Here is a 115,343-nt window from a genome sequence, read left to right as displayed (position 1 = left end):
TAATCATAGATGAAGCACATCGTTCTGTCTATCAAAAATACGGTGCTATATTCGATTATTTTGATGCTATTTTAATCGGATTAACCGCAACACCTAAAAATGATATTGATCACAATACCTATAGCTTATTTGGAATTGAAGATGAAGATCCAACATTTGCCTATGAATTAACACAAGCGGTAGATGATGAATATTTGAATCCGCCAAAAGCGATAAAAGTACCTGTCAAGTTTGTCCGAGAAGGAGTCAAATACAAAGAACTATCAGAAGAAGACAAACGAAAATTTGAAGAGAAATTTGGAAACTATGAAGGAAATCCAGATAACGAAGAAGCAGATATTTCTAAAAGTGATATCAATAAATTTCTATTCAATGAAAAAACGGTAGACATTGTCTTAGATTTTTTAATGACCAATGGAATTAAAGTAGATAGCGGAGACAAACTAGGAAAAACCATCATATTTGCTAAAAATCATAATCATGCCATTTTTATAGAAAAAAGATTCAATAAAAACTATCCGCAATATGGCGGTCATTTTCTAAGGGTAATTGACAACTATGAAAGCAAGGCACAAGATTTATTAGAAAAATTTTGTGATGACAAAGAAGAATTATTGCCACAAATAGCCGTTTCTGTAGACATGATGGATACTGGTGTAGATGCGCCAAGAGTTGTAAACTTGGTTTTCTTCAAAGAAGTACGATCGTATGCAAAATATTGGCAAATGATAGGTAGAGGAACTCGGTTGCGCCCAGATTTATTTGGAATTGGAAAGGACAAAGAACACTTCTTACTATTTGATTTCTGTGGAAATTTTGAATTCTTTGATGAATTTCCAGATGGATTAAAAACAACAATTTCAAAATCGTTATCACAAAATGTTTTTGAAACGAAATTAAATATTATTACTGCGATAAGAGACAATGTTAATGCTTCTGCTGAAGAAGATACTATTGCGAAAAACTATACAAGTCAATTGTATGAAGCTATCAATGAATTAGATGAAACTCGATTTGAAGTTCGAAAAGTATTGCGTTTTGTAAAACAATATAAAGTTAAAACCCGATGGGACAATTTAACTGTTGGAGATGTAGCTGATATATGTACAAATTTATCAAATTTACCTGTATATAAAGATGGCGATTCGGAATCGGCAAAACGTTTTGATTTGTTGGTATTGCGTTTACAATTGGCATTAGTAACAACCGCTAAATCGCCTCAAAACTATATTCAACAGATATATGATATTGGAATTACGTTATATAAAAAGCGAAACATTCCAATGGTAGCTAGCAAACTTGAAATCATACAACAAATTATAGACCAAGATTTTTGGAAAGCAATAGATGTTACACAAATAGAACATATTAGAATAGAATTACGAGAACTGATTTTTTTAATAAAAAAAGAAGGCGTTTTACCAGTGTATACAAATATGGAAGATATTCTTTTAGAAGATGGCGTAGAAGAAGTTGATATTTTGCCAACATATACCAAACTTCAAAGTTATAAAGACAGAGTAGAATCTTTTATACGAAAAAATAAATCGCACTTAGTTATTGATAAATTACACAAAAACATACCAATTACAGATCGAGAATTAGCACTTTTAGAAAGTTTACTCTTTGAAGATGAAATAGGTTCAAAAGAGCAATACAAAAGAGAGTATGGTGAAGTGTCGTTAGGGAATTTTATACGATCAATTGTTGGTTTGGATATAGGAGTTGTGAATACCTTATTTAGCGAATATATTCAAAACGAAAACCTACAGCCAAATCAAATTACGTTCATTCAAACATTGATAAATTACTTAAATGTAAATGGAACCTTAGATAAATCATTATTGGTAAAACCACCTTTCAACGAAACACATGATGATGGTATTATTGGAATTTTTGATGATGAAAAAGACATACGAAGTATTATTTCTATCATAGATACGATTAATAGAAATGCAAACTAATTTCATAAAGTTTTATGGGGACTATGGAGAAACCAAAAATTAAATCGTTGGAAGAAATACTTTTTATAAATGAGTTAACTATTCCCAAATACCAACGACCTTACAAATGGAGTGCAAAAAACGTAAATCAATTACTAAATGACATCTTACTACACAGTGATAAAATTGCGTATCGTTTAGGAACTTTGGTAGTACATCATGATTTGAAAGGAAATGAACTCAATGTAGTAGATGGTCAGCAACGTCTACTAACTTTATCTTTAATAGCGTATGAATTATTGCAAACTGAAATTGCACCAAAACTTAAGCGATTTACAGTTGAAAACTTAAGTATCTCAAATGTAAAGATTGATAATGAAGTTTCTATAAACAACCTCAAAAGAAATCAAGCAATTATAAAATCTCGTATTAAAGAATTCACAAGAGATACGATATTATTTTTCTTTGAAAAATGTGAATTTGTGTACATCAAACTGACGGATATTTCAGAAGCATTTCAATTTTTTGACTCGCAAAATACAAGAGGAAAAGACTTAGAGCCACACGATTTATTAAAAGCCTATCACTTACGGAAAATGGTTGGTAATACTGAAGAGGAAAAAATACAATGCGTGACCAAATGGGAAGAAGTTTCAGACGAATTACATACTGTTTTTGATCACTATTTATACAAAGTACGTCAATGGTGCAAAGGACGATCAGGTTTACATTTTAACAAAAATAAAATAGGAGTTTTTAAAGGAATTTCTGTTGAAGATACCAATAACTATAATTTTGTACAGCCATACAGAATTAGTCATTACTTCACAGAAAAGTACAACAATGACATATATAGAAAAATTGATCTTTCGCAACGTGATTATCCGTTTCAAATAGATATGGTTATGTTAGATGGGAAACGATTTTTTGAGTACGTACATTACTATGCCAATCTTATCCATAAAATTCAGAATATATATAACGAAAAAAGATTCAATGCATCCATTCTAAAAAACGTACCAGATAAAGAACATGTAGCACATAAAATTTTAGAGCTCTTACGAACCTATCATGGTAGAAACAGAACAGGTGATTTGTATGTGAAAAATATCTTTGATTGCTGTATATTATACTATTTAGATAAATTTGGAACTCATAAATTAGAGGAAGCCATTGTGAAATTTTTTCATTGGTCTTTTGCGCCAAGATTAGAAAAACGAGCTGTTAAAGAAGTGACAGCAGACAATCATGGAAAAGCATACAATGGATACTTTAGAACTATTCGCGAAGCAGTACACACAAATGACATAATACACAAGTCATTAGATTTAGTAAATTATGTAGGAAAGGATAAAGCAGTTAAAAATTTAGAAAGCATAGTAGGTATGTTTATCGAACTTAATGCGATACGAACAAATGGATAGAGAACCTACAGCATTTAATTTAAGGAGAATTTTTGATGAAAACTACATCATTCCACTGTATCAAAGAAACTATGCTTGGCAAGAGCGAGAAGTAGCACAATTAATACAAGATATATGGGATTCGGGAATATCTGACAAATCTAAAAACTACTACATCGGAACCTTGGTAGTACATAAACGTAAGGTTCATGGAAAACCTACATACGAAGTAATTGATGGACAACAACGATTAACTACTTTAAATATTTTATTAAGCGTATTAAAAAATGAATTTAAGGAAAGTATTACTACTAGATACGAATCAAAATTAAAGTTTGACAGCAGAGCTATTTCTTCCAATACTCTAAAAATCTTAGCTGATAATCATGAAAAACCTTCTGAAAAAGAAAATTCAAAAATGCGTCAGGCGTATTTAGACATGTCAAAGAAAATTGCTGAACTTCATGCAGGAAAAAAAATAGCACTACAAAATTTCAAAGAATATTTATTTGATAAAGTACAATTGCTACGCGTAGAAGTACCAGAAGATACAGATTTGAATCACTATTTTGAAATCATGAATAATCGCGGCGAACAGTTAGAAAAACATGAAATCTTAAAAGCAGAATTACTAGAACCTTTACAAAACGATGTAGATGCTACCAATGCTTTCGCTATGATTTGGGATGCTTGCGCCAACATGGAACGTTATGTGCAATATGGTTTTGAAAGTGACATAAGAAAACATGTATTTGGAAAATCATGGAATAAGTTACCAAGTAGTTTTGAGTGCGTCATTGAAGCTGTAAAAAAAGAACAAAAAGATAAAGAGAATACAAAAAATGAAAACGAATCCTTTTCGTTTTTAGAATTAGCTCAAAAGGATGAGATAGCGTATAAGAATGAAACTTCCAAGGGAGAAAAAGAAATACGTTTCAACGCTGTGGTAACGTTTCCCAATTTCTTGTTGCACGTACTTCGTGTTTATGTAAACTATCACATAGATGAAAATGATATTCCATTAGATGACAAACGATTACTAATTACTTTTAAGGAAGTTATAGATAAAGAAAAGGATAAGCAACAATTTGTCAAAGACTTTTCCTTGTGTTTGTTACAGTGTAAATTTTTATTTGATAAATATGTGCTAAAAAGAGAATTTAAAGACAACCAAGAACATTGGAGCTTACAAAGAATCGAATTAGATTCTCAAAAGAAACCCTATTATAAAAAGACGTTTGACTCAGATCAACTAATCATGTTATTGTCCATGTTTCATGTGTCATTTCCTCAAATGATATACAAACATTGGTTGAATGGCGCATTAAATTATTTATACACAAGTTATGATGACGACATAAATGAAAATGAATATATTGAGTTTTTAGAAGTAATGAGTGATGCTTTTTACTTTGATCGATTTGGTGAAAACGAGTTGTCTTACTTCGATATTATTTACAAGAATTCATGTAAACCAATCCATAGAGCAATCAATGAAGAACATTTACATATAGGAACAAAAGTTCAGAACTTTATATTTAATAGGTTGGATTATTTATTATGGAAATCACAAGTAATAAAAAAAGAAAACAAGTATCTTATTGATAATATCAATTCGTTTAGTTTTTCATTTAGAAGTTCTGTAGAACATTTTTATCCTCAAAACCCCAAACCTGGAGCAGATCTAAAAATATTCCCTAAAGACTATTTAGATAGATTTGGAAATTTATGTTTGATTAGTAGAAGTAAAAATTCAGCGCTCAGTAATTATTCTCCAATTGCTAAAGCAGAACATTACAATAATTCATCAATCATTGAAAGTTTAAAACAGCGTTTAATGATGAATGATAGTAAAAACTGGGATGAAACAGCTTTTACTGAGCATGAAAATAAAATGATAAACTTACTGAACAGAAATACATTACATCATAATTCTTGAATTTGACTAATTAGTCTCAATCGGATACTTTTTAAAGTATGCAGTTACCGCAAATGATAATTTTTCTTCAAGTGTATATGATCTAAATTTTTGCATAGATTTTTTATGTCTGCGAATATCATAATGTTTCGAATTATCTTTAGAAATGTATTCAAATGCTAAAAAAGAGATACTACGTTCGTATGCTTTCATGCGTGAATCATCAAGATCATAAAACAGATAGCCATTCATTTTTTTATTAAAATAAGTAGCAAATTCTAAAAAAGGTAGTTTGTAAGGTTTGTTTTTATGTTCAACCATAACACCTTTTCTCAAATTACGTGTTTCCATGAGTTTATAATCAACTGATTTTTGTCGTTTTTCATCGATAGAATCAATTGTGATTTTATCGTCAAAAAATGTTTCTAATAAATCATTGTATAAAAAAGAAAACGGAACTACTTCTAATTGTTTTATAGTATATTTTTTCTTTAAAAAGAGATGACCTTCTGGTGTGATTTCGTAAATTAAACCTGTATCATTATACTGCTCTTTCAATAAACTATTTTTTACTAAATAATGAAACTGTACGGTTACAAAGGCATCTTCTGCAATTCCTAAAAAAGCACAGATTTCTGTATGAGTATTGATTCCAGTAATTATAGTTTCTAAAATGACTTTACTAAATCGATCAATAGCAACGCTCTTTTCAGCAACAACTTTCTGTACACATTTCCAAAAAGGAATATGAATTTCAAAAATATTTACAAGTTCAAAATCTTCATGATGATCTTTAAACAGATCGTATTGTTTTTCATATGTAATTAGAAAATCTGTTTTCATTGTAAGATATTTTTAAAATTGGAGACAATTACACCTTGTTCTTCAAGTTGTTGTACAATTTCTTTTAGCTTAAAATCTTTAAATTCACTTTTTTCATGTAAATGCGCTCTTTTTAAAATGTATTCATGATCTCCTACAATGATTAATAATTTTTTAGCTCTTGAAAAAGCCACATTAATTCTCCTATAATCATCTAAAAAACCAATGTTAGAAGCACTCTTACTACTTTTTACGATATCATAAATAATAATATCTCGTTCTGCTCCTTGAAATTTGTCAACGGTATTGATATCGATTAATGAAATGTCTTTTTCATTCGTGTTTTGTTTTTTGAAATTTTTATACTGAAGTGTATCTATAGTATTTTTGAGTAATTCTACCTGACCTCTATAACCTGCTATAATTCCAATAGTGAAAGGATGTTCTTTTTCAGTATTTCCTTGATATTGTTGGTCTAACTCACTTAAAATTTCAAGAATAGTATCTTTATTACATTCATTAGATCTTTTAATACTATCATTATTGTCGTGACGATTATCTATACTTGAAGTACTTACCATTACAACAGATGTTGGAACTTCAATGATTTCATTAGAGACAACATCTTTAATCTTTGTATATGGTTTCTTCAATGATAATCCGTGAAATTTTTGTTGATCATAATTTAGGATTACTTCTTCAAGAGGGTTTTTTAGTGGATTTTCTTTGTAAAAGTGAGTTGAAATTAAGTTACCCAATTGCCTTGGCATTCGATACTGAGTCGCTAACATTTTATAATATTGAGATAGACTATTGTTTTCAAAAGCAAGAAATAATTTTTCAAATAAGCTCTCTCCAAATTCTTTCTGAATATCCAAGCCATTATCATCAAGTTCATCTCGAATCTTTTCTTTTATCGCTTTCTCTCTCGTAACTATGGGCGGTAATTGTTTATGATCTCCAATCATGATGACATTTTTAGCCATGTTGATCGGAACTAAACTTTCTGCTGGAGTTGCTTTGCTGCCTTCATCCATAATGACATAATCAAACTTAAAATCTATATTTTGATATTGTCCACTAGCAATGTGAATACAAGTAGCTCCAATGACATTTGTAGATTGAAGCAAAGCGGTTTTTAAATCTATTTCAGTAGTTCCAGTATGTAACATGGAAACTTTTTGCTTTCCTTTGTCTGTGTCTGCATTACTCAAAAAGCTAAACCAATCTCGTTGAATAGCTCTCAATTTTGAAGCTTTTGGATCAAGATGCTTATCAAAAACCTGATTGACTTCTTGTAGATTTTTTACTTTTTCAAATTTTCTTTTGATATAATTATTTTGAAAACGAAGATAATTTTGAAAGTCAGTGAAGTTTTTGTTATTTCCACTATTTGAAATTGCTGTTTTAAATTTTAGAATTTCTGTGTCTATCTTAATATTTTTCAGTTTTATATCTAGATAGTCCTTAGAAGTATTCTTTGTTTTTTCTACCCAATCTGAAAGCTTATTTGTAAGAGAATGCATTTTAATAGATTCTGTAATTCTATCTTCATCGGAAGCCAATCGCATAAACAAAATAGAATCAGGTAAACGCTCCAAAACATTATCTACTGCTAAATTTGACTGAGACGTAATTAAAATTTTCACATTGCTGTTTTCTTGAACCAATTGTTGCACTAATTCGACAATAACGGTTGTTTTTCCTGTTCCTGGCGGTCCTTGAATTAAGTATAGAGGCTTTGTATGTAAAGCTTCTAAAACTGCTTCAAATTGTGAGTCATCGGTTTTTAAATATTCATTTATCAATTTATTTTCAAAAGCTATATAATCTAAATTAGACGAGATAGTAGGAATCATGTTCTCAGGTGTAGTTAATATAGCACATAATTCAGGGTTAACTACAGCTCTCTTTGCAAAATTTTGACAGGCATGTATTTGCTTTTTAAATTGACTTGTTTCTATCCGTACATCTTCAATTAACTTACCTGATTTGGGAATTTCATTAATAGTAGTTTCAGCATCTTTTATAGTCAATTGACAACTCTTTTGATTATAATAATTAATGATTCCTATTATGTTATCATCAATAACAAGCTTTACTTCATTTTTTTTAAGCTCTCGAAGCGAATACCAATCTCGATAGCTTTTAGAGAGTTGAAAAATAATATTATTAGGGTTCTTTTTATCTATTTTGCAACTTGTATATGTAGCTTTAAATGCTCTTTCTTCAATAAACTCTCGTTCTTTTTCAGGAAGCGTTTTCCATTTGGTAATAAAATCAGTTTCCTTTTTATATAATGTCCGAAATTCATTAGTCTCATTCCACAGATCTTCAAAATATTCAAATGTATCAAAACGATCTAGTGGTTCATAACTAAACTTATATTCACATAAAAAACCATTATCAATCACATAATCTTTTTTATGACTTTTGATTTTATCAGCCAGAATAAAGATTGAATTGTCTGAATTCACAAAGAAATTTCCACTATGGTTTTCAGTGGAAAATTGTCCCTTAACATTATTTTCTTTTTCTGATTTTTGATCGTCTAAAAATAGAAAGCATCGTTCATTCATCTCCTGCATAACAGATTCAAAATGCTCTCGATACTCTTGTTTAACAATGATTTTAATCGTTTGTGAATTGTAAATATTTTGATAGACTCTATTTTGACATTTTTTTAATTTTTCTATTGCATCTTTATAACTACTAAATCGCTCAATTTTAGTTGGGGATAAAGCTTTATCAAAAATAGAATGAAGATTGCTGTCATCACTCACTTCCAATATGCTTTTAAAACGAACGAAAATGGCATACATGTCTGATTGAAAAGAAGGTGTTTTTGTTTTCTTAAATTCTGGGGCAAAATAGTTTGAGTCTGTTGCTCTAAAGAGAATAAAGATTTTTAATAGACCTAAAAACTTTATCTCTGGTTGATCATCATATAGAGGAATAGTTAATGGAGAGATATAAAAGCCATATTTATTTTGATTTTTCAGATGCTTTAATGTTTCGAGTACTTTTATTAGATCATCTAATGCTGGTTCATTAATTAGCTCAGTATTCTTGTGTTCATAAACAATAAAGTGTGCGCTATTTTTTTCATCATAACCATATTGAATTATTCTTTGGACTAACGGTATTGTTTCATTACAAGTCGGTTCTATTTCATATTTTAATATGCGATCAACAAAGTTTTTATGATTTAGAGGTGTTTTTATGAGGAGTACTTCAACTTGATTTCCATTATTGTCTTCGGCTAGATACAGTTGAATAATATTATTGAACTTATCTAATACTTGAGTAATTTCAAACTTATTTATGTAATTCACAGTTTAATATGTATGAGCAGATAATTAGATAGTAATGAATTTAAATACTTTGACAAAAAGTAGACAAAGTTAGTTTGTTTAGGCTACATCTACTTACGGTTTCCCGTATCGAATATGATTATTATAAAATAAGAGTTACAATCATTTTAAAGTTTTATTAATAGAAAATTTTAGGGAGGTTTCTTGATATATACATATATTGAAAGAGTCAATTAATGACTAATTTGAATAGAAAAAAGTTATAATAAGTTCGGTGAAAATTTCATATTAATTATAAGTAACAAGAGTATTTTGTTCATTTTAAGTAAATAGTGGGGTAAATTGTTTTTTCTAAAATATAAAATCTGTAAAATATTTCTGTAAAATGTTATATTTGTATAATTCAAAACTCATACTAATGCAAGACAATATAGATTCAATTATACGTGCAATAAAAATCATTAAAAAGGAAACTCCAAACAGTGAAGCAATTCCTCTACTTGAAGATGCGTTAAAACAATCTATGAAATTTTATGTATTAAATATGGCTTCCATGAGTTCTGTAGTAGATATGGAAGAAATAAAAGAAAATTTCAAAAATGGCTTAGATTTGTTAGAAATATTTAATAAGAAATAGTTTATTTTTCTTGTTACTTGGCTTTTTTATTTTCTCATTTCCTTAATGATTCTTCAAATCGTTTTGTGAAAACTTATATTGATTTGTATAGGTTTTTTTAGATTTTTAACTCATTTTCGATACTTTTTCATTTTTACAAATAAAATTTAGACTGTTTAAAATAGTTTATAGTTGGTTTTGTATAAACAATGACTATAGAAATTCTCTTTTCTATCGCTGCGTATTGTTTTTATTTAAAATAAACAGAGTAATTCCCTAAAAGTCCTAAATTATCGTAAAACTAGAATTATCTGTATTCTGAAAGCTTCAACAGTTATTGCTGGAGCTTTTTAATTAAAAAACAATCAATATTCTGAAAATAGGTCATCTAAAACGAAAACGCTTTACTTTAAGGTAACTTTTAAGTCATTCTTTGATAAAATATTGGTCACTTTTGAATCATTTTTAGGTAACTCATAGGTGAAATTTAAACCACTTTTTAGTCATTAATTAGGCACTTCTAGATCATTTTTAGATAACTTACGAGTAACTTTTTGGTCAATTCGAAGGCATTTTTAAATCACTTATAGGTAGCTGTCTAATACTAAAATTACTTTACAGGTTAATTTTAAATCATTAAAAACCTTAAAGTGATACTTTAAGTGAGTCTATGTTCATGAAGTTTCTTTCTTTAGATTTCTTAATAAAACAAAGACAATTAGTTCTTGAATGATGTAAATAATTTTAAAATTATTTTTTTACTAATTACTAAGCAAATGAAATGATCAATTTTCTTGTGTTTTTCATTTATTACTAAATAATATTTTTTCAAAAAAAATCTAATTAATCAACATCTTTCACACACCTACAAGCATATTTATATTCTGCTGTATTTAAATTATAACTTCCAATTTTAATAGAGCCAGGATGTTTACTATCTAAATTAATAACTTTCTTATTTCCGTTTGGATTACTATCACTTAACCAATATGAGCTAATATTTGAAGGTAAAGATTCTCTACCATCTACCTTTCCAATTATGAAAGGTAAATGAATTCCAAGTATACCATTTGTCAAATTATAGAATCCTTGCTCACCATTAAAATGATTAATTAAATCTTCAGCATCTTTAGTCATAGGTAGCCTCCATTTATCACCACCTTCTAAACTTTTGCAAATGGAATCAGCTTCTTTATAAGTAACAACCAGTTCATCTAAATTTATTGTTAAGTTCTTTTTATACCATATTACATTATTTATCTTATGATTATTAGGAATCTTAATAAAATCACATAGTACTAATACAATAAATACAAGAATTACGGACACTACTATTTTACTAAGTAAAGTTTTAAACTTTGATGGTGTAATAAGGAAATTATACACTAAAAATATTATTAATATTAAAGCAATTATTAAAATAAGTTTAACTAATATTTCATCATCAGTAGAAATACCTAAGTTACTAATAATTATTACCCATACTCCAGATATTGTTGTCAATACAGACGCTGCTATACTCCAAAATTTTTCAAAAGAAATATTATCTTCATTTTTCTCCATAGTAGTAATTATTTTATAAGAGGATACTACTAAAGTAAGAAATACTTTATGTTTTGTAAGAATTATTGATGGAAATTTTCGATCATGACATAATTAAATTATGATAAAACCATAAATTCTTAATTCAATTTTCGATCCAATTTTTTGTTAAGATTTTTATTAAAAATTCATAAATATTTTAGGTGCTATATTCATTTGACTTGGATAAGATATTAGTGTTTGATTCAGACAGGATCATTTTTTTATTAATTAAATACCATAACTAAGCTTTACGGATTTTTCAAATTAAACTTCATTAACTAATGGTTACTATTCTACTCTTTATTTCACTCATCACTAAGCGGTAATTTTCTTTTAAAAATATAATCAGCTTAAAAACAATTAGTTAAAAATTAATGTTAGATTGAATTTTTTGAAAAATTTGACAAAAGTTCACATAATATTTGATAAATATTAGATAAACTGTTATCAAAATTTCGTTGAGTATTTTGTAAATATTAATTTATTTTTTGACAAGCTTCCATTGAATATTTAATAAATGTTATGCGAATATTCGGTGAAATTTTATTAATTATTCGGCAAAGTTTTGAGTAATGTTTGATGAATGTTCGACGAAGTTTCATCAAATATTTTTCTAAGTTTTGGTAAATCATCATCAAATACTTCACAATTATTTAAAACTTATTTGATTATATATTGATATAAGCTTCTTAAAATCATATGAAAACTTTTAGGTTCAAGTTACAAAACCGAACAAATGATTCTTCAATTATCTTTTAAATCTTTGTTTTCAAATAAGCTATTAGCAAGTTTGAATTTATATAAATCATAATACAATTGTCGCGCGCGACAAAAGTGTGCAAATGATAATCCAGTTTTACAATTAATCTTTGTAGCAACTAACAGACATAAGTCTTTTAAAACACTGTACATGAGATCGTCATTCGTAACTCAAGTCTTCAAATCTCATGGAGGTAAATTTTGAAAAGATTTAAAGAGAAAAGCAGTAGTAACAGTTAAAAAGTAAAATCAAGTTTAATCTAAAAATCAAAGAACCCAACAGAAATTAAAAAAAGTAGTAATCACATTAAAACTCAAAAGCATCAAGAAATAATTAAGTAAAACATAATAACATTCCTTAAAATGAAATTGTAAGATTTTAACTATTAATTTACGGTAGAAGCCTTTGAATTGGTTTCTAATATTTGTAACATTGAAACATGATTTCTAATTACAGATACAATTAGCTTAAAGGAAGATTATTAAAAGAATAAGAGTGCAAGACTCTTCTAATAGTACTATTCTATAGTCATCTTGTTGTGGCACGAAAAAAGAGCAAGGACACTAAAAATGAAGTCTTTGTATTGTATCATCTACGTGATAACTTCCAATAAGTAATCACAGCATCGTATCAATATGTCAAAAATTAAAGGAAGTACTTTAAAAAAAGTACTTGATAGAAATCAAAAAATGACTGCTGAACGTTTACGGAAATTCAAAGGTTTTGAAAAGTTCAGCAATCAAGAAGCAAAAGAAGTAATAAAAAAATTAGAACACCTTGCAAAAATAGTTTGTAAGCATGTTCAAAATTCTAAATAGTATGAATGATTTGTCCATTTTCAAGAGTTTTCAAAAAGTAAAAAATAAAAATCTTCTACGACTGGATGGAAAAGCAGTTATTTATACTAGAGTTTCATCAAAAGAGCAAGCTGAGAATAATGCAAGTTTAGAAACACAACTAAAATATTGTAAACAATTAGCCGAAAAGAAAGGAGTTGAAGTATTGGAATGTTTCGGAGGAACTTATGAATCTGCTAAAAGTGATGAGCGTAAGGAATTCAAAAAAATGTTAAGCTACGTTAATCGTAGAAAAGATGTTGGTTATATTATCGTATACTCTTATGATCGATTTTCTCGTACCGGAGCTAACGGAGCATATATCAGCGATCAACTTAAAAAGCAGGGAATTGTAACAATTTCAGCCACGCAAGAAGTTGATACGACAACAAGTGCAGGATCGTTTCAGCAGAATTTATATTATATGTTTTCTCAGTTTGATAATGAATTGAGACGAGATAAATGTGTATCTGGAATGCGAGAGAAAATTAGAAAGGGATATTACATCGGACCGCTACCATTTGGTTATACAAATCTAAATCCAGGAAATGGGAAAACTCCAGAGTATGTTATAAATGAACAAGGAAAATTGTTGCGCAAAGCTTTTCTATTAAAAGCCGAAACAAATATGGCTAATGTTGAAATAATAGCTAAACTTGGCAAAAAAGGTCTAAAAATAAATGAAAAGTATTTGAGTAAATATCTTCGTAATCCTTTTTATTGTGGAATTATTGTAAGTCCATTACTTCCTGATGAAATTATAGAAGGAAAACAAGAACCGCTTGTTTCAAGAGAAGTATTCTTGAAAATCAATAACCTTTTACAATCAAGAAAAGATATAAGAAAATACAATTCTGAGGATGAAAACTTACCTTTGAAAACGTTTGTTCGCTCTTTAGAGTGTGATACTCCATATACAGGATACATTGTAAGATCAAAAGGTTTATATTATTACAAGAATAGAAGAAAAGGGAGCAAGGAAAATAGAAGTGCTAAAAAGATGCACCAAACATTTTTAGAGTTTTTAAGGAACTTTCAGTTGTCAGATAGTAAATATATTGAGCCACTAAAAGAAATTATAGAAGAGAAGTTTATAGAACTCAATTCTGAAAAAATAGAAGCTACTAAAAATGCAAAAAATCAATTAAATGCTTTGGAACGAAAAATAGATCGTATAGAAGAACGTTTTGTATTCGAAGAAATAACCAAGACTCAATATGATAAGTTTAATGAAAAGCTATTAGTAGAAAAAAGAGCACTAGAGAAGCTTTCTTTAAAAAGTAAATTTAATAGTTCGAACCTTAAAAAAGCAATTGAAAAGGCATTAGAATTTGCACTCAATCTACCGTCATTATGGGCTTCGGGTACTATTGAAGTAAAAAGAGCAATTCAATATATGTTATTTCCAGAAGGAATTAGGTATGACTTCAAAAATCATCGATTTCGAACTTTTCGAATCAATTCAATTTTCTCTGCAATCGTAAGTATATCAGGTGATTTGAGTGGAAATAAAAAAGAGAATTACCATAATTTATATGATAATTCTCTTAAAGTGGAAGTAGTAGGATTCGAACCTACATGCTTTAAAAGACCTGATTTACAGTCAGGCGAGCCACCAATTGCTCAATACTTCCAAGTAAATTATATACTGTTCAAACAAGTTTGATATTATATAATTCTAGAGACAAGGATGAGATTGCTTTGCGTTCTCATCTAGTCACGATGTAAATTATATAGTGTTAAAATGAATTTTATCCTATATGATTCTAGAGACAAGGATGAGATTCGAACTCATAAAAAACAGTTTTGCAGACTGTTGCTTTCACCATTCAGCCACCTTGTCTTTGCGATACTGGAAGGATTCGAACCTTCAACCTCAGACTTAACAGGTCTTCGCTCTACCGTTGAGCTACAATATCATTTTGTGGAGATACGGAGACTTGCACTCCGTGCTGCGAGATGCAAACCCACTGTTTTCGCCTGGTAAACTATATCCCCAATATGTTGCGGAGCGCAAAGGAATTGAACCTTCACCACTGTTAGGTGGACTTGATTAGCAGTCAAGCGTAACGAACCAATATTTACCTACACTCCATTTTTGTTGACACAGTGAGATTCGAACTCACGACCTTGACGTTAAAAGCGCCCTGCTCTACCAACTAAGCTATACATCAATTTTGTCTGCGGAAGAAGTGGGAGTCGAACCCACACGAGTCATTAACTCCGAACGGTTTTCAAGACCGTGGCCACCGCCAATTGGCTTGCTCTTCCAAAATATAAACCATAAAAAAAGCATCTCTTTTTTGGGAGATGCTTTTATAAAGTTTATATATAGTTACTGTCATTGTAACATATCTTTATAATACTCCCGTTTTTTTGTATACATAATATCTTCCTTCTGTTCTGATAAAAACAGTCTGCAACTTTCCGGCGATCGGAGATTACTTGCTATGGCAGATATGTGATGTATATTAAATTTCATGATGTTAGTTATTATGTCTTTTTGTTTTTGACGTTGCAAATATGAAAACGTTTTTTTGATTACACAAATATTTTTTGAAATTATTTAACTGATAATCAGTTAGTTGTGTCTATTTTTGGACATAGGAATTCCTGTCCGTATGATAACGGATATTGAACTTTTTACCAACTGTCTGTCCCTCAATTGCCTTTTGTTTCAACCTTTTATTTTTCTATTTGATTATGCTCTAAACATTTTTTAAATTTTTTTCATAAAAAAAGCGCCTAATTTCTTAGACGCTTACTGTTTGTATAATTTTTTGTGTTATTTCATATTAAATTTCACTCATAAAAATGTACATAAAGCGTCTTATTTCGCAAAAATGGTTCAACCATTCCGCGATTTCTGTCCTGACTTTTCAGGCAAATAGAGGCTATATGTAAATAATATCTTGTCATTAGTGTGGCAAATATGTGATTTTTATAGGGTTTCTTCCAAATTTTATAGTTTATTTATATTGAATCTAATTGATTTTGAGCTCTCTAATCAAAGTCTTCCTTTTTAATCTCAGAAAAAACGCTTTTAAATGAATAATCTTTTATAAGGTCATCAATTACATTTTTGATAGTTTCTGTACGTAAATCATTGATTAATATCATATCTGATGCCCAAAAATATTTACCAGATAATTCTTCTCCCGTTTTTTGATTTTTTTGTCTTAAAGATTCAATGTTTTTGTAAGTAAAGAAAGTAGCAACATATCTATCTCCGTTAGTAAAATTTACAAAAATATCTTCATTTCCATCAAAAACGTCTTCGCTAAAAGTGTTTCGTTCTATTGAATATGTAATTTCTAAGCTCATAATGATTCTTTAATTTAAAAAAATAAACAACAGTAGGCGAGAATCGAACCCGCACTTCCTGCTTGACAGGCAGGCACTCTTCCAATTGAGCTACTACTGTTGCCGTTTTTTTTACAAAGACTGAGCGAGATTTGAACTCGCACTTCTAGATATGAGCCAAGTGTTCTTCCAATTAAACTATCAATCTTTGCGTATCAAAATTTCGTATTATTGGTATTTTACCAATCTACAATACCGTAGTTTTTTAATAACTTACCAGTAAAGATAGTATTGTTTTTTTCATTTTCATAGATAGGATGAACGATTCTCGATGCGCCATCTACTGGATCGAGTGGAGGAATGTACCCTTTCTCAAATTGTTGTTTGCGTAAGGTTTCAAGTGCGCCTGTAGATATCCAACCAACATCTACTGCATTCATATAAATATGATTTTTTTCAAAAGTCATCGCTGAAGTTCGCGTCATCATATTCAATGCTGCTTTGGTCATATTTGTATGCGGATGGAACATGGTTTTATTGTTGTAACTAAATTGTCCTTCGGAAGAAGTCACGTTGATAATGTGTTTTCTTTCAGATGTTGAGTTTTTCAATAATGGTAATAATTCTTTAATTAGAAAATATGGAGAAATTTGATTAATTAAGTTTACTTCGATCAATTCTTGCATAGAGATTTCTTCTAGAGTTGCATTCCAGCTATTTTTTGATCGATTGTCAATAGGTTGTCCAAAACGATTCAATTCTAAATAACTTTTCTCAACATGATTTTCTAAGAGCTTTACATTTGCTACAGGTGTTTTATTTGCAATTAAATTCTGATGACCAGAAAATTCTAATGTCAATTGTTGCTCTTTTGCAATTAATGGCGTGTAATATTGATCGGTATATTTTATGGTTTGCGCTGCGTTGTTGATCAAAATATCAAGCGTTTCATGTCTATTTTTGTAGTAATTAATAAAGTTTTCAACCGATTTTAAATTTCGTAAATCCAATCCATACACAACTAAGTTGTCTTTCCAAGTTGTATAATCTTTTTCTTGACGAAATTGATCTAATGCAATTGCTGGAAAACGTGTTGTAATTGTCAGATGCGCTTTAGATCGTAACATTTTAAGTGCTGTGGCATAGCCAATTTTTACGCGTCCACCAGTTAAGATAATATTGCGCCCTGATAAATCGATACTTTTGAAACGATTTGCATAATTGAGTTCAGCGCATGTTGGACATAGTCTATTGTAGAATGAATGTGCAAATGAAAAGGAAGTATTGCAGCAATAACAATTTTTAGGAACATTTAGTTTTGTATATGATTGCGGATTTTGTTTTTCATCATTATATACTGTTTTGTTTTGTAAAGCGTTTTTAGAGATTTGACTATTCAAAATCGTTTCTAAATCTTCTTGTTTTTTAGAGGAAAATGCGTCTTTTCGATTTGCCTTTTTCGCTTTTTTAGAAATCTTCGTAATCAGTGTCCCAAATTGTTTATTGTCAGGGTTTTCTAATGGATTTTCTTTCAACTCATGCAAAACCTTTAGGCAAGTTTCCCATTCTTGTTGCGAAAAATTATATAGTTGATCATTTTCTGTCATAATCGTAATTTTCAAAAGGTTCTAAAAATCCAATGAGTTCATTTGTGTCTTTTTTCCAACGAATTCCATGACCACTTGGAATTCGGGCTTCATATACTAATTCATGCTTGTAATGTGTAAATACATTCCACCAACTTTTATGTTTTAGAATGTATTTTATGAGTTTTTGTACATTTTCTTCTTTTTCTTGATTGCTTCCTTTGATGGTTCCCCAAAAATTGTCTGAAGAACGTTGCGCATGTTTTTCCCAAGCACGAACTGCTTTTGAAATTTGATCATTATATGCTTCAAAACTATGTTTAATCAATTCTTGACGAAGTGAAGGTATTGCAGATTCATCTTGGACACTTGCTGAGGTTAATCGTTGCCCAGACAAAATTAGTACATGTGCAAAAGGCGTTTGCTCCAATGCAGTAGCAAACGCCTTTCGCGTGATAACATTCCATTCAAAATTATATTTTTTAATGGTATGGAATTGTGTTTTAAAGGTGGAAAATGCTTCTTGAATATTAGGAATGATTTCTTCTTCAAAATTAGGTTTTCCATGAATTTTGGTAAAATCATTTTGATACAACGCATAAGTATTTCGCGAAAGCAACGATAAATGTTCATTCAGTAAAAACGAACCATATTGTTCTTTCCATTCATTGGAAATAAAGCTTTTGCAGGAATATGCTATGTCTAGTAAAGCGTTCATGATTGTTGTTTGTGAAAATCAGTTCTAATGTTAATGTAGTGATTTTATATTTTTTCGTTGCTCTGTATTTTTGAGTTTTGAAGTTTATATGTTAATCATTCATTCTTCAAGACTTTTTAGGTCTTTTTCTAGTAAAGAATATATAAGTTTTGATAGAGCTTTAGAAATTTCCAAAATTAGAGTAGTTAATTCTAACCAGCTTCCTGTTTTTACATGAGGATCATTTTTAGACATGTAGTAGAATGTTCTTATTTCATTTCCTGTTTCTTCTTGTTTGACTATCATATTATTATGATGTTGAAAACTGAAGTGCACATATCCAGAAGTTTTATCATAAACGTTTGTTATCCATGAATAATCTTTAGATAATGAATTAACTAGATAATGATCTGTCATCTTTTTATTATTTCGACCTTTTAAGTTTCGTATTTTTTTTCCAGAAAGAACCTCAAGAGCGATTTCATTTGGGTTATCATAAAGTTTAAAAGCGTGAAGTCTTATTAAACTATCAAGATATATTCTGGCTAATGGGGCTGCACTTGTGAAATTCTTTATTTTAATCAGTGCTTTAATTCCTTCTATTGTGGAAATTGTTCTTTTCAAAACTGTCATAACACACAATTTTAAATCTTGATTCTCCTTAGTTTTTAATAAATTGAGGACAACCTCAGAGATTTGTAAAAACCTTTCTTGTCTCTCATTTATACTTTTCAAATGTAATTCTAGTTGATTTTCTGCAAATTCCATAATTTCTATTTCTGAGTTCAAAGATGAATCATGATTGCGCAATATTTTTGCGTAGTTAGTTTTAAGGTTTTACTCTTGTTGATTTTTTAAACACCAATCTAAAATTTTGCCAATGTTTTTTGCATCATCAATTCCTCTGTGATGTGTTCCTTCTAATGGAATATTCAATATTTGTAGCGCTCCATTCATGCCTACTTTTTTACGCAGTCCTTTTACTTCTGTAAAAGTTGTTTTTACATTGATATGATTTGCGCCCATAGGATATTCCATATTTCTTAATTTACATTGACGCTTTAACATGTTGAGATCGTATTGACCGTAACTAGCCCATGTATATTGTTTTGGATCGTATTCTACTCGAAGCTTGGTGAGCGCTTCTGCAAATGAAATTCCTTCCGTATCTAATAGTTCTTGGGTAATTGTCGTCAGTTCTGTGCAAAACTCACTGACTTCCGAACGTTCAGGTTTGATAAGAATTCCTTCATTTTGTGTAATGTTACCAGTTTCTGTATTTAAAACACAGATTCCTATTTCTATGATTTCATTGACTTGTCCATCAGGAATTTTACCATTCCAGCAAGTTGCTTCTAAGTCAACGATGATTATATTTTTTGTATGATTCATTTTATTTTTTCGTCATCCTGAACTTGATTCAGGATCTCATTTTTTTATTCAGATTCTACCACATTTTTTTGTGGAATATATTTATCTACAATATGTCGTACCATATTGCACCAAGATGTTGCATTGTCTAAAATCCATGCATCAGAACTGATAGCAATGTTTCCACTTTCAGCAATTAACTTATCAGGATTGTTATCTAAAATGATTTCCCAATTGAGTTGGTTTTCATCTGCAAACTCTCGTAAAATTGTTTTTAAACGGCCACTATTGGAAACTGGTTTGTCAAAGATCCACGTTGCTTTTTTAACCTTGTTTTCTTGTAAAAAATCAGCAATGAGCTGAATCGCTTTTTCTGTTTGCTTTACTTTTTTATACGTTCCGTGTACGCTTGATAAATCGCGATAACAACCATCTAACCCTTTGAATAGAAAAGCTCCTGATAGAGCACTTTCTAACATGATCAATACATTAAAACCATCTAGCATTACTTCCTGATCTGTTAGTTGATTTGGTTGTAAACACTTCAATTCACGTTTAATCAGTTTATCAGAAGCTTCACTCATCCCTTGTATAGCACGTTGTTGACGATTGTTGAGTTTGTAACGATTTCCAACTAATTGCAATGATGATTTTTCAGAGAATCCTCTACTTAATAAATACGATTGATCTTTGATAGCTTCTTGCATTTTTGATTGCATTTTTTCATCGCCAAACAGTCGATCATCACTTCCTTCTTTTCCTCTGCTTCTTGTCGTCATTATAATTTAGTTTTCTTTTTGATCTTCCAATACGCCATACCAGTTGAAACTAAAAGTCCAACTCCTACAAAAAACGTATACAATCCGTAGTTGCCTGTGTTATTTTTATTTGTGAGTAATATAATGCTCGTTACTGTAAATATTGTGCCTAGTGCTAGCATAGGAAAGAGTCTTTCTTTCATAACTTTTTTTGAGGCGTATTCAGAAGTTTTCATCACTTCTTTAATTTCAGCTTTACTAAATCCTTTTTTTGCTAATAATCGCCTTAATTTTGGTTTTGACTCAAAATTTGAAAGCTCTTTAATTACATGTGAAATAACTTGTTGTTTCTGTATGTCTTTGATTGATTCTTTGTGTTTGATAATGGTTAAGGAGATTTGTAAAAACGTACTCCATTTTTGATTTTTTTTATAAAAATCATATTTTTCAACAACAGCTCTTGCACATTTTTTACTATTAAAATAGACTTCTTCTTTTTTCGTATTAACTAAATTCTTTTTTATGTCAGCTAACTCTTCATTTAGTCGATAAAAATCATATATAATATGATATTTTGATTCACTATCAATATATGTTTTCCTAAATTATCCATATGATTGAAGGCAACTTTTTGATCAGTTGTTTCAATAATATTCATACAGTTTTGATAAATTGTAAGACTGATTAATTCTTCTTCAGCTGTATATTTTGATATAACTTTAATTAATCGTTGTTTATAATCTTGCGTATTATAGTTTACATGTATTAAGTCATGCAACAATGAATCTGAATCAGGTTTGTATACATCGTTTAGTACCTGAATATCTTTTTTAAAATTTACTTTAGAAACTTTATCAAATAATAATTGATATACTTTATTCTTTAGATCTTTTTGATTCATTGTTGTATGATTTTGTTTTTAAACAGTATCAATTAAAATATATAAGCTTTCTAAATGTAAAACCTCTTTATCAGTAAACTCATGATTTTCTTCCCAAAAAATACGCTCTAAACTTCGTTTCACATTGTCTTTTAAGGTGTCATTTTTTAACCAAGATATTAATTCAGTGCTGTTATCATCATTAAAGAAGGCATTCATTTTAAATTTATAACCGCCATTGTTTAATATGTATATTAAATGAGATAAGTTTTTAGGAGAAAAATTATCTTCCCATTTTTGTAGTAAGCTATTTTTATCTATTGGGAAATTATACAGACATAAATATATTCCTCCAATATCTTCATTAAAAGGTAGCTCTTTATTTGTTAGACAATACATCCAATAGTTAGTTGCAAATCTTTCAAAGAAATCAATTTCTACTTCATTCCAACTTCCTTCTGGAACCATTTTTACACGTTGAAAAAATAGTTCAGTTGAATGATGAATTTCTTCTTCGTGTAGAAATAATGAAATCATTACAGGTAAAAAATGTTTTAACTCATGAAGTGTTTCTATAGTGTATCCACTTTTGGCTGTACTGTTATATTCATAAATATCTTTAAAGGTTAAGTTTTCTCTTGTTTCTGTCATTAATCGAATGCTTTGTATCTCAGTCATGCAACATGCTAGACAAGCATCAAGAGTTGATAAAGGATTTTGAGCAGGGAAAATAGAATATGCTTCGTTTATTAAATCTTGAAAAATAGAATTCATAATTTTGTATTTTATGACGTCATTTTTTCACAACTTTTCACAATTGTATCGATTACTTTTTTGGGATTACAAGCATACACACCTGAACTCCAAACAGGATTTGCTTCAATCAATGCCCAACCTTTATCTGGAATATAACCGACATCAATGACGACAGCTTTTGGTAAATCGATAGTTTTGTCGGTTAGAAACTCATTGAGAAAGATTAGCATTTGAGTTTCTTCATTTTGTAACATGGAATCTTTCAGCTGAATTTCTTTATTGTAGATATATGTTGACCATGTTTGTATGTTTCTATCAATAACAAAACAACGAACTTCAATCGACCAATTCACGACATCGGAAACGAAGACTTCAATGTTATTATCTATCGTTTCAAATCCCTGAATTTTATCTACGGAAGTGTATACACCAGCAGGGAAAAACTTGAAATCAACAGGTTTGATAAATTTATTTTTCACATCGTATATGTTCCCAAATCGATCATAGATTATGTTTCGCAGCGTATATTTTAGAGGAATACTTGCAAGCCAATCGTCTGCAGGTTTTAGGAGTTTTAAGTTGCATTGCTCAGCCACAATTGTCGTGAACAAATCTTCTCCATAAACTGCTACAACATCATTTTGATATTCCAAAGGAACATTCCAACTTCCAAATCGCATAGCTGTGAATTCACTATTAATCGTTGCTTGGCTGATAATCATAGAATCTTCAGAGAAATTTGGAGATATAACGATAATTTTTTGTGTATTCATAATTTCGATTTTATACTTGTTGGTATATTTCTTTTTTTAACTTTCGAATTGACGACCTTATTTGCTTATAAAAACTATATGGATTGTTATTCCTTTTTACTAATTGTTTGAAAGCTTTGTTAAGGTCTTTATGGATTAAGTTTTTGCCGTCAACTTTCACTAAAGTAGGAAATGATGTGGATATACAATCTTTACTTAAATAATCACCAAAGGCATTTTTGGACTTACCATCAGTTATTTTAATGCATGAAATGGGTTTATCATGCTTTTTAAAATAATTGTCAAAGTCAAATTTATTATGATCTGTATAGAGTAAAAATATGTTACCATCATTGATTTTTATTTCTTCGTTTAATGTGAGTTCTTTAAACATGTCTTTATATAACGATATAATTATATAAAATGGACCTACAATTACACAAATTAATATGCCTAGTGGCACTATAAATATAGTAAAGCCAATGATGCTACATATTTTCTTTATTAATTTCATTTTTTGTTCTTTTTTCTACGTTTCCATGGCGCGTTTTTTCCAACATCACCAGCCATAATACAACCATATGGCATCACTTCATCAATGACTTCACCTAAACCAAATTGTTCCATCTGGTTTCTAACTGTTTCGGCATTTTTGTAAGCAGAAGGCAATTCGGTAATATCAATTTCATTTGAAAAGAAACGTGCGTCAATTCCTTTTGTTTCTTCATTAAAAATATCCTGAATTGTTCCGTTTTTACTTTTTCTATGCTGCGTTCTACTAACATTTCTTCCAGCTCCATGTGGCGCAAAACCTAAGTTAGTTTCTGTTGTTTTTCCTTCAACAATTAATACAGGTTCAGACATGTTTAACGGAATTAATCTTGGTCCTGTGATATCTGGCATAAACTTTTTATCCAATGGCGTTGCACCTTTTGCATGGTAGAATAAATCTCCATCTTTGAATACAAAGTTATGTTCGTTCCAGTATCTGTTTTCTTTTTCAATTCCTAATTTTTCTAAGGTTGCATCATGAATACATTCGTGGTTTTTCTTTGTCCACTTTCGTACAATTTGCAGTGCTTCCCAATAGTTTTGTCCTTCTTCAGTGTTAAAAGGAATCCAAGCGTTTTGTTTCATTGTTTGTGGCGATAATTCTCTTCTGAATTGTTCGGCAACCTTCATTCCTTTTTTATACAAGTTAGCACCAAAACCTCTACTTCCGTGATGTGTAACCATCATGGTATTTCCAGTTTTTTTAGAAGTTCCAACAAAAAGGAAATGATTTCCATCACCTTGTGTTCCTAAGTGAGAACGTGCTGCTGAAATACATCTTTGATCGTTTAAGAATTTATTTGCTTCAATTTCTGCTAATAAATCCATTGGAAATCTAAACTGAGAATTACGATCTCTTCCTCCTGGACCAAAATGTGTAATGCTATGTGCAGCATCTAATACATCCTGTGGGTTGGCATTTCCAAAGTCAGTCAACATTACGGAACAACAAATATCGGCACTATGCATTCCTGGATGAATAGCGTTTTTTGCTACTGCAACTCCGCCAACAGGAATAACGCCATTTGTACCCGTTGGACAGGCATCTGGCATGATTGCACCGTTGACTAAAGTTGGAGTTTTCATTAATGTATTCATGGTGTTGATTACATCATTTACATTTTTTTCTTCTACTGCATTTTCTGCTTCTATATTGATAGCAAACGCAATTGGGTTTTCATGTAGTTCTATTTCAGGATCAGATTTGAACTGTTCTAAATACGCAAGCATTTCGTCATTTGACAATTGATTATCATTGATATATGCAATTGCTTCTTTAAACCATTTTTTAGGTTTGAAACCTAAATGGATTAATGTGTTTCCGTTGATTTGAATTTGTTCCTTCATGATTTCTTTTTTTATAAACTCCGCTGACTTCACTATTCAGCGGAGCATTTTCACTGTGTCATGTATTATGACGTATTTATGATTCCGATACAAATATGTAATGATACTACGCAATAATTTTGCGTAGTAAAAATATGTTTTTTAATCAATCAATCATTGGTTTAAATTTCTTATAAATAAAGCCACATAATTTTCCTAAGATTTTTTTAAAGGCTTCAAAATTTTTCAACGAGTAACGATTACTATATTATGGAAAAGATAAAAAGCATTATTATCTTTTACAATGAATCAATGCTATTCACTAACTCATATGGTCAGTTTACTCATTATAAGTTACATAATGTATTTTGAATATGTAGATTAGATAAAATTTAGAAATTATGAGAGCTAAAATTTTTATTTTTATTGCAATGGTCTTCATTTGTAATATGATAGCACAAGAATCTGATACATCAAAAGATGAAAAGGAACGAATAGAGAATTTCACAATAGTGTTTAATAATTCTTCTGAGAGCAAGCCTTTGGTTAGCTTTGATGATTATAAAGGATTAGTTGCCAAAGTTGAAAAACATAGAGAAGAACGCATGGTTGATTTAGCAACTTTTGTGAAAATGAGTCAAGAAGAAGATGTGATTATTCTTGATGCAAGAGCTGAAGATCTGTATAAAAAAAGTCACATAAAAGGAGCTGTTAATTTACCTTTTACAAAATTTACACAGCAAAATTTAATGCGTTTAATTCCGGATCCTGAGACTAAAATTTTGATTTACTGCAATAATAATATTCAAAATGATCCGATTCATTTTGCATCAAAAATTGCTTTACCAATAAATAATCAACCTTTGATGTTGGCATTGAATATACCGACTTATATAAATTTATATGGTTATGGGTACAAAAATGTATATGAATTGAATGCTGTAATTGATGTATTAAAGTCAAGAACGGATAATTCGTATGTTCAGTTTGAAGGAACTAGTTTTTCTAGAAAGTAGTTGTTACTCCGCGTAAGCGGGTGAGTGGTATGTTTGAGCTCCTTTCAAAAAAGTTGAAAGAGCGAGTAACGAAGACGCGACCACGCTTTTTCGCGTGGTTACGCCCAAGTGATAATTGGTATTATGTTGATTGTTTGAAAGGTTTTAAGAAACTATCTTTTTCTAAGTTTTCCAAAGAAAAATCAAAGTCAGCTTGTTCCTTTACTGTTACAATTTCTGCACCTAAAATCTTTACGATTTTATTGAACGACAATGGTTTGTTCCATTGTTGGTATAATGCTTTTGTAGCCAAGTCGGAGATTTCCGAATTACCACAAATTCGCGCATGACCAGCACCAAAGTTTAGTAATACAAAGCATTGTTTATCTTTTTTTGGAATCATGATACCCAAAATGGTTTGCCATTGTACCGAAGTACATTTTATCTCGGCAAACAACTTGTTTGGATTCATCATATAATCGTAATTAATATCATCACCTTTACCAATAATGATTTTGTATTCGCAGGTTGCACTACCAGAATATACATTGTTGTTTACCAATGTCGGCATGTTTAAACCTTTATTAGCGTACAAATATTCTGCTGCACCATTAGGCGCTGAGGTAATATCTCCCGAATACATCAAGTTACCATTTTGTTGGTTGTAGGTTGCATTCCAACCAATTTTACCACCAATATTTAAACCAGATAAATCCAAATCATTTGCACCCCAAGCATTTTTCCAGTATATACCAACGGCCATTTTTTTACCGTAAAAGCGTGTACCAGTTGGAATGTTGCCCACATACATTTTTTCGGAAGTAGGCAATGCATATTTTATATCTTCTGGCAAGAATATTTTTTTATCAGATAAATCAAATCGAGTTTTGATATAGTTGAGAATGAACTTGTAATTTTGCTCATTTACATCAGTTACTGTATTTGATTTTACCCACGATTTACCATTACGAATTCTGTATAAAAACGCATCTTGACCATTCATACGACTGTAACAAGCCGATAACGCTTTGAATAACGCAAACGGAGTTGCATTGTCTAACCAACGTACATCATTTGTTGTTAATAAAATATTTGTTACGCTGTTTAGTGGGTTTGAAACCAGTGGCTTGTGGTGCTTTTTTGAAAGCTTACTAATCTTATTAATCGTTTTTGGAGCTTTACTTTTATATGCTAAAAATAAAGGTTTGAAACGATTGAAGATTTCAGCTAATTTCTCTAAACCAAACTTGTTAAATGCTTGTGTTGGATTGTACGAACTGTTTTTAATCAATTCGATCAATTCATCATTTTTAATCAATAAAGTGGTATCTGTACTTCTGTAGATAATATATCTAAAGAATTCCACCGCATTTTCAGGATAGATATCATAAAACTCTGCTAATTTTACAATCGCTTCTTTGTTTTTGATGTTTTCTTTACCTGTAAATGTGTATTGCAATTCATCTGCCAAGATTGAAATCAAATCATCAACAGTTTCCGATTTTAACGCCATACCAGATTGTAATAACGATAAACATTTCTCTTGCATTTCAGCAACTGTATATGCTTTGATGACTTTGTATGATAATTTTGTGTCAGGAATGTTTAATACTTCCGCCGGAATGTAAATTTCAGCCTGAAAATTACTACCATACGTAGAAATATAATGCTTGATTTGGTCGATTAAAAATTGACCACGAGCGTAGTTTTGAATCGTGCTCCACGATTTATAGAAAGTTTTGTTTAAATCGTTACCATTTAACTTTTCATCAGCATAGAATTTGATGATTTTTCTTTTAGCCCAAAGCGCTTTTGTTTCAATAATATAACCTTCATCGGTGATGAATGGCTTTTTACTTGAAATTTTATCGAAAATACTTGACGTTTTTTCTTTTGCTACAACGGCGTTAAATAATTTTAGTGTTTTCATTTTAATTAAATTAATAAGTGAGGTGTATGCTTTCTTTGGATGAATGTTTTATAGGAACACCTTTTACCTATTTCAAAAAGACGAAAAGTGATATAACCAATATACTCTTGCGAGTACTGGAGTCGAACCAGTAATAGGAACTTTTTGTGTCTTTTTTTTTGAAAACTAACGGAAAGTATTTTTTTCTGGATATAATAGGAACTTTCTGTGTCAGTTTTTATTTTTATATGGTTTCAATAATGTACTTTAGATCGTTTGTCAGAAGTATTTGATTACTAACGACAGGACAAATATTTTACAGATGTGCGCAATTATTTTACGTAGTAAAATTAATTTGATTTTTTAATTTAAAGAAAATGTAAAATGCTGTTTGTTAGTGTTTTTTGTGAATAAAAAAATGACAATAGAATATATTGTCAAAAATGTATAGTTATATAAATATGTGTGATTTTGTAAAGTGAATAATGTCTATGACATTGGTAATATTTCTATTACTTTACCATATACATTTTTTGTCCATCCGTTAATTCTGCCGTGATTGTTTCCGATTAACAATCCACGTCTTTCGTTTTTGCCTTTCACTAAATGCGTAAATACATTTCCGCGAACTTTACAAAAAACGATGTCTCCAACTTCGCAATCTTCCCAAGAAATAGGCTGCAACTTTACAGGTTGCTTCGATTTTAAAAGTGGCAACATAGAATTACCAGGTTCTTTTGAAATGATGGTTTCTCCATCGAGTAGTTTTTGAATTTTCCAATTCATAGTTTTAGTTTTTTAAAAGTTATATGCATCATTATTGATACACATATCTTTTGGAAACTGATTTCAAAAGTATTTCAATGAACTCTTGCAAAAGAAGAGAAGAATTGCGCAATCTTTTTACGTAGCTCTAAATTTTAAGCAAAAAAAATTAGCCATTAGGCTAATCAAAAAAGTATCTTACTGATTATTTAAACACCAATGTAAGATTTTTGCGGTGTTGTTGGCATCATCAACTCCTCGGTGATGTCTTCCTTCTAAAGGAATGTTGAGTTGTTTTAATGCACGTGCCATTCCAATAGCTCGTCGCATTCGATTGCAGCGTCTAAACTCTTCTTTAACGTTTATATGCTGATCTCCAAAAGGAAAATCGACATTCTTTTGTCTACACTGTTCCATGACTTTGTTACGATCATAGGCACCGTAACTTGCCCAAGTATATGCAGACGAATCATACTCGTCAAAGAGTATATCAATTGCATCTTCAAAAGAAACGCCTTCTTGCGCAACCATTTCAGGTGTAATTGATGTGAGTTCTGTGCAAAATCGACTGATTTCGGAATGTTCAGGAATTACAAGAATTCCTTGTTGATTGGAAATTTTCCCGGAAGGAACATCCAATTCGCAAATACCAATTTCGATAATCTCACTATGATTTCGTTGGTATTCGCCATCTTGTTCCCAGCAGGTAGCTTCTAAGTCTACCACTAGGATTTTGTTTGTTGTTTTCATCTTTGAATGATTTTTTTAAATTAGTTTTTGTTGACAGATGAAAGCCGACGCACAATTACTATGTAAAGAACTTGTGCAAAGAATGTGATTTAAGTACGCAATCTTTTTACGCACTTTATAAATTGTTTTTGATAATGTCAAAATAGAGTTCACTTCCAAAATCACGTTCTTCTATTAAGTTTGGTTGATGATAATTAATATATTTTTTGATTTGATACATCGAATCTAAATATTTAAAATCAATTATTTTCCTGTAAAATTCTTTATATCTAACACTATTGTGATCTGTTCTGGGAGATAAATGAATTAACTGATTCCTGAATTTTATAAAATCTTTTATCGATTCATATGTTTTTGAATATTCTAAAGGAAAGTTTTTGTTTGTACATTCAGGGATTATTTTTGACATCTTAAATTCAAGATTTGCTTTTAAAATCCATTTAATATCTTTAGTCTCTCCTTTTTCCTTGGTTATATAAGTTGTTGTAACTGGGATTTCCTTATTTATAAATGCTTCTAAAGAAGAATTTAACATTATTGTATAGCTTGATGCAAATTGAAAAAAGTGTTGAAATTCTAACATTGTTTTTCCTAAATCTTGAGCATTAATATTTTTTGAAGGTTCAATAAATGATAGATTGCACAATAAATCTTTCTTGTAGCTATAAATCATCTTGGAAAACATTTGAGCACTGGAAAAATAGATTAAGCAAGGGTCTAATTCAGGAACAAATTTCATTTGATTTTTATGTTTATAATCAAATCCCATAATTGCTTTGCGATCACTAGTAACACCAATGAAGTTGCCATCAGCATATTCTTTTGACTCTAGATAATTTTTTGCATATTCAATGCTTTCATGCGGAACATCTATACTTTTTAAATCATCAACATCAAAGTTAATATCAATTTGAGCCATATTTTTTGGAATAATATTCTTCATAAGTTTTTATTTATAAATAATATACGAATATTCAACTCATTTGCGCAATTATTTTGCGTAGTAAAAAAAGAGTTTTATTTTCACAGCAAATACTTTACACATGGCAATTAATAAAAATGCATTGATCCGTTATAAAACCATTGATAAATGCTTGCAAAACCACTATCGTCAATGGACTTTGAACGATTTGATTGAAGCGTGTTCTGATACTTTACATGAATATGAAGGTCGAGAAGTGAATGTGAGTCGTAGAACGGTTCAATTAGATATTCAAATGATGCGTAGTGATAAATTGGGTTACAATGCGCCAATTGTGGTGTACGATCGTAAATATTATAAATACGAAGATGAAGAATATTCTATAACAGATATTCCGCTGACAGAAAACGATATGAATGTATTGTCGGAAACTGTAGAAATGCTGAAACAGTTTAAAGATTTCTCATTGTTTTCTGAATTAGGCGGCATTATTCAGCGTTTAGAAGATAAAGTGTATACCGAAAAAACACATCAATCTTCTATTATACATTTAGACAAAAATGAAAACCTAAAAGGATTAGAACATTTAGATGTATTGTATCAATCTATTTTGAAAAAAATAGTATTGCGTCTTACGTATCAATCGTTCAAAGCGCGTCATGCTTCTGAAATTATTTTTCATCCGTTTATCTTGAAAGAGTTTAATAATCGTTGGTTTTTAGTTGGTGTTACAGGAAATAAAACACAGATTACAACTTTTGCTTTGGATAGAATTATTAAGCTAGATTATGATTTAGATATTCCATATAGAAATGAAAATTTTAATGGAGATGATTATTACAAAAATACGATTGGTGTTACGGTTTTAGATGAAAAACACATACAAGAGATTGTTTTAAAAATTGATAAAAGTAACGCGCCCTATGTAGTAACAAAACCTTTTCATCATACACAAGAAATCATTTCAACAGACAAAAATGGAAGTGTCACTATAAAACTGTTAGTACATATTAATTTTGAATTGGAACGTTTGATTCTTGGTTTTGGAGATGCTATAGAAGTATTAGAGCCAAGATTGTTACGAAAGCGAATTCGAAAAAAATTACAAATTGCGGTAAATAAATATGATAATTGATTAAGATTAAGAATGATAAGAAATTTTATCTTAGCAAAATAATCTATCTAACAAATTTTTCTAATGAAATTAAGATACGTTTTTGCGTTTTTTATTTTGAATATGCATTTGGCAAATTCACAATCGGCAGCTATTACCATTGATGGTATTTTTGATGATTGGGATTCAAGTTTAACTACGTATGTGGATACGAATGAAACGATTAGCGGGATTGATTTGTTAGAGATTCAAGTAACAAATGATGATGAGTTTCTATTTATCAAAATAAAAGCGAATCAAGAATTTGACTTGACTGATGATACAATTACACAGGAATTAGGCCTTTTTATTGATACTGACAATGACACGAATACAGGATTTGATATTCAACAAGGATATGGTTCTGAATTAGGATTACTATTTACACGATTATATGGACATTACAACGTAACACCATATTCGCAAGTAAGTATGTCTGATTTAAAAGTAAGAGCTGCTCCAACAGTGACTTCTGATGAATTTGAAATTGCAATTGGGCGTCATGTGCTACCAGATGGAGCGAATCCGTTATTTACTTCGTCAACTATTAAAATACTAATAAAGAATGATAGTAATTTTGATAGAGTCCCAAATATTGGAGATGTTTTTACATATACTTTTGATGAAACGCCAGTTTCTGCATATACGCCAATAGATATTAACAAAGGTACTTCCGAGCACATACGAATTGTTGCATACAATACGTTACTAGATGGATTGTTAGATGTAAATCGGTTGGATGATTTTGAGCGAATAATAAAGTCATTGAATCCTGATATTGTTGGTTTCATTGAAAGTGCTGCAACTTCAGAAACGTATGTTAAGTCATTATTTGATGCATGGTTGCCTTTAGGAACAGTTGATGGTTGGTATGTGAAAAAACATGGAGGGGAAGTTACAGTTTCACGTTGGGAAATCACGCAACAATGGAATCACTTAACACGACAATTTCCTGTGTTGATAGATCTTCCAGATACAATTTATCATACAGATTTGTTATTTACAAATGCACATTTGAGTTGTTGTGGAGCAGATACTTCTCGGCAAGATCAAGTGGATCAATATGCAGCTTTTATATTAGATGCAAAAACTGCGGGCGGATTGATTGATCTTCCTAAAAATACACCTTTTGTGTATGGTGGTGATTTAAACTTAGTAGGCTTTGCGCAACAATTAGAAACACTAAAAACTGGAGATATTCAAAATACAGCAACTTATGGACAAGGTGCGCCTTTAGATTGGGATGATACAGATTTGAAAGAAGAAAACTGTTTACAAGCTGATGTGCGAATGAATTATACTTGGCGATCAGACACACAAGCTTTTCCGCCAGGAAAATTAGATTTTATTATTTTTTCAGACTTTACGCTCAAGGCGGAAAAATCATTCGTGTTACAAACAGAATTAATGTCAACAACACGATTGACTAACTATAATTTACAGCAAACTGATACAGGAAATGCTTCTGACCATTTCCCTGTAGTGACAGATTTTTCAATTAAAACAGCTACGGTTTCTCCAGTTGTATATTTGCAAGGCGCAGGAAGTAATCCGTATACAGGAGAAGAAGGATTAATGCGAGACGATTTACGTCGTAATAGCTTAGTGCCAACAATATCTCCACATCAAGATGCATTGACTTGTGATGCAAACGTTTTCAATACAACTATCGGAGAAGAAAACAATGATATCGTTGATTGGGTTTATATAGAATTGCGAGATGTAGAAAATAATTCGCAAGTAAAATATGCACGTTCTGCTTTGTTGCAACGCGATGGAGATATAGTAGATGTTGATGGCGTTTCTACTGCTGTAAAACTTAATGTGCCACCAGCAGATTATTATGTAGCTGTTCGTCATCGAAATCACTTAGGAGTCATGACTATTGGCGAAGTCCAATTATCTAGTAATATTGTTATAATTGATTTTTCTCAAGATTCAAGCTTTATAAGCTATGGAAGCAACCCGCAAACACAATCTGGAATTCCTTCTGGACGATATGCAATGTGGGCAGGAAATGTGAATAATGATGCAATAATCCAATATTCAGGAACAACCCCTGATACTCCAATAATTTTGAGTACTGTATTAAATGATGTAGGAAACTTTTTAAACTTTCCAACCTATACGATTACAGGTTATCATGTGAATGATGTTAATATGGATGGAAATATTCAATATACAGGAACCACACCAGACACACCTTTTATTCTTCAAAATGTTTTATCACATCCTGGAAATTTCTTAAACTTTAGCACATACCAAATCATGGAACAATTGCCAGAAAATTAAATCATTTATAATAACTAAGAGACAGCGTTTACTATGTTAATGCCAATGAATTTCTTGAAATAAAATAGATTAAAAAACATCTTTTATAGTTGTGATAAATTTTCTTAACTTTGGAGCTTGATCAAACTATACAATTACCAGAAAAATCTATTATTTAAAAAACATCCTATTCATGAAAAAAACTACTTTTATCTTTTTACTATGTGCAACTTTTGCATTATTTGCAAATAAAGTCAATGCGCAAGATGGTTATACATATACATTAATACAAGACCCTATGAATGTATATGACTTTACAGTACAAGCAGTACCGAATGCAAGTTCTAATAACTTTGCTACTTCTGTACAGAGTTATGGATTTACAATTATTTTACCGGATGGTGTAACAATTGATATATCTGGAGATACTTCTTTAGGAGGAGCAGTTAGCGCTTCCTTTTTTGACGGAAACAATTTTTCACAGCCTACTCTTGATGGATATTTAGTTACAGAAACTTTAGGAAGTCCAGTGTCTCTTACTGCGCCATCTGCAGGAATGAACACAATTGTATACAGCTTTACAGTACAAGGAAATCCTGAATCAGGATTGATTTATATTTTAGAAAATAACTCATCTCTAGCTACTGCTATTACACCTTTAAAATCTTTTATGCAAGCTGACATGATTGACAATGGAATGGCAGAATTTGTAAATGTAGTAGATCCAAATGCTCCTGCAGTAACATCACCATCATTATTTGACTTCTCTACATTGAGTACTTCTGAAGTAGAACTTACTGGAGTAAATGTATTTCCTAATCCAGTAAAGAGTACTGCAACAATTACAGGAGTTTCAGATATTGAAACTGTTGAAATTACAAATATTACAGGACAACGTGTATTGTACAATACAACTAACCTTGAAACAATTGATATGAGTGGATTACCATCAGGGATTTACTTTGCAAAAATAAAAGCAACTTCAGGATCAAAAACAGTGAAGTTAATCAAAGAATAATTGAAATTATATTCAATACTTTATAAAAAGCACCATTCATTTGAATGGTGCTTTTTTTTGCGTTATTTTTTTATCAGAGGGAAATTCGGTTAGTTTAGAATTAAACGTTGTTAAATAGCTTTAAAATTAGATTAGAGAATAATATTGAATCTTCTAGAAGAAATAAAAAATGAAATTACAAAAAATGGACATTTTTCTATGCTCTTTGCCTTTTCCCTTTCTTCAAATAGAAATTTAATAGTAAACTATACAATTGTATTACTAAAATAAGGTATTGCAAACATAACAGATCCAAAAAGTGTTCCCCAAGAATTAAGGCATATTATTCCAGATTACCCATCATTGATCGTTCAAAAAATTTCACTAAGTAGTGAGCGTGAATACGGTATATTTGAACATTGAGAAAGGTGCCTTTAATAATCATTCTAACAAGCACCTATTGATAATATTCCTGTTTTGTTAAAGTAATCTATTTCCCGAACGCACTTACTAGTATAAAAACAAAAAACCCGATCGTATGATCGGGTTTTTATGGTGGTGCCTCCAGGAATCGAACCAGGGACACAAGGATTTTCAGTCCTTTGCTCTACCAACTGAGCTAAGGCACCATCGCCTTAAATGCGGATGCAAATATAAGAGTTTTTTATACTTGACAAAACTATTTTGAAAAAAAAACGTTTCTTAAATTAGCAGCATTGAAAAAATATTATGAATTTAATTGTAGATGCAGGAAATACGTTTGTAAAAGTTGCTGTCTTTCAGGAAGATAAAATGTTGTCTCATGAGAGCTTCAAAAAAGAGGTGTTTCAAAAAAAAATTGAAAAAATTTTGAAAAAGTTTCCAGAGATAGATCAAATGATCACTTCTTCGGTAACAAAACTACGCGAGGAGACAAAAACATTTTTATCCAAATTATCTATAAATGTGTTGAAATTAACTCACGAAACCAATGTGCCTTTTCAAAATAAGTATACCACTCCAAAAACATTAGGGGTCGATCGTATTGCATTAATAGTTGCTGCTGTAATACAATATCCAAAACAAAACGTATTAGTTATTGATGCAGGAACCTGTATTACCTACGATTTTAAAACACATAATGAAGTGTATCTTGGTGGAGGCATTTCACCAGGAATACAACTTCGATACAAAACATTAAACCTACTAACCGCAAACCTTCCATTACTTAAACCCAAAATGCCTGAAAATTATATAGGTGATTCCACAGAAAATGCAATTCACTCAGGAGTAACCGTAGGAGTAATCACCGAAATTGATGGGATAATTGAGCGTTATAAAGCACAATTTCAACATTTAACAGTTATTTTAACAGGCGGTGACACTAATTTCTTGGCTAAAAGGTTAAAAAATACCATATTTGCGAATTCAAAATTCTTGTTACAAGGATTGAACAATGTTTTAGAATATAATAGATATAATGATTAGAAAGTTTTTAGGATTATCAATTTTGTTGTTTATCTGCCAAGTAAGTATTGCACAGCAAGGAACAGCTTCACCATATTCATTCTTAGGAATTGGAGATTTGAAGTTTAAAGGAACAACAGAAAACAGAAGTATGGGAGGAATGAGTGTCTATTCAGATAGTCTACATTTAAACTTGCAAAATCCAGCGGCATTTGGAAGTTTAAAATTCACAACATATACATTAGGAGCTAGCTATGGACAATTAAAGCTTGAAAGCCCTTCAGGGACTGATAAAGGTTCGTCTACAGCATTAGACTACTTAGCAGTAGGATTTCCGTTGAGTAAAAAGATGGGAGTAGGATTCGGAATTTTACCTTACAGCTCGGTTGGTTATAACTTTGAAGGAATTGGAGAAACAGGAATTGCTTCCGCACCAAACAAATTTGCACAATATGAAGGTGAAGGCGGATTAAACTCTGTATTCCTATCATTAGGATATAAAGTTTCAAAAAGCTTTTCTGTCGGAGCGACTGTAAACTATAATTTCGGAAATATAAAAAATCAAAACACAGAATTTTTAGGAGAACTTAATGACGATGGTAGTTTTGTACGAACCCTAAACTATGGAACTCGTTCTAAAGATGAATCTAAATTAAGTGGATTGAGCTATAATTTGGGAGCATATTACCAAACAAAATTCAACGAAAAGTTATCTTTAACAACTTCGTTAACATTTTCTCCACAATCAAATATCAACTCAGATAATACACGTCAATTATTAGCATTAAATTTATCAGGTAATGGCTCAGAAATTGTAAGTTCTGGTCAATTAGACGATATTGATTTAGGAGATAAGAAAACAACAGAATTAAAATTGCCTACAAAAACATCTCTTGGTGTTGGTTTAGGTGAAAAAAATAAGTGGTTTACAGGTGTAGAGTATACATTTTTAAATAGTAGTAACTTTGGAAATAGTTTAACAACTATTGAAAACGTAACCTATGAAAATTCTTCAAAAATTGCAGTTGGAGGATTTTATATTCCAAAATTTAATTCATTTACAAGTTATTGGGAGAGAGTGACTTATAGGGCTGGAATTCGTTATGAGCATACAGGAATTGCAATTCGAAATGAAAATCTAAATGATTTTGGCATATCTTTTGGAGTAGGACTACCAGTGGGACGCACAATATCAAACTTGAACCTTGGTGTTGAGTTTGGACAAAGAGGAACAACGAATGCTGGATTAATCAAAGAAAACTATGTCAATTTCCACTTAAGTTTATCATTAAACGATGTGTGGTTCATAAAAAGAAAGTATAATTAACCGAATAAAATTAGAGAAATGAAGAATATTTTTACATTATTAGTAACAGGATTGTTTACAATAACAAGCTTCACAACTTTAAATGCTCAAGATTGTAAGACAAAATTATCCCTATTTGCCGAAAACGCTAAAGCTAAAAACTATGCGGAAGCTGAAACGCAACTAAACGAATTAAGAAAAGAATGCCCAACTATAAGTTCTGCATTGTATGCTTACGGTGAGAGAATTTATAAAAATAAAATGAAAACTGGGACGGACAAAAGAGCCGCTGCTGAAGAATTAATTCAGTTGTATAAAGATAGAATGGCTAACGTTCCTGCAAAAACTAAAAAAGGAGACATCCTTGGGAAAATAGGAACACTAATGGTAGACCATAAAATTGGAACTGCTAAAAGTCAGTACGATATATTTGATGAAGCTTTCAAAACAGATTTGAAAAACTTCAAAAACCCAAAATCATTATATCAATACTTCGAATTGTACTATAATATGTATACTGATGGAAATCAAGGTATTGCTTTGGAAAACCTAATTCAGAAGTATGAAGAATTAAACGAAAAGTTTGAATCTGAAAGTGAAAGATTAGCAAAAACTAAAAATGAGTTGATCGCTAAAAAAGATGGAGGACAAGAGTTAACATCTAAAGAAGCAAGAGCAGAAAGAATTGCAGATACCAATGTGAAAGCAATCGCAATTTTCTCTGGAAATATGGAGTCATTAATAGAAAAAGTATCTACTTGTGAAACGTTAATTCCATTATTTAGAAAAAACTTTGACGCAAACAGAAGTAATGCACTTTGGTTAAAAAGAGCTGCTGGAAGATTAGATGCTAAAGGATGTGATGAAGATCCATTATTCGTAGAATTAGTAGAAGCAGTAGATGCTTTAGAGCCATCTGCAAATTCTAAAAGATACTTGTCAGGAATCTATGAAAGAAAAGGAAACGCTACAAGAGCAGAAGAGTACTTAAAGCAGTCATTAAGTATGGAGACTGATCCAATTAGAAAAGGAAAGTTATTATACAAAATTGCTGACAAGGCTAAGAAAAAAGGTCAAAAATCAAAAGCTAGAAAGTATTACCTAGATGCTGTAAAAAGTAACCCATCTTTAGGAAGTGCTTACTTAAAAATTGCACAACTATACGCTTCAAGTGTAAACCAATGTGGAAATGATGAGTTCACAAAAAGAGCTGGATACTGGAAAGCTGCTGAAATGGCAAGAAAAGCTGGTCAAGTAGATCCATCATTAAAAAGTATCGCTTCAAGAACTGTAAACTCATACATGAAGTCAGCTCCAAGTAAATCAGATATCTTTAGTAAAGGATATAAAGGAGGAGAATCAGTTCCATTAAACTGTTGGATTGGTGGAAGTGTAAGAGTTCCAAGTTTATAATACAAATGAGCATACACACAAAATATATATTACATTGCATTGTCACAGCACTCGCTGTGACAATGCTTTTTTCATGTCAGGGCGATTACAATAGTGAAATGCAAAAACTATCGTATTCAAAACGTTTTCCTGTTGGAGAAGCCGAAAATATATTTTTAGTGTATACAGATTCAGGAAAAGTAAAATCGACGCTAAGAAGCCCTTATAACAAAGATTTTTCCAATCAAAAATTTCCTTTTTCAGAATTCCCTAAAGGAGTTATCGTCAAGTTTTTTGATGACCAAAACAATGAAAATACGATTACTGCTGACTATGCAATTTTGTATAGTGACACAAGATTAGTAGATTTACAAGGAAATGTAACCTTAACAACGCATAAAGGAGATGTCTTAGCGGCACCTCAATTATTTTGGGATCAAGACAGAGAATGGATTTTTACAGAAGGAGAATTCAAAATCAGTAATGAATATGGTGTGTTGCTGCAGGGAACTAATGGAATCGATTTCAATAGAGATCTAAGTATCATGGAAGCCCATGAAATCTATGATAGTACAATCCCAATTGACGAAAAAGACAAATAGAACACTACAAACTAACAAAACCTAAAAGCCGTGAAAATATTAAGTTATACAAAATACTTGTATCTTGTGGTAGCCGTCTTAGCTACCTATAAAGCAATAGAATTGTGGAATGTAGGAACAGAATCGTACATATTCATAGCATTTGCGGTAGTTTCGCTTTTAATGTTTCTTTTTAGGAGACATTACGGGAAAAAATTTGAAGAGCGAAAAAAACAAGAATAAATGGAACTACAGTTGCTCATTATCATAACGGCATTACTGTTTTCAGCTTTCTTTTCCGGAATGGAAATCGCATATGTTTCAGCGAATAAAATCCATATAGAACTCGAAAAAAAGCAAGAGGGAATTCTTGCGAAAATATTAACGAGACTTACCTTAAAACCTTCTAAATTTATTGCGACAATGCTAGTTGGGAACAATATAGCATTAGTGATTTATGGTTTTTTTATGGGGGAATTGTTAGTAGCTTGGGTTCATGAAACACCTTGGCTCAATCAATACATAAGTATAAAATATGAGCTGTTATTTCAAACAATAGTATCTACATTAGTTATCTTATTTACAGCAGAATTTCTTCCGAAAGTGTTCTTTCAAGTGTATTCAAACAGACTCTTGAAAATATTAGCAATTCCTGCATACATTTTTTATCAACTATTTTGGTTAGTCTCAGAATTTGTAATGTGGATATCGAATGTAGTCTTAAAAAAATTCTTCAAAACTGAAGGAGACGAAGTACAACTAGAATTTAGTAAAGTTGAACTTGGGGACTATATTACGGAGCAAATGGAAGCAACACATCATGATGAAGATATAGATTCCGAAATCCAAATATTTCAAAATGCCTTAGAATTTTCAGAAGTAAAATCTAGGGAAGTTATGATTCCAAGAACGGAAATTGTGGCAATAGAATTGCATGAAAGCACTAAAAACCTGGCAAAACTCTTCTCAGAAACAGGCTATTCAAAAATTCTAGTCTATAAAAATAGTATTGATGACATTATTGGATATGTGCACTCTTTTGAACTATTCAAAAAGCCAAAAACGATACGAAGCATCGTAATGCCAGTGATATTTGTTCCGGAAGCAATGTTGGCAAATGATGTTTTAAATGTATTGACTAAAAAACGTAAAAGTATCGCAGTTGTATTAGATGAATATGGCGGAACTTCTGGAATAATTACAGTAGAAGATATTGTAGAAGAGTTGTTTGGTGAAATAGAAGATGAACATGATGTTACCGAATTACTTGAAAAACGAATAGGTGAATACGAATACATTTTTTCTGCCCGATTAGAAGTTGATTATATCAACGAAATGCACAAACTGAACCTTCCAGAAAATGAAAATTATGAAACATTAGGCGGACTTATTGTAAGTGAAACTGAGGAAATTCCACAAAAAGATGAAGTCATCATAATCAACAATGTAAAGTTCACAATTCTAGAAGTTTCCAATACAAAAATTGATACAATTCAGCTTCAAATACTTTCAGAAGATTAAAATCCCTAAAATAAACGAATTAATACGTGGTTCTTCTTTTATTATTTAGTAGGAAATTGTATTTTCGCCCACTGAATTTCATAAAATTGAAGATAAATGGCAATTCTTGCAAAAATTAGACAGCGTACATTAGTTTTAATCCTAATCATTGGATTAGCACTATTTGCTTTTGTAATCTCTGACGTATTCAACAACTCAGACAATGGAGCAAAACAACCAAACGAAATAGGAATGGTAAATGGCGAAAGCATTCCATACAGAGGTTTTAGTAATAATGTAGAAAATATATTAAACCAATCTAGAGGTAGTCAATCTACAATCCAAGTAGTAAACAATGTTTGGGATCAACAACTTCGAAGTGAATTAATATCTCAACAATTAGACGAATTAGGAATCACTATAGAGAAAGATGAAATCTGGAACTTAATGATCACCAATTCATATTTCACTGGAAACCCTCAATTCCAAGATGAAGCTGGTGTTTTTGTAGAAGGAAAATTAAGAGAATATATCAACTCTTTAGAAGCTACAAAAAACGACAAAAAAGATCCTACAAAAGCAGCACAATATCAAAGCTGGTTATCAACGGAAGAATTCTTTATCAATCAAGCTAAGCAAAACTTATACTATAACTTAGTAAGATCAGGTTCAATTGCGACGGTAAAAGAAGGAGAGTTAGCATATCGTTTAGAAAATGACAAAGTAACTTTTAAATATGTTCAAATTCCTTACAACACAGTAACGAATGAAGAAGTAGAGATCAAGAAAAGTGATATAAAAAACTATATCAATAATCATAAATCAATGTTTGAAGAAGATGCTTCAAGAGATATTCAATATGTGTATTTCGAAGAAAAACCTTCAAAGGCAGATGAAGATTCAGCAAAAACTGATGTTACTGGATTAATGAGTGCTTTTGAAGCAGCAGAAGATGCTGAAGGGTATGCAAACGAAAACACTGATACAAACGAAAATAGTACATTCTTATACAAGAATCAATTGCCAAAAGATGTAGCAGAAGGTTTGTATGCAACTGAAGTTGGAAAAGTATTCGGGCCATACAAAGTTGGAGACATATACAAAATTTCAAGAGTTGTTGAAACAATGCAAAAGCCTGATTCTGTAAGAAACAGACATATCTTAATTCGTTTTGCAGGTTCAAATGGAGCTGATCCAAGCTTGAAAACAACAAAAGAAGAGGCAAGAAAAACAGCTGATAGCATCTTAGCAATTGTAAAAAGAAACAAATCTAAATTTGCTGATATTGCTAAAACAATGTCTGACGATACTTCAAAAGATAAAGGTGGTGATTTAGGATGGTATTCTAGTACAACAGGATTAACGCCAACTTACAAAGAATACATTTTTGGAAACAAAACTGGAGATATGGATGTTGTAGAGTCTCCTTTCGGATTCCACGTAATTGAAATTCAAGAACAAAAGAATCTTCAAAAAACAATCAAGTTGGCAACAATTACAAAATTAGTTGAGTCTTCTGAAAAAACATTAAGCGACTTATTTACAACTTCTTCAAAATTTGAAGCAGATGCAGGAAAAGGAGACAATGCTTTTGTTGATATTGCTAAAACAAACTCATACGAAGTTAAGCCTGTAAACAAGATGAAAATCTTAGATTCTAGAATCTTAGGTTTAGGAGATCAACGCCAAATTGTACGTTGGACATTTGAAGATGATGTAAAAGTTGGAGATATTAAGCGTTTCCCTGTAGGAAGTGGATTTGTAGTTGTTCAATTAACTCAAAAACACGCTGAAGGATTATCGTCTGTAGAAGACGCTTCTGCGCGTGTAATTCAATTACTAAGAGATGAGAAAAAAGCTGAAATCATCAAATCTAAAAACACAGCAACTACATTAGCTGACTTAGCTGCAGCTAACAATGTGCAAGTGCAAACAGCAACTTCTTTATCAATGAGCTCACCTGTGATTCCAGGAGCTGGAGAAGAGAAAAAAGTAGTTGGAGCAGCATTTGCATTAGCAGAAGGAACAACTTCAAAATTAATTGCAGGTAAAAAAGGTGTATTCATGATTGAAGTTACAACAAAAACACCAGCTGCTGCAAAAGATAGCTATCTTACAGAAATGAACTCTCTAAGAACACAAAGATCTTCAACGGCTACAAATTCAGTATTCAATGCATTGAAAAGTGCTTCTGAAATTGAAGATAACAGATCTAAATTCTACTAAGATTCACATATGAAATAACATTCTAATTATGTAGAATGTGAAAAGCCTGTAATTAATTTTACAGGCTTTTTTTGTAGTTTGTAAAAACTATATAATCCTTGAAAAATGATAACAAAATTTTCTGAGAAGTTTAAAGAAAAGAGTAATACAGATTTACTTTATATAATTGAAAATCCTGAGGCATATCAAAAAGAAGCCGTGCTTACTGCAAGTTATGAATTAGAGTCAAGAGGAATAGTAAATGAAACAATTGTTGATGTCAAAAACACATATAAACAACAAGAGGAATTAATAAGTAAAATACAATTGAATTCTCAAAAGAAACGATCTAGTTTGCCAAAATCTATTGCTAACGCAGTAAAATTGATCTACATATCAATGGGATTAGGAGTTATAAACCCAATCATTATAGAGCTGTTTTTAGGGTTTCAATCTTTCTCTGATCCCAAAAGTTTAGTAATTACCTTAATAAGTACAGGTGTTTTAGCATTATTGGCATATCAAATAAATTTAGGAGAAAACTGGGCGAGAAATGTGTACACAGTTTTGGCAGGTTTGGGATTAATGATGTCTCCTGCAGTGATATTCGAAACCTTTCAGCTGGGCTTAGTGATTGGTTTTTTATCTTTAGTTCAAGTTGCTTTGCAAGGATTTGCTATATTTTTACTATTCAAACCAGAATCAAGAACTTGGTATCAAAGTAATAAGATTAAAATTTAAAAAGTCGACTTATATGGAAAGTATCATTTCATCAAAATGAATTACCGTTTCATATCCTTTTGATTTAAAATAAGTTAGAGTGTCGTCATTTCCTGTTGCTAAGATGAAATCGCCGCCCCAAGCACCTAAACTTTTAGTTTGTCCAAAATAATCAGCGAACAAACGTTTTTGCACAGGTGTTTCTTGAATAATATCAGCAATAATGGCTTCGTGTTCGCTCAGTAACAAATTAAAATCAGCAATAGAGTTGCTAGTCGCCATTTCAGTAGTAATGGCATTAATCACTTTTATTTCGTTTGTAATAGTGCCTTTTTTACTGTTGTAATTCGTAATAGCGTTTCTGCTGTTTTGTTTTTTGTTTAAATGTACAAAGTACAATTGATCGCTAAACGAAAGGGAAAATTCAATTGGAGTTACTTTTGGCTTTCTCTGATTAATCTCGTAAATAATAGGTGTATGGTGTTTCGCGCATGCAATATCATAACCACTTCCTTTAAAAGCATTCCAAAGTAGTGTAAACGGATTCACATTTGCCCAAAGTGCAATATTATGAATCAGCGTAGACGAAGAGCCCAATCCCCAATTTTGAGGAAAAGTTAAGCTGGTTTGCACTTCAAAACTAGTCTCTCCATTTAAAAATGAAGGATTCAAACGTTTAGCTTCTGATAAAATGTTATGTAATACTTGGCTTTCAGGATCAATATAAGAAACTTCACAATCGAATGCTTTCAATTCAAACGAGCGTTGGAACCAAATCAAATCTTGTGCGTCATAACTTTTCCAAACCAATTTTGGTGGCTCAATCGAATTTGGTAGTTCAATCGGAACTACCGTCATAGATTGTCCATACGTGGTTGGAATAGCCAATGCTTTTGCGCCATCTAAAACGACATATTCACCTGTTAATAATAATTTTCCGTTACTGTAGAAATTCATTAAGCTTGTCCTATTTTATATGTGTTAAAAGCATTCACAACAGCGCTATGCGTTACTGTTTTATCTTTAAAGAAAGCGATAAAATGTTTCTTCTCAGCTTCTGTAGCTTTTAATTGGTTTAAAATGTTAACCAAATGCATCTTCATATGTCCTTTTTGAATTCCTGTCGTTGTCAATGAACGGACGGCAGCAAAATTTTGTGCTAATCCTGCAACAGCAACAATCTGCATCAATTCTTTGGCATTTGGCTTTCCAAGCATTTCTAGGGCTAATTTTACCAATGGGTGTAATGAGGTCAATCCGCCAACGGTTCCTAATGACAGTGGAATCTCTATCCAAAACTTAAATATGCCATCGTTTAATTCGGCATGCGTTAAACTAGAATAACGTCCATCTTTTGCAGCATAGGCATGAATTCCAGCTTCTACAGCTCTAAAATCATTTCCTGTAGCTAACACAACGGCATCAATTCCGTTCATAATTCCTTTATTATGCGTTACAGCGCGATATGGTTCTGTTTTTGCAATTTGAATAGCACGAACAAACTTTGCTGCAAATTCATTAGCGTCCATGGTTTCACTTTCGGTTAACGAACTTACAGGGCAACTTACTTCAGCTTTTACCAAGCAATTAGGAACATAATTAGAAAGAATACTCATTACAATTTGAATGTCTTTCTCTTGTTCAGAAAAAATATCAAACGTTTGTGCATTTTCTTTAAATGTTTTTGCAAACTGTTCTAAACAGGAGTTGATAAAGTTTGCTCCCATAGAATCGACAGTTTCAAACGTGCAGTGTAGTTGAAAATATCCGTCTAGTGCTGCCGTTTTATCACGAAGTTCTATATCAGTAATTCCGCCACCACGTTTTTCCATATTCTGAGTAATATGCTTTGTGGAAGCAATTAATTCAGCTTTAATCGAACTAAAATAAGTGTGTAATTTTTCGGTCGAGCCGAAATACATAAAATGTACTTGTCCAACTTTTTCGGTATTAATTACTGTGGCTTTAAATCCACCACGATCTATCCAAAACTTTGCAGCCTTACTAGCCGCTGCAACAACCGAGCTTTCTTCAATCGCCATTGGAATGGCATACAATTCATCATTAATCAAAAAATTAGGAGCAATTCCTAACGGAAGATAAAAGTTTGAAATCGTATTCTCAATAAATTCATCATGTAGCTTTTGTAGCGTTTCATCTGAATTCCAATATTTCTGTAATGTATCAACAACAGTTGTATTGTTTTGAAAATACGTGCTAGCAAGCCATTCAATTTTTTCGTTCTTGGAAAGTTTTGAAAATCCAGCAATAGGAGTAATCATAAAATAGGGTTTAATATCCGTTACGTTTGCGGCAAAGATACGCAATGAAAAAGTACAATTTTACTTCGAATGGGCTAAAATATAGTTTGAAACGAAAGCTTTTTGGAGTAAAAAAGGTCAAAAGGGGATATTTTACAATGCATTTAGTGTGGAAATGTCATAAAATAGAGCTAAAAAGAATCAAATTTCTCCTGATATAATTTAAGGTTTGATTTTTGTGGTACTTGCTTGATATTTGTATATTGTCAACCTTATAATTTAAAATTACTCAAAATAATAGGCTTTTACCAAGCATATTCTTAAAAACTTAACACGAATGAAATTAAAATATGTTTTTCTTTTTCTCTTTTTAGGACTTACAAGTTTTACAATTGCACAGCAAAAAGAAATTACGCTAGAAGAAATATGGAATGGTTCTTTTAGAACTCGTGGAATGGACGTATTGCGTTCCATGAACAATGGGAAACAATATACTGTATTAAATAGAAGGTCAGGTTCAGTAGACAAATACGATTACAAAACACTTGAAAAAGTGGAAACCATTGTAAGTGCTGGCGATCTTTCAGAAATTGCTTCATTTTCTTCATATAGCTTTAGTGATGATGAAAGTAAATTAATTTTAGCTACAGAGGTAGAGCCTGTATTTAGAAGATCTAGATTAGGAATCTATTATGTATATGATATAGCTTCAAAAAAAGCGACAAAAATTTCAGATAAAAAAATACAAGAGCCAACCTTTTCTCCTAACGGAAAAAAGGTTGCTTACGTTTATGAAAATAATATCTATGTAAAGGATTTACAATCTGGAAATGAAACACAAATTACAACGGATGGTGTGAAAAACAAAATCATTAACGGTGTAACGGATTGGGTATATGAAGAAGAATTTTCAATTGTAAGAGCATTTCAGTGGAATGCAGCAAGTGATCATATTGCATTCATTCGTTTTGATGAAACAAATGTTCCTGAATTTTCAATGGATGTTTATGGAAGTCAATTATATCCACAACAACATGTGTTTAAATATCCAAAAGCAGGAGAAAAAAATGCAGATGTATCTTTACATTTATATAGTTTGAATGCTAATAAAACGTCTGAAATCAACTTAGGAAACTACAATGATTTTTATATTCCAAGAATCAACTGGACAAATGATCCGTTAGTATTGAGTATACAAGTTATTAATAGACATCAAAACGAATTGGATTTGATTATGTACAATGCTGCTACAAATCAAACATCAATTGTAGTTAAAGAAAAAGATAAAGCGTATGTTGATATTACAGATAACTTAACGTTTTTAGCAGATAACAGTTTCATTTGGACAAGTGAAAAAGATGGATTTAATCATATTTACCATTATAAGAAAGATGGAACGTTAATCAATCAAGTAACAAAAGGGCCGTGGGAAGTAACTGCGTATTATGGATACAATGAAAAAGATGATATCATTTATTATCAATCAGTTGAAAATGGTTCTGTAAACAGAGATGTATATTCCATCAAAATAAACGGGAAGAAAAAGAAACGACTTTCTACAAAGAACGGTACAAACGGCGCAAACTTTAGTGCTAACTTCACATACTATATTAGCTCTTTCTCTAGTGCGACAACTCCAAATGAATACGCATTGCACTTAGCTAAGAATGGTAAGTTAGTCAAAGAAATCAAAAACAATGCGAACGTAAAAGAAAAATTAGATGGCTACAAAATGTCTCAGAAAGAATTCTTTACGTTAACAACAGCAAAAGGACATGAATTAAACGCTTGGATGATAAAACCAGTAGACTTTGATGCTTCAAAAAAATATCCAGTATTTATGTATCAATATTCTGGTCCTGGTTCACAAACAGTTTCTAATAGATGGAATAGTAGTAATGACTATTGGTATCAAATGTTAGCACAAAAAGGAATGATTATTGTGTGTGTTGACGGACGTGGAACAGGTTTCAAAGGAGCAGACTTTAAAAAAGTAACCTATAAAGAATTAGGGAAATACGAAGTAGAAGATCAAATAGATGCGGCAATAGAACTAGGGAAACGTTCATATGTTGACAAAGATCGTATCGGAATTTGGGGATGGAGTTACGGAGGATTCATGTCGAGTAACTGTATCTTAAAAGGTAATGATGTATTTAGTATGGCAATTGCAGTTGCACCTGTAACAAGCTGGCGTTTTTATGATACCATTTATACGGAGCGCTATATGCAAACTCCACAAGAAAATGCAAGTGGATATGATGATAATTCGCCAATAAACCATGTAGAAAAACTAAAAGGTGATTATTTAGTGGTTCACGGAACAGGAGATGATAACGTGCATGTTCAAAATACAATGCGTATGATTGACGCATTAATAAAAGCAAACAAACAATTCGATTGGATGATTTATCCAGATAAAAATCATGGAATTTATGGAGGTTACACTCGTTTGCATTTATATACCAAAATGACAGATTTCATCGAAAATACATTACTAAAAAAATAATTTCAAAAAAGATACTAACCCAAACTATTTAAAATAATGACAGACTCAGTAAAACAAGAACACCAAAAAGAACTATTTGGGCAACCAATAGGACTTTACATTTTATTTTTAACTGAAATGTGGGAACGTTTTTCATATTATGGAATGCGCGCATTACTAGTTTTATATATGACTACCGCAACAATCGGAGATGACAGAGGAGCAGGTTTAGGTTGGACAAGTAAAGAAGCGTTGGCACTTTACGGTTGGTATACAATGCTAGTATATGTAATGTCTATTCCAGGAGGAATGATAGCTGATAAATTAATAGGACAGAAAAAAGCTGTTTTATGGGGAGCTATTGTTTTGTGTATAGGACATGGTGTTTTAGTACTTACTGATATTTGGGCATTCTATACAGGTTTAGGACTTGTAATATTAGGTGTAGGATTATTAAAGCCTAACATTTCTACAATGGTAGGAGGACTCTACAGAGAAGGAGATATTCGAAGAGATAAAGGGTTTAGCATCTTTTATATCGGAATTAACTTAGGATCTTTATTAGCAACATTAATCGTAGGATTGGTAGTTGCAGAATGGGGATGGCATGCAGGATTTGGACTAGCAGGAATTGTAATGGTATTAGGATTAATAAACTATCTATATGGTCAAAAATACTTGAAACATGTAGGTAATTTTGAACCAAGTACTGGAGGGGAAAATGAAATTTCTTATGGACAGTTATATGGAAAACTACCTAGTTCGCCAGTTCAATTAACGGTTACACTAATTTTATTAGCATTATCAGCATATGGATGGTATACTTTGGGATGGGGTTACGGTTTACTTTTTGCTTTCTTAACTGCAATTACTGCATTGTTAATGATGATTTATAAAGAATTAGATACGCAAATATATAAAGACAGATTCCTTGTATTATTACTATCATTTATCATGGTAATTATTTTTTGGGGAGCTTTTGAACAAGCAGGAGGTTTAATGAACTTATATACGGAAACAAATACAAATAGAGATCTATTTGGTTGGGAAGTGCCAACAGTAATGTTTCAAAGTTTAAATGCAGGATTTATTATCATATTTGCGACAATTATTGCAGGATATTGGGCAAAAAGAAAATTAAAAGGAAAAGAAGCCTCTTCATTATTTAAAATGGCTTTGGGTATTATCATTATGGGATTTGGTTTCCTATTTATGGTTTTTGCTGTAATGGAATTTGAAAAATCAGGAGCATCAAGTATGATATGGTTAGTATTAGCATACTTGTTTCATACAATAGGAGAACTTTGTATTTCTCCAGTAGCACTCTCTTTTATAACAAAATTAGCGCCAGTAAAGTATGCATCATTAATGATGGGTGTATATTTTGCGGCAACAGGATTAGGGAATAAAGTGGCAGGTATAGTAGGTGAGTCTGCTAGTGATTTCGGAGAGTATGCTATATTTTTAGGAATATTAGTATTTACTGTAGTAGTAGGATTGTTATTTATTGTGATATTAAAGCCTTTGAAAAGATTGACACATGGAGCAGAGGATAATGAAAGAACAATGAATGAAGAAGCTGAAGGATTTGAATTAGCAGATAACTAAAATATACTTTTATGAATACAGATGTAGAAAATTTATTTAAGGACAAAGTAATTGGGCATCCTGCAGGATTGTTTGTAATCTTTTTTACAGAAATGTGGGAGCGATTCTCATTCTATGGAATGCGTATTTTATTAGTAATATTCTTAACGGCTCCTTTGTTTGGTGAAAATCCAGGTTGGGGATGGAGTTCTGAAAATGCACTTTCATTGATTGGTACGTATGGATCACTGCTATATCTAACACCAATTGTTGGAGGTTGGATTGCAGATAAATTTACAGGATATAGAGTTGCAGTAGTGATTGGATGTTTTATTATGATGCTGGGACATGTTTCCATGGTTTTTGAAACACAATGGTCATTATACCTAGGATTAGCATTATTAATTATAGGAACTGGATTTTTTAAACCAAATATGACTTCGATGATTTCCGAAATGTACAAAGGGAAAGAATCTAAAAAAGATGGAGCTTATACAATCTATTACATGGGTGTAAATGCAGGTGCTTTCTTTGGAATGATGTTATGTGGATATCTTGCAGAAAATGTTGGTTGGAGTTATGGATTTGGATTAGCAGGAATATTTATGCTGCTTGGTTTAATTCAATTCTGGTTAGCGAAAGATTTATTTGGAGAAATTGGAGGGAAACCATCAAAAGTATATGAAGTAGAATTACCTCAAAACATTAATGAGGAAAGTCCAGTTGTACAAGAAGAAAATGTGCCAGAAAAGTTAAATCCATTTACAACAGTAGATAAAGTTTTAATGACTTTAGCGGCTATAGGAGGGTTGTCATACCTCTTAAATGATCCGATATCTAAAATTGGTGGTTATAATCTATTCGATTTCCAGCTAGGAGGGATTTCAGGGCCTTATGTCGTAGTATTATTATCATTGGTGTTATTTCTATTCTTAATTACAACACGAACCATTAGATATTCATCAGTTGTACGGGATAAAATTATAGCGGTTTCCATTTTTGGTTTATTTACAGTTGTATTCTTTGCGGCTTTTGAGCAAGCGTTAGGGTCTATGACTTTATTTGCTAGAGATTTTACACAACGTTCACTCACTGGGAATTCTGCAATGATTTTTAAAATTATTGATTTAATATTAACGGTTGTTCCATTGGCAATAATTACCTGGGTTTTATACTTGTTATTTAAGAAAACATACAGTAAAATTCCGTATTCTAATATCGTTTTAGCGTTAACATTTGCCTTTTTATGGTATGTGGTTTTTTACAAAGTAAATGCAGAATTTAGTAAAGAAACTACAGAAGTTGGTGCAAGTTGGTTTGGAATTTTAAATTCATTCTTTATCATCACATTAGCACCTTTATTCTCTAAATGGTGGGAAAGTAAATACAATCCAAGTGCAGCCATGAAATATGGTATTGGGTTGATTCTTCTAGGTGCTGGATTCGGAATTTTAGTATTCGGAACATTAGGAATTCCTCAAGGAGCAAAAACAGCATCTGTAAGTATGATATTCTTAATTCTAGCATATTTATTCCATACAATGGGAGAATTATGTATCTCACCGGTAGGATTATCATATTTAAGTAAATTAGTACCAGGGAGAATGATTGGATTTATGTTCGGTATCTGGTATTTAGCAATTGCTATTGGGCAAAAAGCTGCAGGTACAATGGGAGGAATGATTGATAAGATTACAGAACAATACTCATTAAGTACGTTCTTTTTAATATTTACATTACTACCAATAGGTATAGGAGTTCTTTCAATGGCGTTAAATAAAGTGTTGAAAAAACTCATGCATGGTGTAAAATAACATCAAGAAAATATAATAAATTAAAAAGCGCTTTTCTTCCAAAAAGCGCTTTTTTAATAACGTCGTATATTTGTAAATAATGATCTTTCGTAAAGAAGGCATAGTCTTTGCGACTCACACTGTATAAAGATTGAAAAACATGAAAAATATAATAGCAATTGTAAGTTTACTTTTAGTAAGTATTACAACAATGAACGCGCAAAAAATCAATTGGGTAACGATGGAAGAAGCGCAAGAATTAATGAAAAAAGAACCAAGAAAAGTCATTATGGATGTGTATACAACTTGGTGTGGTCCATGTAAAATGCTAGATAAAAACACATTTGGAAATCCTGATGTAGCAAAATATATCAATGAGAATTATTATGCAATCAAATTCAATGCAGAAGGCGATACAAGTGTAACCTATGAAGGGAATACATTTACGAATCCTAATTATGATCCTGCAAAGAAAAAAAGACGAAATGCACAACATCAATTTGCACGATACTTAAGTGTTCGTGCATATCCAACAATGGTATTCTTTGATGAAGACTTTAAATTGATTGCGCCAATTTCAGGATATCTATTGCCAAAACAAATAGAAATATATTTGAAATTATTTAAAACTGATAAATACAAAGAAGTAAAGACAAAAGAAGCTTGGGAAAAATATCAAAAAGAATTAGTATATGAGTTCAAAAGCTAGGATGATTTTCATAAATCCTTTCAGTTGTATATTAAAATTTAATAACAAAGAATCCTTTTTCATGCGTAACATGAAAAGGGATTTTTTGTTTTGCAGCAGCAACCTTCCAACGTGCTACGTAACTCTTATAGTTACTTCCATCTGCAATAATCAATTCAGGTTTTAAGGTTTCTATCATGCGTTCAAAGTTAATCTTTGGTGATTGTGTCAACAAAACATATTTTGGTTCAAAACTTAATGATTCATATACGCCTAAACTGTCTATTCGTAATAAATAATCATTCTGTAAACGATACACATTTTGAAGTGTATCAACCATTGTAGTTGTCAAAAAACGTTGTGAACGTTGTTGTTGTACGATATAATTCTTCGCGAAAGCGATACTATCCAAGTCATGGGAAATCTGTAAATCTGTTCCGTTTTGACGTGCGAAAACAGAAGTTTTATGTTGATGAAACACGGTAAAAGAATTCTGTGTCGGTGTATATTGAAAACGGTCGAAAAACCACAAACCTTGACAAATCAAAACACTTACCAAAGCAATTTTTAAATACTTTCCTTTTGGAAGATGGAAATAATTTGCAAAGGCAATAATCACTAAATAGGAACCAATCATCTGAAATGGGCTTATGAAAATATCGCCCAATAAAAACTGTTTGTGAGAAGCTATCCAAGCAATAAAATGATTCATTTGTTGAATACTATAACTGTAAATTGTACTTAAAAATTCAGGGAGAATATCAAAATATGATAATGTAATAACCAAAATTCCAGTAATTAGAATAATGCCAAGTGCAGGAATAATTGTCAAGTTAGCTACAAAAAACAATCCAGGAAACTGATGAAAATAATACAAACTCAATGGCAAAACACCTAATTGAGCAGACAAACTTACGGTGAGTAAACTCCAAAATGATTTTAAAAACCACGATTGCGGATTCCAAAGTTTTTTCCATAACGGTTGTAGCCAAACAATTGCAAAAACTGCAGCGTAACTCAATTGAAAGCCGACATCAAATAAAAAATGTGGTTTGCAAATCAATAAGAAAAACATGGAAATCATTAATACTTGAAACGTATTTGTCTGTCGCTTCAAATGAGTTGCTACTACAATAGCGCTAAACATGGTAACAGCTCTAACAACAGAAGCAGACAATCCGGATACGATAGCAAAACTCCATAAAATAGAAATCATGAATAAAAGTTTCAATGCTTTTCCATGACGAAAACGTGTCATAGGCTTCAATAGAAAGTTTAATAATAACACGATGATCCCAATATGTAAGCCAGAAATTGCTAAAATGTGAATGGCGCCAGCATTTGCATAATTGTTTTGTAACTCTTTTGAAATCTGTTGTCGTTGCCCTAGTAAAAGTGCTTCAATAACTGCCAACTCATCTGCCTTAAAGTTATTATCGAGTAAACTAGTATGAATCTGATTTCTTAACGAAGCTGCATACCCCAAAATAGTGTTGGAAGTACTTTTTGTAGTAATAAAATCAACTGATTTTAAATATAATTGATAAAAAATATACCGATCATTTAAATATGTTTTATAATCAAAATTGGTTGGATTTAATGGCTTTCGAACTTCTTTTAGTGCTGAATTTGTATATAAAATATCATCTACATAAAGTGATGTTGTAAGACTATCTTTTTGAATGTGAATCAATAATTTTCCAGAAACATGAATGCTATCTTTCAAAACAATTTCACCAACATATCGATCATAATAATTGGTTGACTTTAAAATTTCTCTAATTTGAATTGTACTAGTTGAAGTTTTATTTTGTGTGTGTAAAAGTTGTGTGTAATGTGTATGATGATGCTTCTCTTGATGAAAATTTTCAATTAGAACTCCCAAACTGATCGCTGTCAAAAAAGCAATCATTCCAAAAGATACTGTTTGTAAAAACTGTCGTTGTGCTTTCCAAAAAAAAATGCATAACAAGAAAAATCCAACGCCAAAACAACTAATGCTTGTTTTGACAGGAATATTAATATAATAACCTATCAATATTCCGAAAATCAGACATAATGTGATTTTTGTAATGAGAAAATCAAACAATTTCATAACCTATATATTCTTTATGTGGAATAAAGTAGGGAATAAAAAGTGCTTACAAACTACATTTTATGTAAGCGTAGTGTAAAGTTAATAAGCGTTGTAAAATCAATAATAAATACAAACCAGTTTTTGAAAAATACAAAATTTAAACTTTTACGTGTAAGAATATTTTTAAAAAGAGTATTTTTATCATGTATAGCCAACCAGTTACTGCCATGAAAACCAATATATTATATATAGTACTTGTTTTTTTTGTTTTTACAACAACAGGATTTTCACAAGAAGTTGATTTAGGAGATGATATTGAAACCTGCGAAGGCGAAACCATTACATTAGATGCCACAACACAAGATGCAACTTCCTATCAATGGAGTAAAGATGGACAAATACTAGTAAGCGAAACTAATGCTATACTTTTAATTTCGGAAAATGGTATATATGAAGCAACTGCTGTAATTAATGGAATGCTATCTTCGGATGCTATAGTAGTAACATTTGTAGCTGTCCCAGTAGTAAATAATCCAGGAGTTATTGAGTTAGAAAGTGCAGACGGAGGTGACTTTGAAGTATTTAATCTTACAGCAACAATACCAGTAATTATAGGAGGAAATACGGATGTGCAAGTTATATTTTTTGAAAACTTGTTGGATGCTACTAACAATACGAATCCAGTTGTAAACCCAACAAGTTATACCAATATATCAAACCCGCAAATAGTACATGCGCGTGTGGAAGACCTTATTACAAGTTGTGTAAGCATTGCAAGCTTTACGCTAAAAGTCTTAACGTATATTGTTGTAGATTGTGATCAACCTTCAATAATTACTACGTATTGTTATACCAACGATGATCAAACAGAATTTCGCTTTCGAAGTTCAAATGGCTCGCCAATTACGTTAGAGTTTTTAGCAGGTACGGTAGAAAATAGCTACGATGAAATTATAATTTATGATTCTAATACTAATACGGGTACAGTAATATATAATGGATATGGAAATAATGGAGATGTCACAGGTTTATTAGTAGAATCTTCTGGAGATTCACTTTTACTGCAATTACAATCAGACGGTGTAACTTCGTGTGATACCGATAACTTTATACCACTACAATTTAGAGCGTATTGTAGTGCTTCTCAGCCAGCGATAGGAATTATTAATGTACGTAGTTTTTTAGATGAAAACGCAAATTCTATACACGATTCAGGCGAAGCTTTCTTTCCTTTTGTAATAGTTTCATATGAAGTAAATAATGATGGAATCACAAATAATGGTTCAGCTAGTTATAATTATACAATTTCAAGTCAAGATCCTACAGATACATATGATTTTACATATAGTTTACCGATTGATTATGAAAATTGTTATGATGTAACAATACCAACAATTAATGATGTTAGTGTAAATGCTGGAGGAATTGAAAATGTCGATTTTCCAATAACAGTTCAGCAAGCATGTGAAGATGTAGAAGTTATTCTCATAAATAGTGTACATCCTCCAAGACCCGGATTTACCTATCAAAATAGACTTATCATCAAGAATAATTCAGCAACAACAATTGCAGCTGGCACAGTAACATTAGACATTGATGATGCACTAACTTTTAATAGTACCCTAATTATAAATCCAAATTATATAGTTACAAATACAGCGACAGGAATTACAATAGACTTTGTGAATCTTTCCCCTTTTGACACAGAAATAATAATTGTAGAATTATTGTGCCCTGCCAATGTAGCTTTAGGAGAAATTATGACCAATATATTTACATATACAAGTGATACAAATGATTTTATTGCAACAAATAATACATTCCTATTATCAGAAACAGTTGTAGGTTCTTGGGATCCAAATGATATTACAGAATCACATGGTCCAGAAATTATTCATGAAGATTTTTCTTCGCAAGATTATTTATACTATACTATTCGTTTTCAAAATTTAGGAACTGCCGAAGCTGTAAATGTCAGAATAGAAGAAACCTTAGATGTAGAACTTGACGAAACTACTTTTGAAATGATCACAGCGAGCCATTATTTTCAAGTAGAAAGAACAGCGAGCGAATTAACTTGGCGATTTAATAATATCAATTTACCTGCTGAAATGTTTGACGCCGAAGGAAGCAATGGTTTTGTATTTTTTAAAATAAAACCTAAAATGGGTTATGCTATTGGAGATATGATTCCAGGAGAAGCAGGAATCTATTTTGACTTTAATGCGCCTGTCATCACAAATACCTTCGAAACAACATTTGTAGAATTGCTTTCTGTTGCTGAAGTTGATGACATACATATTACTACCTATCCAAACCCTGCAAACGATATTCTGCATATTTCATTTCATACAAATGAAAAAGCAATAATTGAATTATATGATGTACAAGGAAAACAAGTGCTGCAGAAAAATATGGAAGGTATGAATGTTTCGTTGAAGGTATCAAAGTTAAAAAGCGGAATTTATTTCATGAAAGTAACAACAGAAACGAAGCAATTCATGAAAAAAATACTAATTAATTAAAAAATTATAGTACACGACGCGCTTCTGCGAAAGCATTTTTCCAATAACGTTCGTCCAAAGAAGAAACCAACACGCCTCTTGAAGTTGTAGAATGAATAAACTTGATTACGCCTTTCTTAGCTTCTACAACCAAACCAACATGATTGATTCGTTTTTTATTTTTATTTGTTCGGAAGAATAATAAGTCTCCTTTTTTAACGGATGATTTGCTAATTTTTTTACCACGTTTTGCTTGCTCATACGAAACTCTAGGTAGCAATACTTGATGTGTTTTAAAGGCAACATACATTAAACCAGAACAATCCATTCCTTTTTTAGTAGTTCCGCCATATTTATAACGTGTTCCTTTATACTTTAAAGCTGTAGCAACAATTGCATGCGATTTGCTAGAAGATCGTTTAGTGCTTGTGCGGGTTTTGGTCGTTTTCGTTTTTACAACTCTTCGTTTAGAAGCTGTTTTCTTGGAAGAGCCACAAGACAATACAGAAAAAGCAAGGAGAAGGAATAGTAATTTTTTAATCATATGGTAATTTACTTAATTTTTTTCAACAATTAACTTTGCAGCGTTCTCACTCGCGCCTTTCCCACCTAGCTTTTGTTCCAAATCGTAATAATCTGCAAATACTTTTTTGCGATGTGTATCATCTAAAATTTTAGCCAATTCAGTTTTTAGATTTTTAGTGTTTAAATCGTTTTGAAGCAACTCTTTCACCACTTCTTTGTCCATAATTAAATTCACTAACGAAATAAACTTATCTAGTGTAATAATTCGTTTTGCAATATGGTACGAAATTGCATTGGCTTTATAGCAAACAACTTGTGGTACTTTATATAAGGCAGTTTCCAACGTTGCTGTTCCAGAAGTAACCAATGCTGCATGGGAAATGCTTAGTAAATCATAGGTTTTATTATTGATGAATTTTACATCAGAATCATTTATAAATTGATTGTAAAAAGCTCTTTCCTGACTTGGCGCACCAGCAATTACAAATTGATATTCTGGAAAGTCATTTACAACAGACAACATCACAGAAAGCATTTTTTTAATTTCCTGCTTTCTGCTTCCAGGTAATAATGCAATAATATTTCTATCATCTAATTGATGTGTAGTTCTAAATGCTTCGTAATCAACTTTTGGTCTATCTGCAATAGAATCTAACAATGGATGTCCTACAAAATGCACATCGTAGTCATATTTTTTATAGAACTCTTTTTCAAAAGGAAGAATCACAAGCATCTTATCAACATACTGTTTAATATTCTTCACTCTGCCAGGTCGGCTAGCCCAAACTTGCGGAGAAATATAATAATTAGTGGTAAAGCCTTCATTTTTTGCCCATTTTGCAATAGGAAGGTTAAAGCCAGAATTATCAATCAAAATAAGGACATCAGGTTGAAAGGAAGCAATATCTTTTTTGCAAAAAGACATCATGCCCAAAATCTTACGAAGATTCATAATAATTTCAATGAACCCCATAAAAGCACGTTCCTTATAATGTTTTACCAAAGTACCACCGACGTCTTGCATCAAATCGCCGCCCCAAAATCGAAAATCAGCATTCGGATCTTGCTTTGCAATTGCTTTCATCAAATTAGAACCATGCAAATCTCCTGAAGCTTCTCCTGCAATAATGTAGTACTTCATAACTTATTAAAAGAGTAATTTATGCGATAAAACAATAATGGCAGTAATAATTGTAACAATCAAAACACCTTTTGCTCGTGCTTCTTTATTAAACTTTAAAAAACCAAAAAAGGCTAAAAAGTTTAAGGCAGCTCCGTATACAACTACAGAACTAATTTCGCCAGTTGAAATTGCAAAGTCCCAAATAGCGCCAAAAGAAGCGTTTCGTTGTGAAGCAATGTAAAGTAAATACAAAAGTGTTCCAATGCTTGTTGAAAGCATTCCAACAACAATTCCAATAATAATTTCTTTATTTTTCATTAAATCCTAAACTATTAAGTTTCTGAATAGCGTGATGCGCTGTTAAATCAAACTGAACAGGAACTAAGGAAACATATCCATTAGCCAAAGCCCATTCATCCGTATCTTCACCTTTATCTTGACTTACAAATTTTCCAGAAAGCCAGTAATATTGACGTCCATGCGGATTAGTACGTTTATCAAAATCTTCTGCCCAATACGCTTTTGCTTGTCTGCAAATACGAATTCCTTTAATTTCTTTTTCTTTCAATTTAGGAAAATTTACGTTCAAAACGACACCTTCAGGTAAGCCATGTTCTAGTACTTTAGAGGTAATTGTTTTTACATAACTTTTGGTAGCTTCAAAATTGGCTTCCCAATCATAATCTAATAATGAAAATCCAATAGCAGGAATTCCTTCAATACCAGCTTCTACAGCGGCACTCATGGTTCCTGAATAAATTACATTAATAGAAGAGTTAGAACCGTGATTAATTCCTGAAACACAAATGTCAGGCTTACGGTTTAAAATTTCATTCACGGCTAACTTTACACAATCAACAGGAGTTCCAGAGCTTGAATATTCAATTTGTGGGCCATCATCAATAGTAATGGCATTGCAATAAATTGTTGAATTAGCGGTAATTGCATGTCCCATTCCACTTTGTGGACTATCAGGAGCAACAACAATAACATCGCCCAGTTCATTCATAACGTCGATTAGTGCGCGTAAACCTGGCGCGGTAATACCATCATCGTTGGTAACTAAAATTAGAGGTTTCTCATCCATAAAAAAATACTTCTTTTTCGAATGCTAAAGTACGCAATTTACTAATTACATGTATAGTATTTCGGGTTTAACAAAAAATTAGTAAGATTGTTAAAAAATGGCATGGTTTTTTCGTTATTTTAGTGGAAAATTAAAATAATTAGCATCGATTACCCCAGAAGTACTCAAATTTAAAATGAATAACACGCTAATTAATGCGAATGAAAAATATAAAATGTGTGAAAATCCGAGCGTTTATGAGAAGGAATAAAATATACTTAGTGGCACTATTAGTTTTTGCAATGGTGTCTTGCAGCTTTGCGAAAAAGTCATTTGATGACCCAGAAAAAGATAAAACTCTAGTCGACTTAATATCATATGTATTAAATAGATGGCATTTTGATCCGCAAGATATCAATGATGAGTTTTCTGAAAATGTATACAATGACTTTATTGGAGCAGTAGATCCAATGAAACGTTATTTTTTAGCTTCAGATATTGAAGAGTTTGAAGTATATAAGGATAAAATTGATGATGAAATCAAAGAACCTGGTGTGAAATTCTTTAATCTAGTACATACGAGATTAGAGAAAAGAATGATGGAGGCAAAAAAGTTTCAAGAAGAGTTATTAGGTAGCCCATTCGATTTTACAATTGATGAAAGCATCAATCGTGATTATGAAAAAATGGCGTTTGCTACTAATGAACAAGAATTAAAAGAGCGTTGGAGAAAAGAATTGAAATTTTCAACCTTAGCAAATTACGACATCAAACTTGAAATCGAACAAAATAAAAAGAAAGAAGATAAGTCTCACAAAATTAAAAATGAAGTTGCTTTGGAAAAAGAAGCGCGTGAGTCTACTTCAAAAACATATGTTGAGTTTTTTGACTTAATGGATGATTTGGAACGTAAAGATTGGTTTAGCATTTATGTAAATACAATTGTAGAAGAATTTGATCCGCATACATCGTATTTAGCACCAGAAGACAAAGATCGTTTTGATATGAGTATGTCAGGAACTTTAGAAGGAATTGGAGCTAGATTGCAAAAACGTACAGAAGGCGCAAAAATATTTGAAGTAATTTCTGGTGGACCAGCTTGGAGAAGTAAAAAAATTGAAGCAGGAGATGTTATCCTAAAAGTAGCACAAGAAGGTGAAGAGCCAGTTGATATTGTAGGAATGCGTTTGGATGATGCTGTAAAGCTAATCAAAGGGCCAAAAGGAACGAAAGTAACCTTAACAATGAAAAAAGTTGACGGTTCCATTGATGTGATTACAATCAAAAGAGATTTGGTTGAAATAGAAGAAACCTATGCGAAATCAGCAGTTGTAAAGAAAAATCAAAGAACATTTGGAGTGATTAACTTACCAAAATTCTATGTTGATTTTCAAGATTATAACAACAGAAATGCTGCAAGTGATGTGAAAAAAGAAATTGAGCGTCTCAAAAGCGAAGGTATGGAAGGTTTGGTAATTGATCTTAGAAATAACGGAGGAGGATCGTTAAAAACTGTAGTTGATATGGCAGGATTCTTTATCAAAGATGGACCAATTGTACAAGTGAAAAGTTCTATTGATGGTAAAGAAGTATTAAGTGATGAAGATAGCCGTATTCAATGGGATGGACCGTTAGTAGTTTTAGTAAATGAATTATCAGCATCTGCTTCGGAAATTCTAGCGGCAGCTTTACAAGATTACAAAAGAGCTGTAGTTATTGGAAGCAAACAAACCTATGGAAAAGGAACAGTGCAAAACGTTGTAGACTTAAACAGATTCATTAGAGGTGGCGATACCAATGTTGGTGCTTTAAAATTAACAACACAGAAATTCTACAGAATTGATGGTGGATCGACACAATTAGAAGGTGTAAAAAGTGACGTTGTTGTAGTTGATAAATATAGTTTTATTGACATAGGTGAAAAAGATCAGGAAAATCCATTACCTTGGGATCGAATTGACCCAGCAAACTATGATGTTTGGGATGGATATATTGGATACGAAGAAACAATCAAGAAAAGTAAAGCGCGTATGGCAAACAATGCGCAATTGAAATTAATTGAAGAAAATGCAAAATGGATTAGTGAACGTCGTGAAGACAACGAATATCCATTAAACTATGCAACGTATAGAAAAGAAGTTGAAGAAGATGAAGACTATGCAAAACGTTTCAAAGCACTTTCTGATTATGATACAAAACTAGTATTCACATCATTGCCATACGAAGAATTATTAATGAAAAAAGATTCTTCTTTACAAAGAAAACGTAAAGCTTGGCATGAAGATTTAGCAAAAGACGTATATGTTGAAGAAGCAATTAACGTATTAAGTGATATCCAAATAAACAACATCAAAAAACAAAAAAGAGCTGTTGTAAAAGGATAATTTAAAAGATATTAATGAGTAGAAACTCAAATTCATTAGCACAATTAGCGCTCCAGAAATTCAAAAAGAATTTTTGGGGCGTTTTGAGTTTTGGCTTTATTGCAATTTGTGCATTCGTTGTAATTTTTGCTTATCTGTTTACACCAGATGATACCAAAAATGCAAATCAAATGCATTTATCCATTCATTCGAAAAAACCCGGATTCTCAGTTCAAATGTTGACAATTCCATCAAAAGAACAAATTGAGGAAAGCTTTTTAAGTACACTCTTTTTTGGAAAAGAAAACACGGCGACAGAAATTCCAATTTCAAATTACCGAATAGAAAATAATACCTTCTTTATTACCGAATATACAGATGGTGTTATTGAAGGAATTGAAAAAGAGATACCTCTCACTTCATTTCCTGAGTTGAAAACTGTTAGTGAAATTTTAACACAATACATTCAACAAAAAACATTTCGTTTAGGAACTGATAAATACGGAAGAGATGTTCTCAGTAGAATGCTTATTGGAATGCGAATATCGTTCACAATTGGTTTTGTAGCGGTATTTATATCATTACTTATAGGAATCTCATTAGGAGCATTAGCTGGTTATTTTGAAGGGAAAGTAGACGCAGTGATCATGTGGATTATCAATGTTACTTGGTCAATACCAACGTTACTATTAGTGATTGCAATTACGTTAACACTTGGGAAAGGATTTTGGCAGGTTTTCGTAGCGGTAGGATTAACGATGTGGGTTGAGGTTGCCCGAATTGTGCGTGGACAAGTGTTAAGTGTAAAACGTATGCAATATGTAACAGCTGCACGCGCGTTAGGATATCACGATTTCAGAATCATCATTAAGCATATATTGCCAAACATTATGGCGCCTGTAATTGTAATTTCGGCGGCTAACTTTGCGGCAGCAATTTTAATAGAAAGCGGATTGAGCTTTTTAGGAATAGGAGCACAACCACCAATGCCAAGTTGGGGAGCAATGATAAAAGATCATTATAGTTATATCATTCTTGGAAAACCATATTTGGCAATCATTCCAGGAGTTGCTATTATGAGTTTAGTAATGGCGTTTATGTTGGTTGGAAATGCATTACGCGATGCACTTGACGTGAAAAACTAATTTTAAGAGCAAAAAAACGCTACATTGAGCAAAGTCAAAATGAAAAGAAAAAAAATATACCCACTATTAGTATTACTTGTTGGAGCAGCTTTTATCATGTATGAACAATATGGTGATCAGCTCACAGAGAAAAGTACATACGATCCAAATGATGAAATTCACGGAAGTCGAACGCAAACCACCAATAGCAATCCGAAAGAACTAACCAATGCATACTATTTACCAAGTTCTACAACAGGGCAAGTAGTTCATCATGAAGGTTATTCATTATCATATCATGAAGCGTTTGAGCAAGCAGAATGGGTTGCCTATGAATTAAAGAAAAATCAGGTTGTATACACAGACTTTAAACGTCCGTATTTTGAAGTAGATAATGCTGTAAAAACAGAATCTGCACATTGGAGAAACTATAAGAAGTCTGGCTATGATCGTGGACATTTATGTCCTGCAGCTGATAGAAAATATACCAAAGCAGCATTTACAGAAACCTTTTTAACGAGTAATATTTCGCCACAAAAACATGGATTCAATGCAGGTCTTTGGAATAAATTAGAGCAAAAAGTGCGGTATTGGGCAAAAAAATATGATGGTGTGTATGTGGTAACAGGCGGTATTTTAGAAAAAGGATTAAAAACGATCGGTAGCGAAGAAGTTGCTGTGCCAAATTATTTTTATAAAATATTACTTGATAATACAAACGGACAAACCAAAACGATTGCTTTTTTAATGCCACACAAAGATGTAGACAAACCTTTATACGAATTTGTAGTATCTATAGATGAAATAGAAGAGCGTACTGGAATTGACTTCTTTCCAGAATTAGACGATGCAAAAGAAAAGAAGTTGGAAGCTTCTACAAGTTACAAGCAATGGAGTTTCCGATAGATTTTTATTGTAAAAAAAGACTTGGTCACACTACATTAACTGCAAACTTGAAAATAAACATTGGAATTAAAATATAATACTTTTTTAGGGACAACAAATGAGAAGTTTCATTTGGATTTTTGTTCTATTTCTTTGGTTAATTATAGTAAACCTGTTTCAGAAGACTGGCACTCTCATGAAGATATACATCTATCTTTAATTCTTCAAGGAGGAAATTTAGAATCTAGAAAAAAACAAGATACACAAGTGTCTTCCGGAAAAATAATGGTGTATAATCAAGGGGAAATTCATAGAAATAGATTTACATCCTTTCCTTCCAAAAACCTTAATTTAGAATTGAAAAATGATTTCTTTTCTAAAAATGAAGTAAATTTTAATGATTTGAATTTATCAGAAAATAGAAGTGTTGAAGCCTACTTGGATTTAATATACATCTATAACGAATTGCAAGTGAATGATTCTTATACTGCAAATTCAATCCAACTTTTGTTAAAATCATTATTTGCGAATACTAAAACATCTTCTCATAAGCCAATTTGGGTAAAACAGCTTAAAGAAATAATTGAAGATCGGTGGAATGAATTTATTTCTTTAGATGAATTGGCTCTTATTTTAAATGTACATCCAGTGACGATTTCGAAGTATTTTAAAAAATATTTCAATGGTTCATTGGGCGATTATATGAGAAAAATTAAGGTTCGGAAAGCATTATATTTTTTGCTTCATACACAAATGTCAATTACAGAAATAGCTTTTGCTTGTGGCTTTTCAGACCATAGTCATATGATTCGCATATTCAAAATGTATGTCGGTTACAATCCAAAGCATATCCGAAAATTCTAATTTTTATATAAGTGGCTAATTTCATTCTATTTTAAAAAAACTAACAGACTTACCTTGCGATTTAATTTATCATCAATCATTAAAAAGCAATTTAAGCATGCACAAAATTATTTTCAATTCAAAAGATAAAATTCGTCCTATATGGCGATTAATCCTCTTTTTGTTAATCACCTTTTTAGTAAATATTCCTTTGCAATTAGTGTTGCAAGAAGTTTTAAGTCAAAGCCTTTTAAGAGGAATTATTTCTGCTTCTATATATTTGATGTCTGTTGTATTCAGTTTGTTGATACAGATAAAATTTTTAGAGAAGTCATCTTTTAAAAAATATGGATTGAAGTTTAATAAAGTATGGTTGAAAGAATTCTTTTTTGGATTCATCATTTCGGTTGTTCAACTTTCTTTATTTTTCTTAATAATGGATCTCACTGGGAATTTAAAAATAGTAGATTTCTTTGCGGTCAATTCTTCAAATTATACTTTTGATTATTCTTTTTGGACAGGTTTTTTTGCTGAAATGTTCGGATTAATAGTAGGAAGCAGTGTGGAAGAAATATTCTTTAGAGCTTTTCTATTTTATATTGCATATGAAGCTTTACGAATTCTTAAGAAAGATGCCAAGAAACGAGCGCTTTTAATCCTCATTATAATTGCGCCTTTATTCGGTATAGCTCATGCAGGAAATGAAGGTGCGACTATTATATCTACTATAAATTTAGGTTTAGATGCAATGATGCTGTGTTTGCCTTTTTTAATAACTGGTCGATTAGGTATGTCTATAGGAATGCATTTTTCATGGAATCTTTTTCAAGGTGCTATTTTCGGTTTTCCTATTAGTGGTAATATTGCAAAAACATCTATAATCAGTGTAGAAATGCCTAACAACTTGCTTACAGGTGGTGTTTTTGGGCCTGAAGGAAGTATTCTATTTATAGGACTTGACATAATTGCGATACTGTTGATTTTGTATTGGAAGAAATTTAAAAGGTACACTAGTTTCGTGCATCCTTATATCATAGAAAATGCTATTAATTAATAATATATAATTAAAATTCTGAGTAAATTCAATCATAATTGAGTCTACTCAGAATTTATATATTTTATGATGTTTTGATTATATAATATTGGCCTAACTTTAATCTAAGTTATCCCAAGCGCTTACATTGTCTTTCTTAATTTGTAAAACTCCAAATAAGACTATGATTCCAATAAGTCCTAATAATGATTGTCCTATACCTAATCCAAGACTTAGATTAATAAATAATCCAGCGATACTTACGACTAAAAATCCCCAAAACCCAATTTTATTCCAGTTTAATAGGAGAATGGCGAAGACTATATTAATGATTCCCATTATTCCTAAAAGAATAATTGTTGTTGTAGAAATTTCGCCAGGGAAATTTTGAGAAATCATATCTCCAGCAAAAAGATATAAAATTGCAGTAATTGAGTTTGCAATGATCATAAAAATTAACCATGTTGTAACACATCCGTGCCTTTCTTTGTTTAAATTTTCCATACGTGTAGTTGTTTTATTGTATCAAGTTAAGAAAATTATGAAACAGTTTCTTCAGAATCTTGTTGTGTTTCCAAAATCATATCCTGAATAAATAGTGGTAAATCTTTTATTTCATATGTTTTAGGGAAGAAATTATTATTCAAAATACTTGCTGGCGTATAGTGTACATCATTAATATTAGACCATTCATTATGTGCGTCCAAAACTTGTGTTACCATTGCGTTTTCTGAAAAACCAAATTTCTTATGCCATTCATCAATATCTCTATTGGCAAACCATTCTTTTAAAGCGGTGTATGATTTTTTAGGATCTTGCTGATACAAATCAACTAAACGAGCTGCAATTTTTGTGCTCTTATTTTCAGCTTTCTTGGGTACGTTAAAAATGAATTCCATACGAATATCATTTCCATACGAACTTAACAATTTATCATACGATTCAAAAGCAGCCGTGCAAAATCCGCATAACGGATTGGTAACACCTTGTAATTGTATTGCGCCATTTGGATTTCCAAAAACAATACGTAAAGGTTCGGGAATTACGTTCGGGTTCAAAACAGATTGTTCTTGAAGCATGGTTTTAAACAACTCAGGGTTACGCTTAAACTTTAAGAAGTCGCGTTCAGTATTTCCTAGTTTTTCATGACTTTCCCAGTACGTTTTACAATAGTTCCAAGCAATATAAATTAAAGCAAAAATTCCAGCAGCTTTTGTAATATATATCCAATCAAGTATCCACTCATAAGAAAAAGTGCTTGCTAACAATCCTGTTTGTAAAACTAAAATTCCGGCAACTAGTAAACAGAGTGCACACCACTTTTTAAGTATGATTCCTTGTCTGTAAATTGCGTATAAAACAATAGGAATTCCTGCTAAAGATAAAGTGAGTAACGTACTTTGGTGAAATCCTATAGATGATAATATTAAGAATAAAGCAGAGAAAAATACAAACGAAGCATCACTTAAAGAAATGAATCCGAAGAGTAAGTTTCCCTTAGTAGTAATAACATCGCCACAATCACTATTCTTAGAAATGGCACCACAAACTTTGGCAACGGCTTTACTTTTTATTCCTAAATCTTCTCTAATAATTAAAACACTAATGTATAAGCCAACAAGCGTAAGAGCTGTATATAACAAGTATGGCAAACTAAAGTTAAATATCACATTTACAGAAGCTACAATGGCTACAATAAAATAAGGAAGTGCTGCTTTGATAGATTGTGTGTCAACAACTTTTTCAACTTCTTCAACAGCAATAATAGTTCCTGTCCAGCGATTCGTAAAGGCCTCTTCTGTTAGTTTTTCTTTAGTATCATCAGGCAGTGAAATATGAACCATACCGCGTTTTTTTTCGGCAAGTACGACATCATCACCACTTTCAGAATTAATCAATGCTAAAAAGGAATTTGGCATTTCTGATAATGCTTCTTTTGGTACAGTTGCAGCTAAGTTGTCAATTTCAAAATAATCTAATGTATCTGTAATTGATTTTAAACTTGGGTACTCATGATGTGATAATAATTGCAAATTCAGTCGTTCGCTATCGATGCCTAAATAGCCATTTGTTTTAAGTAGAGAAAGTATAATGTGTTCCATCTAATTCATTTCAATTTTGGTAGGGGAAATTAATTTTTTGGTTATAGTTAGCTAAATATAGAAAGTATTTTTGAGGTAGATAGTATGAAAGAGGTTTTTTAAGATTTTGAAGTGTTCAATTTATAAATTGATAACAATTCTTAAAAAAAAAGCGAACCGAAGTTCGCTTCTGATGTTTACGCACAAGGTGAATTATACGGTAATGCACATAGTGGTGCGTGCCATTCTCCTCCACAATTATAGCATTCTGTAGCGGTTCTTGGCCACATGCCACCTGTAATGTTTCGTTGTTGAGTTTTGCTTAATTCTGTTCCTAATTTTGAAATACTTTTTAACATGATTTTCTTTTTTGGTTAAATTCATATAAAAAGTACAAAAAGCTAAAATAAAGTCTTTACGGGAAGTCCTTACTTAACATTTAGAGGGAAGTATTGCTTGGTTTTTGAGTGTTTACCACTCATTAATTCGATTCGCGTCAAGCTTAATAAATATAAAAAGTAAAATAGTAAACCCCCAAAGTCCAGAACCTCCATAGCTGAAAAAAGGTAATGGAATTCCAACTGTTGGAAAAAGTCCAATTACCATTCCTATATTGATGGCAAAGTGGAAAAATAATATGGCGGCGACACTATAACCATAAACGCGACTAAACTTGTTTTTTTGTTGTTCGGCTCTGCTGAGAATCCGCAACAGTAAAGTGACAAAAAGGAAAATGACGACAAAACTTCCTATAAAACCCCATTCTTCACCAACTGTTGTAAAAATGTAATCGGTATCTTGTTCAGGAACAAAATCTCCACGGGTACGTGTTCCTTTCAACCAACCTTTTCCCTTAAAGCCTCCTGAACCAATGGCAATTTCAGATTGATTTGTATTGAAACCAAATGTTTTTCGCATTTTTTCAAGCTTTACAGGGTCTTTTTCTAAACCTAAAACAAGTGTAAAACGATCACGATGGTGTTGTTGAAATACATTATAAAAGATATAATTTACAGCAAGAATAAAGCTAATAGCGGCTATCAAAGAGGTAATCGCTAAAGATGTTCTTCGTTGGCGTTTTAATTGCTTTCGAAAGAATATAAAAATACAAGCTAAACCAATAACCAAGGATAGTATAATTGTTATAATGAGCCCTAATTTTAGCGTGATAATAAATAGTAAAACTAATGTGAGCCCAATCCATAAATAAATAGCAGGTAAACCTTCACGATACATTACGAAAAAGAACGCCATATATACCATAGCGCTTCCAGCATCTGGTTGAAGCATAATAAGTACAGGAGGCGTTAGTATAATAGCAAAAGCAATCAGCTGATGCTTAAAGTTGTTGATGTTGGTTTGAATATCACTCAGAAACTTTGCTAATGCTAATACCGTTGCTGCTTTAGCGAATTCGGAAGGCTGCAAAGTGAAACTTCCAATCGCATACCAAGAAGTAGCACCATTTATGTTTTTACCAAAAATGACAACACCAAGCAAACTCAGCAATCCTGCAATGTATATAATACTGGAAAATCGTTCATAAAATTTAGCCTCAATGGAAAGTATCAGAATAATCAAGATTACACTTGTAATGATGAATACTAATTGTTTCCCGTAGAGTTCATTCATATCAAGGAAACCAGTAGAAGCATCTGTTACAGAAGCAGAGTAAATATTAATCCAGCCAATTCCAACTAACAAAAAGTAGATGAGAATGGAAAGCCAATCAATTTTCTTTATAAATTTTACTTCTCTACTCATTAATGGTAAAAGGTTTTCCGCTTAAAGGCTTTGCATATTCATCTTCTAAACTCTTTTCTAATACGAGTTTCTCCATGGCTTTTAAGGTGATTTCGCCTTTCAAGTACTGTTCAATCATTAAACTAGAAATCTTTCCAGCCCAACGTGCGCCGTAATATCCGTTTTCCACAAATACAGCAATGGCAATCTTAGGATTGTCTTTAGGCGCAAAAGCTACAAAAATAGAGTGATCGGTTAGTTGTGTATGTACACTATCTATAATCGCAAAGTTTTCTGCAGTTCCAGTTTTTCCACAAATTTCAACACCAGGTACATTTAAAAAGCGAGCTGTTCCGCCTTTTTTCATGCTAAATACATCATGCATTCCTTGAATTACAGGTTCAAAATGTTCTTTATCAATAGTTGTGTATTTTGGTTTTGTAAAATGATCATTGTCAATAGGTTTATTGTCAATAGTTTTGATAATGTGAGGTGTGAAATAGTGACCTCTATTTGCAATGGTAGCGGTCATGTGTGCCAATTGAATTGGTGTCATTTCTACATGTCCTTGTCCAATAGCATTTGAAATTGTATTTAATACATGCCATTTATCATGTTTGAAATAAGTATTTGTATAATAATCTCCCGATGGAATTCTTCCCTTTCGGCCAGTAGATAAATCATTATTAAAATAATCACCTAAACCAAAACTTTTGATATGATTACTCCATACATTCATTCCTTCACGTGGTGAATCGTACTTACTAACAACTTGTCTGTACGCGTTTGCAAAATATGCGTTACAAGATTTGGCAACACCATTAATTACATTTCTATTTCCACTTCCACAATGGCACCCCATTTTTCGCCCGCTACGCCCATATACATATCCATGACGGCATCTAAACGTTGTTTGTGGTGTAATTACTTCTTCTTGTAAGGCTACTAATGCGTTTAATGTTTTAAAAGGTGACCCAGGTGCATATTGGGCTAATAATGTTCTATCGTATGTTGGTTTTCTAATGGAGTCATAATATAAAGCACTATAATTCTTAGATCGCTCACGACCCACTAATAAATTAGGATTGTAGCTTGGTGCAGAAACTAAGGCGAGAATTTCACCAGAAGATGGTTCAATAGCAACAATTCCACCACGTTTATTAATCATTAGCTTTTCTCCGTATTCTTGTAGTTTGCTGTCAATGGTTATTTGAATGTCTCTTCCGTTTACCGCAAGCGTATCATAGCGTCCATTTTTATACGAACCTAATACCTTATTGTGAATGTCTTTTTGAATGTATTTTACACCTTTAATTCCACGTAATTCATTTTCGTATGATTTTTCAATTCCAGTTTTACCAATCAATTCACCAGATTGATAGTATGTATTTTTTTTTAAATCAGCATTGTTTACTTCGCTAATAAACCCTAAAACATTAGCGCCAACGGCGGTTTGGTAGCTTCTTAGAGAACGTTTTTGAATGTAAAATCCTTTAAAACGGTGCATTTTTTCTTGAAGATATGCATAATCTTGTTTTGCCATTTGTGCTACAAATACAGAGGGAATTCGCCAAGAATACCGTTTCGCTTTTTCAATTTTCTTTTGATATTCTTCTTCCGTGATTTTAAGTAATTTGCAAAACTCAGGAATATTAAATTCCTTTACTTCACGCGGAATCACCATTACATCATACGAAGGTTGATTCGCGACAAGCAATACACCATTTCTATCATACACATATCCACGTTGCGGATAATCATATTCTGTTTTAATAGCGCTATCATTTGTAATATCGGTAGCAACTACATTTTCATTCAATACTTGTAAATACAAAAGCCTTCCTGTATAGATTGCTCCAACGGAAATAACAACAAGGTATAACAGCAGCTTTCTCATGAATTTTTTCGACTAAAAAGAGTTATTGATAATGTAATGACTAGCATTGTAAAGATACCAAAGAATAACGTGTTTCTCAATACGAGAAGTATGTTTGAAATGTTAAATATTTCTAATAAAAATAAAAAGAAGTGATGCGTAAAAATTAGGATAGTAATATACACCATTCGTTGTCCAAATGCAGTATTTTCTAGTTTGATCGATTGATGTTCATAACTGATACCAAAAGCAAAACGCAATACAAAAGGTCGTATGTATGCAATAATAACACAAGCAGCTGCATTAACGCCTCCAGAATCAGAAAACATGTCAATAGTTAGGCCTAATAAAAATGCTAACACAAGAAATAAACTTCTGTTGGAATTAAAAGGAAATAGTAAAATGAAATAGATATACACCATTGGGTTTATATAACCCAAAAAGTCTATGTGGTTACAAATTAAAACTTGTACCAAAACGGCTATGACAAACCGAACAGTATTCCAAAAAACAACGGAACTCATTTAATTTTCAGGTGCTAATAAATTATCTATTTCTTCTCGATGTAAATTTTCAATGATATATACATTCTCTAAACTAGTCATATCATTAAATAATTGTACGTTAATGGTATACAGATTTTCTTTTGTATCCAATTTAAAATCTTTTATCGTTCCAATTGGAATTCCTTTTGGGAAAAAAGTGGAATGTCCTCCTGTGGTGATGGTATCATTTACTTCAAAAGTAGCTAATTTTTCTACATCGCCTAATTGTACAATGTTTGGATTTTTCCCATCCCATGATAAAGAACCATAATGATCACTATTACTCTTTAGTTGTGCATTAATACTTGAAGCTGAATGCAAAATACTAATTACGGTTGCATGACTTCCGCCAACTCTGTCTATAACACCAATAATTCCGTTTGGTGTTACGACTCCCATATCTGTTTGAATACTATCTGAGCTTCCTTTGTTGATTAAAATGATATTATCAAGCTTTGAATAACTGTTTTTAATAATTTTTCCAGCACGAAATACATAATCAGTACCAAACGAAATACTATCTATGAATTGAATAGTGTCTAAGCTGTCTTCTTTGCTATAAAGTAAACTTTTTAACCTGCGATTTTCTTCTACTAGTTTTTCATTTTCAGATTTTAATGAAAAATAGGATGAAATACCATTTGCTTGTTCGTAAATTCCTCCTGTAAGCCAATTGGCAGAATTAATAAATTTACTTTTATGGTATGAGTGTGATTGAATTGTAAAAACTAGCGAAATAAACAGCAACAGCATAAAGAGAATAAAGTTTTTATTCTTTATCAGAAAATTAAGAATCTGTTGCATGTACTATATATGTTCTTATTTGATCAATACACTTTTGAATTTGCTAAGGTTTTTCAGGGTAATTCCTGTTCCACGTACAACGGCACGTAATGGATCTTCGGCAATATATACAGGTAAATCTGTTTTTTGAGAAAGACGCTTGTCTAAACCACGTAACATGGATCCACCACCAGCAAGATAGATACCTGTGTTGTAAATATCAGCCGCTAATTCAGGAGGTGTTTGTGATAAGGTTTCCATTACTGCGTCTTCAATACGAAGGATTGACTTGTCTAAGGCTTTAGCAACTTCACGATATGAAATCTGAACTTGCTTAGGTTTTCCAGTTAGTAAGTCACGTCCTTGAACCGACATTTCTTCTGGCGGAACTTCTAAATCTTCGGTTGCTGCTCCAATTTGAATTTTAATCTTTTCAGCCGTGCGCTCTCCAACATATAAGTTATGTTGTGTACGCATGTAGTATACGATATCGTTGGTAAATACATCACCTGCTACTTTTACAGATTTGTCACAAACAATTCCTCCCAAAGCAATAACAGCAATTTCTGTAGTACCACCTCCGATATCAACAATCATGTTTCCTTTTGGTTGCATGATATCGACACCGATACCAATGGCAGCTGCCATTGGTTCGTGTATCAAATAAACTTCTTTTCCGTTTACGCGCTCAGCAGATTCTTTTACAGCTCGCATTTCTACTTCTGTAATTCCTGAAGGAATACAAATTACCATACGAAGTGATGGTGGAAATAATTTCTTTTTAAGCGCTGGAATATTTTTTATAAACAGACTAATCATTTTTTCAGAAGCATCAAAATCTGCAATAACTCCATCTTTTAATGGACGAATCGTTTTGATGTTCTCATGGGTTTTTCCCTGCATACGAGCAGCTTCCTGTCCGACGGCAATGATTTTATTCGACATCCTGTCCCTGGCGACAATAGAAGGACTATCTACAACAACTTTGTCATTATGAATGATCAATGTGTTTGCGGTTCCTAAATCTATTGCTATTTCCTCTGTTAAGAAATCAAAAAATCCCATGTGTTATATCTGCTGTTTGTATACGTTTTGTAAGTCATTAAGTATGAAATACAAAGGTATAAAATTTTTAATGTTTAAAGTGTCTTGTGCCTGTAAATACCATTGCTACATTGTTTGCGTTGCAATAATCGATACTTAATTGATCTTTTATAGATCCACCTGGCTGAATTACGGCATTTATTCCAGCGTTATTGGCTATTTCTACACAATCAGGAAATGGGAAAAATGCGTCACTCGCCATGACTGCTCCATTTAAATCAAAGTTAAAGCTATTCGCTTTTACGATAGATTGATTCAAAGCATCAACTCTACTTGTTTGTCCTGTTCCGCTTGCGCATAATTGTTTGTTTTTTACTAAAACAATTGTATTTGATTTTGTATGCTTACATAATTTAGAAGCAAATAATAAATCTTCTATTTGTGCATCCGTTGGTTTGGTTTCAGTAGCATATGCTAAACCTTCCAGCGTATCTGTTTTTGCATCTTTATCTTGAAGTAATACGCCATTTAAACACGTACGAACCTGCATTTTTGGTAAGGCTACTTCGTTTTGAATTAAGATGATTCTGTTTTTCTTTCCTTTTAAAACTTCCAACGCATCTACATCATATTCTGGAGCAATGACAACTTCGCAGAATAATTTATGAATTTCTGTAGCGGTTGCTTTGTCAATTTTTTTGTTTGAAATTAAAATTCCTCCAAACGCAGAAATTGGATCACCAGCCAGAGCATCTACATATGCTTGATGAATAGTAGGGCGTGTTGCAAAACCACAAGCATTGTTATGTTTTAAGATGGCAAATGTTGGATCGTCGTTTGTAAACTCGTTCATTAAGTTTACAGCTGCGTCAACATCTAATAAGTTGTTGTAACTTAATTCTTTTCCGTGAAGCTTATCAAACATTTCATCAAAGTTTCCAAAGAAAAATCCTTTTTGATGTGGGTTTTCTCCATAACGTAACACTTTTCCTTTAGTTTCACTCACTTTCAATGCAGGAATTGCATGATCTTGATTGAAGTAGTTGAAAATTGCAGTATCGTAATGTGAAGATATATTGAATGCTTTCGCGGCAAACGCTTTTCTATCTGCTACAGAGAAAGAACCTTCTTGAGCTTCTAATAAGCTTAGGAAACTTTCATAATCGTCTACTGAAGATACACAAAGTACATCTGCAAAATTTTTAGCAGCCGCTCTAATTAAAGAGATTCCTCCAATATCAATTTTTTCAATAATATCTTGTTCAGGAGCTCCAGAAGCAACTGTTTTTTCAAAAGGATATAAGTCAACAATAACAATGTCAAGTTGTGGAATTTCGTACTGAGCTAATTCAGCAACATCACTTTCATTGTTTTGACGATTTAAAATACCACCAAAAACTTTTGGATGTAATGTTTTTACACGTCCACCCAAAATGGAAGGATAAGATGTTACATCTTCAACAGGAACGACAGGAATACCAAGATCTTTGATAAATTTTTCTGTTCCACCTGTGGAATAAATGGTAATGTTTAAAGCGTGTAGTTTTTCAACAATTGGAGCTAATCCATCTTTGTTGAATACCGAAATTAAAGCTGATTTTGCTTGTTTTAGGGAATTCATTAGAGTTACGTTGTTAATTGTGTTGTTGTGAAGCTGCAAAAGTAATAATTAACACTAAAAAAACACCTTCTTATTGAAAGAAAAAATATATAAAATCAACTTATTTTGAGGTAGATACTTTAAAAGGAGAAATATTCATTTTTTATTTATCTATACGAATCGATTTATGTGAATTTTTTGGTGGTTAAATTTGTGTTTTGCAAAAGAAAGTGAGTATTCTATTTTTCATTTTCACCGATGCATATTTTTCGGGTAATATTTTTTTGTTTCCAGATTAAGAAAGAATCTCAGCAACTTTTGCATTGATGAATTCTAAGAATTCTTCGTCCTCTTTGGTAAAAGGATCTGGCGTGTGTGAATCAATATCAATTTGTCCAATATTTTCTCCGTTTACAAACAATGGAATTACAATTTCTGCCTTTACATAAATGCTACAAGCAATATAGTTATCTTGTGCTTTTACATCAGGAACTAAAAAGTTTTCGTTAGAAACGGCTACTTGTCCACAAATTCCTTTTCCAAATGGAATAATGGTATGATCTGTTGGTTCACCTGCAAATGCTCTTAGTTTTAATTCAGGTTTGTCACCATTTTTGAAGTAAAAACCAACCCAATCATAATGATCAAAATTTTCTTGTAATAATTCGCATACTTTTGTCATACGATCGTCTACAGAAAGTGTTTCGTTGGCTAAAATTTCGGTTACTTGTGGTTTATATGTTGCAAATGTCATGTGTTCTAATTTTTAATGCTTGCAAAAATAGTCGAAAAAAGTATAAAAATCTTTCTCCGTTTATCGAATAAAATTGTTTCCAAAGTGAATTGAACAAAATTTATGGAAAATGTGAGCTTTTCAATGGCTTTTGCTGTAAGTTTGTAAGAGTTCAATTTTTAATTTGAATTGTGTTAGAAACTATTCTTCGATATAAATCAGCACTAGGATTTGTGTTAAAATTCTTCGTTGTATACATTCTTTTTACGTTTGTGTACAGTTTGTATTTGTCAAATTTTGATGGAATTCCTGATGGAATTACACGTATAGTAGCTGATCAAACAGTAGCTATTATTGATGTATTTGGATACGATTCAAAAGTGATGCTGCATGAAACAGAACCGACAATGAAATTACTTGTAAATGATACTTATGTTGGGCGAATTGTAGAAGGTTGTAATTCTATAAGCGTATTAATTTTATTCATCACGTTTGTGATTGCTTTTACAGGAAATTTGAAAAATACAATTCTGTTTGCCGTTATTGGAAGTATTTGTGTGTACACAGCAAACCTGTTGAGAATTGTTGTTTTAGGAATTGGATTGTACCGTTTTCCTGAATACGAATACATGTTGCATCATATTGTATTTCCGACAATTATTTACGGAATGGTGTTTCTGTTATGGATGTTTTGGGTTAAAAAGTTTTCAAAAAAGTAGTTTTGATTCATGAAAAAGATTTGGAAATATATAATTGTAGGTTTTCTTTTCGGAATTTTAGTTCTGATAAGAGCTTTTGAGAATGAACTTTTTTATGATCCGTTTTTGAACTTCTTTAGACATGATTATTTACAAGCTAATATTCCAGATTATAATGCTTGGTTACTTTTCGTGAATCATATATTTCGATATGGACTAAATATGCTCATCTCCTTAGCAATTATCTATGTTGCATTTGAAAATAAGCATGTGCTTAAATTGTGCACAGGATTGTATGTAGTTGCGTTTGTAATTTTAGTTGCCATGTATTTTTACTTCATTCAACATAATTTGTCCGAAGATTATTTACTTACATTTTATATCCGTCGCTTTTTGATTCAGCCACTTTTTGTGTTGATTTTATTGCCTGCTTTTTATTACCAGCGTAAGATTAAGAATGAAGGGGTTTGATTTTTTTATTCTCTAAGATTAATAGTTTGTTTCTGAGAGATTAGATTTCCATCTTTGGTAATACCTTCAATAAAAACAGTCACAAACTTTGTACGCGTGTCAAAAACTTTAAACGTTGTTGTTTCGTTTTTCGTTAAGATGAGCTCAGGAATCCAAGAAATTACACCATACTTTTTAAATGTACTATCTCCATAATTATTATACTTAGGAGCGTAGTATTCTTTGGTTTGTTGAAAGGCAAAAAGAGCTGCTGTTCCATTTGAAATATCAGACTTTCCATCTTTGTCTTTGTATAAAGGAGTTGTACGAGTATAGATTTTAATAACACCACCAGCGCTTCGAAGTCCATATCCAAACCCACTTTTGTCAATTAAAATCTTTTCTACGTTTGCCATTGAATAATTGTATAGAATGTTGAAATTCGTAAGCGGCATGTCATCCAGAAAAACTAGAGGAGAAGTAACACCTTGAAAGCTTATTCTGTTACGTGTAGTAATGTTTAGTTGTCCAAAACTTTCGGTAACTCTGTACCCATTATTCTGTATATAATCCGCAACAAATGGAAATTGCGCATATGTTTGTACGTCCACTCTTTTAAACTTACCATTGATAGCAATCGGATCTTCTTCTCGTTTTTTTCTTTTTGTTTCTAGTACAATGGCATCTAATTCTACAGAATCTTCGCGGAAAAATTCTTTTGAAAGATCGAAATTAGGCGCTATAACTTTGGTGTCGATTACTTTTTGGGCTTCAATTTCAGGGTCTAAGCTATTTTCTTTATTCGTAACGCTAAACGTAACATACATTCTAGGTTTTTTGAAAATCCCACGTTTATCTTGATAAGAGAAACGAATTTCTTCACCTTCTTCTAAATAGAAATTTCTTAGGGTAAATGTTTGATCTTCATTTAATTCTATAAATTGTGCTTGGTGATTTTTAGTAGAGTACAAAAATAATTTTTTGATTCCAGAAGCTGGAGAATTTACTTTTCCTTTGATCGTGATTCCGTTTTCAAATTGATGTAGTTGCTTTGGTGGATTTCTGAAAATAGCATCCCAATTGTATTTACTCCAACCTTGAGTGAGTAATAGAATGTCTAATTCATATTTTTGTTTTCTGTCAAAATTGGTAAAGTAATATTCAGGATTTTCAATAATTCCTTTTACATAAGGTTGTAATAGAAAGCTTGAAATGATAGTATTATTTGGAGTGTAACTTTCTGTTTCTTCTGGCAACATAGAAACACTAATATTAGCTTCTTCATCTAAATTTAATTCTTTTACAGAAAGTATGATGGAATCGTTTACTTTGTTCAATTTTGATACAGAAACATTCGTTTTTTTGATGCCTAAATCATTGAAAAATAAACGTTCTAAAATTGGTTGTTCATTTTCATCAAATAGTGTAACTGTATTAACTCCTTTAAATAATTCGTTTTTAGGAATTGTAATCGTTTTTGCAATTCCTTGATCAAATGTGAAGCTTACTGTTTTTAGTTTTCCACTTTGGTGAATTAATAACTTGTATTTAGTATTGCTGTGATTTTTTAGTGTTTCTTCATTTGTATTTAATGTAATGATAGCTCTATCTGGAAATAGCGTATTCATAATAATTGTAATCCCTTGTCGTCCGGTAGCTTGAATTTTTTGCTCAATAGTTTCGCCTGTCGCTAAGGTGATTTTTGAAGTATATTTTTCATTCACTTTGGGTTGAAACAAAAACTTTCCAAGTCCTAAAGTATTACTTTTGAATTTTGTGACTTCTTCATTTTTCTCATTGAATATAATTCCCGTAGCACTTACTCCTTTTCCATTGGCATTGACAACTTTGAACCCAATATTGTTTTTTGCATTTGCAACAATATGTCCGCCTTCAGGTAAAAATTGAAAGTCATATTCATTTTTGGTAGCTTCTTCGTTGTTACCTATGATTTTATCTCCAAAGATTTCAATTTTTTGAATGTATGCACCATCATCTTGGAAATTTTTCATCCAATTGGTAGCTGCTTTGATATAGTAAGTTCCTGAAACAAACGTAGAGTCAACTAAAAAATTTCCTCTAGTAACACCATTCTCTCCTTGAAATAAAGCTCTTTTGACTTCTTTTCCATTTGCATCATAAATTCCAACATTGAAATTTGTAGTAGCTTTTGAAGTTAATTGATTTTTCTGATCATATGCATATCCTTTAAACCATATTTCTTCACCAGCTAAAAAGGAAGTTTTGTTTAGATGTAAAAAGAGAGTTTCTCGAGGTAATTTGAAATATTCAGTATAGCTATCTTCAACTGTCGTATCGGTTTGAGAAAACAACGAAAAAGAAAATAATAGAAGGAAAGTTAGTAGCGGTAAAATACGTTTCATACTAAAAAAATGATCAGTTTTAATTAGGTATTAAAAATACCACAAAAAAATTATGGAAATGTTAAATAAAACAAAAACTCCGAAAAATTGCTTTTCGGAGTTTTTGAGCTGTTTGTTGTTAACCTTTAGTTAAGTCAATAATTTGTTTCTGAGAAATTAGATTTCCATCTTTGGCGATTCCTTCTATAAAAACAATTACACGCTTTGTACGTGTATTAAAAACTTTGAATGTTGTTGTTTCGTTTTTATTTAAAACCAATTCTGGAATCCAAGAAATTACACCATATTTTTTGAATGAACTATTTGTATAACTATTATATTTTGGGGCGTAGTATTCCTTAGCTTTTTGAAATGAAAAAGGAGCAGTGCTCGTGTTGGAAATGCTAGCTCTGCCTTTTTCATCTTGATATAATGCTGTTTTACGCATGTAAATTTTTATAACACCACCAGCAGCACGTATTCCATAACCAAATCCTGTTCTGTCAACAATAATTTTCTCAACATCTCCCGTTCGTAAATATTCTAGTATGAGAATGTTTGTCACTGGAACATCATCTATAAATACAAGTGGAGTAGTTTCTGCTTGAAAAGAGAGCGTAGTTCGATTCGTTAGATGAAATACTCCAAGACTATCTTTAAAAAACCGGTACCCTTTATTTATGATATAATCAGTTACAAAAGGATATTGTGTGTAGCTTTCTACATTGACGTCAAGAGCTGTTGCATTTGTCAAAACAGGGTCGAGATTTTCTCTACTCTTTTTATTTTTTGTAGTTTCTAACATCACTACTTCTAGTTCTTCTGAATCGTCGGGAAAAAAGTTTTTAGTGCTAGTAAGATTAGATCTGTCAGATTTGGTTTTAAAAGAAGATAGTGTATTAATAACACTACTGATATTATCTTCTTTATTTGCTACCGTGTACGATATAAACAAGCTTGGTTTTTTAAATTTACCATTTTTGTTTTGATACGAAAAACGAACTTGTTCGCCTTCTTCAATGAAAAAGTTATTAATGGTAAATGATTGATCTTTGTTTAAGTTGACAAACTGAGCTGAATGGTTTTTAGTGGAGTATAAAAACAATCGATCTATGCCCGAAGTAGGAGCGTTAACTTTCCCTCTAATAGTAATTCCATTTTCAAATTGATGTATTTGTTTTGGGGGATTTTTGAAAATAGCATCCCAATTGTATTTACTCCAACCTTGTGTGAGTAATAAAATATCTAGTTCGTATTTGTGTTTTCTATCAAGTTTTGTAAAATAATATTCAGGATTTTCAACAGTTCCTTTTAAATAAGGTTTTAAAGCAAAGCTTGAAATTATGGTGTTGTTTGGTGCGTAGCTTTCTGTTTCTTCTGGCAATACGGAAATACTAATATTAGCATTTGTATCTAGGTTTAGTTCTTTTACAGATAGAATGATTGAGTCATTAATTGTATTTAATTTTGATATAGCGACAGCAGCTTCTTTTATGTCAAATGCATTGAAAAATAAACGTTCTAAAATTGGTTGTTCGTTTTCGTCAAATAATGTAACTGTGTTAATTCCTTTAAATAATTCTTTTTTAGGAATAGTGATCGTTTTTGAAATTCCTTGGTCAAATGTGAAATTTATTTTTTTAAGTTTTCCACTTTGATGAATTAATAGTTTATATTTTGTATCACTATAGTTTTCTAGTGTTTCTGCATTTGTATTTAGTGTAATAATAGTTCTATCTGGAAAAAGATTGTTCATGATAATTGAAATGCCTTGTCTTTTACTGGCTTGAATTTCTTGTTCAATAGTTTCTCCTGAAGCTAACGTAATTTTTGAAGTATATTTTTTATTGATCTCTGGTTGAAATAAAAATTTACCAAGTCCTAAAATGTTACTTTTAAATTTAGTGACTTCTTCATTGTTTTCATCAAAGACACTTCCTTTAGCAGCTATGCCTTTTCCATTGGTGTCAATGAATTTAAACCCAATATTGTTTTTTGTGTTTGCAACAATATGTCCGCCTTCTGGTAGAAATTGAAAATCATATTCATTTTCGGTTGCTTTATCATTGTTGTTGGTTGCGATCTTATTTCCAAAGATTTCAATTTTTTGAATATATGCGCCATCATCTTGGAAATTTTTCATCCAATTGGTCGATGCTTTTATGTAATAAGTTCCGGAAACAAATGTAGAGTCAATTAGAAAGTTTCCTTTGGTAAAGCCATTTTCTCCTTTAAACAAAGCTCTTTTAACTTCTTTTCCATTTGTATCGTAAACTCCAACATTAAAATTTGTAGTAGCTTTTGAAGTCAATTGATTTTTCTGATCATACGCATATCCTTTAAACCATATTTCTTCTCCAAATAAATAGGTGGTTTTGTTTAAATGAAGAAAGATAGTTTCGCGAGGAAGTTTAAAATATGCTGCATAACGATCTTCAGCGGTGTTTTTTTCTGTCTGAGCAAACAGTGAAAAAGAAGGTAGTAATAGCAAGAATGATAGCGAGAGTAAAATTCTTTTCATGGTAATATGTTGGTTTTAGTGTTAGCATTTTATGGAATATTTTGATTACATGCATGGTTTTGAAATCAAACTTCTTCTCTTTAGGGGAATTTATTGGTGTTAATAAGTAGTATTGATTGTTTTAAAGATATTTTAAATCGTATAAACTTTAGTGTTACAATGAGTAAACTGACTTTTTCAATGAGTGAAATGGATATTTTGATGAGTGAGTTGATTAAAATACAAAAAGCCTTGAAAAATTAATTTTCAAGGCTTTTGCGTGTTTATATATGTGTTATAATTACATCATTCCTGGCATTCCTCCGCCCATTGGAGGCATTCCAGCTCCTGCAGGAGCTTCTTCTTTAATGTCAATTAATGCACATTCTGTAGTTAAAATCATTCCTGAAACAGATGCTGCATTTTCTAATGCAATACGTGTTACTTTTTTAGGATCAATGATTCCTGCTTTCAACATATCTACGTATTCGTCAGTTTTTGCATTGTATCCAAAATCTTTTTTGCCTTCCATTACTTTAGAAACTACAACACTTCCTTCGCCACCAGCGTTAGAAACGATTGTACGTAATGGCTCTTCAATAGCACGTGCTATAATTTTGATTCCAGTTACTTCATCTAAGTTGTCAGTAGTAATTGATTCTAATACACCTTTTGCTCTTACCAAAGCAACTCCACCACCAGCAACAATTCCTTCTTCAACGGCTGCTCTTGTAGCGTGTAATGCATCATCAACTCTATCTTTTTTCTCCTTCATTTCAACTTCAGAAGCTGCTCCAACGTATAAAACTGCAACTCCACCAGCTAATTTAGCCAAACGTTCTTGTAGTTTTTCTTTGTCGTAATCAGAAGTTGTAGCTTCTATTTGCGCTTTAATTTGTCCAACACGTGCTTTGATCATTCCTGCATCTCCAGCTCCATTTACAATAGTTGTATTGTCTTTGTCAATTGTAATTTTTTCAGCAGTTCCAAGCATGTCAATCGTAGTATTTTCTAGCGTGTGACCTCTTTCTTCAGAAATTACAGTTCCACCAGTTAGGATAGCGATGTCTTCTAACATTGCTTTTCTACGGTCACCAAATCCAGGTGCTTTTACAGCTGCAATTTTTAATGCACCTCTTAGTTTGTTTACTACTAAAGTAGCTAATGCTTCTCCATCAACATCTTCTGCAATGATGATTAATGGTTTTCCAGTTTGTGCAACAGGCTCTAAAACTGGCATCAAGTCTTTCATTGAAGAGATTTTCTTATCAAATAATAAGATATATGGACTTTCCAATTCTGCTTCCATCTTTTCAGAGTTGGTTACAAAATATGGAGATAAGTATCCTCTGTCAAACTGCATTCCTTCAACAACATCAACTGTTGTGTCTGTTCCTTTAGCTTCTTCAACCGTAATTACACCTTCTTTTCCAACTTTTCCAAACGCTTTCGCGATTAAGTCACCCACAACTTCGTCATTGTTTGCCGAAATAGACGCAATTTGTTTTATTTTTTCAGAAGAATCACCAACTTTCTTAGCTTGCTTATTTAAATCTTCAACAATTGCTGTTACAGCTTTGTCAATTCCTCTTTTTAAATCCATTGGATTCGCTCCGGCAGCAACGTTTTTCAATCCTTCTTTTACGATAGCTTGTGCTAAAACGGTTGCTGTTGTTGTTCCGTCTCCTGCTAAGTCATTTGTTCTAGAAGCAACTTCTTTTACCATTTGTGCTCCCATGTTTTCTAATGGGTTTTCTAGCTCAATTTCTTTTGCTACAGATACACCATCTTTTGTTACAGATGGCGCACCAAATGATTTGCTAATGATTACGTTTCTTCCTTTTGGGCCTAATGTTACTTTTACTGCATTTGCTAATGCATCCACACCGCGTTTTAGTCCGTCGCGTGCTTCAATATCAAATTTTATATCTTTTGCCATGTCTTTTTAGTTGTTAGCCAATACTTTCTAATTGACTATAGTTATTTTGTTTTTTCTGATAACGACTTTTAAAGTGCAATAGCGTATTAAATAATTGCTAAAATGTCGTCTTCTCTCATGATAATGTAATCAGCTCCTTCATACTTGATTTCAGATCCAGAAAATTTTCCATAAAGAACCGTATCGCCAACTTTTACCGTCATTGGTTCGTCTTTTTTACCTGAACCAACAGCTACAACAGTTCCACGTTGTTGTTTTTCTTGCGCTGAATCTGGAATGTAAAGCCCTGAAGCAGTTTGTGTTGCTGCTGGCAACGGGGCAATCAAAACTCTATCCGCTAGTGGTTTGATATTAACTTTGCTCATTTTGTTAACTATTTTATTTGATTAATTATGTTATTTTTTACGAATAGGAAGTAGTCAGAAACTATGCCATTTTGTGAATACTGACAAATTGAAATAAAAAATGCCAGCTTCTGACAAGCTGGCATTTTTTTATGTGATATGATTGGAAAAAATTACTGTCCGTCAGTATTTGTTCCTTCTGTTGAATTTGTGTTTGTATCAGCTGGCGGTGTTGTTTGTTCTGTTGTAGGAACTGCATCTCCTGCTACTTTTGATTTACCGTTAGCACTGCTCAGGTTTGTGAAGTTTGTTACTAAAATTAAACCAATTAAGATAGTTGCTAAAGCCCAAGTGCTTTTATCAAGGAAATCGGTTGTTTTTTGAACTCCACCAATTTGTTGATTTCCACCACCTCCAAAAGAAGAAGATAATCCTCCACCTTTTGGGTTTTGAACCATTATTACTAACATTAATAAAAATGCTACAATAAGGATTAAGATTATAAATATGTAATAAGTTGAAGTCATTTTGTACTAATTATTTTGTTGTATTTTTTTTATTGCTCGAATTTGGTCTGCAAAGAAACCACTTTTTTCTGGATATTTCAAAATTAAAATATTATATGCTTTAATTGCTTTTTTATATTTCTTTTGTTCTAAATATACTTTTGCCAACGTTTCCGTCATGAGGATAGACTGGTCAACGGTTGTGCTATTTGCTAGGTTGACTGTTTTTTCAAGTGTTGGCTTCGGTTTTATTTTTGGATTTGTAGCTATAAACTTGTCTATCAGGTCAAATCTTTTGTCTTTTTCGCTTTCCGCTGCAGCAGAATTTGACTCGTTTTCAACTATTTTAGGTTCTTTCTCTACTTCCTCTTGTTCAATTTTTTTAGAACGATCAATGGGCTTGAAGTTTGCAAGTTGCAACCATTCTGAAAAAGAATGCTTTTCTTTTTTCTCAAATTGAAGCGGTTTTCCAAGCTTCAATGTTTCTTCAGGAGAAGCCGCTTTTTCAGGAATAATTATTTCTTTAAAAACTGGCTTTTCTACTTCTTTTGTTTCAGCTATGACTTCTGTAATAGGAGTAGGATCAATTTTTGGTTGAAATAGATCGGGATCAAGAATAGCGTTTGCTTCTTGGATTTTTGTTTTGATAGCATCTTCCATACGGAGATTTTTATCAACTTTTACTTCTTCAACTTCAATAGGAATTTCGTTAATATCAACTGCATTCGAATTGCTTTGCGCTTCTTGAATTGTATTTGATGTTTCATGTTGCTCAAATATTTCAGATGTAATGAAATCAAATAGAATACTACGATCTGTTGTATGTGCAGCAGCTACTTTTAAACTTTGATTGTATTTGAAACTATCTTGATTTTTTAGTCCTTTTAAATGTACAATGCGCGCCGCTTGAAAGTATGGGAAATCTTTAGTGATTGCTGCAATGGCATCGGTTTGCGCAGCATTAATGTACGCAGGGTTTTTTAGTATGTATGTAAAATCAGAGATGTTCATATGGCTACCAGTTTGCTAAACTAGCGTTAAAGATGTCTTGTGTTAAACGGTCAAATATTTCTTGAAAAGCAACACTTTGTACAGCAGATAATTGTGAAGACGCTGGATAATCATAGAAAAATGAAAAGCGCTGATCAAAATCATCATCAGGTCTGTTGTTGTGTGTAAAACGAACTTGTACGCCAATTGTTAAACGGTTTTGTGCTGCTGTATTGTTTGCAGTTGCGCTCATTGGAGAAACTCTATATTCTACAATTTCACCTTCATATACTAAGTCTGCATTGGAACGAACTAATGTTAAACTTGTTTGATTTTGAATTAAATCTTGTAGAGCATTTGTGAAATCTCTATCCAGTCCAGGTTCAATAATAGGAGCATTGTTTTGAAAGAAATTTACTTGGTATGTTTCTGCATTTAAGTCACCTGTTCCTGTAAAGTTGTAAAATTTACAACTAACTACTAAAAGTGAAATAATAACAGCGGTAATGTATGTTTTAATATGTTTCATGTAATTTTATAAATCAAATTGTTTAATTTTTCTATATAAAGTACGTTCTGAAATCCCCAACTCACTCGCTGCAGCTTTACGTTTTCCTTTGTTGCGTTCTAGTGCTTTTTTGATGAGTTCCAGTTCTTTGTCGTGTAATGAAAGTGTTTCTTCTTCTTCAATTTCTTCTGCAAAATGATACTTATCTGCTTCTGAAACTACAGTAACTTCAGGTGCAATTGGTAATAATTTTACATTTTCTTCTTCTGAATGAAATACTTCACTTTCTTCTTCGTTTCCATATATTTTCTGAATTAGACTTTCGTTTTCTTCTTGTACTTTTTGCGAAACTCCATTTTGCATGAGTTCCATAGTGAGTTTTTTTAAATCATTTAAATCACTTTTCATATCAAAAAGCACTTTGTATAATATCTCACGTTCTGAACTAAAGTCACTTTCACTTTTAGACGTTTCTACTACTGCAGGCAAATTACCAGTTGTATTTGGTAAATATTGATGTAATGTTTCAGCAGATATAGACCTGTTTTCTTCTAATACAGAAATTTGCTCGGCCACATTTCGTAATTGACGAATATTTCCGCTCCAGCGATATTTTACTAACATTTCAGTAGCGTTTTCATCTAAACGAATAGAAGGCATTTTGTACTTCATGGCAAAGTCAGATGCAAACTTTCTAAATAATAAATGAATATCATCTTTTCGCGCTCGTAACGGTGGAAGAAGTATTTCTACAGTACTTAAACGATAGTATAAATCTTCTCTGAATTTTCCTTTTTTAATAGCTTCAAACATGTTTACGTTTGTAGCGGCTACGATGCGGACATTGGTTTTTTGTACTTTGGATGAACCTACTTTTATGAATTCTCCATTTTCTAAAACACGTAACAAACGAACTTGTGTTGTTAGTGGTAATTCTCCAACTTCATCTAAGAATATAGTTCCATTATCAGCTACTTCAAAATATCCATTTCTAGTTTGAGTGGCACCTGTGAAGGCACCTTTTTCATGTCCAAATAGTTCACTGTCAATAGTTCCTTCAGGAATAGCGCCGCAGTTTACAGCAATATACTTTCCGTGTTTTCTGTGTGATAATGAATGTATGATTTTTGGAATACTTTCTTTTCCAACACCACTTTCACCAGTAACAAGTACTGAAATATCTGTGGGTGCTACTTGAATTGCTTTTTCAATAGCACGATTTAGTCCAGCGTCATTTCCGATGATTCCAAAACGTTGTTTTATAGCTTGTATGGATTCCATGTTTTTCGTGCGTTGTTTTTTTAATTTATGTATTGAAAGTTTTCGCTAATGGTAATGGTGACATCATTAGAAATATTAGGTAATGATGAAAATAAAGTTCCACTTCTGCTAATGATTCTATTGCTAGCGTCATATTGAACGTCTAAGTTAGAAGGTCCTTGCGTAGTTGTCACAGCAGTTACATTATTGTTACTGTACACCATTGCTTGCCAGTGTTCGTATTGATCGTCATATTCATCGTAAAATATTAAAAAACCATACAAATCATTCATAGTTAGACTTAGTGGGTTTACAGTATTGTCATGCGTATATGTATACGTGTTTGGATTTTGTCCAGTAATTTCAGACATGATTAAATTTCCATTACTATCGTAGGTAATATTTTCAGTTTTAACAATGACACCACTTTCCATTGTTTCTCTTTTTATAAGTCTGTTGTTATTGCTAAATGTAAATTTTGTACTGTAAATAGTTCCTTCTTTAGTGCGCGTTACTTCATTATTTAAATGTGTAAACGTAAAAACAAAATCTTCAGTAGCATCTTGTAAATCTTCATAGGTAATGTCAGCAATTTTTCCAACATTATAGGTTACAGACGCTCTATTGATAATAGTTCCGTCAACTCTGGTAATTACGCCGATTACTTTCGTATTTTGATCTCTTATTACGGCAGCATTCGCATTTATGGTTGTCCCAAAAAGCGTAAGACTTGTGTCTTGAGAGGTAAATTGATTTTGATTGTTAATGTTGAAATCTGTATCAAAAGAAGTGTCGTTCCCAGCAGCAGTAAATTCTTTTACATACGTGTAATTTGATAATTGATTGCTATTTCCAGGGTTTGGATCCGTCGGAGTTCCTGGATCTGGATCAGTTGGATTGCCAGGATCTGGATCTGTCGGAGTTCCATTAGTTGGAATTTCTTCAACTACAATTTCAAAATCAACAGGTTCGTTATTACATGAAAAACACAAAAATGCCAATACAATTGCTGTGGATAGGAACGTTTTTTTCATTGGACTTATATTTTTATGAGTTATACATGTTTTTTAATTTGTATGATTAATATTGAAATGCTTCGTTTAATGTAAACAGAAAGCCATCACCTAAATCGAAAGTTCCACTTCTTGTTGTGATATTGTTATTAGCATCATAAGTAATATCAAACGTCACGTTTTGTCCAGTGTCTTGAACTCCTGTCCAGTTATTTGTACTATGAAAAACGGCAAGCGAATTAGCTACTTCATCTTCATAATCTATATTAAACATGTTAAATAAAAACTGATCATTAAAAACAGCTTTTGAAGGATTTGTGAATGAATCGTACGAAAGTGTATATGATCCTGGATTCGTTCCAGTAGTTGTTGCAGATACACAATTTCCATTAGCATAAGTCAATGTTTCTAATTGTGTACTTGTTGTTCCTGTAAACGATTCTACTGAAATTAATTGACTGTTAGAGTTAAATGTGTATTCAATTCTTTCGTCAGAACCTACGGTTGTTCTAGTAACCATAGTTCCGCTGTACGCAAAATTATATGTGTGATTTTCAGTAGGATCTGCTAAATCTTCATATACTATTTCAGTAATATTATCTCCAGTGTAATTAATGGTTGTTGTTTCGGAAGGTGTTCCGCTAGCAGTTGCGTTGAATCGAACAATTCTACCGCTTCCATCACGTGTATACACTCCAAAAGCAGGAGTTGTTACGCCACCTAGTATTAATTCTATATCCAATGAAGTTACAACGCCTCCAGTAATATTGAAATCTGTGTTTGTTATCAGTTCACCAAGAATTGGCAAGTTTGAAGTTACATCATACGTGTAAGATGATAAGGTATTTGTAGTTGGATTTGTTGGGTCAGTCGGGTCTGTAGGATCAGTTGGGTCTGTAGGATCTGTTGGATTCGTCGGATTTGTTACTTCAACTTCAAAATCTATTGGTTCATCCTCACATGAAAAGCAAAAAAAAGCTACTACGATTGAAGTTATTAAAAGTGTCTTTTTCATTATATTATATTGTTTTTTGATGATTTATTGCTGTTTTATTATTATTTAATTGTTCTCTGAATGCTCAATAGCTTCTCCAATTAATGTTGCAGAAGTACACTCATGAATTTTTACATTTACAAAGTCGCCAAGTTGATAATTCTCTTTTGGAAATACTACCACTGTATTTTGAGAACTTCTTCCCATCCAATGCGCGTCTGATTTTTTAGAAGTTCCTTCAATTAGTACTTCTTTTACGGTATTAAGATGTGATTGTGTTCTGTAAGCGCTATGTTTTCGTTGCAGTTCAATAATTTCTGCAAGTCTTCGTTTTTTTGTAGGTTCTGGAATATCATCATCCATTTTTCTTCCAGCCATTGTTCCTGGACGTTCCGAATATGTAAACATATACCCAAAATCATACTTTACATATTCCATTAAAGAAAGTGTATCTTGATGATCTTGTTCTGTTTCGGTTGGAAAACCAGCAATTAAATCTTGCGATATTCCGCAGTTTGGTAATATTTCACGAATCTTATTTATTAACGCAAAATACTCTTCGCGCGTATGCAAACGATTCATTTCTTTTAAAATACGATCACTTCCGCTTTGTACGGGTAAATGAATGTGCTTGCAAATATTTCTATGTTTTGCCATTACATGAAATACATTTTCATGCATGTCTTGTGGATTAGAAGTTGAAAAACGAACACGAAGTTTTGGAAACCGAGTGGCAACCATATCTAACAACTTTGCAAAATCTACCGCAGTTGCCTTTTGCATTTCAGAAGCTTTGTCAAAATCTTTCTTCAAACCACCTCCATACCATAAAAAGCTATCTACATTTTGACCTAATAATGTAACTTCTTTAAAGTTCTTGTCTGAAAGATCTTGAATTTCTTCAATAATAGATTGTGGATCACGGCTACGTTCACGTCCACGTGTAAAAGGAACCACGCAAAAAGTGCACATATTATCACAACCTCTTGTGATGGAAACTAAGGCTGTAATTCCATTTGTGTTCAATCGTACAGGAGAAATATCACCATAGGTTTCATCTTTTGATAAAACTACATTCACAGCATTTCTACCTTCGTCAATTTCTTGTACTAAATTAGGTAAGTCTTTGTAGGCATCAGGTCCAACAACCATATCTACAATCTTTTCTTCTTCTAAAAACTTGCTTTTTAAGCGTTCTGCCATACATCCTAATACACCAACTTTCATTTTGGGATTGTGTCGTTTGACAGCATTGTATTTTTCAAGACGTTTACGAACTGTTTGTTCGGCTTTATCACGAATAGAACATGTGTTTACCAAAACCAAATCAGCTTCTTCCAAACGATCTGTTGTATTAAAACCTTCTTTTGCAAGAATAGATGCTACAACTTCACTATCTGCAAAGTTCATCTGACAACCATAACTTTCTATATATAGTTTTCGTGTATTTTCAGGTTTTTGTGCTAAAACAATACTTTCGCCTTGTTTGCTTTCGTCTATTATCTTCTCCATTTATTCTGTAATCTGAATGGTAGTTTACTATCAATTAAGATGCAAAGATAGGATTATTTCAAAATATATGACATAATGACATGTTAAATAACTTTTCGATCTTAAATGTGTAGCTTGTACAACTTCCAATAATTCTATTACTTTTGTGTGCTACAGAAATAAATATATGAATAAAGAGCTGTTATCGGAAAAAATAGAATATGCAAAAGACTTGTCTTTTGAAACTATCGCAAGTGAGTCAGGAACTTTGTTTACCAAGGCTTGGGGGCAAGGAGTTTTAGGTAGTTTGTTAATCGTATTATTTTCAATAGTAGTGGGAATTGTATGTTTTATTCCATACACAACTACGCTTGTTTTTTTAGGAATAACATCAGATTATACAGATTTCCATCTTTCTAATGATGAAAGAATGCGTATCGTTTCCTATATATTTGGAGGATTATTTTTTGTGCTTGTAAGTGCTGTTTTTATAGCAGTTTCGGCAGCGTTTTGCAGAATATGTAAAATGAAAGACCATAATAAACAGGGGTACTATGATTATTACTATTTCTTAAAAAGAAAATATTTTTCAAAACTATTTATGTTAGGTGCTTTATCAGCAGCAATCATTGTTCCTTCTGTATACTACTTGTCATACATTCCTTTAGTATACTTAAGTGTTCCAATTGCTTTTTTTATTGTCATTCTTGCTTTTAATCCAGAGTTGAAAGCAAAAGAAATTATCAGTCTTGGGTTTCAGTTAGGAACTGAAAAATGGTTACTGTCTATAGGATTTATGCTTATTGTAGGTTTTATATCTATGATTGCAGGTGTTATTCTTTGTGGATTCGGGTTTGTGTTTACAATGACTTTGATAAATCTTCCTTTATACTTTATTTATAAACACATTATTGAGTTTGACGATGAAAAACCCATCGATTCATATCAGGAAAAAACAGACTTGATTATTCAAAAACTACACGATTATAAAAGGCCTATCAAAAAAAGATAGGCTTTTTTTACATACTTCGGGAACCTTTTTCTTTCGCATAACGTCTATTCTAATAGAGTGAACTGAAAAGCGGTCATGGAAAAGGATGTAATGTTAAATGATGAAGTGAAAAAGCACCGCAAAAAAGCAAAATAAGTAGTTGGTTTTAATTCAGATTAAAATTTTCTCATGTTTTTATGGAACCTTTTCACTATTCGTGCATCTATATGATAAATAAACATTAACAATACCTTTAATTATGAAAGAAAATATTTTAAAAATTGGATTATGTGTACTGATAGGAATGATCACTTTTTCTTGCTCAGATTTAGATGATAACGAAGAAGTTGGAACAGTAGATCTTGTCAATCTAATCGAAAAAGAGTCAGAACTGTTTGATCTCATAACACGTGTGGCAGATGAAGATGCTGAAAAAGAAATAACCTGTATCAAATTTATCTATTCTTTTACACTATTAGAATATAACGATATCGTAGGAGTTGTGGCGCAGCATGTAATTTCTAGTGATTCACAATTTAGTTATGTGTTAGAAGGTATTACGGATGGAAACAGTATCGGAATCAGTTTTCCAATTCAAAGTCAACTTGAAAATGGGGAAGAATTTTTAATTCAAAATAAAGAAGAATTAAAACAAGCTATTGATGATTGTGTTCTAGAGGAACAACTTGTTGTGGCGGGTAATTGTCGTCAATTATTACAAGAATGTGTTTGGGTGGTTTCGCATGAAGATGATACTGTTGATACCTATGAAAATGCTGTTTTTGATATTGCAGAAGACGGAACGTTTAAATTCTATAATAATGGAGCAGTGTTTGAAGGAACTCGAATTGTATACTTTATTGAAGATGAATTGCACATTAACATGGCGTTTGAAGAAACAAGTGATACTGCAGATGATTGGAGTTTTGATTGGAAAACTGAAGTGTTGCCAGATAATATCATGAACTTAACAAATGATGATATTGTATTTACGCTTACGCAAGAATGTGAAGAGGAAAATTACTGTACAGAATTGGTTTTTGTAGAATGTGAAGACGTTGTAGGTTCTGAAATTTCAGAATTTGTATTTGAAGAATACATACCTTGTATTATAGAAATAAATGATTTGGATGAATTAACGATGGATGATACAATTGCTTTTTACGAAAGTGAAGTAGATGCAAACAGTCAATCCAATCCATTATCTTTAAGCTCATATCAAAACACAACAAATGTGCAAATTATATATGTTCGTATTGACTATACTATGAGTACGGAATTTATCTTAATTCCAATCGAAATTCAGTCGATCAGTTGTTAAAAGTAATCAAAATACAAAACAATCAAATAGGTCAACCATTTTTGGGAAAAACTAAAAAAGAAATACATAACATTGATGGGTTGCGAGCTAATGATGAACTGGTGCAAAAAGCAGTTTATGAAGCGCTCGCGCCCAAAATGTTAGGAGCTTGTCTCAATTTTATATCAGATCGATCCATGGCGGAAGAAGTCATGAATAATGGTTTTGTAAAAGTCTTTTTCAATATCAAAAAATACAAACAAGAAGGAAGTTTTGAAGGTTGGGTGCGTAAAATCATGATTCGCGAAAGCCTATCATTTCTGCGAAAAAAGAAATTCCTAATCTCAGATCAAAGTGATGCCATATTAGAACATCAAAAAACATATCAAAAACCAGTAGCAGAAGTTTCTGAAATACAACGACTGGTCATGGAGCTTCCTGTGGAATTCAAGCTGGTTTTCAATTTATATGCAATAGAAGGGTATTCACACAAAGAAATCTCGGAACTCTTAAAAATTCCTGAGGCAACTTCAAAGACGCGCTTATTCAGAGCAAGAAAATTATTAAAAGAACAATTAACAACAAAAAAGTCCAATGGAAGATTTTGATTACATAGACGCACTTGTAAAGAGTGAACTTTCGGGTCGTGAAGCAACGCCTTCCAATAATGGATGGGACATTGTTAAAGAAAAGCTACAACGCAAAAAGAAAAAACGTAGATTCTTTCTGTTATTACTATTCTTTGTGGGAATGAGTTCGGTTGGAATATACAAAGCAATCAATTTCAACTCAGAAATAAATGCTAATTCCATAACGAATAAAAATACGGAGCAGCCAAAATCTGGAAATACGCAAAGTGCTATTTCGGATTCAGGTTCTTCTTCAGATTCAAACGCGACTTCGGTTTCGAATTCAGATACAGGTACGGTTTCAACTAATATCAGTCAAGCTGAAAAAGACGCGTTGATGACAAATGATGGAGTTCGACACAGCAATCAGTCAGCAAACAAGCTACAAGGCAATGGAAGTGGTATTGTGGAATCGACTTCAAAAGTAAATTCGCGCGGAAGCGATACAAAAAACAATACCATATATAATGGGAGTAAAAAATTAAATTCAGATTCACTTAATAGTACGAATGAAATCTCATTAGCAAGTGAAAATGAAGAAATTTTGTCGGTAGCAAAAGGTTTACAAACCTATACTTGGGAATTAATTGTTCCGGAAACACTTCAAAAGAAACGTAAAAAGAAAAAGCGAAAACGTAAAAAGAAGCCAAACTTTTATGAAAATACAGATATAATGATAGGTCTCAACGGATTTGCTACAGCAAACGATTATAGAATTACACAATCATATATAGTTGAGCTCTCTTATGAAATTACAAGAGAACTCAAAAACGATTACTCATTCAATTATGGTGGAGCATTGCAATTGCGAACATTGCGTTTAAAAAAAGACAACCTTAATTTCACCAAAGGAGAAGTGAGTTTCAACCTGTTTTCAAACATTGAAAAGCAATTTGGTGACTACAGTGTAGAAGCTGGTGTGTACCTTGGTTATGAAATATATTCGCCAAACAATGAATTTTTTAACGACAAAGTCAGAAGCTTTTTTGATCAAAAAATCAATTATGGGTTAAGTACGGGAATCAATTATAAAAATATTGGACTTATTTTTAAGTATGAACTTTCGCCGTATGTAAATTACCTTGGAGACAAGAAATACGGCGGATTTATCATTGGTGTTAAATATGATTTTTAAACGCTAAAAAAGTGATTTTTGGACAGTGTAAAAAAAGTATAAATACAAAAAAATGTGTCCGTTTTTAAAAATCTACATACTTTTGTACTCTGAAAAATCAATATATGGCAAAGAATCTGGTAATTGTAGAGTCACCTGCAAAAGCGAAAACGATTGAAAAATTTCTAGGAAAAGACTTCAAGGTAGAATCGAGTTTCGGGCATATTGCAGACCTACCATCCAAAGAATTAGGTGTAAATGTAGACGGCGATTTTGAGCCTCAATATATAGTGTCTGATGATAAAAAATCAGTTGTAAAAAAATTAAAGGATTTAGCGAAGAAAGCAGAAATGGTTTGGCTCGCTAGTGATGAGGATCGTGAAGGAGAAGCGATTGCATGGCATTTGGCTGAAACATTAAAGCTATCGCCAGAACGTACAAAGCGAATTGTTTTTCATGAAATTACCAAAACGGCAATTCTAAAAGCAATTGATAATCCTAGAGATATTGACTATAACTTAGTAAATGCGCAACAAGCCCGAAGAATCTTAGATAGATTAGTAGGATATGAATTGTCGCCAGTACTTTGGAGAAAAGTAAAAGGCGGATTATCTGCCGGAAGAGTACAATCGGTTTCAGTGCGTTTAATCGTAGAACGTGAACGAAGTATTCAAGATTTCAAACCACAAGTATCATTTAAAGTTGCAGCAGAATTTTTAAATTCTCAAGGAAAAAAATTCAAAGCAAGACTCAATAAAACATTTCCAACACATCAAGAAGCTAAAGATTTCTTAGCTAAAAATGTAGGAGCAGACTTCAAAATTGCAAACTTAGAAACTAAGCCAGCAAAAAAATCACCAGCAGCACCATTTACCACATCAACCTTACAACAAGAAGCATCGCGAAAGCTATACTTCTCCGTAAGTAAAACAATGACACTTGCACAACGATTGTATGAAGCCGGTTTGATTACTTATATGAGAACGGATAGTGTAAACTTATCTAACGATGCAAAAAATGCCGCTCAGGCAGAAATTATTCGTTCGTATGGAGAAGAATACAGTCATCCAAGAAACTATAAAAGCAAAGCAAAAGGAGCACAAGAAGCGCATGAGGCAATTCGTCCAACCAATATGGAAAACCATTCGGTAAATGCCGAATACGATCAGGTTCGTTTATACGAATTGATTTGGAAACGTACCTTAGCTTCGCAAATGAGTGATGCAAAATTAGAGCGTACCAATGCTAAAATTGAAGCAAATACACATGGAGAGCGTTTTACAGCAAATGGAGAAGTGTTAAAATTTGAAGGTTTCCTAAAAGTATATCTTGAAGGGAAAGATGATGAAGATGAAGAACAAGACGGAATGTTGCCAGCTTTAAAAGTAGGTGAGCAACTGACAAACGAATTCATTTCTGCAACACAGCGTTACACAAAAGCTCCATACAGATTCACGGAAGCTTCATTGGTAAAACAATTAGAAGAACTAGGGATTGGACGTCCGTCTACGTACGCGCCAACAATTTCTACCATTCAAAACAGAGGCTACATAGAAAAAGGAACTGTTGAAGGTGTGGAAAGAAACTATGAGCAACTTGTATTAAAAGGAGATAAGATTATTGAAAAAGAACTGACTGAAAAAGTAGGTTCGGACAAAGGGAAATTAGTACCAACAGATATAGGAATGATTGTAAATGATTTCTTGGTGAAAAACTTCTCTTCTATATTAGATTATAACTTCACGGCAAAAGTAGAGCAGGACTTTGATGATATTGCATCAGGTAATGAAGAATGGAAAGACATGATGAAAGGTTTCTACAAAGACTTTCATCCAAAAGTAGAAGACGTAAAAGAAAATGCCGAACGAGAATCAGGAGAGCGTATCTTAGGAGTTGATCCAGAAAGTGGAAAACAAGTAAGTGTGCGTTTAGGGAAATTTGGACCAATGGTTCAAATAGGAACTGTAGATGATGAAGAAAAACCACGCTTTGCAAGTCTAAGCCCAGATCAACAATTAAACACCATTACCTATGAGGAAGCAATGGATTTATTTCAATTGCCAAAAACATTAGGAGAATACAAAGGAGAAACTGTTGAGGTAAACAATGGACGCTATGGTCCATATGTGAAATTTGGTAAAAAATTCATTTCATTAGATAAAGGAGAAGATCCACTAAGTGTAGAAATGGATAGAGCTATGGAATTAATTATAGCTCGTGAAAAAGCAGATGCGCCAATTGCAAACTATGAAGGACATCATGTAACCAAAGGTGTTGGTCGTTTTGGACCTTTCCTAAAATGGAATGGTATTTTTATTAATGTGAACAAAAAATACGATTTCGATAATCTTTCGCAAGCAGATATTGAAGAGCTCATAGAAGACAAAAAGCAAAAAGAACGCGATAAAGTTATTCATAATTGGGAAGCAGAAGGAATTCGAGTAGAAAAAGCACGTTGGGGAAGAAGTAATATTCTCAAAGGAAAAATAAAAATAGAACTTCCAAAAACAGTTGATGCTACAAAATTGACCTTAGAAGAAGTTCAAAAGATGATAGAGGAAAAAGCTCCAAAGAAAAAAACGAAAGCAAAAGCAAAACCTAAGGCAAAAGCAAAAGCTAAAAAATAATGGAATTCGAATTTTTATCGCCTGTCAATGATTTATTAATGGCTCACAATGAGTTATTGCCAAATCAAGCGTTAGGAAACCAAATAGAAGTACATACCTCTAAAGGAGGAATCCCAGAAGCGGTTGCCAAAGCAAAATTTGCAATTATAGGAGTGCTAGAAAATCGTAGTGATGTCAATTACCTTGGTGAAGGACTTGATCTATTAGAAATTAGGAAAGCACTTTACGGCTTATTTCCAGGAAACTGGAGTAAAAAAATTGTGGATTTAGGAAATCTAGAAAAAGGAGCGTCTGTAACGGATACATATGCGGCTTTAAAAACCATAATGGAGCCGTTACTAAAAAACAATATCATTCCTATCATTATTGGAGGAAGTCAAGATTTAATGTATGCAATGTACAGAGCGTACGACAATCTTGAGCAAATGGTGAATATGGTAAATGTAGATAGTAAGTTTGATTTTGGAGCTGTTACGCAATCGGTAAGTAACCATACGTATATGGGGAAAATTATCATGGAAGCGCCGCACAATCTGTTCAATTATAGTAATATTGGATATCAAACCTATTTCAATTCACAAGAAGAAATAGACTTGATGCAAAAACTATTGTTTGATGCGTATCGTTTAGGTCATGTGTCAAATGATATAAGTATTGTGGAACCTATTACACGTGATGCCGATATTGTCGGAATTGATTTATCAGCTGTAAAAGCTTCTGAAGTAAGTGGAAATCAAAATACATCACCAAATGGATTGGATGGAAAAGAAATCTGTGCAATCAGTCGTTATGCAGGAATAAGTGATAAAGTTTCATCGTTTGGAATCTTTGAATACAAAAATTCGAAAGACGAAGAAATTACAGCAATGTTAATAGCGCAAATGATCTGGTATTTCGTAGAAGGTGTTAATTATCGAGTAAATGATTACCCTTTTACCTCAAAAGACGACTATTTGAAGTATATTGTGCCAAATGATAGAGAAGAGATGATCTTCTATAAAAGTAATAAGACTGAAAGATGGTGGATAGAAATACCATTTATTTCAAGTTTGAATAATAAATTAAAAAGACATACGTTATTACCTTGCACACACCAAGATTATTTGAATGCATGCAATCAAATTATCCCTGAAAGATGGTGGATGGCGTATAAAAAAAGTATAAATTAAATAAGCGTGTTAAGAAAACCTTAAATTGATATTTAAAAAAAGCGATTTAAAACCATTAGTTTTTAGAATAAAAAATTGTTTTTTTGAAAATAAATAGATAGGTTTACGCCCTTAAAATCTATAAAAAACGTATTAACCTCAATAATTCCGTATGAAAAAGATTGTTGTATTAACAGCCGTTTTAGCATTTCTTTATAGCTGTGGTTCTAAAGATCGAGGTGAGCTAGTCGGTGTCAAAGGAAAAAAATGGCATCCTGAGAAGCCTTATGGTATGTCTCTAATCCCTGGTGGATCGTTCATCATGGGTAAATCTGATGACGACATTGCTCAAACCAAAAATGCACCCACAAAAACAGTTACTGTCCCTTCATTCTATATGGATGAAACAGAAATCACTAACAGCGAATACAGAGAATTTGTATATTGGGTTAGAGATTCTATAATCCGTACTAAATTAGCAATATTAGCTGATGAAGAAGGTAAAACAGATCCTAATGAAGATGGAATCGCAAAATACGCTTTTAAAGATGCGGATTCTACAGGTAGGACAGCTTGGGAAAAGTATACTCTAGAAAATTATGCAGGACTTGGCCCTACTGGTTATGAAGGTAGACGCCTTAACCGAGATGTAGATTTAATTTGGGATTTCTCTGAAATTCCAGATGAGTTTTATGCTGAGGTGATGGATTCTATTTATCTTCCTGAAGCAGAGGCATATAATGGACAGCGTACTATCGACTGGACAAAGATACGATTCCAATACAGATGGATGGATATCGAAAGTGCTGCTAAAAACACAAGAAACACAGGTTTAAAGCGTTCAGACTTCATAAAAAGCGAGAACTTAGAAATATATCCAGATACAACTGTTTGGATTAGAGATTTCGAATACTCATATAATGAGCCTATGCACAATGACTATTTTTGGCATGATGCATACAATGACTATCCAGTAGTAGGTGTTACTTGGAAACAAGCAAAAGCATTCTGTGAGTGGAGAACATTAAAAAAGAATATCTACAGAAGAGAAAGAAAACGTCATCAAATCAATAAATTCAGATTGCCATCTGAAGCAGAGTGGGAATACGCTGCAAGAGGTGGACTCGAAGGAGCAACATATCCTTGGGGTAACTACTACACCATGAATGATAGAGGATGTTTCTTAGCAAACTTTAAACCATTAAGAGGAGATTACGCGGCAGATCAAGCATTATATACCGTAGAAGCTGATGCTTATGAGCCAAATGATTTCAACTTATACAACATGGCAGGTAACGTAGCCGAATGGACAGCGTCATCTTATGATCCTAGTTCATACGAATACATGTCTACAATGAGTCCTAACGTAAACGATACGCTAAACAAGCGTAAAGTAATTCGTGGAGGATCATGGAAAGATGTTGAATACTTCTTACAAGTAAACACTAGAGATTTCGAATACAGAGACTCTGCAAGAAGTTACATCGGATTCAGAACAGTTCAAAGTTATATGGGAACTGATGTTGTAGGCTCAGGAAAAAGATAATTCAGAATTCAACAAAACTAATAGGTAAACCCAACACTTAAATTTTATTAACTAAACACTAAACTAAAAATTAGATTATTATGGCAAAGAATGGCAAGATCACGCTAACGAACATGGTATATGGACTTGGAGCGGCAATTGTAATTGTAGGAGCACTATTTAAAATTCAACACTGGCCTTACGGAAGTGAAATTTTAACGCTTGGAATGATTGTAGAAGCACTAGTATTTACATATTCAGCCTTCGAAAGACAACAAGATGACCTAGATTGGTCTCTAGTATATCCAGAATTATCTGGAGGATCTGCAAAAGCTAAAGCTAAAAAGCAAGAAGCTACTGATGCAGAAGGATTATTATCTAAAAAATTAGATAACTTATTAAAAGATGCAAAAATTGACGGAGAATTAATGTCAAGCTTAGGGTCAAGTATCCGTAACTTTGAAGGAGCTGCAAAAAGTATCTCTCCAACAGTTGACGCAATTGCTTCTACTAAAAAATATAGTGAGGAAATGTCTTTAGCTGCTGCGCAAATGGAATCTTTAAATAGCCTTTACAAAGTACAAATGGATAGTGCTAACCGTCAAGCTGCAATCAATGAAGAAGCGGTAGAAAACGCGGCTAAATTAAAAGAGCAAATGCAATCATTAGCATCAAACCTTTCATCATTAAATGGTGTATACGGTGGAATGTTATCTGCTATGAATAAAAACTAATTAGTAATATAATTTTAATTAACTAAAAAACTAATTAGACATGGCAGGAGGAAAAGCATCTGCAAGGCAGAAAATGATTAACTTGATGTATTTGGTTTTCATCGCAATGATGGCAATGAATATGTCAAAAGAAGTACTTTCGGCTTTCGGATTAATGGAAGCTAAGTTTGCGGATGCAAACGTTGCAACTACCGATAGAAATGACAAACTACTAGAAGAGCTTGAAACAAAAGGAACTGAAAACCCAAAAGAATTCAAAGTTCCTGCAGCAAGAGCGCAGCAAGTAAAAATTGCTTCAGATAAATTATATAAATATCTTGAAACATTAAAGACTGAATTGCTAAACAAGGGAGGATATAAAGTAGATCCTGAAACAGGAAAACTTCCTTTTGAAGCAATGGATAAAACTGATATATTAGACGAAGCTTGGTTTACAGGTGACAGATTGACTAAAAAAGGTCAAGAAGTAATGGATAATATTGAAGCATACAAAACTGAAATCAAAGAAATTTTGGCTACTGACGAAAGTTATAGAGGTAGAGCTGATGTATTTGATAAAACATTCAGTACTGAAAAAGTTGAAAATAAAGATGGTAAAAAAATTGATTGGTTAGCTTATAACTATCAAGGTTTCCCAGCTATTGCTTCATACACTAAATTAACTGCAATGCAAAATGACATTAAAGTTAATGAGGCAAACATGTTTAGCCTTTTCTTAGGAAACATTGTATCAGAAGCTACAACTTTAAATAACTATAAAGCTATAGTACTAGCTGATAAATCTGCTTTCTTTGCAGGAGAAAAATTCCAAGGAAAAGTAGTAATTGGTAAATACGCAAACGTTCCACCAACAAAATTAGTTGTTCAAGGAAGCGAAATCAATTTGGGAGAAGCTATCGATGAAAGTGGAGCTGCTACTTTAGACTTTAATGTTGGTAATGTAGGTGAGCACGAAATCAAAGGTGAATTTACATTTATTGAGAATAGTAAAGAATTGAAAATTCCTATTGCTGCAAACTATGTAGTAGTACCACGTCCAAACTCAGCTACAATTTCAGCTGATAAAATGAACGTTGTATACCGTGGAGTTTCAAACCCAATGACAATCTCTTTTGCAGGAGTTCCTGATAACAAAGTAACTGCAAATGCACCAGGATTATCTAAAGTTGGAAACGGAAAGTATATGATGAAGCCAGGCGCTGGAAGAGAAGTTACTATCAATGTAAGTGCGAAATTAGATGATGGATCTACATCAAGTGACAAAGCTGTTTTTAGAGTAAAAGATATTCCTCGTCCAACTGGAACTGTAAGAGGTGAATACGGAACTTTAAAAATGAGCAAAAGCAATTTAGCTAAAGTTACAGTTGGAGCTATCTTAGAAGATTTTGACTTTGACTTAAAATTGAAAGTAAATGGATTTAGCTTTAAAGTGCCAGGTCAACCAACTATCAAAGTAAATGGAAGTAGATTAGATAGTAGAGCTAAAGCAGCTTTAACTAGAGCAAAAAGAGGGCAAACTGTTCAGGTTTTTGATATTAACGCAAAACTTGCTACAAACTCAGGTTATTTCGTTAAAAAAGTTTCGCCTGTAATTATTGAAATTACAAACTAAAATTAATTAATAATTTGTTATGAATTTGAGAAGTTTATATATTGGAGTACTAACACTATTCGTATCAGGAAGTGTTTTGGCGCAAGCTAATTTATTGAATGCCAAAAACCCTTCAGAGATTGGAGTGAAAACACAAGCTCAAAAAGATGCAGATAACGATGGTCCATTACCTTATGGATACGTTGATGATAGAGATATTCTTTGGTCAGCAACAACATGGGAAATCATTGATCTTGATGAAAGAGTAAACTTCCCATTGTATTATCCGATAGATACTACTGGAATGCGTAATGATAGACGTTCTTTATATGATGTATTATTGACAAACGTGAAAAGCGGAAAGATCAAAACAGTATATGGAGATGGAAACTTTACAGCTAAGAGAACATATGAAGACATCAAAGCTACACTTAGAAAAGTTGATACTACCGATGTCGGTAAGGAACAATTGAATGCAGGTGAAAAGCTATCTGATGAATATATCAATGTTAGAGATTTAACTTCAGCAGATATCGAAGAATACCATGTAAAAGGTGTTTGGTATTTTGATAAGCGTCAAGGAGAGTTGAAATTCAGATTGCTTGCTATTGCACCAGTTGCACCAGATGTAAACTTTATAGATCTTGACGGAGAACAAGACTTAGTTGAGCTATTTTGGGTATTCTATCCAGATGTTAGAGAAATACTTCATGAAGCAAAAGCCTTCAATGATCGTAATGCCGCCAAGCCATTATCTTTTGATCACTTATTAAATGCACGACGCTTTAATGGGATCATCTATAAAGAAGAAAATGTTCAAGGTGATAGGCTCGTCAAGGAATATGTCCGTGAAAACTCACTCATGCAGTTATTAGAATCTGAACGTATCAAAGATAAGATCAGAGGAAGAGAACAAGACATGTGGAATTACTAACACATTCATAACAATAACAATACAAACGCTCACTATTTAGTGAGCGTTTTTTATTTTTGCACTATGGTAGATTATATAATTGTTGGATTAGGTTTAGCGGGAATTGCTTTTTGTGAAGAATTAGAAGCAGCAGGAAAAGAATTTATTGTATATGAAGATAATTCACAGCATTCCTCCACAGTTGCTGGGGGATTATATAATCCAGTAATTCTAAAACGATTTACACCAGCTTGGAATGCAGATGAACAACTAGAAATAGCTTTGCCTTTTTACGAGCGATTAGAAAGAAAACTAGCAACAGCTTTTGATGAGAAAATTTCTGTAGTTCGAAGATTTTCAGCAATAGAAGAACAAAATATGTGGTTTGAAGCTTCAGACAAACCTAAGCTATCCAAATATCTAGATGCGACATTGATTCAAAATAAAAACAAAGCAGTTGAAGCACCTTTCGCATTAGGAAAAGTAAAAAAAACGGGAAGAGTAAATACACGAAAACTACTAACGTCATATCGTGAATATTTAAGCCAAAAAAATGCAATCAAAAAAGAGCGTTTTCAATATAATAGGCTAACTATAGAAAAAAAATCGGTAAGCTATCAAGATATAAAAGCAAAAAAAATAATCTTTTGTGAAGGTTTCGGAGCCAAATCTAACCCATACTTTGACTATTTGCCTTTAAAAGGAACCAAAGGTGAATTGTTATTCATTAAAGCACCAGATTTAAAAATTGATTATGTCTTAAAATCTTCTGTTTTTCTTATTCCACAAGGAGATGATATCTATACGGTTGGTGCAACTTATGATTGGAAAGATAAAACGCATGCAATTACAGAAAAAGCAAGATTAGAGCTTATAGAGAAGCTTTCTAAGCTTATTAACTGTAATTATGAAATTATTGATCAGGTAGCAGGAATTCGTCCAACAGTCATTGATAGAAGACCATTAATAGGAATGCATCCTGTGCATTCAAACTTAATTGTATTAAATGGTTTGGGAACACGTGGTGTTATGGTTGGTCCAACAATTGCAAAACAACTATATGACCACTTAGCGTGTCAAAAAGAATTACCAAGTGATGTTAACATCAAGCGTTTTGAAGATCTGTACAACGCAAACTAAGCATCTTTTTTATTCAAACTCTTATCATAAGACATAAAAAGGTTGATCCAAATATTTCGAGACAACCTCATAATAACTGGCATAAAGAAAATGAGCGTTCCCATGATCGCAAAAAAGGAAGTCAGTAACTCAGTGCCAATAAAATATCTTGAAACAACAAAAGCAGCAACTGCAAACGCAATTCCTACTCCATAACTCACATACATAGCGCCGTAAAAAAAAGAAGGTTCAATCTTATAACGAGTTCCACAATGTGCACAAGTTTCATGCATTTTCAATGTCTTGGCGAGCTTGTACGGATTTTTCTCCTCATACATACGTTCATTATGACATTTTGGGCAACTTCCCGTTAAAATACTATATAATTTCGATCCTTTTTTTAACATTTGTAAAAATATTTATAGCGAGTCTTACGAAATACAAAAATAAGACTTCCTTTTTAGAAACATTGTAACTTTTGTCACACATATGATAAATATTCATAATATCGCTGTTGCCTTTGGCGGAACATACTTATTCAAAGACATTGCTTTTCGTCTTAATGCTGGCGATCGGGTTGGTTTAATAGGGAAAAATGGTGCAGGAAAATCAACACTTTTAAAAATTCTTGCCAAAGATAACGAACCTGATGAAGGAGAAATTGCAACGGATAAAGACATAGCAATAGGTTTTTTAAAGCAGGATATTGAATTTGTTCAAGGAAGAACGGTGTTAGATGAAAGTTATGAAGCTTTTGAGGAAATTCGCGAACTAGAACTCAAAATAGATCAAATAAATCATCAACTATCAGAACGAACAGATTATGACAGTGAAACCTACAATCAACTTATTGTAAACTTAAGTGAATTTACATCGCGGTATGAAATATTAGGCGGTTACAATTACAAAGGTGATACCGAAAGAGTATTACAAGGTTTGGGTTTTAAGCGCGAAGATTTTGACAAAAAAACAGATACATTTTCAGGTGGTTGGCGTATGCGAATTGAACTGGCAAAACTCTTACTTCAGAAAAATGATATCTTACTTTTAGATGAGCCTACAAACCATTTAGATATTGAATCGATCATTTGGCTAGAACAATTTCTAAAAACGTTTCCGGGTGTTGTTATCATTGTTTCGCATGATAAAATGTTTTTAGATAATGTAACGAATAGAACTATTGAAATTTCATTAGGAAGAATCTATGATTACAACAAACCGTATACAAAATACTTAGTATTACGTCAAGAAATTAGAGAGCAACAATTGGCGACACAAAAAAATCAAGAAAAACACATTCAACATACCGAAAAGCTCATTGAGAAATTTAGAGCAAAAGCATCCAAAGCTTCTATGGCGCAATCGTTGATTAAAAAGCTTGAAAAAATTGATCGTATAGAAGTAGATGCAGATGATAATAGTGTAATGACGATTAAATTTCCTGTGTCAATTCAACCAGGAAAAGTAGTAGTAGAAGGAGAAAATATGTCCAAACACTATGGTGAAAAGCAAGTATTATCAAACATTGATTTATTTGTGGAGCGAAACAGTAAAATTGCATTTGTAGGGCAAAATGGACAAGGTAAATCTACGCTGGCTAAAATCATTGTGAACGAAATTCCACATGATGGAAAATTGGAACTAGGTCATAATGTTCAAATAGGATACTTTGCGCAAAATCAGGCAGAATATCTTAATGGTGAATTGACTGTTGAAGAAACGATGATAGAAGCTGCCGATGAAAAAACACGCCCGAAAGTAAGAGACATGTTAGGTGCTTTTTTGTTTAGAGGAGAAGAAGCTGACAAAAAAGTGAAAGTGCTTTCTGGAGGAGAACGAAATCGTTTGGCGTTGTGTAAAATGCTATTACAGCCTTTCAATGTATTGGTGATGGATGAGCCGACGAATCATTTAGATATCAAATCGAAAAATGTTTTAAAAACGGCATTGCAAAACTTTGAAGGAACATTAATCCTCGTTTCGCATGATCGTGACTTTTTACAAGGCTTAACAAACAAAGTATACGAATTCAAAGACCAAAGGATTAAAGAGTATCTAGGAGATATCAATTATTACTTAGAAGAACGAAAAGTAGCTGATTTGCGAGAAGTTGAGAAGCGTACGGTTATAAAGAAAGAAGTCATAAAAAATGAAGATACAAAACAATCCTACGAAGCTCAGAAAAAGCTGAAATCACTTAATAACAAACTCAATAAAATTGAACGTGCTATTTCTGATTTAGAAAAAGAAATCAAAGACATTGACATGGAGTTGGCGGTTAATTATGAAGAAACCATTGCAAAGCCAGATTTCTTCGCTATGTATCAAGGTAAAAAGAAAACCTTAGAGGATTTAATGGTGGATTGGGAAGAATTACAAGAACAAATGGATGAATTAAGCTAAAATGAACGAACATTTCTTTCAATGTCCCTACTGTTGGGAAGAAATTTCCATGTTAATTGATACTTCTGTATCGACTCAAAAATACATTGAAGATTGCGAAATTTGCTGTAATCCAATTGAATTAGAGGTGGTTAGTGAAGAAGGTGATGTTAGTGGATTTCAAGCAAGAAATATAGAACAATAAAAAAGTTTATCTTTTTGTTGGTAGAATCAAAAATGGTTGTATATTTGCAATCCAATATCGCGGGATAGAGCAGTAGGTAGCTCGTCGGGCTCATAACCCGAAGGTCACTGGTTCGAGTCCAGTTCCCGCTACTAGATAAATCAAGCCTTCACAGAAATGTGGAGGCTTTTTTTGTAACCCGACGATTTTTTCAAAATGAATACAAAAGTGAATACAGTTTTGTAGGAATCACTATTAACTTAATGTCTTGATCGCTTAAAATAAAGACTTCTTTCTTAAAAAATTAAGTAAAATAATTTTTGTGTTTTTCTTTTTTTATACTAATTTGCTTCTAGCATTTAGCCAAGCATTATGAAACGTGTTTTTAGTTTCGGGCTTTTGGAAATTAGGAAGTCAAATCCAACAGCTGCTTATGGGATAAGTAACCGAAATATTGAGCTAACTTCCGTTAAAAACTACATATTAAAATATATTGACGCAACACTTGTCGTCACCTTGCTATTAAGACCATTAAGAGTCTGAAATTCATTACACATATAGACTAGAAACTTTAAAGTAATTACTTTAAAGACATACTCTTATACATACATTTTAATTTATTGTAAGGATCATATATGAAAACAAAATATATTGATCTTGTGGATCAAACTTATTACTTTCCACAAGACGAATATGCTTTACATGAAGGGAATTTACACTTTCATGGTATTGACATAATGGAGTTAATTAAAACCTATGGAACTCCATTGAAATTTACATATTTACCACAAATCTCACACAATATTCAACGAGCAAAGAAGTGGTTTAAAAAAGCAATGGACATACATAATTATCAAGGAAAGTATCACTATTGTTATTGTACTAAAAGTTCTCATTTTAACTATGTAATTAATGAGGCACTAAAAAGCAATGTGCATATAGAAACATCATCTGCTTTCGATATTGACATTGTTAACCATTTTAAAAAACTGGGTAAAATAAAAGATGATACCTATATTATTTGTAATGGATTTAAACGTGATTTATACATTCATAATATTGCGACATTAATTAATAATGGACACTATAATTGTATTCCTGTAGTTGATAATTATGAGGAATTAAAACTACTCAACGAACAAATTCATACCACATTTGATATTGGTATTCGCATCGCATCAGAAGAAGAACCTAAATTTGAATTTTACACGAGTAGACTAGGAATAGGTTATAAAAATATTGTCAAATTCTACAAAGAACAAATTGTTGATAAACCAAATGTGTCACTAAAAATGTTACACTTTTTCATCAATACAGGTATTCGCGATACAGCGTATTATTGGAACGAATTACATAAATGTTTAAAAGTATATGCGAAACTCAAAAAGATTTGTCCTACGCTTACTGCTTTGAATATCGGAGGCGGTTTTCCCATAAAAAATTCGTTAGCCTTCAATTATGATTATCAATATATGGTTGATGAAATTATCAATCAAGTAAACATAGTTTGCCAAGAAGCTCGTGTAGATGTGCCAGATATTTTTACTGAATTTGGGAGCTTCACAGTTGGTGAAAGTAGTGGAGCTGTTTACGAAGTTTTATATCAAAAGCAGCAAAATGATAGAGAAAAATGGAATATGATCAATTCTTCATTCATCACAACATTACCTGATACTTGGGCAATTAATAAGCGTTTTATCATGCTACCTATCAACCGTTGGTATAACGAATATGAACGAGTGCTTTTAGGAGGGCTTACTTGTGATAGCGATGATTATTACAACAGTGAACAACATGTAAACGCTATATATCTACCAAAATATGATAAAAACGAACCACTCTACATAGGATTTTTTAACACAGGAGCTTATCAAGAAACAATTGGTGGTTATGGAGGTTTGCAACATTGTTTAATTCCACAACCCAAACGAATATTAATACAAAAAGACAACGAAGGAAATATCACAACACAGCTTTTTGCAGAGCAACAAAAGGCAGAAGAATTTTTAAAAATTTTAGGATACAATGACAACGAATAAAACTTACGCAGGAATCCCAGAATCATATGCAAAGCTAGATACCGCAAAAATCGTATTGATTCCTGTTCCTTATGACGGAACAAGTACTTGGCAAAAAGGAGCAGATAAAGGACCAGGCGCTTTTTTGGAAGCATCAGAAAATATGGAGTTGTATGATATAGAAACAGACACGGAAGTATATAAGAAAGGAATTTATTTAGCAGAATCTGTTACCGAAAATAGTTCTCCTGAAGCTATGGTAGAAGCTGTTCACAAAACCGCAAAACATTACATAAACAAAAATAAATTTGTTACGCTTTTTGGCGGTGAGCATTCTATTTCAATTGGTAGTATACGAGCATTTAATGAGTGTTTTAATAGTCTTACGGTATTGCATATTGATGCACATGCCGATTTACGTAAAGAATACGAAGGAAGCAGTTGTAACCATGCTTGTGCAGTTTACGAGGCAAGTCAGACTAGCAATTTAGTGCAAGTTGGAATTCGAAGCATGGATATTGCAGAAACACGAGTAATGAACGCGGAGAAAGTATTTTTTGCACACAATATGGCAACCAATGAGTATTGGATGGATAATGTGATTGATTTACTTACCAATAATGTATTTATCACCTTTGACTTAGATGCTTTAGATCCTTCAATTATGCCTGGAACTGGAACGCCTGAACCTGGTGGTTTACTATGGTATGAAACCTTAGAGTTTTTGAAAATAGTATTTGAAGAAAAAAATGTAGTCGGTTTTGATATTGTAGAATTATGCCCAGAAAAAAATAATAAGCGTTCTGAGTTTTTAGCAGCTAAACTGTATTACAAAATGCTTTCTTATAAATTCTTGGAAACTCAAGAAGATGAAAATGTAGATGATTTTAAAGTTACCCCACCTTTTTCTAAAATTTCAAAATTTAAAGACACAGATGACTATGAATAAAGGAACTATATCAAACTTTATAGAAAACCACTTTTTACACTTTAATGCAGCAGCTTTGGTAGATGCCGCCAAAGGATATGAGGCACAATTACAGCAAGAATCAAAAATGCTAGTTTCGTTAGCTGGAGCAATGAGTACAGCCGAAATAGGTAAGATATTTGCAGAGATCATTCGGCAAGACAAAGTCCATATTATCTCATGTACAGGAGCTAATTTGGAAGAGGATATCATGAATTTGGTAGCACATTCTCATTACAAAAGAGTACCAAATTATAGAGATTTGACACCTTCAGACGAATGGGAATTATTATTAAAAGGGCTCAACAGAGTCACTGATACTTGCATTCCTGAAGAAGAAGCATTTCGCCGCTTGCAAAAACATATTTTTAAAATTTGGAGAGAAGCAGAAGAAAATGAAGAACGCTATTTTCCACATGAGTTTATGTATAAGCTGTTACTATCAGGAGTTTTAGAAGAATACTATGAAATTGATTTAAAAGATTCATGGATGTATGCTGCTGCAGAAAAAAACTTACCAATGGTAGTTCCAGGCTGGGAAGACAGCACCATGGGGAATATTTTTGCTTCGTATGTTCTGAAAGGCGAATTGAAAGCATCTACTATGAAATCAGGAATTGAATATATGACCTTTTTGGCAGATTGGTATACCGATAATTCAGAAAATGGAATTGGTTTCTTTCAAATTGGCGGTGGTATTGCAGGTGATTTTCCTATTTGTGTAGTACCAATGTTGTATCAGGATATGGAACGGGAAGATACACCTTTTTGGAGTTACTTCTGTCAAATATCAGATTCTACTACAAGTTATGGTTCCTACTCAGGAGCTGTTCCTAATGAAAAAATTACTTGGGGAAAATTAGATATCGATACTCCAAAATTTATTATAGAAAGTGACGCTACCATTGTTGCACCATTAATCTTTGCCTATTTATTAAACATGTAAAACCTACCAAGTAATGAAAAGAGTTATTGTAGATTATCAAAAATTAACACAAAGAATATTAAATCTTTTAGTAGAAAAATATCCTGATGGTTATGATGATTTGGATATCATAAAATTTAAAAATGCTAAAAATGAAATCATTGAAGCTGTAGAAGTCCGAACAGATGATACTGTATATTTAGTAAAAGTCAGTAAAAAACTGGCTGATTCAATCGAAAATTATGAAGATGATAAAAATGACATAGATGATGACGTAAGCAGAAATGAAAATGATTTCATTGATGATATGAATTAAAATGAAAAAGAAACATAAAGAAAAATCGAGATTACTTATAGTAAGTAATTTAGAAGTTTTGGTATTACGAAAAAATACAGATAAAAAAGAATATGGTCTTATTGGTGGTTTTTCTAAAAAAGGGGAAACTCCCGAATCTTGTTTAATAAGAGAAACCTTTGAAGAAGTTGGAGTGCACTTAAACTATAACGATTTTCAATACATTTCAACATTTTGTAGCATATTCAATAAAAAGCCAACACTAACTAGACATTATTTTATTTTAAAGGATATAAAGAAAACGTTTTTATTACGCGAGCCTCATAAATTTACTGCTTTAGAATGGGTAAATTGGATAGAAGCATGTCAGTATTTAGGAGTTTCTGATAAGAATGCTTTGGAACGCTTTTTCTTTACACAACGCGGAAGTGCTAATTAAAAATTTGATGCTTATGAGCTATTATGAAACACAACAGACTAAGAGCGAAGAAGGTATTTTTATTAATTATAGTAATGGATATTATACCTTTGTTTTTTCTTTTGAAGAAAAAATAATTTTTGAAGAAATTTCAAAAAGTGTATTACAAGAATTTAATCTACAAGATGGTTCTATGTTGAATAAAACTTTTAGCATAACCTACGAAGAAATTATTAATGATTTAGATGATGATGATTTTATTATTTTTAGATTATTAAAATTAGAGTTGTTGGATGATATCTAAAGAATATAGTTTTTTATTATATTTGAAAAAGTATTAATCAGAAAATCGAATACGTTTCTGAATACGATTTGAGAATTTTAGCAGAATAGAGTAGGGTTAATTAATTGATAATCAGAGGGCGCAATTCCTTAGATGAACTCATAACCCGAAGGTCACTGGTTCGAGTCCAGTTCCCGCTACTAAAGCGGACAAATTAACATTATTGTTTTTTTGTCCGCTATTTTTTTGGTTCAAAATCACTGAAAGAGAGTTAGTTAATTCCAAGATTGAATTTGTTTTAAGGGTTCGACAAGTATCATTTTCTTTATCGTAAAGAATTCCGTTAGGGAACAACAAATTTTGAAGTTGTTGTTTTTGCGTATAATCAGATAAGTTCCACATATTGTGTAAATTAGAAATTAAATTTATTGATTTATCTATGTAAAAATCAAGGTTCGATTTTTCAAAAGAAGTTTTGTTAATTTCGTTTTCTATTTTGTCCATTTCTTCGCTGAACTTTTTAGAAAATTTATTGTAAATAACCGTGTCAATTTCGCCTATTGCGTATCTCTCTTGAATCTTTTCAAACTTTTCTTTAATAGTCTTTAAATTATATTTTAGAGTTGCTGCATTATCCTTATTTGATTTGTTGAAATATTGGAAAGTATATTTAAGCTGTAGTTTCAAAGGTGCTACTAATTTTTTGTCCAACTGAAACTTTTCAAGAATATTTAAAAACAGCTGATTCATTTTGTTTGCATTCTTATTACAACCACAACCAATAGTTCCACATTTGTAATAATGGATATTCTTCTTTTTAACAATATATCCTGTTAATGGTTTTTCGCACTTAGCACATTTAATAAAACCGCCTTTAAGCGGTAAATTGTCATTTGCTTTGTGTTGTTTATAACCAGTTCCCGTATTAATATTATTTACTTTTAAAAACGTATCTTTAGTTATAATGCCTTTGTGTTTTCCTTTTATAATTTCTCCATCTAAAAGATTATGTGCTATCAAACCACAATACACTGGATTTCTTAAAATGTTAGTCAATTTTTGTTTATAAAGCTTTATACCATATAAACTTAACTTATCTAGTATTTGCTTATTCGAAAGACTTTCGTTGAGCTTCCATAGAAATATCTTTTTTATATACTTAGCATTTTCATCAAAAACAATAATTGGAGCGTTATTCGCATCTCTAGCATTTTTATATCCAAGTGGCGCTTTTCCCATCCAATACCCATTTAGAAGACGTTGACGCATTCCCATGATGGTTTTATCACGTCTTTGATCATTATCGTATTTACTGAATAGTAAATTAAGATTTTGAAAAAACATTCCTGTAGAGGTTTCCACATCAACAGGCTGAGTAACAGAAAGTACATTGATTCCAATTTTTTTGAGTTCTTCAACAATGGTTATTGCACTTGCACCTGCGCGCGAAAAACGGTCAATACTATATACAATGATAAAAGCGATTCTATGCTTCTTCACATAAGTAATCATTTTTTTAAACTGTTTTCTATCATCAGTTTTCGCACTTTCATACGTACCGCCAAAATATTGTTTAATAGTCAGTTTAAGTCGAGATGCATATTGTGTACATTGTATATTTTGACTTTCAAGACTTGTATTGTCTTCTTGCTTAGAACCAGAAACCCTCGTGTAGATTACGGCTTCATTTTTTGTGATTACCCCTTTTTTATTCTGCTTTGCGAAGCTCTGAAATTGTTGAAGATTGTCCATGCTCGGTAATAATGTTGTGTGTTATTAGTGATAGTTCTTTTAATGTATGTATGATGTGTTCAGCTTCTTCATTAGATATATCAGCAAGTCCATCAAAGCTTTTTAATTCTTCAATAGATATTACTTTTAATGCTGATATGTCTTTTACATCTTTCATTTAAAGGAACTACGATAGTATTATTTACTACTATTTGTTTGCAACAATTAGTAATCCTCTTTTTGATCTTTGTAAAATTAGCTGAAATCATATTTCTTCATATTACAAAAAATAAAAACTAAGTCCAACTACCAAAAGCTTAATTAATAGTTAAAATCTTACAATTTTTATTTAGAAGAGAATTATATTATTTTTTAGATCGTTGCTTTTATCATTTTATTTTTAAAACTTCATTTATTAATCATTTTCAAAGATTAATAGAAAAAAAATAACATTGGTCGAGTTTGGTCGAGTTTGGTCGAGTTTGGTCGAGTTTGGTCGAGTTTGGTCGAGTTTGGTCGAGTTTGGTCGAGTTTGGTCG

98 protein-coding genes, 11 tRNA genes and 1 pseudogene (1 of these 110 running past the window's edge) are annotated in these 115,343 nt (G+C 32.1%); 50 read left to right on the top strand and 60 right to left on the bottom strand.

The genetic code is table 11. The features are described from left to right. The 3 genes in view from Q0828_RS00550 to Q0828_RS00540 are tightly spaced (at most 23 nt apart) and all read left to right on the top strand, a layout consistent with a single transcriptional unit that may run on beyond the window. Positions 1-1,964: the 3' portion of a DEAD/DEAH box helicase family protein gene (locus tag Q0828_RS00550; RefSeq protein WP_298416796.1), read on the top strand. Its footprint begins 1,483 nt before the window's first position; the window shows 1,964 of its 3,447 coding nt (coding positions 1,484-3,447); its start codon lies beyond the left edge, outside the window; the stop codon is at positions 1,962-1,964. Positions 1,965-1,987: 23 nt separating this feature from the next. Continuing rightward, a complete protein-coding gene (locus Q0828_RS00545) occupies positions 1,988-3,367 on the top strand; it encodes a DUF262 domain-containing protein (RefSeq protein WP_298416794.1) in 1,380 nt (459 codons plus the stop codon). Further along, positions 3,345-5,285, top strand: a complete 1,941-nt coding sequence (locus Q0828_RS00540) for a DUF262 domain-containing HNH endonuclease family protein (protein ID WP_298416793.1) — start codon at positions 3,345-3,347, stop codon at positions 5,283-5,285. Before Q0828_RS00545 ends, Q0828_RS00540 begins: the two co-directional genes overlap by 23 nt. 6 nt (positions 5,286-5,291) lie before the next feature. Here Q0828_RS00540 and Q0828_RS00535 read toward each other — a convergent pair whose 3' ends face one another. Both Q0828_RS00535 and Q0828_RS00530 read right to left on the bottom strand, forming a co-directional pair. Beyond that, a complete protein-coding gene (locus tag Q0828_RS00535; RefSeq protein WP_298416791.1) occupies positions 5,292-6,107 on the bottom strand; it encodes a hypothetical protein in 816 nt (271 codons plus the stop codon). Beyond that, positions 6,104-9,421 carry an AAA domain-containing protein gene (locus Q0828_RS00530; RefSeq protein ID WP_298416790.1) on the bottom strand — a complete coding sequence of 1,106 codons (3,318 nt, stop codon included), beginning with the start codon at positions 9,419-9,421 and terminating at the stop codon, positions 6,104-6,106. The genes Q0828_RS00535 and Q0828_RS00530 overlap by 4 nt, the downstream gene beginning before the upstream one ends. Before the next feature lie 397 nt (positions 9,422-9,818). Here Q0828_RS00530 and Q0828_RS00525 point away from each other — a divergent pair, with 397 nt between their 5' ends. Beyond that, positions 9,819-10,037 (top strand): hypothetical protein, encoded by a 219-nt coding sequence (locus tag Q0828_RS00525; RefSeq protein ID WP_298416788.1) that lies wholly within the window; start codon positions 9,819-9,821, stop codon positions 10,035-10,037. An 822-nt stretch (positions 10,038-10,859) separates the two neighbouring features. Here Q0828_RS00525 and Q0828_RS00520 read toward each other — a convergent pair. After that, positions 10,860-11,579 (bottom strand): hypothetical protein, encoded by a 720-nt coding sequence (locus Q0828_RS00520; protein ID WP_298416786.1) that lies wholly within the window; start codon positions 11,577-11,579, stop codon positions 10,860-10,862. 1,416 nt (positions 11,580-12,995) lie between these two features. Here Q0828_RS00520 and Q0828_RS00515 point away from each other — a divergent pair. Beyond that, positions 12,996-13,178, top strand: coding sequence for a hypothetical protein (locus tag Q0828_RS00515; RefSeq protein WP_298416784.1), 183 nt, complete (start codon positions 12,996-12,998; stop codon positions 13,176-13,178). Further along, positions 13,159-14,016: pseudogene (locus Q0828_RS00510) on the top strand (recombinase family protein); the annotation flags it as partial. The gene Q0828_RS00515 and the pseudogene Q0828_RS00510, both read left to right, overlap by 20 nt. A gap of 733 nt (positions 14,017-14,749) precedes the next feature. Here Q0828_RS00510 and Q0828_RS00505 read toward each other — a convergent pair. The 21 genes from Q0828_RS00505 to Q0828_RS00405 form a co-directional block, all read right to left on the bottom strand. Next, a tRNA-Tyr gene (locus Q0828_RS00505) sits at positions 14,750-14,830 on the bottom strand. 136 nt (positions 14,831-14,966) lie between these two features. Further along, positions 14,967-15,039 (bottom strand) — tRNA-Cys (locus Q0828_RS00500). A gap of 4 nt (positions 15,040-15,043) precedes the next feature. Continuing rightward, a tRNA-Asn gene (locus Q0828_RS00495) sits at positions 15,044-15,115 on the bottom strand. 6 nt (positions 15,116-15,121) lie between these two features. Beyond that, a tRNA-Ala gene (locus Q0828_RS00490) sits at positions 15,122-15,194 on the bottom strand. Positions 15,195-15,203: 9 nt separating this feature from the next. Continuing rightward, positions 15,204-15,290: transfer RNA gene (locus tag Q0828_RS00485), tRNA-Ser, on the bottom strand. A 7-nt stretch (positions 15,291-15,297) separates the two neighbouring features. After that, positions 15,298-15,370: transfer RNA gene (locus Q0828_RS00480), tRNA-Lys, on the bottom strand. 10 nt (positions 15,371-15,380) lie between these two features. Beyond that, positions 15,381-15,467, bottom strand: a tRNA-Ser gene (locus Q0828_RS00475). Between the two features lie 732 nt (positions 15,468-16,199). Beyond that, a complete protein-coding gene (locus Q0828_RS00470; RefSeq protein ID WP_298416782.1) occupies positions 16,200-16,520 on the bottom strand; it encodes a hypothetical protein in 321 nt (106 codons plus the stop codon). A gap of 28 nt (positions 16,521-16,548) precedes the next feature. Then, positions 16,549-16,620 (bottom strand) — tRNA-Asp (locus Q0828_RS00465). A 16-nt stretch (positions 16,621-16,636) separates the two neighbouring features. Next, positions 16,637-16,707: transfer RNA gene (locus Q0828_RS00460), tRNA-Met, on the bottom strand. A gap of 31 nt (positions 16,708-16,738) precedes the next feature. Further along, complete coding sequence (locus Q0828_RS00455) at positions 16,739-18,106, bottom strand: SDR family oxidoreductase (RefSeq protein WP_298416780.1); 1,368 nt, start codon at positions 18,104-18,106, stop codon at positions 16,739-16,741. After that, positions 18,093-18,803, bottom strand: coding sequence for a hypothetical protein (locus Q0828_RS00450; protein WP_298416779.1), 711 nt, complete (start codon positions 18,801-18,803; stop codon positions 18,093-18,095). The genes Q0828_RS00455 and Q0828_RS00450 overlap by 14 nt, the downstream gene beginning before the upstream one ends. A gap of 99 nt (positions 18,804-18,902) precedes the next feature. After that, positions 18,903-19,550 carry a hypothetical protein gene (locus Q0828_RS00445; protein WP_298416778.1) on the bottom strand — a complete coding sequence of 216 codons (648 nt, stop codon included), beginning with the start codon at positions 19,548-19,550 and terminating at the stop codon, positions 18,903-18,905. A 69-nt stretch (positions 19,551-19,619) separates the two neighbouring features. Further along, a complete protein-coding gene (locus tag Q0828_RS00440) occupies positions 19,620-20,174 on the bottom strand; it encodes a 3'-5' exonuclease (RefSeq protein WP_298416776.1) in 555 nt (184 codons plus the stop codon). Between the two features lie 44 nt (positions 20,175-20,218). Further along, positions 20,219-20,932: a DUF434 domain-containing protein gene (locus Q0828_RS00435; protein ID WP_298416774.1), complete on the bottom strand. Its 714-nt coding sequence runs from the start codon at positions 20,930-20,932 to the stop codon at positions 20,219-20,221. After that, positions 20,932-21,114 (bottom strand): hypothetical protein, encoded by a 183-nt coding sequence (locus Q0828_RS00430; RefSeq protein ID WP_298416772.1) that lies wholly within the window; start codon positions 21,112-21,114, stop codon positions 20,932-20,934. The genes Q0828_RS00435 and Q0828_RS00430 overlap by 1 nt, the downstream gene beginning before the upstream one ends. A gap of 338 nt (positions 21,115-21,452) precedes the next feature. Further along, positions 21,453-21,812: a hypothetical protein gene (locus tag Q0828_RS00425; RefSeq protein ID WP_298416770.1), complete on the bottom strand. Its 360-nt coding sequence runs from the start codon at positions 21,810-21,812 to the stop codon at positions 21,453-21,455. 18 nt (positions 21,813-21,830) lie between these two features. Beyond that, the gene (locus Q0828_RS00420) at positions 21,831-22,565 is read right to left on the bottom strand and encodes a hypothetical protein (protein WP_298416768.1); all 735 of its coding nucleotides are present in this window, start codon (positions 22,563-22,565) and stop codon (positions 21,831-21,833) included. Positions 22,566-22,576: 11 nt separating this feature from the next. After that, positions 22,577-23,320, bottom strand: a complete 744-nt coding sequence (locus Q0828_RS00415) for an ATP-grasp domain-containing protein (protein WP_298416766.1) — start codon at positions 23,318-23,320, stop codon at positions 22,577-22,579. A gap of 10 nt (positions 23,321-23,330) precedes the next feature. After that, positions 23,331-23,813 carry a hypothetical protein gene (locus tag Q0828_RS00410; protein WP_298416764.1) on the bottom strand — a complete coding sequence of 161 codons (483 nt, stop codon included), beginning with the start codon at positions 23,811-23,813 and terminating at the stop codon, positions 23,331-23,333. Continuing rightward, positions 23,810-25,198: an RtcB family protein gene (locus Q0828_RS00405; RefSeq protein ID WP_298416762.1), complete on the bottom strand. Its 1,389-nt coding sequence runs from the start codon at positions 25,196-25,198 to the stop codon at positions 23,810-23,812. The genes Q0828_RS00410 and Q0828_RS00405 overlap by 4 nt, the downstream gene beginning before the upstream one ends. A 380-nt stretch (positions 25,199-25,578) precedes the next feature. Here Q0828_RS00405 and Q0828_RS00400 point away from each other — a divergent pair, with 380 nt between their 5' ends. Next, positions 25,579-26,193 (top strand): rhodanese-like domain-containing protein, encoded by a 615-nt coding sequence (locus Q0828_RS00400; RefSeq protein WP_298416760.1) that lies wholly within the window; start codon positions 25,579-25,581, stop codon positions 26,191-26,193. A gap of 121 nt (positions 26,194-26,314) precedes the next feature. Here the strand turns inward: Q0828_RS00400 and Q0828_RS00395 are convergent, their stop codons facing one another. The 4 genes from Q0828_RS00395 to Q0828_RS00380 all read right to left on the bottom strand — a co-directional run bounded on the left by Q0828_RS00395 (position 26,315) and on the right by Q0828_RS00380 (position 30,539). After that, positions 26,315-28,102 (bottom strand): hypothetical protein, encoded by a 1,788-nt coding sequence (locus Q0828_RS00395; RefSeq protein ID WP_298416759.1) that lies wholly within the window; start codon positions 28,100-28,102, stop codon positions 26,315-26,317. A 468-nt stretch (positions 28,103-28,570) separates the two neighbouring features. Continuing rightward, positions 28,571-28,867, bottom strand: a complete 297-nt coding sequence (locus Q0828_RS00390) for a hypothetical protein (RefSeq protein ID WP_046756516.1) — start codon at positions 28,865-28,867, stop codon at positions 28,571-28,573. A 177-nt stretch (positions 28,868-29,044) separates the two neighbouring features. Beyond that, on the bottom strand, positions 29,045-29,596 hold the full coding sequence (locus Q0828_RS00385; RefSeq protein WP_298416754.1) for a 3'-5' exonuclease: 552 nt from the start codon (positions 29,594-29,596) through the stop codon (positions 29,045-29,047). A 115-nt stretch (positions 29,597-29,711) separates the two neighbouring features. Further along, on the bottom strand, positions 29,712-30,539 hold the full coding sequence (locus Q0828_RS00380) for a hypothetical protein (RefSeq protein ID WP_298416752.1): 828 nt from the start codon (positions 30,537-30,539) through the stop codon (positions 29,712-29,714). 100 nt (positions 30,540-30,639) lie between these two features. Between Q0828_RS00380 and Q0828_RS00375 the strand changes: the two genes are divergently transcribed. The 3 genes from Q0828_RS00375 (at position 30,640) to Q0828_RS00365 (ending at position 34,960) form a co-directional block, all read left to right on the top strand. Next, complete coding sequence (locus Q0828_RS00375; RefSeq protein ID WP_298416750.1) at positions 30,640-31,653, top strand: WYL domain-containing protein; 1,014 nt, start codon at positions 30,640-30,642, stop codon at positions 31,651-31,653. Between the two features lie 63 nt (positions 31,654-31,716). After that, on the top strand, positions 31,717-33,963 hold the full coding sequence (locus Q0828_RS00370) for an endonuclease/exonuclease/phosphatase family protein (protein WP_298416748.1): 2,247 nt from the start codon (positions 31,717-31,719) through the stop codon (positions 33,961-33,963). Positions 33,964-34,135: 172 nt separating this feature from the next. Further along, positions 34,136-34,960: a T9SS type A sorting domain-containing protein gene (locus Q0828_RS00365; RefSeq protein ID WP_298416747.1), complete on the top strand. Its 825-nt coding sequence runs from the start codon at positions 34,136-34,138 to the stop codon at positions 34,958-34,960. A gap of 532 nt (positions 34,961-35,492) precedes the next feature. Here Q0828_RS00365 and Q0828_RS00360 read toward each other — a convergent pair. Continuing rightward, positions 35,493-35,568: transfer RNA gene (locus Q0828_RS00360), tRNA-Phe, on the bottom strand. Positions 35,569-35,668: 100 nt separating this feature from the next. On the opposite strand from Q0828_RS00360, the gene Q0828_RS00355 reads away from it, so the two are divergent. The 8 genes from Q0828_RS00355 to Q0828_RS00320 all read left to right on the top strand — a co-directional run bounded on the left by Q0828_RS00355 (position 35,669) and on the right by Q0828_RS00320 (position 44,110). Beyond that, positions 35,669-36,406, top strand: a complete 738-nt coding sequence (locus Q0828_RS00355) for a type III pantothenate kinase (RefSeq protein WP_298416746.1) — start codon at positions 35,669-35,671, stop codon at positions 36,404-36,406. Then, positions 36,399-37,712 carry an outer membrane protein transport protein gene (locus tag Q0828_RS00350; RefSeq protein ID WP_298416744.1) on the top strand — a complete coding sequence of 438 codons (1,314 nt, stop codon included), beginning with the start codon at positions 36,399-36,401 and terminating at the stop codon, positions 37,710-37,712. Before Q0828_RS00355 ends, Q0828_RS00350 begins: the two co-directional genes overlap by 8 nt. Positions 37,713-37,730: 18 nt before the next feature. Continuing rightward, a complete protein-coding gene (locus Q0828_RS00345; RefSeq protein ID WP_298416742.1) occupies positions 37,731-39,104 on the top strand; it encodes a hypothetical protein in 1,374 nt (457 codons plus the stop codon). A gap of 5 nt (positions 39,105-39,109) precedes the next feature. After that, positions 39,110-39,685, top strand: a complete 576-nt coding sequence (lptC, locus tag Q0828_RS00340; RefSeq protein ID WP_298416741.1) for an LPS export ABC transporter periplasmic protein LptC — start codon at positions 39,110-39,112, stop codon at positions 39,683-39,685. A gap of 30 nt (positions 39,686-39,715) precedes the next feature. Further along, positions 39,716-39,907, top strand: coding sequence for a hypothetical protein (locus tag Q0828_RS00335; RefSeq protein ID WP_298416739.1), 192 nt, complete (start codon positions 39,716-39,718; stop codon positions 39,905-39,907). After that, a complete protein-coding gene (locus Q0828_RS00330) occupies positions 39,908-41,185 on the top strand; it encodes a hemolysin family protein (protein ID WP_298416737.1) in 1,278 nt (425 codons plus the stop codon). Positions 41,186-41,281: 96 nt separating this feature from the next. Further along, positions 41,282-43,390, top strand: a complete 2,109-nt coding sequence (locus Q0828_RS00325) for a peptidylprolyl isomerase (RefSeq protein ID WP_298416736.1) — start codon at positions 41,282-41,284, stop codon at positions 43,388-43,390. Positions 43,391-43,495: 105 nt separating this feature from the next. Further along, positions 43,496-44,110 (top strand): hypothetical protein, encoded by a 615-nt coding sequence (locus Q0828_RS00320; RefSeq protein WP_298416734.1) that lies wholly within the window; start codon positions 43,496-43,498, stop codon positions 44,108-44,110. 9 nt (positions 44,111-44,119) lie between these two features. On the opposite strand, the gene Q0828_RS00315 is transcribed toward Q0828_RS00320, so the two are convergent. Both Q0828_RS00315 and Q0828_RS00310 read right to left on the bottom strand, forming a co-directional pair. After that, positions 44,120-45,046: a GYDIA family GHMP kinase gene (locus Q0828_RS00315; protein WP_298416733.1), complete on the bottom strand. Its 927-nt coding sequence runs from the start codon at positions 45,044-45,046 to the stop codon at positions 44,120-44,122. Further along, a complete protein-coding gene (locus Q0828_RS00310; protein ID WP_298416732.1) occupies positions 45,046-46,371 on the bottom strand; it encodes a hydroxymethylglutaryl-CoA reductase, degradative in 1,326 nt (441 codons plus the stop codon). Before Q0828_RS00310 ends, Q0828_RS00315 begins: the two co-directional genes overlap by 1 nt. A gap of 316 nt (positions 46,372-46,687) precedes the next feature. Here Q0828_RS00310 and Q0828_RS00305 point away from each other — a divergent pair, with 316 nt between their 5' ends. The 4 genes from Q0828_RS00305 (at position 46,688) to Q0828_RS00290 (ending at position 52,927) form a co-directional block, all read left to right on the top strand. Then, a complete protein-coding gene (locus tag Q0828_RS00305; RefSeq protein WP_298416730.1) occupies positions 46,688-48,859 on the top strand; it encodes a S9 family peptidase in 2,172 nt (723 codons plus the stop codon). A gap of 36 nt (positions 48,860-48,895) precedes the next feature. Continuing rightward, a complete protein-coding gene (locus Q0828_RS00300; RefSeq protein WP_298416729.1) occupies positions 48,896-50,446 on the top strand; it encodes a peptide MFS transporter in 1,551 nt (516 codons plus the stop codon). 11 nt (positions 50,447-50,457) lie between these two features. Next, a complete protein-coding gene (locus Q0828_RS00295; protein ID WP_298416727.1) occupies positions 50,458-52,239 on the top strand; it encodes a peptide MFS transporter in 1,782 nt (593 codons plus the stop codon). A 139-nt stretch (positions 52,240-52,378) separates the two neighbouring features. Next, positions 52,379-52,927 (top strand): thioredoxin fold domain-containing protein, encoded by a 549-nt coding sequence (locus Q0828_RS00290; RefSeq protein WP_298416725.1) that lies wholly within the window; start codon positions 52,379-52,381, stop codon positions 52,925-52,927. A 31-nt stretch (positions 52,928-52,958) separates the two neighbouring features. On the opposite strand, the gene Q0828_RS00285 is transcribed toward Q0828_RS00290, so the two are convergent. Then, complete coding sequence (locus Q0828_RS00285; protein ID WP_298416724.1) at positions 52,959-55,001, bottom strand: ComEC/Rec2 family competence protein; 2,043 nt, start codon at positions 54,999-55,001, stop codon at positions 52,959-52,961. Between the two features lie 185 nt (positions 55,002-55,186). Between Q0828_RS00285 and Q0828_RS00280 the strand changes: the two genes are divergently transcribed. Next, positions 55,187-57,508, top strand: coding sequence for a T9SS type A sorting domain-containing protein (locus Q0828_RS00280; protein ID WP_298416723.1), 2,322 nt, complete (start codon positions 55,187-55,189; stop codon positions 57,506-57,508). Positions 57,509-57,512: 4 nt separating this feature from the next. Here the strand turns inward: Q0828_RS00280 and Q0828_RS00275 are convergent, their stop codons facing one another. From Q0828_RS00275 to surE, 4 genes are read right to left on the bottom strand one after another with little or no spacing between them, the layout of a single operon-like run. Next, entirely contained in the window at positions 57,513-58,031 is a 519-nt protein-coding gene (locus tag Q0828_RS00275) for a C40 family peptidase (protein ID WP_298416721.1), read from the bottom strand. Positions 58,032-58,043: 12 nt separating this feature from the next. Continuing rightward, positions 58,044-59,153, bottom strand: coding sequence for a lipid-A-disaccharide synthase (lpxB, locus tag Q0828_RS00270; RefSeq protein ID WP_298416719.1), 1,110 nt, complete (start codon positions 59,151-59,153; stop codon positions 58,044-58,046). A gap of 6 nt (positions 59,154-59,159) precedes the next feature. Next, on the bottom strand, positions 59,160-59,453 hold the full coding sequence (locus tag Q0828_RS00265; RefSeq protein ID WP_298416718.1) for a hypothetical protein: 294 nt from the start codon (positions 59,451-59,453) through the stop codon (positions 59,160-59,162). Continuing rightward, positions 59,443-60,222: a 5'/3'-nucleotidase SurE gene (surE, locus tag Q0828_RS00260; protein ID WP_298416716.1), complete on the bottom strand. Its 780-nt coding sequence runs from the start codon at positions 60,220-60,222 to the stop codon at positions 59,443-59,445. The genes Q0828_RS00265 and surE overlap by 11 nt, the downstream gene beginning before the upstream one ends. A gap of 236 nt (positions 60,223-60,458) precedes the next feature. On the opposite strand from surE, the gene Q0828_RS00255 reads away from it, so the two are divergent. The 5 genes from Q0828_RS00255 (at position 60,459) to Q0828_RS00235 (ending at position 66,470) form a co-directional block, all read left to right on the top strand. Beyond that, positions 60,459-62,585: a carboxy terminal-processing peptidase gene (locus Q0828_RS00255; RefSeq protein ID WP_298416714.1), complete on the top strand. Its 2,127-nt coding sequence runs from the start codon at positions 60,459-60,461 to the stop codon at positions 62,583-62,585. Positions 62,586-62,599: 14 nt separating this feature from the next. Then, a complete protein-coding gene (locus tag Q0828_RS00250; RefSeq protein ID WP_298416713.1) occupies positions 62,600-63,709 on the top strand; it encodes an ABC transporter permease in 1,110 nt (369 codons plus the stop codon). 39 nt (positions 63,710-63,748) lie between these two features. Beyond that, a complete protein-coding gene (locus Q0828_RS00245; RefSeq protein WP_298416712.1) occupies positions 63,749-64,594 on the top strand; it encodes a DNA/RNA non-specific endonuclease in 846 nt (281 codons plus the stop codon). 60 nt (positions 64,595-64,654) lie between these two features. Next, on the top strand, positions 64,655-65,437 hold the full coding sequence (locus Q0828_RS00240) for an AraC family transcriptional regulator (protein WP_298416710.1): 783 nt from the start codon (positions 64,655-64,657) through the stop codon (positions 65,435-65,437). 97 nt (positions 65,438-65,534) lie between these two features. Continuing rightward, positions 65,535-66,470 (top strand): CPBP family intramembrane glutamic endopeptidase, encoded by a 936-nt coding sequence (locus Q0828_RS00235; RefSeq protein ID WP_298416708.1) that lies wholly within the window; start codon positions 65,535-65,537, stop codon positions 66,468-66,470. A gap of 99 nt (positions 66,471-66,569) precedes the next feature. Here Q0828_RS00235 and Q0828_RS00230 read toward each other — a convergent pair whose 3' ends face one another. The 10 genes from Q0828_RS00230 to Q0828_RS00185 all read right to left on the bottom strand — a co-directional run bounded on the left by Q0828_RS00230 (position 66,570) and on the right by Q0828_RS00185 (position 76,875). Beyond that, positions 66,570-66,953 (bottom strand): hypothetical protein, encoded by a 384-nt coding sequence (locus Q0828_RS00230; RefSeq protein ID WP_298416706.1) that lies wholly within the window; start codon positions 66,951-66,953, stop codon positions 66,570-66,572. Positions 66,954-66,988: 35 nt separating this feature from the next. Further along, a complete protein-coding gene (locus Q0828_RS00225) occupies positions 66,989-68,551 on the bottom strand; it encodes a vitamin K epoxide reductase family protein (protein ID WP_298416704.1) in 1,563 nt (520 codons plus the stop codon). Positions 68,552-68,727: 176 nt separating this feature from the next. Then, positions 68,728-68,889, bottom strand: coding sequence for a hypothetical protein (locus Q0828_RS00220; protein ID WP_298416702.1), 162 nt, complete (start codon positions 68,887-68,889; stop codon positions 68,728-68,730). 112 nt (positions 68,890-69,001) lie between these two features. After that, the gene (gene rodA / locus Q0828_RS00215) at positions 69,002-70,294 is read right to left on the bottom strand and encodes a rod shape-determining protein RodA (protein ID WP_298416700.1); all 1,293 of its coding nucleotides are present in this window, start codon (positions 70,292-70,294) and stop codon (positions 69,002-69,004) included. Then, positions 70,287-72,170, bottom strand: coding sequence for a penicillin-binding protein 2 (mrdA, locus tag Q0828_RS00210; protein WP_298416698.1), 1,884 nt, complete (start codon positions 72,168-72,170; stop codon positions 70,287-70,289). The genes rodA and mrdA overlap by 8 nt, the downstream gene beginning before the upstream one ends. Then, positions 72,167-72,673, bottom strand: a complete 507-nt coding sequence (locus tag Q0828_RS00205; protein ID WP_298416696.1) for a rod shape-determining protein MreD — start codon at positions 72,671-72,673, stop codon at positions 72,167-72,169. The genes mrdA and Q0828_RS00205 overlap by 4 nt, the downstream gene beginning before the upstream one ends. Further along, on the bottom strand, positions 72,674-73,498 hold the full coding sequence (gene mreC, locus Q0828_RS00200) for a rod shape-determining protein MreC (RefSeq protein ID WP_298416694.1): 825 nt from the start codon (positions 73,496-73,498) through the stop codon (positions 72,674-72,676). 15 nt (positions 73,499-73,513) lie between these two features. Next, a complete protein-coding gene (locus Q0828_RS00195; RefSeq protein ID WP_007095250.1) occupies positions 73,514-74,542 on the bottom strand; it encodes a rod shape-determining protein in 1,029 nt (342 codons plus the stop codon). A 67-nt stretch (positions 74,543-74,609) separates the two neighbouring features. Next, positions 74,610-76,142: a bifunctional phosphoribosylaminoimidazolecarboxamide formyltransferase/IMP cyclohydrolase gene (gene purH / locus Q0828_RS00190; protein ID WP_298416689.1), complete on the bottom strand. Its 1,533-nt coding sequence runs from the start codon at positions 76,140-76,142 to the stop codon at positions 74,610-74,612. Positions 76,143-76,416: 274 nt separating this feature from the next. Next, positions 76,417-76,875 carry a GAF domain-containing protein gene (locus Q0828_RS00185; RefSeq protein ID WP_298416687.1) on the bottom strand — a complete coding sequence of 153 codons (459 nt, stop codon included), beginning with the start codon at positions 76,873-76,875 and terminating at the stop codon, positions 76,417-76,419. A 170-nt stretch (positions 76,876-77,045) separates the two neighbouring features. Between Q0828_RS00185 and xrtF the strand changes: the two genes are divergently transcribed. Together xrtF and Q0828_RS00175 are read left to right on the top strand one after the other, a co-directional pair. Further along, a complete protein-coding gene (xrtF, locus tag Q0828_RS00180) occupies positions 77,046-77,573 on the top strand; it encodes an exosortase family protein XrtF (RefSeq protein ID WP_298416685.1) in 528 nt (175 codons plus the stop codon). Between the two features lie 9 nt (positions 77,574-77,582). Beyond that, positions 77,583-78,023 (top strand): exosortase F system-associated protein, encoded by a 441-nt coding sequence (locus Q0828_RS00175; protein WP_298416683.1) that lies wholly within the window; start codon positions 77,583-77,585, stop codon positions 78,021-78,023. 5 nt (positions 78,024-78,028) lie between these two features. On the opposite strand, the gene Q0828_RS00170 is transcribed toward Q0828_RS00175, so the two are convergent. From Q0828_RS00170 to miaB, 11 genes are all read right to left on the bottom strand, one after another. Next, the gene (locus Q0828_RS00170) at positions 78,029-80,386 is read right to left on the bottom strand and encodes a hypothetical protein (RefSeq protein WP_298416680.1); all 2,358 of its coding nucleotides are present in this window, start codon (positions 80,384-80,386) and stop codon (positions 78,029-78,031) included. Positions 80,387-80,504: 118 nt separating this feature from the next. Further along, a complete protein-coding gene (locus Q0828_RS00165; protein ID WP_298416677.1) occupies positions 80,505-82,886 on the bottom strand; it encodes a hypothetical protein in 2,382 nt (793 codons plus the stop codon). Positions 82,887-83,166: 280 nt separating this feature from the next. Next, complete coding sequence (groL, locus tag Q0828_RS00160) at positions 83,167-84,804, bottom strand: chaperonin GroEL (protein ID WP_298416675.1); 1,638 nt, start codon at positions 84,802-84,804, stop codon at positions 83,167-83,169. An 86-nt stretch (positions 84,805-84,890) separates the two neighbouring features. Beyond that, a complete protein-coding gene (locus tag Q0828_RS00155) occupies positions 84,891-85,169 on the bottom strand; it encodes a co-chaperone GroES (protein WP_298416673.1) in 279 nt (92 codons plus the stop codon). A 152-nt stretch (positions 85,170-85,321) separates the two neighbouring features. Further along, the gene (gene secG / locus Q0828_RS00150; protein WP_298416672.1) at positions 85,322-85,675 is read right to left on the bottom strand and encodes a preprotein translocase subunit SecG; all 354 of its coding nucleotides are present in this window, start codon (positions 85,673-85,675) and stop codon (positions 85,322-85,324) included. Positions 85,676-85,681: 6 nt separating this feature from the next. Next, the gene (locus tag Q0828_RS00145; protein ID WP_298416670.1) at positions 85,682-86,665 is read right to left on the bottom strand and encodes a hypothetical protein; all 984 of its coding nucleotides are present in this window, start codon (positions 86,663-86,665) and stop codon (positions 85,682-85,684) included. Between the two features lie 4 nt (positions 86,666-86,669). Beyond that, positions 86,670-87,173: an LptE family protein gene (locus tag Q0828_RS00140; RefSeq protein WP_298416667.1), complete on the bottom strand. Its 504-nt coding sequence runs from the start codon at positions 87,171-87,173 to the stop codon at positions 86,670-86,672. A 6-nt stretch (positions 87,174-87,179) separates the two neighbouring features. Continuing rightward, positions 87,180-88,433, bottom strand: a complete 1,254-nt coding sequence (locus Q0828_RS00135; protein ID WP_298416666.1) for a sigma-54 dependent transcriptional regulator — start codon at positions 88,431-88,433, stop codon at positions 87,180-87,182. Positions 88,434-88,453: 20 nt separating this feature from the next. Further along, positions 88,454-89,446, bottom strand: coding sequence for a hypothetical protein (locus tag Q0828_RS00130; protein ID WP_298416665.1), 993 nt, complete (start codon positions 89,444-89,446; stop codon positions 88,454-88,456). Between the two features lie 46 nt (positions 89,447-89,492). Then, positions 89,493-90,440, bottom strand: coding sequence for a hypothetical protein (locus Q0828_RS00125; RefSeq protein ID WP_298416663.1), 948 nt, complete (start codon positions 90,438-90,440; stop codon positions 89,493-89,495). A 45-nt stretch (positions 90,441-90,485) separates the two neighbouring features. Next, positions 90,486-91,931, bottom strand: a complete 1,446-nt coding sequence (gene miaB / locus Q0828_RS00120) for a tRNA (N6-isopentenyl adenosine(37)-C2)-methylthiotransferase MiaB (protein ID WP_298416661.1) — start codon at positions 91,929-91,931, stop codon at positions 90,486-90,488. A 166-nt stretch (positions 91,932-92,097) separates the two neighbouring features. Here miaB and Q0828_RS00115 point away from each other — a divergent pair, with 166 nt between their 5' ends. The 11 genes from Q0828_RS00115 to Q0828_RS00065 all read left to right on the top strand — a co-directional run bounded on the left by Q0828_RS00115 (position 92,098) and on the right by Q0828_RS00065 (position 105,622). Beyond that, positions 92,098-92,922: a hypothetical protein gene (locus tag Q0828_RS00115; protein WP_298416659.1), complete on the top strand. Its 825-nt coding sequence runs from the start codon at positions 92,098-92,100 to the stop codon at positions 92,920-92,922. Between the two features lie 238 nt (positions 92,923-93,160). Next, positions 93,161-94,222 carry a hypothetical protein gene (locus Q0828_RS00110; protein WP_298416658.1) on the top strand — a complete coding sequence of 354 codons (1,062 nt, stop codon included), beginning with the start codon at positions 93,161-93,163 and terminating at the stop codon, positions 94,220-94,222. 41 nt (positions 94,223-94,263) lie between these two features. Next, positions 94,264-94,809, top strand: a complete 546-nt coding sequence (locus tag Q0828_RS00105; protein ID WP_298416657.1) for an RNA polymerase sigma factor — start codon at positions 94,264-94,266, stop codon at positions 94,807-94,809. Further along, a complete protein-coding gene (locus Q0828_RS00100) occupies positions 94,796-95,965 on the top strand; it encodes a hypothetical protein (RefSeq protein WP_298416656.1) in 1,170 nt (389 codons plus the stop codon). The genes Q0828_RS00105 and Q0828_RS00100 overlap by 14 nt, the downstream gene beginning before the upstream one ends. Before the next feature lie 104 nt (positions 95,966-96,069). After that, on the top strand, positions 96,070-98,571 hold the full coding sequence (topA, locus tag Q0828_RS00095; protein ID WP_298416655.1) for a type I DNA topoisomerase: 2,502 nt from the start codon (positions 96,070-96,072) through the stop codon (positions 98,569-98,571). Continuing rightward, positions 98,571-99,740: a formimidoylglutamase gene (locus tag Q0828_RS00090; RefSeq protein WP_298416654.1), complete on the top strand. Its 1,170-nt coding sequence runs from the start codon at positions 98,571-98,573 to the stop codon at positions 99,738-99,740. The genes topA and Q0828_RS00090 overlap by 1 nt, the downstream gene beginning before the upstream one ends. A gap of 151 nt (positions 99,741-99,891) precedes the next feature. Continuing rightward, positions 99,892-101,265: a gliding motility lipoprotein GldK gene (gldK, locus tag Q0828_RS00085; protein WP_298416653.1), complete on the top strand. Its 1,374-nt coding sequence runs from the start codon at positions 99,892-99,894 to the stop codon at positions 101,263-101,265. A gap of 80 nt (positions 101,266-101,345) precedes the next feature. Continuing rightward, a complete protein-coding gene (gene gldL / locus Q0828_RS00080; protein WP_298416652.1) occupies positions 101,346-101,978 on the top strand; it encodes a gliding motility protein GldL in 633 nt (210 codons plus the stop codon). A 40-nt stretch (positions 101,979-102,018) separates the two neighbouring features. Next, positions 102,019-103,590, top strand: a complete 1,572-nt coding sequence (gldM, locus tag Q0828_RS00075; protein ID WP_298416650.1) for a gliding motility protein GldM — start codon at positions 102,019-102,021, stop codon at positions 103,588-103,590. Positions 103,591-103,609: 19 nt separating this feature from the next. Next, the gene (gene gldN, locus Q0828_RS00070; RefSeq protein WP_298416648.1) at positions 103,610-104,503 is read left to right on the top strand and encodes a gliding motility protein GldN; all 894 of its coding nucleotides are present in this window, start codon (positions 103,610-103,612) and stop codon (positions 104,501-104,503) included. Positions 104,504-104,566: 63 nt separating this feature from the next. Next, a complete protein-coding gene (locus Q0828_RS00065; protein WP_298416646.1) occupies positions 104,567-105,622 on the top strand; it encodes an FAD-binding oxidoreductase in 1,056 nt (351 codons plus the stop codon). Here the strand turns inward: Q0828_RS00065 and Q0828_RS00060 are convergent. Then, the gene (locus Q0828_RS00060; RefSeq protein ID WP_298416644.1) at positions 105,619-106,008 is read right to left on the bottom strand and encodes a DUF983 domain-containing protein; all 390 of its coding nucleotides are present in this window, start codon (positions 106,006-106,008) and stop codon (positions 105,619-105,621) included. The two genes, Q0828_RS00065 and Q0828_RS00060, sit on opposite strands and share 4 nt — an antisense overlap. An 82-nt stretch (positions 106,009-106,090) precedes the next feature. On the opposite strand from Q0828_RS00060, the gene abc-f reads away from it, so the two are divergent. From abc-f to Q0828_RS00015, 9 genes are all read left to right on the top strand, one after another. Continuing rightward, positions 106,091-108,004 carry a ribosomal protection-like ABC-F family protein gene (gene abc-f / locus Q0828_RS00055; protein WP_298416642.1) on the top strand — a complete coding sequence of 638 codons (1,914 nt, stop codon included), beginning with the start codon at positions 106,091-106,093 and terminating at the stop codon, positions 108,002-108,004. 1 nt (position 108,005) lies between these two features. Beyond that, the gene (locus Q0828_RS00050; RefSeq protein WP_298416640.1) at positions 108,006-108,188 is read left to right on the top strand and encodes a CPXCG motif-containing cysteine-rich protein; all 183 of its coding nucleotides are present in this window, start codon (positions 108,006-108,008) and stop codon (positions 108,186-108,188) included. Positions 108,189-108,246: 58 nt separating this feature from the next. Further along, positions 108,247-108,319 (top strand) — tRNA-Met (locus tag Q0828_RS00045). Positions 108,320-108,802: 483 nt separating this feature from the next. Further along, positions 108,803-110,206, top strand: a complete 1,404-nt coding sequence (locus Q0828_RS00040; protein ID WP_298416638.1) for an arginine decarboxylase — start codon at positions 108,803-108,805, stop codon at positions 110,204-110,206. Further along, positions 110,193-111,134 (top strand): agmatinase, encoded by a 942-nt coding sequence (gene speB, locus Q0828_RS00035; RefSeq protein WP_298416636.1) that lies wholly within the window; start codon positions 110,193-110,195, stop codon positions 111,132-111,134. The genes Q0828_RS00040 and speB overlap by 14 nt, the downstream gene beginning before the upstream one ends. Further along, a complete protein-coding gene (locus tag Q0828_RS00030; protein WP_298416634.1) occupies positions 111,127-112,098 on the top strand; it encodes a deoxyhypusine synthase family protein in 972 nt (323 codons plus the stop codon). The genes speB and Q0828_RS00030 overlap by 8 nt, the downstream gene beginning before the upstream one ends. A gap of 13 nt (positions 112,099-112,111) precedes the next feature. Next, positions 112,112-112,393, top strand: a complete 282-nt coding sequence (locus Q0828_RS00025) for a hypothetical protein (protein ID WP_298416632.1) — start codon at positions 112,112-112,114, stop codon at positions 112,391-112,393. Position 112,394: 1 nt separating this feature from the next. Further along, positions 112,395-112,811, top strand: coding sequence for an NUDIX hydrolase (locus tag Q0828_RS00020; RefSeq protein ID WP_298416630.1), 417 nt, complete (start codon positions 112,395-112,397; stop codon positions 112,809-112,811). A 13-nt stretch (positions 112,812-112,824) separates the two neighbouring features. Further along, complete coding sequence (locus Q0828_RS00015) at positions 112,825-113,094, top strand: hypothetical protein (protein WP_298416628.1); 270 nt, start codon at positions 112,825-112,827, stop codon at positions 113,092-113,094. Between the two features lie 138 nt (positions 113,095-113,232). On the opposite strand, the gene Q0828_RS00010 is transcribed toward Q0828_RS00015, so the two are convergent. Then, a complete protein-coding gene (locus Q0828_RS00010; protein ID WP_298416626.1) occupies positions 113,233-114,825 on the bottom strand; it encodes a recombinase family protein in 1,593 nt (530 codons plus the stop codon). Beyond that, positions 114,782-114,982 carry a hypothetical protein gene (locus Q0828_RS00005; protein WP_298416625.1) on the bottom strand — a complete coding sequence of 67 codons (201 nt, stop codon included), beginning with the start codon at positions 114,980-114,982 and terminating at the stop codon, positions 114,782-114,784. Before Q0828_RS00005 ends, Q0828_RS00010 begins: the two co-directional genes overlap by 44 nt. Positions 114,983-115,343: the final 361 nt, after the last annotated feature.

Source organism: uncultured Kordia sp. (genome assembly GCF_947496985.1).
Lineage (GTDB): Bacteria > Bacteroidota > Bacteroidia > Flavobacteriales > Flavobacteriaceae > Kordia.
This window is presented reverse-complemented; position numbering and strand designations above follow the sequence as displayed.

Excerpts from the sequence above, each read along its gene's own strand:
- Q0828_RS00545 (WP_298416794.1), top strand. The coding sequence starts at position 1,988 with ATGGAGAAACCAAAAATTAAATCGTTGGAAGAAATACTTTTTATAAAT.
- Q0828_RS00540 (WP_298416793.1), top strand. The coding sequence starts at position 3,345 with ATGCGATACGAACAAATGGATAGAGAACCTACAGCATTTAATTTAAGG.
- Q0828_RS00535 (WP_298416791.1), bottom strand. The coding sequence starts at position 6,107 with ATGAAAACAGATTTTCTAATTACATATGAAAAACAATACGATCTGTTT.
- Q0828_RS00525 (WP_298416788.1), top strand. The coding sequence starts at position 9,819 with ATGCAAGACAATATAGATTCAATTATACGTGCAATAAAAATCATTAAA.
- Q0828_RS00520 (WP_298416786.1), bottom strand. The coding sequence starts at position 11,579 with ATGGAGAAAAATGAAGATAATATTTCTTTTGAAAAATTTTGGAGTATA.
- Q0828_RS00515 (WP_298416784.1), top strand. The coding sequence starts at position 12,996 with ATGTCAAAAATTAAAGGAAGTACTTTAAAAAAAGTACTTGATAGAAAT.
- Q0828_RS00470 (WP_298416782.1), bottom strand. The coding sequence starts at position 16,520 with ATGAGCTTAGAAATTACATATTCAATAGAACGAAACACTTTTAGCGAA.
- Q0828_RS00455 (WP_298416780.1), bottom strand. The coding sequence starts at position 18,106 with ATGACAGAAAATGATCAACTATATAATTTTTCGCAACAAGAATGGGAA.
- Q0828_RS00450 (WP_298416779.1), bottom strand. The coding sequence starts at position 18,803 with ATGAACGCTTTACTAGACATAGCATATTCCTGCAAAAGCTTTATTTCC.
- Q0828_RS00445 (WP_298416778.1), bottom strand. The coding sequence starts at position 19,550 with ATGGAATTTGCAGAAAATCAACTAGAATTACATTTGAAAAGTATAAAT.
- Q0828_RS00440 (WP_298416776.1), bottom strand. The coding sequence starts at position 20,174 with ATGAATCATACAAAAAATATAATCATCGTTGACTTAGAAGCAACTTGC.
- Q0828_RS00435 (WP_298416774.1), bottom strand. The coding sequence starts at position 20,932 with ATGACGACAAGAAGCAGAGGAAAAGAAGGAAGTGATGATCGACTGTTT.
- Q0828_RS00430 (WP_298416772.1), bottom strand. The coding sequence starts at position 21,114 with ATGAAAGAAAGACTCTTTCCTATGCTAGCACTAGGCACAATATTTACA.
- Q0828_RS00425 (WP_298416770.1), bottom strand. The coding sequence starts at position 21,812 with ATGAATCAAAAAGATCTAAAGAATAAAGTATATCAATTATTATTTGAT.
- Q0828_RS00420 (WP_298416768.1), bottom strand. The coding sequence starts at position 22,565 with ATGAATTCTATTTTTCAAGATTTAATAAACGAAGCATATTCTATTTTC.
- Q0828_RS00415 (WP_298416766.1), bottom strand. The coding sequence starts at position 23,320 with ATGAATACACAAAAAATTATCGTTATATCTCCAAATTTCTCTGAAGAT.
- Q0828_RS00410 (WP_298416764.1), bottom strand. The coding sequence starts at position 23,813 with ATGAAATTAATAAAGAAAATATGTAGCATCATTGGCTTTACTATATTT.
- Q0828_RS00405 (WP_298416762.1), bottom strand. The coding sequence starts at position 25,198 with ATGAAGGAACAAATTCAAATCAACGGAAACACATTAATCCATTTAGGT.
- Q0828_RS00400 (WP_298416760.1), top strand. The coding sequence starts at position 25,579 with ATGAGAGCTAAAATTTTTATTTTTATTGCAATGGTCTTCATTTGTAAT.
- Q0828_RS00395 (WP_298416759.1), bottom strand. The coding sequence starts at position 28,102 with ATGAAAACACTAAAATTATTTAACGCCGTTGTAGCAAAAGAAAAAACG.
- Q0828_RS00390 (WP_046756516.1), bottom strand. The coding sequence starts at position 28,867 with ATGAATTGGAAAATTCAAAAACTACTCGATGGAGAAACCATCATTTCA.
- Q0828_RS00385 (WP_298416754.1), bottom strand. The coding sequence starts at position 29,596 with ATGAAAACAACAAACAAAATCCTAGTGGTAGACTTAGAAGCTACCTGC.
- Q0828_RS00380 (WP_298416752.1), bottom strand. The coding sequence starts at position 30,539 with ATGAAGAATATTATTCCAAAAAATATGGCTCAAATTGATATTAACTTT.
- Q0828_RS00375 (WP_298416750.1), top strand. The coding sequence starts at position 30,640 with ATGGCAATTAATAAAAATGCATTGATCCGTTATAAAACCATTGATAAA.
- Q0828_RS00370 (WP_298416748.1), top strand. The coding sequence starts at position 31,717 with ATGAAATTAAGATACGTTTTTGCGTTTTTTATTTTGAATATGCATTTG.
- Q0828_RS00365 (WP_298416747.1), top strand. The coding sequence starts at position 34,136 with ATGAAAAAAACTACTTTTATCTTTTTACTATGTGCAACTTTTGCATTA.
- Q0828_RS00355 (WP_298416746.1), top strand. The coding sequence starts at position 35,669 with ATGAATTTAATTGTAGATGCAGGAAATACGTTTGTAAAAGTTGCTGTC.
- Q0828_RS00350 (WP_298416744.1), top strand. The coding sequence starts at position 36,399 with ATGATTAGAAAGTTTTTAGGATTATCAATTTTGTTGTTTATCTGCCAA.
- Q0828_RS00345 (WP_298416742.1), top strand. The coding sequence starts at position 37,731 with ATGAAGAATATTTTTACATTATTAGTAACAGGATTGTTTACAATAACA.
- lptC (WP_298416741.1), top strand. The coding sequence starts at position 39,110 with ATGAGCATACACACAAAATATATATTACATTGCATTGTCACAGCACTC.
- Q0828_RS00330 (WP_298416737.1), top strand. The coding sequence starts at position 39,908 with ATGGAACTACAGTTGCTCATTATCATAACGGCATTACTGTTTTCAGCT.
- Q0828_RS00325 (WP_298416736.1), top strand. The coding sequence starts at position 41,282 with ATGGCAATTCTTGCAAAAATTAGACAGCGTACATTAGTTTTAATCCTA.
- Q0828_RS00320 (WP_298416734.1), top strand. The coding sequence starts at position 43,496 with ATGATAACAAAATTTTCTGAGAAGTTTAAAGAAAAGAGTAATACAGAT.
- Q0828_RS00315 (WP_298416733.1), bottom strand. The coding sequence starts at position 45,046 with ATGAATTTCTACAGTAACGGAAAATTATTATTAACAGGTGAATATGTC.
- Q0828_RS00310 (WP_298416732.1), bottom strand. The coding sequence starts at position 46,371 with ATGATTACTCCTATTGCTGGATTTTCAAAACTTTCCAAGAACGAAAAA.
- Q0828_RS00305 (WP_298416730.1), top strand. The coding sequence starts at position 46,688 with ATGAAATTAAAATATGTTTTTCTTTTTCTCTTTTTAGGACTTACAAGT.
- Q0828_RS00300 (WP_298416729.1), top strand. The coding sequence starts at position 48,896 with ATGACAGACTCAGTAAAACAAGAACACCAAAAAGAACTATTTGGGCAA.
- Q0828_RS00295 (WP_298416727.1), top strand. The coding sequence starts at position 50,458 with ATGAATACAGATGTAGAAAATTTATTTAAGGACAAAGTAATTGGGCAT.
- Q0828_RS00290 (WP_298416725.1), top strand. The coding sequence starts at position 52,379 with ATGAAAAATATAATAGCAATTGTAAGTTTACTTTTAGTAAGTATTACA.
- Q0828_RS00285 (WP_298416724.1), bottom strand. The coding sequence starts at position 55,001 with ATGAAATTGTTTGATTTTCTCATTACAAAAATCACATTATGTCTGATT.
- Q0828_RS00280 (WP_298416723.1), top strand. The coding sequence starts at position 55,187 with ATGTATAGCCAACCAGTTACTGCCATGAAAACCAATATATTATATATA.
- Q0828_RS00275 (WP_298416721.1), bottom strand. The coding sequence starts at position 58,031 with ATGATTAAAAAATTACTATTCCTTCTCCTTGCTTTTTCTGTATTGTCT.
- lpxB (WP_298416719.1), bottom strand. The coding sequence starts at position 59,153 with ATGAAGTACTACATTATTGCAGGAGAAGCTTCAGGAGATTTGCATGGT.
- Q0828_RS00265 (WP_298416718.1), bottom strand. The coding sequence starts at position 59,453 with ATGAAAAATAAAGAAATTATTATTGGAATTGTTGTTGGAATGCTTTCA.
- surE (WP_298416716.1), bottom strand. The coding sequence starts at position 60,222 with ATGGATGAGAAACCTCTAATTTTAGTTACCAACGATGATGGTATTACC.
- Q0828_RS00255 (WP_298416714.1), top strand. The coding sequence starts at position 60,459 with ATGAGAAGGAATAAAATATACTTAGTGGCACTATTAGTTTTTGCAATG.
- Q0828_RS00250 (WP_298416713.1), top strand. The coding sequence starts at position 62,600 with ATGAGTAGAAACTCAAATTCATTAGCACAATTAGCGCTCCAGAAATTC.
- Q0828_RS00245 (WP_298416712.1), top strand. The coding sequence starts at position 63,749 with ATGAAAAGAAAAAAAATATACCCACTATTAGTATTACTTGTTGGAGCA.
- Q0828_RS00235 (WP_298416708.1), top strand. The coding sequence starts at position 65,535 with ATGCACAAAATTATTTTCAATTCAAAAGATAAAATTCGTCCTATATGG.
- Q0828_RS00230 (WP_298416706.1), bottom strand. The coding sequence starts at position 66,953 with ATGGAAAATTTAAACAAAGAAAGGCACGGATGTGTTACAACATGGTTA.
- Q0828_RS00225 (WP_298416704.1), bottom strand. The coding sequence starts at position 68,551 with ATGGAACACATTATACTTTCTCTACTTAAAACAAATGGCTATTTAGGC.
- Q0828_RS00220 (WP_298416702.1), bottom strand. The coding sequence starts at position 68,889 with ATGTTAAAAAGTATTTCAAAATTAGGAACAGAATTAAGCAAAACTCAA.
- rodA (WP_298416700.1), bottom strand. The coding sequence starts at position 70,294 with ATGAGTAGAGAAGTAAAATTTATAAAGAAAATTGATTGGCTTTCCATT.
- mrdA (WP_298416698.1), bottom strand. The coding sequence starts at position 72,170 with ATGAGAAAGCTGCTGTTATACCTTGTTGTTATTTCCGTTGGAGCAATC.
- Q0828_RS00205 (WP_298416696.1), bottom strand. The coding sequence starts at position 72,673 with ATGAGTTCCGTTGTTTTTTGGAATACTGTTCGGTTTGTCATAGCCGTT.
- mreC (WP_298416694.1), bottom strand. The coding sequence starts at position 73,498 with ATGCAACAGATTCTTAATTTTCTGATAAAGAATAAAAACTTTATTCTC.
- Q0828_RS00195 (WP_007095250.1), bottom strand. The coding sequence starts at position 74,542 with ATGGGATTTTTTGATTTCTTAACAGAGGAAATAGCAATAGATTTAGGA.
- purH (WP_298416689.1), bottom strand. The coding sequence starts at position 76,142 with ATGAATTCCCTAAAACAAGCAAAATCAGCTTTAATTTCGGTATTCAAC.
- Q0828_RS00185 (WP_298416687.1), bottom strand. The coding sequence starts at position 76,875 with ATGACATTTGCAACATATAAACCACAAGTAACCGAAATTTTAGCCAAC.
- Q0828_RS00175 (WP_298416683.1), top strand. The coding sequence starts at position 77,583 with ATGAAAAAGATTTGGAAATATATAATTGTAGGTTTTCTTTTCGGAATT.
- Q0828_RS00170 (WP_298416680.1), bottom strand. The coding sequence starts at position 80,386 with ATGAAACGTATTTTACCGCTACTAACTTTCCTTCTATTATTTTCTTTT.
- Q0828_RS00165 (WP_298416677.1), bottom strand. The coding sequence starts at position 82,886 with ATGAAAAGAATTTTACTCTCGCTATCATTCTTGCTATTACTACCTTCT.
- groL (WP_298416675.1), bottom strand. The coding sequence starts at position 84,804 with ATGGCAAAAGATATAAAATTTGATATTGAAGCACGCGACGGACTAAAA.
- Q0828_RS00155 (WP_298416673.1), bottom strand. The coding sequence starts at position 85,169 with ATGAGCAAAGTTAATATCAAACCACTAGCGGATAGAGTTTTGATTGCC.
- secG (WP_298416672.1), bottom strand. The coding sequence starts at position 85,675 with ATGACTTCAACTTATTACATATTTATAATCTTAATCCTTATTGTAGCA.
- Q0828_RS00145 (WP_298416670.1), bottom strand. The coding sequence starts at position 86,665 with ATGAACATCTCTGATTTTACATACATACTAAAAAACCCTGCGTACATT.
- Q0828_RS00140 (WP_298416667.1), bottom strand. The coding sequence starts at position 87,173 with ATGAAACATATTAAAACATACATTACCGCTGTTATTATTTCACTTTTA.
- Q0828_RS00135 (WP_298416666.1), bottom strand. The coding sequence starts at position 88,433 with ATGGAATCCATACAAGCTATAAAACAACGTTTTGGAATCATCGGAAAT.
- Q0828_RS00130 (WP_298416665.1), bottom strand. The coding sequence starts at position 89,446 with ATGAAAAAAACGTTCCTATCCACAGCAATTGTATTGGCATTTTTGTGT.
- Q0828_RS00125 (WP_298416663.1), bottom strand. The coding sequence starts at position 90,440 with ATGAAAAAGACACTTTTAATAACTTCAATCGTAGTAGCTTTTTTTTGC.
- miaB (WP_298416661.1), bottom strand. The coding sequence starts at position 91,931 with ATGGAGAAGATAATAGACGAAAGCAAACAAGGCGAAAGTATTGTTTTA.
- Q0828_RS00115 (WP_298416659.1), top strand. The coding sequence starts at position 92,098 with ATGAATAAAGAGCTGTTATCGGAAAAAATAGAATATGCAAAAGACTTG.
- Q0828_RS00110 (WP_298416658.1), top strand. The coding sequence starts at position 93,161 with ATGAAAGAAAATATTTTAAAAATTGGATTATGTGTACTGATAGGAATG.
- Q0828_RS00100 (WP_298416656.1), top strand. The coding sequence starts at position 94,796 with ATGGAAGATTTTGATTACATAGACGCACTTGTAAAGAGTGAACTTTCG.
- topA (WP_298416655.1), top strand. The coding sequence starts at position 96,070 with ATGGCAAAGAATCTGGTAATTGTAGAGTCACCTGCAAAAGCGAAAACG.
- Q0828_RS00090 (WP_298416654.1), top strand. The coding sequence starts at position 98,571 with ATGGAATTCGAATTTTTATCGCCTGTCAATGATTTATTAATGGCTCAC.
- gldK (WP_298416653.1), top strand. The coding sequence starts at position 99,892 with ATGAAAAAGATTGTTGTATTAACAGCCGTTTTAGCATTTCTTTATAGC.
- gldL (WP_298416652.1), top strand. The coding sequence starts at position 101,346 with ATGGCAAAGAATGGCAAGATCACGCTAACGAACATGGTATATGGACTT.
- gldM (WP_298416650.1), top strand. The coding sequence starts at position 102,019 with ATGGCAGGAGGAAAAGCATCTGCAAGGCAGAAAATGATTAACTTGATG.
- gldN (WP_298416648.1), top strand. The coding sequence starts at position 103,610 with ATGAATTTGAGAAGTTTATATATTGGAGTACTAACACTATTCGTATCA.
- Q0828_RS00065 (WP_298416646.1), top strand. The coding sequence starts at position 104,567 with ATGGTAGATTATATAATTGTTGGATTAGGTTTAGCGGGAATTGCTTTT.
- Q0828_RS00060 (WP_298416644.1), bottom strand. The coding sequence starts at position 106,008 with ATGTTAAAAAAAGGATCGAAATTATATAGTATTTTAACGGGAAGTTGC.
- abc-f (WP_298416642.1), top strand. The coding sequence starts at position 106,091 with ATGATAAATATTCATAATATCGCTGTTGCCTTTGGCGGAACATACTTA.
- Q0828_RS00050 (WP_298416640.1), top strand. The coding sequence starts at position 108,006 with ATGAACGAACATTTCTTTCAATGTCCCTACTGTTGGGAAGAAATTTCC.
- Q0828_RS00040 (WP_298416638.1), top strand. The coding sequence starts at position 108,803 with ATGAAAACAAAATATATTGATCTTGTGGATCAAACTTATTACTTTCCA.
- speB (WP_298416636.1), top strand. The coding sequence starts at position 110,193 with ATGACAACGAATAAAACTTACGCAGGAATCCCAGAATCATATGCAAAG.
- Q0828_RS00030 (WP_298416634.1), top strand. The coding sequence starts at position 111,127 with ATGAATAAAGGAACTATATCAAACTTTATAGAAAACCACTTTTTACAC.
- Q0828_RS00025 (WP_298416632.1), top strand. The coding sequence starts at position 112,112 with ATGAAAAGAGTTATTGTAGATTATCAAAAATTAACACAAAGAATATTA.
- Q0828_RS00020 (WP_298416630.1), top strand. The coding sequence starts at position 112,395 with ATGAAAAAGAAACATAAAGAAAAATCGAGATTACTTATAGTAAGTAAT.
- Q0828_RS00015 (WP_298416628.1), top strand. The coding sequence starts at position 112,825 with ATGAGCTATTATGAAACACAACAGACTAAGAGCGAAGAAGGTATTTTT.
- Q0828_RS00010 (WP_298416626.1), bottom strand. The coding sequence starts at position 114,825 with ATGGACAATCTTCAACAATTTCAGAGCTTCGCAAAGCAGAATAAAAAA.
- Q0828_RS00005 (WP_298416625.1), bottom strand. The coding sequence starts at position 114,982 with ATGAAAGATGTAAAAGACATATCAGCATTAAAAGTAATATCTATTGAA.